At 37.0% G+C, this 115343-nt stretch carries 87 protein-coding genes and 1 pseudogene (2 of these 88 running past the window's edge); 38 read left to right on the top strand and 50 right to left on the bottom strand.

The window, feature by feature from the left end:
* From IPJ83_15255 to IPJ83_15265, 3 genes and pseudogenes are all read left to right on the top strand, one after another.
* Window positions 1-857, top strand: the final stretch of a protein-coding gene (locus IPJ83_15255) for an HYR domain-containing protein (GenBank protein MBK7881895.1). Its footprint begins 4720 nt before the window's first position; the window shows 857 of its 5577 coding nt (coding positions 4721-5577); the start codon falls outside the window, past its left edge; the stop codon is at window positions 855-857.
* Window positions 858-1023: 166 nt separating this feature from the next.
* Window positions 1024-4461 carry a T9SS type A sorting domain-containing protein gene (locus tag IPJ83_15260; protein MBK7881896.1) on the top strand — a complete coding sequence of 1146 codons (3438 nt, stop codon included), beginning with the start codon at window positions 1024-1026 and terminating at the stop codon, window positions 4459-4461.
* A 686-nt stretch (window positions 4462-5147) separates the two neighbouring features.
* A pseudogene (locus IPJ83_15265) lies at window positions 5148-6169 on the top strand (Fic family protein).
* Window positions 6170-6544: 375 nt separating this feature from the next.
* Here the strand turns inward: IPJ83_15265 and IPJ83_15270 are convergent.
* The 4 genes from IPJ83_15270 to IPJ83_15285 form a co-directional block, all read right to left on the bottom strand.
* Complete coding sequence (locus tag IPJ83_15270; GenBank protein ID MBK7881897.1) at window positions 6545-7897, bottom strand: hypothetical protein; 1353 nt, start codon at window positions 7895-7897, stop codon at window positions 6545-6547.
* A 522-nt stretch (window positions 7898-8419) separates the two neighbouring features.
* Window positions 8420-8875 (bottom strand): DUF1573 domain-containing protein, encoded by a 456-nt coding sequence (locus IPJ83_15275; GenBank protein MBK7881898.1) that lies wholly within the window; start codon window positions 8873-8875, stop codon window positions 8420-8422.
* 65 nt (window positions 8876-8940) lie between these two features.
* A complete protein-coding gene (locus tag IPJ83_15280; protein ID MBK7881899.1) occupies window positions 8941-10965 on the bottom strand; it encodes an OmpA family protein in 2025 nt (674 codons plus the stop codon).
* A gap of 24 nt (window positions 10966-10989) precedes the next feature.
* Entirely contained in the window at window positions 10990-12018 is a 1029-nt protein-coding gene (locus IPJ83_15285; protein MBK7881900.1) for a PorP/SprF family type IX secretion system membrane protein, read from the bottom strand.
* 210 nt (window positions 12019-12228) lie between these two features.
* Here IPJ83_15285 and IPJ83_15290 point away from each other — a divergent pair, with 210 nt between their 5' ends.
* Complete coding sequence (locus IPJ83_15290; GenBank protein ID MBK7881901.1) at window positions 12229-12567, top strand: DUF2853 family protein; 339 nt, start codon at window positions 12229-12231, stop codon at window positions 12565-12567.
* A 222-nt stretch (window positions 12568-12789) separates the two neighbouring features.
* Here IPJ83_15290 and rny read toward each other — a convergent pair whose 3' ends face one another.
* From rny to IPJ83_15370, 16 genes are all read right to left on the bottom strand, one after another.
* Window positions 12790-14430 (bottom strand): ribonuclease Y, encoded by a 1641-nt coding sequence (rny, locus tag IPJ83_15295; GenBank protein MBK7881902.1) that lies wholly within the window; start codon window positions 14428-14430, stop codon window positions 12790-12792.
* Between the two features lie 327 nt (window positions 14431-14757).
* A complete protein-coding gene (locus IPJ83_15300; protein MBK7881903.1) occupies window positions 14758-17205 on the bottom strand; it encodes a phenylalanine--tRNA ligase subunit beta in 2448 nt (815 codons plus the stop codon).
* Window positions 17206-17838: 633 nt separating this feature from the next.
* Window positions 17839-20382 (bottom strand): T9SS type A sorting domain-containing protein, encoded by a 2544-nt coding sequence (locus tag IPJ83_15305; GenBank protein MBK7881904.1) that lies wholly within the window; start codon window positions 20380-20382, stop codon window positions 17839-17841.
* 274 nt (window positions 20383-20656) lie between these two features.
* Window positions 20657-22033 (bottom strand): hypothetical protein, encoded by a 1377-nt coding sequence (locus IPJ83_15310; protein ID MBK7881905.1) that lies wholly within the window; start codon window positions 22031-22033, stop codon window positions 20657-20659.
* On the bottom strand, window positions 22014-22580 hold the full coding sequence (locus tag IPJ83_15315) for a sigma-70 family RNA polymerase sigma factor (protein ID MBK7881906.1): 567 nt from the start codon (window positions 22578-22580) through the stop codon (window positions 22014-22016). The genes IPJ83_15310 and IPJ83_15315 overlap by 20 nt, the downstream gene beginning before the upstream one ends.
* Window positions 22581-22603: 23 nt before the next feature.
* Window positions 22604-24307: a carboxypeptidase regulatory-like domain-containing protein gene (locus IPJ83_15320; GenBank protein MBK7881907.1), complete on the bottom strand. Its 1704-nt coding sequence runs from the start codon at window positions 24305-24307 to the stop codon at window positions 22604-22606.
* 657 nt (window positions 24308-24964) lie between these two features.
* Window positions 24965-25348, bottom strand: a complete 384-nt coding sequence (locus tag IPJ83_15325; protein ID MBK7881908.1) for a hypothetical protein — start codon at window positions 25346-25348, stop codon at window positions 24965-24967.
* 426 nt (window positions 25349-25774) lie between these two features.
* Complete coding sequence (locus IPJ83_15330; GenBank protein MBK7881909.1) at window positions 25775-26188, bottom strand: hypothetical protein; 414 nt, start codon at window positions 26186-26188, stop codon at window positions 25775-25777.
* A gap of 2 nt (window positions 26189-26190) precedes the next feature.
* Window positions 26191-26562 (bottom strand): hypothetical protein, encoded by a 372-nt coding sequence (locus tag IPJ83_15335; protein ID MBK7881910.1) that lies wholly within the window; start codon window positions 26560-26562, stop codon window positions 26191-26193.
* 26 nt (window positions 26563-26588) lie between these two features.
* A complete protein-coding gene (locus IPJ83_15340) occupies window positions 26589-26990 on the bottom strand; it encodes a hypothetical protein (protein ID MBK7881911.1) in 402 nt (133 codons plus the stop codon).
* A 61-nt stretch (window positions 26991-27051) separates the two neighbouring features.
* Entirely contained in the window at window positions 27052-27414 is a 363-nt protein-coding gene (locus IPJ83_15345) for a hypothetical protein (protein MBK7881912.1), read from the bottom strand.
* A gap of 6 nt (window positions 27415-27420) precedes the next feature.
* A complete protein-coding gene (locus IPJ83_15350) occupies window positions 27421-27795 on the bottom strand; it encodes a hypothetical protein (GenBank protein ID MBK7881913.1) in 375 nt (124 codons plus the stop codon).
* Between the two features lie 19 nt (window positions 27796-27814).
* Window positions 27815-28960 (bottom strand): hypothetical protein, encoded by a 1146-nt coding sequence (locus IPJ83_15355; GenBank protein ID MBK7881914.1) that lies wholly within the window; start codon window positions 28958-28960, stop codon window positions 27815-27817.
* Between the two features lie 412 nt (window positions 28961-29372).
* Complete coding sequence (locus tag IPJ83_15360; GenBank protein MBK7881915.1) at window positions 29373-32525, bottom strand: CHAT domain-containing protein; 3153 nt, start codon at window positions 32523-32525, stop codon at window positions 29373-29375.
* Window positions 32526-32603: 78 nt separating this feature from the next.
* A complete protein-coding gene (locus IPJ83_15365) occupies window positions 32604-33410 on the bottom strand; it encodes a tetratricopeptide repeat protein (GenBank protein ID MBK7881916.1) in 807 nt (268 codons plus the stop codon).
* A 4-nt stretch (window positions 33411-33414) separates the two neighbouring features.
* Window positions 33415-34002, bottom strand: a complete 588-nt coding sequence (locus IPJ83_15370) for a sigma-70 family RNA polymerase sigma factor (GenBank protein ID MBK7881917.1) — start codon at window positions 34000-34002, stop codon at window positions 33415-33417.
* A gap of 586 nt (window positions 34003-34588) precedes the next feature.
* Here IPJ83_15370 and IPJ83_15375 point away from each other — a divergent pair.
* The 9 genes from IPJ83_15375 (at window position 34589) to IPJ83_15415 (ending at window position 41873) form a co-directional block, all read left to right on the top strand.
* Complete coding sequence (locus IPJ83_15375) at window positions 34589-35506, top strand: hypothetical protein (GenBank protein MBK7881918.1); 918 nt, start codon at window positions 34589-34591, stop codon at window positions 35504-35506.
* Window positions 35507-35691: 185 nt separating this feature from the next.
* Window positions 35692-36297 carry a TlpA family protein disulfide reductase gene (locus IPJ83_15380; GenBank protein MBK7881919.1) on the top strand — a complete coding sequence of 202 codons (606 nt, stop codon included), beginning with the start codon at window positions 35692-35694 and terminating at the stop codon, window positions 36295-36297.
* A gap of 285 nt (window positions 36298-36582) precedes the next feature.
* Window positions 36583-37260, top strand: coding sequence for a hypothetical protein (locus tag IPJ83_15385; GenBank protein ID MBK7881920.1), 678 nt, complete (start codon window positions 36583-36585; stop codon window positions 37258-37260).
* 234 nt (window positions 37261-37494) lie between these two features.
* A complete protein-coding gene (locus IPJ83_15390; GenBank protein MBK7881921.1) occupies window positions 37495-38382 on the top strand; it encodes a T9SS type A sorting domain-containing protein in 888 nt (295 codons plus the stop codon).
* Window positions 38383-38392: 10 nt separating this feature from the next.
* Window positions 38393-39244: an HAD-IA family hydrolase gene (locus IPJ83_15395; GenBank protein MBK7881922.1), complete on the top strand. Its 852-nt coding sequence runs from the start codon at window positions 38393-38395 to the stop codon at window positions 39242-39244.
* A 345-nt stretch (window positions 39245-39589) separates the two neighbouring features.
* Window positions 39590-40489 (top strand): AraC family transcriptional regulator, encoded by a 900-nt coding sequence (locus tag IPJ83_15400; GenBank protein MBK7881923.1) that lies wholly within the window; start codon window positions 39590-39592, stop codon window positions 40487-40489.
* Between the two features lie 13 nt (window positions 40490-40502).
* Window positions 40503-40895 (top strand): rhodanese-like domain-containing protein, encoded by a 393-nt coding sequence (locus IPJ83_15405; protein MBK7881924.1) that lies wholly within the window; start codon window positions 40503-40505, stop codon window positions 40893-40895.
* 4 nt (window positions 40896-40899) lie between these two features.
* Entirely contained in the window at window positions 40900-41418 is a 519-nt protein-coding gene (locus tag IPJ83_15410) for a GNAT family N-acetyltransferase (protein ID MBK7881925.1), read from the top strand.
* Between the two features lie 2 nt (window positions 41419-41420).
* Window positions 41421-41873 carry an EamA family transporter gene (locus IPJ83_15415; protein MBK7881926.1) on the top strand — a complete coding sequence of 151 codons (453 nt, stop codon included), beginning with the start codon at window positions 41421-41423 and terminating at the stop codon, window positions 41871-41873.
* A gap of 194 nt (window positions 41874-42067) precedes the next feature.
* Here IPJ83_15415 and IPJ83_15420 read toward each other — a convergent pair whose 3' ends face one another.
* From IPJ83_15420 to IPJ83_15430, 3 genes are all read right to left on the bottom strand, one after another.
* The gene (locus tag IPJ83_15420) at window positions 42068-42502 is read right to left on the bottom strand and encodes a DDE-type integrase/transposase/recombinase (protein ID MBK7881927.1); all 435 of its coding nucleotides are present in this window, start codon (window positions 42500-42502) and stop codon (window positions 42068-42070) included.
* The gene (locus tag IPJ83_15425; protein MBK7881928.1) at window positions 42441-42797 is read right to left on the bottom strand and encodes a hypothetical protein; all 357 of its coding nucleotides are present in this window, start codon (window positions 42795-42797) and stop codon (window positions 42441-42443) included. Before IPJ83_15425 ends, IPJ83_15420 begins: the two co-directional genes overlap by 62 nt.
* Window positions 42798-42977: 180 nt before the next feature.
* Complete coding sequence (locus IPJ83_15430) at window positions 42978-43247, bottom strand: transposase (GenBank protein MBK7881929.1); 270 nt, start codon at window positions 43245-43247, stop codon at window positions 42978-42980.
* A gap of 82 nt (window positions 43248-43329) precedes the next feature.
* Between IPJ83_15430 and IPJ83_15435 the strand changes: the two genes are divergently transcribed.
* From IPJ83_15435 to IPJ83_15465, 7 genes are all read left to right on the top strand, one after another.
* Window positions 43330-44421: a nuclear transport factor 2 family protein gene (locus tag IPJ83_15435; GenBank protein ID MBK7881930.1), complete on the top strand. Its 1092-nt coding sequence runs from the start codon at window positions 43330-43332 to the stop codon at window positions 44419-44421.
* A gap of 195 nt (window positions 44422-44616) precedes the next feature.
* Window positions 44617-44922 (top strand): hypothetical protein, encoded by a 306-nt coding sequence (locus IPJ83_15440; protein MBK7881931.1) that lies wholly within the window; start codon window positions 44617-44619, stop codon window positions 44920-44922.
* A 164-nt stretch (window positions 44923-45086) separates the two neighbouring features.
* Window positions 45087-45491 (top strand): hypothetical protein, encoded by a 405-nt coding sequence (locus IPJ83_15445; GenBank protein ID MBK7881932.1) that lies wholly within the window; start codon window positions 45087-45089, stop codon window positions 45489-45491.
* A 171-nt stretch (window positions 45492-45662) separates the two neighbouring features.
* The gene (locus IPJ83_15450) at window positions 45663-46814 is read left to right on the top strand and encodes a TlpA family protein disulfide reductase (protein ID MBK7881933.1); all 1152 of its coding nucleotides are present in this window, start codon (window positions 45663-45665) and stop codon (window positions 46812-46814) included.
* A gap of 421 nt (window positions 46815-47235) precedes the next feature.
* On the top strand, window positions 47236-47946 hold the full coding sequence (locus tag IPJ83_15455; protein ID MBK7881934.1) for a class I SAM-dependent methyltransferase: 711 nt from the start codon (window positions 47236-47238) through the stop codon (window positions 47944-47946).
* Between the two features lie 803 nt (window positions 47947-48749).
* Entirely contained in the window at window positions 48750-49280 is a 531-nt protein-coding gene (locus tag IPJ83_15460) for a Fic family protein (protein ID MBK7881935.1), read from the top strand.
* A 405-nt stretch (window positions 49281-49685) separates the two neighbouring features.
* A complete protein-coding gene (locus tag IPJ83_15465; protein MBK7881936.1) occupies window positions 49686-50258 on the top strand; it encodes a hypothetical protein in 573 nt (190 codons plus the stop codon).
* A gap of 523 nt (window positions 50259-50781) precedes the next feature.
* Here the strand turns inward: IPJ83_15465 and IPJ83_15470 are convergent.
* The 10 genes from IPJ83_15470 to IPJ83_15515 all read right to left on the bottom strand — a co-directional run bounded on the left by IPJ83_15470 (window position 50782) and on the right by IPJ83_15515 (window position 61741).
* Window positions 50782-53055 (bottom strand): TonB-dependent receptor plug domain-containing protein, encoded by a 2274-nt coding sequence (locus IPJ83_15470; protein ID MBK7881937.1) that lies wholly within the window; start codon window positions 53053-53055, stop codon window positions 50782-50784.
* A gap of 18 nt (window positions 53056-53073) precedes the next feature.
* Window positions 53074-54126, bottom strand: a complete 1053-nt coding sequence (gene arsB / locus IPJ83_15475) for an ACR3 family arsenite efflux transporter (GenBank protein ID MBK7881938.1) — start codon at window positions 54124-54126, stop codon at window positions 53074-53076.
* A 187-nt stretch (window positions 54127-54313) separates the two neighbouring features.
* Entirely contained in the window at window positions 54314-54637 is a 324-nt protein-coding gene (locus IPJ83_15480; GenBank protein MBK7881939.1) for a winged helix-turn-helix transcriptional regulator, read from the bottom strand.
* A gap of 226 nt (window positions 54638-54863) precedes the next feature.
* On the bottom strand, window positions 54864-55715 hold the full coding sequence (locus IPJ83_15485) for a YitT family protein (protein MBK7881940.1): 852 nt from the start codon (window positions 55713-55715) through the stop codon (window positions 54864-54866).
* Window positions 55716-55925: 210 nt separating this feature from the next.
* Window positions 55926-56768: a maleylpyruvate isomerase N-terminal domain-containing protein gene (locus IPJ83_15490; GenBank protein MBK7881941.1), complete on the bottom strand. Its 843-nt coding sequence runs from the start codon at window positions 56766-56768 to the stop codon at window positions 55926-55928.
* A gap of 153 nt (window positions 56769-56921) precedes the next feature.
* A complete protein-coding gene (locus IPJ83_15495; protein ID MBK7881942.1) occupies window positions 56922-58115 on the bottom strand; it encodes an MFS transporter in 1194 nt (397 codons plus the stop codon).
* 88 nt (window positions 58116-58203) lie between these two features.
* Window positions 58204-59547, bottom strand: coding sequence for an MFS transporter (locus tag IPJ83_15500; protein MBK7881943.1), 1344 nt, complete (start codon window positions 59545-59547; stop codon window positions 58204-58206).
* Window positions 59548-59896: 349 nt separating this feature from the next.
* Window positions 59897-60865 (bottom strand): SRPBCC domain-containing protein, encoded by a 969-nt coding sequence (locus IPJ83_15505; GenBank protein ID MBK7881944.1) that lies wholly within the window; start codon window positions 60863-60865, stop codon window positions 59897-59899.
* Complete coding sequence (locus tag IPJ83_15510) at window positions 60855-61181, bottom strand: winged helix-turn-helix transcriptional regulator (GenBank protein MBK7881945.1); 327 nt, start codon at window positions 61179-61181, stop codon at window positions 60855-60857. Before IPJ83_15510 ends, IPJ83_15505 begins: the two co-directional genes overlap by 11 nt.
* The gene (locus IPJ83_15515) at window positions 61178-61741 is read right to left on the bottom strand and encodes a dihydrofolate reductase (GenBank protein MBK7881946.1); all 564 of its coding nucleotides are present in this window, start codon (window positions 61739-61741) and stop codon (window positions 61178-61180) included. Before IPJ83_15515 ends, IPJ83_15510 begins: the two co-directional genes overlap by 4 nt.
* Window positions 61742-62474: 733 nt before the next feature.
* On the opposite strand from IPJ83_15515, the gene IPJ83_15520 reads away from it, so the two are divergent.
* Window positions 62475-64991, top strand: a complete 2517-nt coding sequence (locus IPJ83_15520) for a thiol protease/hemagglutinin PrtT (protein MBK7881947.1) — start codon at window positions 62475-62477, stop codon at window positions 64989-64991.
* Complete coding sequence (locus IPJ83_15525; protein MBK7881948.1) at window positions 64992-65486, top strand: hypothetical protein; 495 nt, start codon at window positions 64992-64994, stop codon at window positions 65484-65486.
* 124 nt (window positions 65487-65610) lie between these two features.
* Here IPJ83_15525 and IPJ83_15530 read toward each other — a convergent pair whose 3' ends face one another.
* The 3 genes from IPJ83_15530 to IPJ83_15540 form a co-directional block, all read right to left on the bottom strand.
* Window positions 65611-66480: a PD40 domain-containing protein gene (locus IPJ83_15530; protein ID MBK7881949.1), complete on the bottom strand. Its 870-nt coding sequence runs from the start codon at window positions 66478-66480 to the stop codon at window positions 65611-65613.
* Between the two features lie 550 nt (window positions 66481-67030).
* A complete protein-coding gene (locus IPJ83_15535) occupies window positions 67031-67309 on the bottom strand; it encodes a hypothetical protein (protein ID MBK7881950.1) in 279 nt (92 codons plus the stop codon).
* Window positions 67310-67466: 157 nt separating this feature from the next.
* The gene (locus IPJ83_15540; GenBank protein MBK7881951.1) at window positions 67467-68843 is read right to left on the bottom strand and encodes an aminotransferase class I/II-fold pyridoxal phosphate-dependent enzyme; all 1377 of its coding nucleotides are present in this window, start codon (window positions 68841-68843) and stop codon (window positions 67467-67469) included.
* 242 nt (window positions 68844-69085) lie between these two features.
* Between IPJ83_15540 and IPJ83_15545 the strand changes: the two genes are divergently transcribed.
* Window positions 69086-71287, top strand: a complete 2202-nt coding sequence (locus tag IPJ83_15545; protein MBK7881952.1) for an ATP-dependent DNA helicase RecQ — start codon at window positions 69086-69088, stop codon at window positions 71285-71287.
* Window positions 71287-71730, top strand: coding sequence for a type II 3-dehydroquinate dehydratase (gene aroQ / locus IPJ83_15550; protein MBK7881953.1), 444 nt, complete (start codon window positions 71287-71289; stop codon window positions 71728-71730). The genes IPJ83_15545 and aroQ overlap by 1 nt, the downstream gene beginning before the upstream one ends.
* 535 nt (window positions 71731-72265) lie before the next feature.
* Here the strand turns inward: aroQ and IPJ83_15555 are convergent.
* The 4 genes from IPJ83_15555 to IPJ83_15570 all read right to left on the bottom strand — a co-directional run bounded on the left by IPJ83_15555 (window position 72266) and on the right by IPJ83_15570 (window position 76411).
* The gene (locus tag IPJ83_15555) at window positions 72266-72658 is read right to left on the bottom strand and encodes a hypothetical protein (GenBank protein MBK7881954.1); all 393 of its coding nucleotides are present in this window, start codon (window positions 72656-72658) and stop codon (window positions 72266-72268) included.
* 391 nt (window positions 72659-73049) lie between these two features.
* Window positions 73050-73454 carry a hypothetical protein gene (locus tag IPJ83_15560; protein ID MBK7881955.1) on the bottom strand — a complete coding sequence of 135 codons (405 nt, stop codon included), beginning with the start codon at window positions 73452-73454 and terminating at the stop codon, window positions 73050-73052.
* A 144-nt stretch (window positions 73455-73598) separates the two neighbouring features.
* Window positions 73599-74534, bottom strand: a complete 936-nt coding sequence (locus IPJ83_15565) for a hypothetical protein (protein MBK7881956.1) — start codon at window positions 74532-74534, stop codon at window positions 73599-73601.
* Window positions 74535-74545: 11 nt separating this feature from the next.
* Window positions 74546-76411 (bottom strand): gliding motility-associated C-terminal domain-containing protein, encoded by a 1866-nt coding sequence (locus tag IPJ83_15570; GenBank protein ID MBK7881957.1) that lies wholly within the window; start codon window positions 76409-76411, stop codon window positions 74546-74548.
* 131 nt (window positions 76412-76542) lie between these two features.
* Here IPJ83_15570 and IPJ83_15575 point away from each other — a divergent pair, with 131 nt between their 5' ends.
* On the top strand, window positions 76543-78930 hold the full coding sequence (locus IPJ83_15575; GenBank protein MBK7881958.1) for a choice-of-anchor B family protein: 2388 nt from the start codon (window positions 76543-76545) through the stop codon (window positions 78928-78930).
* Window positions 78931-78964: 34 nt separating this feature from the next.
* Window positions 78965-80215: an aminoacetone oxidase family FAD-binding enzyme gene (locus tag IPJ83_15580; protein ID MBK7881959.1), complete on the top strand. Its 1251-nt coding sequence runs from the start codon at window positions 78965-78967 to the stop codon at window positions 80213-80215.
* A gap of 206 nt (window positions 80216-80421) precedes the next feature.
* Here the strand turns inward: IPJ83_15580 and IPJ83_15585 are convergent, their stop codons facing one another.
* From IPJ83_15585 to IPJ83_15595, 3 genes are all read right to left on the bottom strand, one after another.
* The gene (locus IPJ83_15585) at window positions 80422-81681 is read right to left on the bottom strand and encodes an insulinase family protein (protein ID MBK7881960.1); all 1260 of its coding nucleotides are present in this window, start codon (window positions 81679-81681) and stop codon (window positions 80422-80424) included.
* Entirely contained in the window at window positions 81678-83075 is a 1398-nt protein-coding gene (fumC, locus tag IPJ83_15590; GenBank protein ID MBK7881961.1) for a class II fumarate hydratase, read from the bottom strand. The genes IPJ83_15585 and fumC overlap by 4 nt, the downstream gene beginning before the upstream one ends.
* A gap of 140 nt (window positions 83076-83215) precedes the next feature.
* Complete coding sequence (locus IPJ83_15595) at window positions 83216-84430, bottom strand: T9SS type A sorting domain-containing protein (protein ID MBK7881962.1); 1215 nt, start codon at window positions 84428-84430, stop codon at window positions 83216-83218.
* A gap of 415 nt (window positions 84431-84845) precedes the next feature.
* Between IPJ83_15595 and IPJ83_15600 the strand changes: the two genes are divergently transcribed.
* The 4 genes from IPJ83_15600 to IPJ83_15615 all read left to right on the top strand — a co-directional run bounded on the left by IPJ83_15600 (window position 84846) and on the right by IPJ83_15615 (window position 91306).
* Entirely contained in the window at window positions 84846-86165 is a 1320-nt protein-coding gene (locus IPJ83_15600) for a hypothetical protein (protein ID MBK7881963.1), read from the top strand.
* A 133-nt stretch (window positions 86166-86298) separates the two neighbouring features.
* The gene (locus IPJ83_15605; protein ID MBK7881964.1) at window positions 86299-86679 is read left to right on the top strand and encodes a hypothetical protein; all 381 of its coding nucleotides are present in this window, start codon (window positions 86299-86301) and stop codon (window positions 86677-86679) included.
* A 173-nt stretch (window positions 86680-86852) separates the two neighbouring features.
* Window positions 86853-87725: a hypothetical protein gene (locus IPJ83_15610; GenBank protein MBK7881965.1), complete on the top strand. Its 873-nt coding sequence runs from the start codon at window positions 86853-86855 to the stop codon at window positions 87723-87725.
* 200 nt (window positions 87726-87925) lie between these two features.
* The gene (locus IPJ83_15615) at window positions 87926-91306 is read left to right on the top strand and encodes a methylmalonyl-CoA mutase family protein (protein MBK7881966.1); all 3381 of its coding nucleotides are present in this window, start codon (window positions 87926-87928) and stop codon (window positions 91304-91306) included.
* A gap of 2340 nt (window positions 91307-93646) precedes the next feature.
* On the opposite strand, the gene IPJ83_15620 is transcribed toward IPJ83_15615, so the two are convergent.
* Window positions 93647-94558 carry an EamA family transporter gene (locus IPJ83_15620; GenBank protein MBK7881967.1) on the bottom strand — a complete coding sequence of 304 codons (912 nt, stop codon included), beginning with the start codon at window positions 94556-94558 and terminating at the stop codon, window positions 93647-93649.
* A 182-nt stretch (window positions 94559-94740) separates the two neighbouring features.
* Between IPJ83_15620 and IPJ83_15625 the strand changes: the two genes are divergently transcribed.
* Genes IPJ83_15625 through IPJ83_15635 form a run of 3 tightly spaced genes read left to right on the top strand, consistent with a single transcriptional unit; the run spans window position 94741 to window position 99680 of the window.
* On the top strand, window positions 94741-97083 hold the full coding sequence (locus tag IPJ83_15625) for a TonB-dependent receptor plug domain-containing protein (protein ID MBK7881968.1): 2343 nt from the start codon (window positions 94741-94743) through the stop codon (window positions 97081-97083).
* Between the two features lie 4 nt (window positions 97084-97087).
* The gene (locus IPJ83_15630) at window positions 97088-97954 is read left to right on the top strand and encodes a DUF4249 family protein (protein ID MBK7881969.1); all 867 of its coding nucleotides are present in this window, start codon (window positions 97088-97090) and stop codon (window positions 97952-97954) included.
* A gap of 43 nt (window positions 97955-97997) precedes the next feature.
* The gene (locus IPJ83_15635; GenBank protein ID MBK7881970.1) at window positions 97998-99680 is read left to right on the top strand and encodes a T9SS type A sorting domain-containing protein; all 1683 of its coding nucleotides are present in this window, start codon (window positions 97998-98000) and stop codon (window positions 99678-99680) included.
* 47 nt (window positions 99681-99727) lie between these two features.
* Here the strand turns inward: IPJ83_15635 and IPJ83_15640 are convergent, their stop codons facing one another.
* From IPJ83_15640 to IPJ83_15660, 5 genes are all read right to left on the bottom strand, one after another.
* Window positions 99728-102457, bottom strand: coding sequence for a 2-oxoglutarate dehydrogenase E1 component (locus tag IPJ83_15640; protein ID MBK7881971.1), 2730 nt, complete (start codon window positions 102455-102457; stop codon window positions 99728-99730).
* Window positions 102458-102564: 107 nt separating this feature from the next.
* Window positions 102565-103284 carry a hypothetical protein gene (locus tag IPJ83_15645; protein MBK7881972.1) on the bottom strand — a complete coding sequence of 240 codons (720 nt, stop codon included), beginning with the start codon at window positions 103282-103284 and terminating at the stop codon, window positions 102565-102567.
* Window positions 103285-103411: 127 nt separating this feature from the next.
* A complete protein-coding gene (locus tag IPJ83_15650; GenBank protein MBK7881973.1) occupies window positions 103412-105712 on the bottom strand; it encodes a hypothetical protein in 2301 nt (766 codons plus the stop codon).
* A 287-nt stretch (window positions 105713-105999) separates the two neighbouring features.
* Window positions 106000-106293 carry a hypothetical protein gene (locus IPJ83_15655; GenBank protein ID MBK7881974.1) on the bottom strand — a complete coding sequence of 98 codons (294 nt, stop codon included), beginning with the start codon at window positions 106291-106293 and terminating at the stop codon, window positions 106000-106002.
* Window positions 106294-106785: 492 nt separating this feature from the next.
* Complete coding sequence (locus IPJ83_15660; GenBank protein ID MBK7881975.1) at window positions 106786-107250, bottom strand: T9SS type A sorting domain-containing protein; 465 nt, start codon at window positions 107248-107250, stop codon at window positions 106786-106788.
* 251 nt (window positions 107251-107501) lie between these two features.
* Here IPJ83_15660 and IPJ83_15665 point away from each other — a divergent pair, with 251 nt between their 5' ends.
* The 5 genes from IPJ83_15665 to IPJ83_15685 all read left to right on the top strand — a co-directional run bounded on the left by IPJ83_15665 (window position 107502) and on the right by IPJ83_15685 (window position 110629).
* Window positions 107502-108509 carry an MBL fold metallo-hydrolase gene (locus IPJ83_15665; protein MBK7881976.1) on the top strand — a complete coding sequence of 336 codons (1008 nt, stop codon included), beginning with the start codon at window positions 107502-107504 and terminating at the stop codon, window positions 108507-108509.
* A gap of 129 nt (window positions 108510-108638) precedes the next feature.
* Window positions 108639-109211, top strand: coding sequence for a hypothetical protein (locus tag IPJ83_15670; GenBank protein ID MBK7881977.1), 573 nt, complete (start codon window positions 108639-108641; stop codon window positions 109209-109211).
* Window positions 109212-109221: 10 nt separating this feature from the next.
* Complete coding sequence (locus IPJ83_15675; protein MBK7881978.1) at window positions 109222-109527, top strand: MmcQ/YjbR family DNA-binding protein; 306 nt, start codon at window positions 109222-109224, stop codon at window positions 109525-109527.
* Between the two features lie 148 nt (window positions 109528-109675).
* Complete coding sequence (locus tag IPJ83_15680; GenBank protein ID MBK7881979.1) at window positions 109676-110014, top strand: antibiotic biosynthesis monooxygenase; 339 nt, start codon at window positions 109676-109678, stop codon at window positions 110012-110014.
* A 12-nt stretch (window positions 110015-110026) separates the two neighbouring features.
* Window positions 110027-110629, top strand: coding sequence for a GNAT family N-acetyltransferase (locus IPJ83_15685; protein MBK7881980.1), 603 nt, complete (start codon window positions 110027-110029; stop codon window positions 110627-110629).
* Window positions 110630-110745: 116 nt separating this feature from the next.
* On the opposite strand, the gene IPJ83_15690 is transcribed toward IPJ83_15685, so the two are convergent.
* Window positions 110746-115343, bottom strand: the 3' portion of a protein-coding gene (locus tag IPJ83_15690) for a DUF3494 domain-containing protein (protein ID MBK7881981.1). Its footprint extends 2089 nt past the window's final position; the window shows 4598 of its 6687 coding nt (coding positions 2090-6687); its start codon lies beyond the right edge, outside the window; the stop codon is at window positions 110746-110748.

Consider the following 115343-nt stretch of genomic DNA (forward strand, 5'->3'; position numbering starts at 1 on the left):
GTCAATCTGATACCTGCAGTTTTGTGGTTCGGGTGAATTGTGATTCGCTCACGACTTACTGCAACAACAGGGCGCAATTCAGTAATCTAATGTGGATTAAACAAGTTAAAATTGCAGACATAGACAATCCTTCGGGTAATGATAATGGTTACAGATTCTTCAATAACATATGTGGAAATCTAAAGGCCGGAGAAACCTATTCTCTTTGTGTTACTCCGGGATACCTGAACAGCAGCTATAATGTTTATTGGAAAATTTGGATTGATTACAATGCTGATGGTGTATTCCATAATGTCTCAGAACTGGTGACTTATGGTTATGGAAACACTACCATGTGCGCAAACTTAAAAATGCCGGGAGGATTTGTTCGCGCCAATGTGCGCATGCGTGTAGCCATGTCCTATGGTGCTTATCCTGCCGATCCTTGTGCTCCGATATTGTATGGTGAGATTGAGGATTATTGTTTCAATTTACTCCCTCATACCAATTTTGGTAGTGGCACCACAGAATCTCATGAGATCAAAGCGCCAGAGCTTAAATGTGCTCAGGATTGTGACAGACAAAGTCCCGTTGAATTAGATTTAAGATCCGTGGAGCAAGAGCTGTTTGGTAAGCATGGTGACTTTTTCATCATCCCCAATCCAGCAAACAGTGAAGTGATCTTAAAAACCATTTCCGACAAGGCTAAATCCATGGCCATTTTCGATGCACAAGGTAAAAATGTGTGGAAAAAAATGCAACCCGGCACAGAAGCCGAGACCATAAATACCACCACATGGGCGGAAGGCTTGTATCACATTACAGTAGAGTTTACAAATGGAAATAAAATCAGCAAAAGATTTATCATCCAGCACTAAAATATAAAATTAGGTATGAAAAGGAATTAGCCTCCCATCAATTGACCAGGGGGGCTTTTTCTTTTTAGTCAAAATCCTTAAATTTAAAATGCGGTATGTAACTTTAAGCCGTCGATTGCAGCCATAGCGGCAATGTAAACCATGTCCTTAATTCTGAATGCATCTTATGAAGTTTGTTTCCTTAGTTATCTTGATACCATTTCTTTGGTTTGGGTTTAATAAATCATTTTCCCAGAACACTTCTGTTTTACAAAAGCAAATTGAAGAGGTTGTTTCCCATGGAAACCCAATCACAAAAATCGATTTGATTAAAAAACACTCTTTAAGAAATTCTGCGTGGTTTGCCGGTTTGAAAAATTCGTCGAAAGCAAATGTTTTCACCCCGGATGACTCCAGGTTGGCCATTTGTCTGCGTACAAAACCTGCATTACTTAATATAAGTATGCAACTTCCTAATGGAACTTTATCCAACTTGATTTTACAATCACAAAAATTATACTCAGAGGATTCAAAGCTCTTAAGTTCCGATGACCTCATTGGCATCCCATTGAATAGCGGTGTGCACTACAGTGGCTTTATTTCCGGAGTTCCTGGTTCAATGGTTGCATTGAGTATTTATGAACACGAAATTGCCGGAGTTATTTCAACTCCGGAGGATGGTAATATCATTATTGGAAAAATGGCTTCAAAGGAGATGATTGAAAACAACACCAATGAACATGTAATTTATTTTGAAAATGATTTGGCGAAAAATTCTGGATTTGAATGTGGCGTAACCGAAAGTCATGAGTTATTTCAAAGTCTTCGAGAGCAGGCAAATGCACCTCAGGATATTTTTGAAAATAGATGCAGGACAGTAAAAATATTTTTGGAGTGTGATTACAGAATGTACCAGGATAGAAATTTGCAAAAAAATCAAGTGGTTAGTTATGTTACCAGTGTTTTTAATGTTGTAAAAACTTTATATGCTAATGAATCTGTAAAATTAGAAATTTCAGATATCATGGTATGGACTACCCAAGACCCATTCCCAAAAACAACGCTTCAAAATATAATTTATGGTTATGCAGAATATCGTAAGAATAATTTTAAAGGAGATCTCGCACAACTGGTCAGCACTTATCCATCTCAGGGTGGAATCGCATTTGTGAATGGCATGTGTACAACCTACAATGGTCAAATTGGACCTCATTCCTATGCGTATATTTATAATACCTTCAATACGCTCCCGACTTATTCCTGGAGTGTGGAGGTTATGGCGCATGAACTCGGGCATAACTTTGGGAGTTGGCATACACACTCGTGTGTTTGGGGCCCACAGAAAAATGCCCAAATTGATAATTGTCAAACACCGGATGTAGGTAGTTGCAATCCCGGCCCCACCCCGAATGGTGGTGGCACGATCATGAGCTATTGTCATTTGACCGGCGTGGGGATTAATTTTTCAAAAGGATTTGGACAAGAGCCCGGAGACATACTCAGAAACGCTGTCAACAACAAACCTTGCCTTACTGCCATATTTACGCCAAGTCAGAAATTAAATCTGCAAGGACCATATTTTGATGGAGACAATTTAAAAATTCAGGCTAAGCCTGTTAACGCTAATTATACTTATGATTGGTTTCATTATGATTATAAGTTGCCCGGAAAGAATGATACATTTCTCGATGTGAAATATTCCGGAATTTACAAAGCAGCTGTTTCAGACAACTGCACAGAATATGCAGCACCCGACACCATTAAGATAAATGATTTTCAGGTTAACCTGGGATGTCCGGTGGTGAAAGGAAAAAAAGATTCCATCATGAGTCAGATCATTGTGGATGTGGACAATTTTGCAAAATCAGATACACTGATTTTTCCTTCAGGTTTATTTGCCACCATACCTACAAAAGCGTTGGACATATTGGTAGAACTTCAAACACGAATTGCACCTAAAAACCAATCCTGGGTGCGAAGTTTTCTGACTTCTTTTCAATCACCAGCATCCGTCGGCATAACTAAAAATGACTACAGACCGGGAGAAAACACCACAGCATTTCCAAATACCCCAAGATCATTTTCTAAAATTTTAGGACGATTTGATCCGGCAGGAAGCTGGATTTTTACGCACATGGATGATCGCAATGATAATGGTATTGATGCACAAGTGACCATCAGTCTGGTTGTAAAATGGCGGATGCCAGATACAGTATTGAATTGCTCCCTGCCAATATGTGATGGCAGTTTAAAATCATTGGACCCATTAATTCCCGGTGCATCTTATAAATGGTCCACCGGAGAAACTTCAAAAACAATTCAAGTCAATACTCCGGGAAGCTATGCCGTAACGGTGACCAAAGGAAATAAATCATCCAGTCACCAGGTAACGCTGTTTAGTAAAAATACTCAATTTACACAGTCATTCAATATTTGTGAAGGAGAAAATCTTAGGGTAGGATCTTCGAATTATAGTGTGAACGGAATTTACCTAGATTCACTTCTTGCATGGGATGGGTGTGACAGCGTTGTAACTACTGAATTAAACGTATGGCCAAAAAAAATCACCAGGGACAGCATCCAACTTTGTTACGGTGGAGAATTTGCAGGAAAAAAGTTATTCCGCGATACTCTATTCAATAATATCCTGAGCGATGTCAATGGTTGCGACAGTATTCATCTCATCCAAATAAAAATTAGTCCTGAAATAAAAATTGACTTTACAGTAAATCCTTTATGTGAAAACCAGGGTGGCAGTATCGAAGCTGTCTCCAGTGGTGGAAACGGAAATTTTAATTACCTGTGGTCTAATCAGAGTTCTACTTCGAAAATTGAAAATCTAAAATCGGGAATTTATGAATGTGTCGTAACAGATGGCCAGGGATGCATTCATAAAGATTCTGTAGAATTAAAAAATTATGATTCAGTTTCTGTAGCGATAATGGTGAAGGATGTAAATTGTTTTGGTGAAAAAAATGGAAACATTGAATTGCAATTGTTGTCCGGAACTGAACCTGTAAACTATCTTTGGAGCAACAGTCAGACTACAAGAGATATTGATAATCTTGCTGCCGGAGTTTATACTTTATACATCCTGGATCAGAACGGTTGCAGATTAGAACAAACTGTAAAAGTAGGAAGTCCTGATCTCTTGTTGGCGGAATTAGTTCTTAAGCCTAGCTCCGGGTCTAACGGAAGTGCAAAATTAAATGTAACTGGAGGAAAGGCTCCTTATGTTATACTTTGGAGTACCGGAGAAACGTCAGAGGAAATTTCCATGCTTGCTCCGGGATCTTATTCAGTATCCGTTACAGATGCAAATGGATGCAATAGAATAGACAGTTTTGTAATCGAAAGATCAGTAGGTACTTTTAATCCACTCAAGGAAGATATATTTGTGGGGTTTAATGCTGGACAGAATTTCCTCATGGTGACTTCGAAGGAAGCCAACTTAAGTCAAATTGAATTATTCGATCTCAGTGGAAAATCAATCATCCAATATAACCTCTCCACTGCAAAACAAGGTTTGTTGCCAGTTGGAAAAATACCTCCCGGAATTTACCTGGTCAAAGTTTATTTGGATTCAAAACAAATGATATACTTTAGAAAAATAAAATCAAAGTAATTATACCTCTTAATTGTTTCCATTTTTTAAATAAAAACAGCAGTTGTTATCTGCGAAACAAGATTTAATAAGGTATTTAACCCTTTTTATGCATTAGAATTTCTATTCCTAATCAAAGAATTTCAGCTTTCGCTCCTGTCTGCTTGACGCATACAGGAAGGGTTACGCCGGTAGTCGTCCAAGTCATTCACTTAATGAAATGCATTTCATTACTTTGATGGTAATCAAAAATCGTTCATTCATGAGAGCGCTTGTCTTTATTGGTCTTTAGCCTTTCAATACGAAACCCTATTGCATAATATGGGTTAAAGAACTATCCCTTCGTTCTTCCACCTTTACAAGACAACAACTGATTGTTTCCAAATTAGAGAGCAAAGTGTTGGTTTGCGGTAAAATAGAAGAAACCATCAGCCAAAGTTTGATACAGACAGAGACGTTGAAGCAGAGTATTTTGCTGCAGTCGTTTGATGGGAAGTTGGCCAAATTAGTAATAAAATTAAATAAGAAATTCCTTATTTAATCCTAAAGGCCTTTTAGTTAAATAAGAAGATTTATATTTAACTTTACAGCATGATCAAGATAGATGGCTTTAAGTCGGGTCATTTTTCCAAAAATATTGATTTCAGCATTTTACACCTGTATCGATCAATGACAACTGGTCGTGAGAGGATAGGGAACTTACCCGGATGATCGAAAAATCAGCAATTGCCATTGGGCAATTGGATGCCTATTCCCACCTAATACCCAATATTGACCATTTTATCCGGATGTATGTCGTCAAAGAATCAACCGTTTCATGCCGCATTGAAGGCACGCAAACCAATATGGAAGAAGCCATCTTAAGTGAATAAGATATAAATCCAGAGAGAAGAAACGATTGGCAAGAAGTAAATAAATACATCAGAGCACTTAATACCTCCATTGAGCAATTGCCTATCCTGCCGCTTTCGTCACGGTTATTGAAACAAGCCCACAACATTTTGTTGAGTGGAGTCAGGGGTGAACACAAGGTTCCTGGAGAGTTTCGAAGAAGTCAAAACTGGATTGGTGGCTCCTCTCTTAAAAGTGCCATTAATATTCCACCTATCCATAAAAAGGTGAACTCATTGATGGGGGATTTAGAAAATTTTATCCATAACGAAGATACAGGACTGACCGACCTTTTGAAAATTGCTATAGCGCATTATCAATTTGAAACCATACATCCATTCCTTGATGGAAACGGCAGAATTGGCAGAATAATGATTACCTTATATTTGGTTGAAAAAAAAATCATTCGCAACCGGTTTTATATCTATCTGATTTCTTCGAAAAAAATAAATCATACTATTATGACAATCTCACTCGTGTAAGAACACATAGCGATTTGATACGGTGGGTTAAATTTTTCTTGTCAGGCGTTATTGATACCTGTGAAAAATCCAGTCAAACGTTAAAAGATATTATTGAGTTAAAAAAGGAATGTGAAGAGAAAAGGATTTATCAATTGGGTAAGAAAGTAAAAACAGCCAAAGTATTACTTGATTATTTGTATCAGCAACCTATTGTTGATGCAGAAGAGGTAGCAAAAGTTACCGGACTGTCATTGGTTTCATCCTACAAATTAATTAACGACTTTATATCCCTAAGTCTATTAAAGGAACTTACTGGAGCTAAAAGAAATAGGCTATTTGTATTCGAAGAATATTTTTCAATTTTCAAACGATAACCAATAAGTTACAATACCTCTTTAATAATAATCAAATTTTGGCGTTTCTCTAATCCCTTGCGATAAGTAGGGGGTAGGATATGGATATTATTTAGAGCAACTCACCTATTTGCTTTACTAAAAATGGGGGATGAATACAACACACCACCACACTACAGAAAATTGCCTATTTCCAAAGAAAGTTATTGGGAAAGTTTGACCAACATTCGGCTTACAACTTGTGGCAACCCGCAACAATCAAAAATGAAAGCCAGTTTGTGTTTTTTTATAGCAAAGGTCAAATTCTTCAGATGACAGTTTTCCATAAGCTATTAATAAAAAAAAAATCCCCGGACTGCGAACAATCCGGGGAAACTCTTAATCAAAACCTATTTATTATCTGATAGCGTTTACACCTTTTCCGATTTCTACGCCTTGTTTCTCTCCGGCTTCCAGACTAAATCTGTAATGGATACCACCATAAAGATTTGAGGTAGAAATTTCTTCTTCCATGTGTTCAAAAGATTTGAAGGATCTTGGGGAACCATCAATATCTTTTCTAAATTCATAAGTTCTATCTGTGAATGCATAATTGTAACCAAACAATCCACCCAAAACCTCTGCACTTGCAGCAGCCAAAGCGGCAGGGCTGGAAGAGTACTCCGGTGTAGCGGTAGGATTTATCAGCGATAAAAATTCATTGTCGATATATTCACGAATGTAAGTTTCAGGTCTTACTGTATTGTATGTGTATTTAGTCTTCCAGGCCATAACTGTTGCATCGTGCAAAGTGATACCCAACTTCATAAATGCGAAAGCACAAAAACCAAGATCTTTCTTTTCAGTGTCCAAAATCTGAGCAAGGATTGACATTAGATGTCCGGCAGGAGTTATGCTATTGTCTTGCTCATCATTCCAATATTTTACCATAATTTCTTCCTGACGGCTTAGGTTTTCAACCCTATTGCGTACTTCCAAAGCATATGCGTAAAAGGAAGAGGTTTTATCTTCACTAAAGCTTGGTGGTGCAATCATTTCGGCTTTAATGGTGTGGTAAGCCAAGAAAGTTCTTACTTGTCCCCAATAAGGTTGAAGTGGTTTGCGAATTTTATTGGAAGTAGGAGACCAAAATCCCTGACCATTAGGCCCACTGTAATTACTTGGGTAATTATTAAGAAAAGCGTCTTCCTGATTGTCAGTTTTAGAATAACTGTAAATCGCAGATGCTTGTGCTGCACCATAAGAAATAGAAGACTCTGCAACTGTTTTGGAGACATAAGGCAAGATTGCATTTAGATGCTTGTTGTATAACTTCTCAATAGCTTCAAGACCGGCAGGGCTTGAATTTCTGTACAGCATCTTGTACAGGCGATACATGCACTCATTAAAAGATAGTGCCCAATCCAGGTTACCAGTAGTAACTTCATGCATGGTGCCTGGAGTGAAGCCGGCAAGTTTTCCTTGCATGGATTTGTAATCTTTCATTCCGGGAACCAGAACTTCATACATGCCAAGGCCGATGTATGCAAAAGTACGGGCAGCAACCGGAACAGTGAAACCAGGAGTCTCTTTGGTTAATTCAAGAGACAGGTTAATCCATTCTGTGGAAATCTGACCTTTTTCGTTGGAAAGTTTGTTAACGAGAGCTACATCAACAGTCGCATCATCTTTAACGCAGGAGGGTAAGAAAAACAAGCATGCGAGGGAGCACACCATTAGTTTTCTTGCAGTTGAAAGAAATTGCCTCATGTTTTTTAGATTTTATAGTTTTCAAATTCAATTAATCTAACGCTAAATCCAATAGTGGATCTTAGCAACATGATTGCGGCATCAGATCGTAACCGATCTAAAGAAACAAAGGGAAGAATACAGCACAAATATAGATTGCCCTTTTTAATTCTCCAAATAATGTGATGTATTTTTTTGAAAAATCAGGGTTTTCCCCTAATAAATAAGGCGATAATCATATAAACATTAATATAATGTTTTAATAGTTGATATTGTGCACTTTAAATAGTATATTTTCGTTTTATGAATGTTTTGGTACAAACGTCAAAATTTGTTTTATATATCTTTTTTTTGATTATAAAAACCTGTAATATAATTTTATACATATATCAATATACTTTAATGTATAAAATAACACAAAAGCATTTAAAATAAATTTAAATCGTTAGATAAAATCTGCCAAATAATTATGAATATGTCCTAAATCAAATATGAAATGGAACAAGTTGAGTTATTGGAAACCCAAATTGTGCTTTAATCGATCTAAAGAATCACGATCAATTTGAACTTGGTATAGCTAAAACCTGTGGCAGTATTTGCCATGATGTCTAAATCAACCGTTTGGGGTCCTACTTTATCCTTTGAATTATACCGAATCTTGATGTTGCTTCTCTGGCCTTCTTTTATTGGCAACCTAGACCAATCCAGTGTAGTGCACTCACAAGCCGTGATTAAGTCAATCTTTAAATCAGCCTTACCTGTATTTGTAAAATATATTGTCTTTTCAAGCACTTCCCCTTGACGAATAGTACCAAAATCATAAGCCATGGAATCAAATTCTATTTTGGCAAATGCAATAACCGTATCTACAGATGTTTTAGGGGTATCTGTTGTTATCAATGACTTTTCAGTACTCTGTCCTTTAGTACTGTAACAGGAACAAAGCAATAAGCCATATAAGCAAGAAATAAGGGGGAAATATTTTAGGAATGGTTTCATCATTTAAAAAAACACCCGGTTTAAAACGCTAAACCAGGTGCAGGATATTTTATATCAAAGGATATTTATCTTTTCGATGCTTTACCCTTTTTGTTTAAAACTTCTTTTCTTACTTCAATGGTTGTAGGTCCTTCAAGAATCTTAAATTCTGTCCTTCGGTTGAATCTGTGTTCGTCGTCACTGCAATCTTCCCCATTGGTACAATTGTTAAGGATAACTGTTTCTCCATAACCCTTTGCCTTGATTCTTTTCCCGTCTACGCCCTTATTCACCAACCACCTTCTGGCCGAATTGGCTCTTCTCTCAGACAATTTTAAGTTATAGGTGTCATCTCCTCTGGAATCTGTATGGGATCCGAGTTCGATCACCATGTTCGGATATTTGGTCATCAAGTCCAGGATGGCACTTAAATCCTTTTCTGCGTCTTTTAATATTTTATCGTCATCGAAATCGTAGTAAATATTGCTTAATCGAATTGGCTCATTGATGGTAATGATTTCGATATCGGACTCTGGTGGCATCATCTTAAAGAAAAATTCTTTGTTGATTACCTGGTCCTCTGTAATCCCAACGGTATTCAGTTGTATTTCCTGAGGAAAGTATCCATCTTTTGATATCACCAGTTTATAAGACCTGTCTTTATCGAGGAGATAGTTCACCTGGTTGCCTTCAGAATTTGACTTAGTCTGGATGTTTCCTTCTTTGCCCATACTCATTTCCACCAACTGGCAAGTAATGCCTTTTAGTGGTTTCTTTGCTTCTGTCTTTGCGATAGCATTTAATTCGATAACCAATTTCCGCTTGTTCACTAAATAAATATCGTCGCAACAAGTTTTGCCTTTTAAAGATTTAGATTCAGGATCTGGCCGATTGGATACCAGAAATCCTCTTTCTCCATCTGTGCTCACCCTATAGTAGAGATCATCTGTTGAAGTATTGACAGGGGTACCCATGTTCTTTGGCTCTGACCATTCTGATCCGTTCCAATTGGATACAAATACATCAAAACCCCCGATATTCGGCCATCCTTCTGAACTGAAGTAAAGTTTACCATCCATATAGAATGGGGTCAGATCATCAGATACCGTATTCAAACTACCGAGATTTACTGGTTCGCTGTATTGTCCTTCACCGGTCTTATTTGCATAGTATAAATCAAATCCACCTTTTCCCCCGGGGATGTTGGCGGAGAAAAAAAGTACTTTATTCCCAAACAATTCACCTTCATAAGGATGTCTTGCCATGTAATCTCCATTTACGCCAGTTACTTCAAGGGCAGGGCTCCAGCCGGATGCTGTTTTGGAAGATGCATAAATTTTGCTTTCATCCATATGTCCACCTTCTGAAAGCGTTCGAGTAAAAAACATGACGGTACCATCTTTGCTAAAACTCACATTCGAACAGTGGTACCCTTCCCTATTAATCAATTCTTCCAATTCGGTTCCTTTGGCATAGCCCTTTCCTTCTGAATATGCGGATTGAAAAAGTTTACTAAAATGAACTCCTCCTTCCTCTTTTGTTTCTTTGGAATTCAGCGATCCGTAATATAAATTGCCATCCGCATCTAACGCCGGACTGCTTTGGGATTCAGGATTATTTACCTGATTTCCTGCATTTTTAACAACCAGGCTTACATTTTCTTTCATATTCTCCAGCAATGCAATGCCTGCAAGTTCATTTTGCGCTATGGTAAGCAATGTGCTGTCTTGTCCGGTGGCTATGTAACTGCTGAATTCTGCAGCTGCCTCGGTGTATTGAGCATTCATTTTCAATGTTCTTCCATAGGCTACACGCTCTTCAAAATATTTATTGCTCTTGTCTCTACTAAGTACCCTGCCGAACCAGGTAGCTGATTTGTTGTAGTCCCGAAGTAAAAAATGAGTTTTTGCAATTTTTATGGCAAGGTCCTTTTCTTTAATTTCTTTATACGCTTTCTCGTATTGTTCGAGTGCATTATAGTATTGGCCTTTTTCGATTTGCTCATCACCTGATTTTATCAAGGCAGCAGGCGTATTACCACTTACCGGCTGACCTATTAATCCAAATGAAGAAACAGAAAACAATAAAAAGGAAATGAATATTTTATTCATAATCGGAAAAATTCAATAGATGATTTAAAATCTAGGACAAAATACTTTTGGTTTCGGATTTGGTTTTTTCGTCACTGTACCGATGTACATAAGGCCAAACTCTATCGCGCCAAAGCCACTTGGACTTTGAGAAGAACTCAACGACGAAAGCGTCTGATCATATCCTATCTGGAATCTTATTTTTTTAATATCCATACCAAGCATTACCTGTGCGGCATCGCCAATTCTATAGCCAAGTCCGCCATTTAATCTAATGCCCTTCTCGACATTAAATAAATAACTGACCATACATTGCGGGACCACTGTAGTAAAGGTTTTTAGGTTTCTGATCCACAACATGGGACGCACATCTACTTTTTCATTCAAATGGTAATCCATTCCTGCCTGTGCTGTAAACAAAGTACCTAATTTATTTCCGGTACCCCCTGAACTCAGACTTACTCTTGGATTGTTCACGCGACCTGCATTGAACCCAAACTTAAGACCGTGCTTTTTACTACTGAGGTAGGTATTGTAGGCCAAGCCAATAGAAATATCCGTGAAATTTGCTTTATCCTGCAATTTACCCAAATCAGCGCTCCCTCCACCAGGGTTGTTGATTCCGCTTTCAAAAACTGCTTTGTCTTTATTTTTAATGTTCATGTTTACCCCACCATATTGTGCACCAAGCGAAAGATCACTTCCTCGGCTTAATGCCAGGTGATAGGATGCCTGAGCAATGAATCCTCCGGTTCCCAAGCCAATTGCCCCGGATCTATCCTGGAGAAAATTCATCCCAAAACCCACCCAGTCTTTTTTTCTGAATCCCCATGGGAATGTGGCGTCAATATAGAAATTGAGTGTTCTGAATTCAGATCCAAGCCCGGTAATGGAAGCCGCCTGGTCTCTAAAAATGCCTCCAATTCGGTAAGATCCGTTAAAACCTCCCACATTAGCCGGATTGACATGAAGAGGGGAAAATTCAAACTGGGTAAAATGTATGTCCTGGGCAAAAATGTTGCCTGCTCCTGACCACAGCAGCAAACCAAATGCAAAGAGTAATTTTAACTTCATGCTGATATTTATAATAAAGCCGAAATATACAGATTATTCTCATCTGAATTCAAATCATAGGCCAAAATGAACGGTTTTTTAACACATTATTGGTTGGAGGAGTAAATATCAGATTGAATTCGGAAGCAATAATAATTTAATACATATGATCCTGAAAAATTGAATACATTTGAACACAAGTTTCAATTTATTAATTTAAATATTTTAATTATGAGTCAATTCGAAGAAAAAGTTTCAGAAATGTTGTCAGAAGCCACTAAGCTAGGCTGGACTGTCAATGAAGACTTACTTACAAAAATTGCCAAGGGTTTAGGCCCATCTATTTACAACACCGATTCCTCACTGGTTTCTTCCAGCGATCAGGCAGAACTGGATCGTGTAAAACAAAATTTCCTAATTGGCAAACTGGGCTGTGCTGAAGATGAATCTCTAGATCAGGCGATTGATGAGGTTGTTAACGCATTTGGTTCCAGCAACAGAAACAAACACCGCATTCTGTTTTATTACCAATTGGTGGTGAAACTGGGAAAAGAGTCCGTTTACAATTAAAAATCTCATTGTGCTAAATTTTAAAAAGCTTGTTCTACACACGTAGGACAAGCTTTTTTTTTACCAGCTGGCTTTGAAAATTAATTTCAGAAACTTTTGTCACAAACAAGAGAACTTGTTCATCCTGATAAAAGATATAGACATTCAGATTACAATGCAAAATTGGTTACGTTGTAATCGAGATTAAAATTTTTATCGTAACAGCAACCTTTCGAATAAATATTATCTCGCAAACGCCGTGGCCCGTTTTTCTCGAATTACGGTGACCTTCACCTGGCCGGGATATTGCATTTCGTCCTGAATTTTTTGTGAGATCATAAATGCCAAATCATCAGCATATTGGTCCGTTACTTTTTCACTCTCCACGATAACCCTCAATTCACGACCTGCTTGCAATGCGTAAGCCTTGGAAACACCTTCGTATGCCATAGCCAACTCTTCCAATTCGTTGATGCGCTTCAGATAACTTTCCAAAATCTCTCTCCGTGCTCCCGGTCTTGCACCGGAAATGGCATCACAAGCCTGTACAATCGGAGAAATAATGTTGTTCATTTCAATCTCATCATGATGGGCTCCGACTGCGTTGATGATCACTTCGTGTTCGTTGTATTTCTCACACAGTTTCATACCAAACAAAGCATGGGACAATTCTGATTCCTCTTCTGCTACTTTCCCGATATCGTGCAACAAACCAGCTCTTTTGGCCATTTTGATCTGCTTTGGATTTAAGCCCAATTCAGCAGCCATCACCGCACAGAGGTTAGCAGTTTCAGAAGAGTGTTCCAATAGATTTTGTCCATAAGAAGACCGGAATCTCATTCGACCAACCATTTTAACCAAATAAGGATCCAATCCATGGATGTCCAGGTCAATGATGGTACGTTCTCCGATTTCGACAATCTGTTCGTCCAATTGCTTTTTAACTTTTGCTACTACTTCTTCAATTCTTGCAGGGTGAATTCTTCCATCTGCCACCAATCGTTTTAACGACAAGCGTGCGATCTCCCTTCTGATTGGGTCAAAACTCGAAATGACGATTGCTTCCGGGGTATCATCCACCACAATTTCTGCACCGGTGGCCGCTTCCAGGGCTCTGATGTTACGTCCTTCCCTACCGATGATTTGCCCTTTAATGTCATCGCTGTCCAGATTGAATACAGAAACACTGTTTTCAATAGTGTATTCCGCACACATTCGTTGGATGGTCTGAATCACAATTTTCTTGGCTTCCTTATTGGCGTTTGCTTTTGCATTTTCGATTACTTCCCTTTCAATTACCAATGCATCGTTACTGGCTTTAGCCCGAACAGCTGTGAGGAGAATTTCTTTCGCTTCACTCTCTGATAATTTTGCAATTTGCTGCAGTTCGTGGATGCGTTTTTCATTGGCTTCTTCCAATTCTTCCTTTTTCTTGGCAACGATCTTCAACTGTTTATCTAAATTTTCGCGAACAGTTTTGATCTCTGCTTCTCTATTTTCAACATCCAATTTCAGCGTTTTAACTTCTTTTTCAATCACGCCCAATTTGAGTTCACGTTCTTTAAGTTCAATCATCTGACTGGACTTAAAGCTTTCAAATTCTGATTTTAGTCTGTTGAAATTGTCTTTGGTTTCACCAATTTTCTGTTGCTTGATGCTTTCGTTTTTGGCTTCCGCCTTGGAAATAATCTTCTCTGATCTGTTTTCTGCTTCGTCGAGAATTCGCTTAGCAGCTATTTTGGCTTTCTCTAGTTCAAGATCTGAAATCTGATTGATTTCATCTACTTTCTTTTGATTGGATCTGACAAGGAGGCTTCTGACAATAAAAAAACCAGCGCCGCCCCCGCCAGCGATACCTAACAATAATCCCAATATACTATCCATTTCCCTAAAAATTTAAGAAGCCTGAATATCAATTAGTTATGTTAGAACTGGAAGCTGGGGAGTATACTTTAAGCTCAAACCAGGGGATTATTCCCCTCAAGATGCGCTAATGAACTAAAGTATAAACTCATAAAATATAATGACAAAAACAAAAACGGATTAAATCATTTTACAACGCCCCAAATTCCTTCCAGGTTTTCTCACAATAACTTATGATACAGACCTATATATATTATAAAAAAAAAGCTTTACAAGCCCATTCCAGGCCATAAAACCCCTGATGCAAATTTAGGTAAAATTTCTGTTATTTAAAAATAAACTTTGTATTTAGCGACGGATGAGTGCGCCAAGCTCCTTTTCGTAAGCTTTTATGATTTTGTCCATTTGTAGGTCCAACTCCTGGCTGGAAAGGGATCTGTCTTGTGATTCAAACAAGAGACTTAGAGCATAAGACTTTTTACCCAAGCCCAATTGGTCTTCACTGCGATAAATATCAAATAAACTCAATTCTCTGAGATTTTTGCCGGCTTTGGAAAATGCGATTTCCTGAAGACTTGAAAATGGAACGGATTCCTCTAATACTACAGCTAAATCTCTTCGTGAAGAAGGAAATTTGCTGATCTCCTGATACCGTATTTTCTGACTGTGCATCGATTTTTGGAAGAACGCCAAGTCAATCTCCGCGTAGAATACCGGTTTTTTTATTTCATACAAAGAAGTCAAAGCCCGGGAAACGAGTCCCGCACTTGCCAATTGCTTTTTCTGCCTGCTCCACACATATTGGTATTCATAATAAAGCTCAGCGGGACATTCATTCTGTTCCAGATCAAGCATCCCATTGGAGACCAGAATACCATCTATCAATGATTTTACATTAAAAAAACCTACCTGATCAGGCTTAGGCTTTGACCAATGGGCTTCTGCCTCTGCCCCGGTCAGCCAAATGCCTAATTTCTGTACTTCCTTAAATTTTTCACCCTGTCTCAAATAATCTTTAGCAAATTCAAACAAGGCTAGATCGGACTGCTGTCTATTCTGATTAAACTGGATGCTTTCCAAACCATTCAGCACTGTGGCCGGCTTCATGATGTCGAGAGAAACATTGGAAGTGTTGTTTATATAAACCAATTCTTCTTCTTTCCACAAACCGGATTTGAGACAAATCTGTGAATTCCCCAAAGAAATATTCATAATTTCGGTAAGTCCACGCGCACTCAACCAATCCCCCAATTGTTTTTTAAGAGCAAACAGAGAAGATACCTGTTGCGGAAATGAAATCCTGATGTTTTCCGGAACAGGAATGTTATCAAAACCATAAACCCTTGTAATTTCTTCTATAACATCTGCTCTTCTTGTCACATCAGGTTTATTGGTCGGGACAGAAATCTGATAATTACCATCACGCAGATCCATCAGCTCCATGTCCAATGCAAAAAGAACTCTTTTTAAGTTATCGTCGTTTAAATCCAGCCCACTGAGAGACTTAACTTGTTCAAGACTTAAAGAAACTTGAACAGGAAGAACGGGTTCAGGATAATGGTCCAACCATTCTGAAGTCACTTCGGCCCCACAATATTCCTGCATCATGGTCACCGCCCGGTGAAGTGCCTGAAGGGTTATATTTGGATCGGATCCTTTTTCAAAGCAGCGTGCCGCCTGAGATCTGATCAAATGGGCTGTGCTTGTCTTTCTGATGGAAGATGCATTGAAATGTGCAGATTCCAGAAAGAGTGACGTGGTTGACTCACTGATGCCACTTTCTGCACCACCCAATACCCCGGCAATGCAAAGAGGTTTTGAATCAACATCACAAATCATAAGATCTTCAGACCTTAGCTTTCTGTCCACTCCATCCAAAGTTTGAAAAGGCGTACCTGACGGAAGAGTCTTAACTTTAATTCCTTTGCCAATTTTATGCAAATCAAATGCATGGAGCGGCTGTCCCATATCAAACATGACAAAATTAGTAATGTCCACTACATTGTTGATGGGCTTAAGATCCATGGCGAGAATCCGTTTCTGCAACCATTCCGGTGAAGGACCAATTTTTAGATTCTGCAAACATACCCCTGAATACCGGGGACACAAATCAGGTCTTTCAATTTGCACATCCAAATGAATAATATGAGTCTCGTGTAATTTGTTTGAATCTTTTGAATCCTCGACCGATTTCAGTTGTGCCGCAGGATTTTCATGTACTCTTATCCATGCCAGGAGATCTCTGGCCACGCCAAGGTGATTGGTCGCGTCTGCCCTGTTGGGTGTCAGGCCAATTTCAAAAATAGTATCGCTCTCCAGATTTAGATAATCAGCTGCCTGTGTACCAGGAACAGCAGTTGTATCCAGAATTAATATGCCATCATGACTTTGTCCAATGCCCAACTCATCTTCCGCGCATATCATTCCCATAGACTCTTCCCCTCTGATCTTTCCTTTTTTGATCTTGATTGGTTCGCCTGCCGTTGGATGAAGTTCAGCACCTTCCAAGGCAACCAATACTTTTTGGCCTGCCGCCACATTGGGCGCTCCGCAGACAATTTGCAATATCGTTTCATTTCCTACATGCACCCTGGTCAGTCGCAAACGATCCGCATTGGGATGTTGCCAAACCTCCAAAACTTCGCCCACCACCACAGATTTTAACCCGCCGGCAACTTGCTCTTGGGTCTCCATCCCTTCGACTTCCAGACCTAAAGAGGTAAGTATGTCCGCAATTTGTTCCGGAGATTTATCCAAATCCAGAAAATCCTTCAACCAATTCAACGAAATGCGCATAAGCTCAAATAATCTGCAAAGAGAAGGAATTTTTGGGGAAAACGGATAGGTATTGCCCAGAAAAGTAGGAAAACTTAAAGATGAATGACCATCAAGGAAAAAAACTCATGCTTTACGAATTTCAGATTGGCCTACAATCCAAGTAGAATATTCAAATTATGTACAATTTCAAAACCAGAAAATTCAATCCATGAAGGGATGAGCAAGTCGTTACCCTATGATGTCATTCTTCACCTATTAAATGAGAAATGACAAACTTCTAAGATCATAACTAGATATTTAAAAGAATTCAACTTGAAATAACAGCCATTAATCTTAGTTCGAACAAGATAGAGACGGCAATCCAATTCAGTAATTAAAATGCATACATCAGTTTATATGAACATTTCGTTCTTAGAATAAAACAAATGAAAAAAATACAAACTGTCCATAAAATAAATAATTTAACAATTCAATAAATGACTTCAAAGGACCATTAAATAATCGGATAACCAACCTATGGAAAAAAGAGAGTTAAAAGGCTAATATGTTGCCTCATTTCAATTGAGCTGCATAGAAAATAAATGCAACACAAATATATTTATAAAAAAAATGGGGGATGATATCATCCCCCATTTTAAAAAAAACTAAATATTAGTATTTCAGCACAATTTGCTTATGAATATGATCTTGATAATTCAAAACCAAAAGATACATTCCTGAATAATCAAAAACATCTTTAGAAATAATGATTCTATTGTCGTGGCCAGTTTTCATTATATCACCGTGGTAAACTATCTTACCTTCCATTGTAAAAACTTCAACTGTCTTAGGCACATCCTTTGAATTCACATTCTCTATTAACAAATCGCCATTAAATGGATTTGGATAAACACGTGGAATGGTGTGGTCAACATTTACATCCACTGCAGAAGTTATGTTGTTTTCCGCCAATTTTGGGACAGCCAATTCAATATCTGATCCAATTACAAAAAGGGGAACCGGATAATGTTTAGAAGACATGGCTTCATTGACCATTCCATCAAATTTAGCCTTGATTCTAATGCGTAAAAAATTTCCAGATATTTTAAACAAACTAACATCATGGCTAAGCAACAAACATCTCCAGTCTCCCCCTTTATTAATAATATAATCCACATCCTTATTTAAATTAATAACCGGGGAGGAAATATTAAGTACTTCAAGTTTATTCTCATCAAACAATTGACCCAATTGAATACCATATACATTGTACTCTTCGGCAGTACTTATCCAAACATCATATTCCACTCCTTGCCTGACTTTAAAATTGTCCACATAAAATTTAAAATCTTGAGCAGACCTGTACTCATCAACTTTATTATGAAAGAAAAATCCACTTCCATTAATGTCTCCTTTAATAACCGGAACCATATCAAAATCAAAGCGTGGAAGATTAAATATCTTTTCATCTGAAACTTTTTTGGGATTCAATTTATCCGCAGTGTATAGCTGAACGGACTCACATTTAAATTTAGATATAGAGCCTAAAACTAACCTCTTAATATCAAAAATATCAAAAATGGTAATCTGATCATCACAATCCACATCGGCGGCCAGAGCTTCGTATGCATTAAACTTTACCAGGCCAAATAATTTTCTTATGATTTGAACCAAATCATAAGTGGTTACACCAACAAGGGGTGTGTTTGAGATTAATTGAGGAATCAAATAACCTTCCATTGGATTTTGAGTAGAGTCCACACATAAACTATAATTTAAATCCGGAAAGTTAACCGGTTCCCCGCAAGGATATAAATTTAAATTCTTGGTGTCATTCTGTAATTTAAAATTGAAATTTAAACGATTGGTGGAAGCATTTGACTGTAACTGATAATTTAAAATCTTACCTCCTAAAATGTTTTTTGAGTTTGGTCCATTGGCTTTAGAAACAATTTCCAAAGTTGAGAAACAAGATGTCCTGTTTCCAGCTAAATCTCTAACAAATAAGAATCTGGTATATTTCTTACCACTGTCCAGAATATCAAATTTTTCTGATTTTACTAATCCCTCCGGATCAAAGGAAAAACTAATTTCACTACAATTATCATAACTACCCGCATTCAATAGATCAGGAAATACAATTATCTCACCTGTGGGTGGCACACTAAGAATCAGATTTGAATTACAAACCGCAACAGGCGGGATGGAGTCAGTCCCACAATAAACTTTAAAAATTTGATTATACATGAAATTTTCACCAGAGCACCAATTTAGAACAGTCCACTGTCGAATTATCTTATACTGAGTCCCACATTGGTCAGAAAAGCCAATAAGTACAGTATCAATATAAGACTGTCCAAATTGACTACACAGGTCTAATACCGGTCTTCCTGAAAAATCAGGGTCCGGGATATAACCATCCTTTCTTTTCCAATTATCCCTACAATTAAGTGTTGGCAATTCTAAGCCATCATAATTGTGCAAATTTGAAAAAAGATTTACGTTGGTTCTCTGAAATTGGATAATCTGGAGACAAACTTTATTTACCCCTCCAGGAATAGTAGCAATCCAAGATCGCTCTATTTCAGCGACATAAGCATCTGCACATTTTCGTTGGATAAGTTTATCTGTAAATAGAACACGTATTTTAGGGCAAAACTCACTGTATTGAACACTGAACTCTCTATCTGAAACTTTTTCTATTTTATAAACAGCTGGAAATGGGAATCCAATAGTCATGGGGTCAACATCTTTAAAACAATTGGTCTGAATCGAATTGCATGTAAATTCAAAATCGAGTGAAGGATCACAAGATCCTTGAATATTTATTACTACGTTTCCCCAGCAACTATTTCCGGAATTAGAATCCAAAACTGTATATCGAAATGAACGTGGTAAAGATTCATCAATCTGAGTGAAAGACCTTGAATTATTTCCATCCTTATAACTGATGTCGAAAATATGATCCAAACAATAGGACCCTTCCAAAAAATTATCAACATCAATAGTCAATGTTTCCCCAACCAAGATATCAAATTTAACTAAATCATTGCACACAAGTGATGGTGTACATTTAGCCACAGTAATATCTGTCGAAGCAGAGGATTGATTACCTGCCTGATCTGTAGCATAAACCTGAACAGATAACTTTAAACCCGGTGAATTTACAATTTTCATCATCTGGTCTTGGGCATCCTTTGAAAATGAAAATTTCATGTTTTCCAATAAGGTACAATTGTCGATACAAAGACTCACCAAATCCTTTGCATTTAGGGAGAAGTCAATAGATTTGTCGAGAGAAATTGTGTAATTGGATTTTAATGAAAAAAAGGAGACTGACTATCATTCGTGCAATCTTGTGCATAAACAGTCGTGAAAGTAATCTTGAAAATTAAGAAAATAAAAAACCATTTGGTGTTGATTGGAAAATAAAATTTCTTCATGGGATAAAATTATAAGTGATAAATTGATTTTTAAATTATTACGATCTTCAACGAATCCTATAGGATAAACCTGCCTGAAATCTAAGAGAATTATGTCTTTCACCGATACTGTTTTCCAGATCTCTCCAATACCTTAATTCAGAAGAACCAACAAGACCAAGCATCCATTTAATTCCGGGTCGTATACTATATACTACTTGCATTCCATATAAAACGCTGCATGGAAGTTTATTTCTTGAAATATTTTCACCATAATAATCCAAATCAAGGGACCTTAATGAATTATTCGAAATCCTACCACTAAATTCCTGGTAAACTGGAACAGAAATTCCTGCATGATAAGAAAGGCTCCATTTTCTGTTCAAAGGATATTGGTAAGATATAATTGCAGGAATAGAAAGCAGAGTTCTGCTGTGATAGAGTTTGCGTGAAACATTCCTGAAATTACGGACGTCTATAGAGCCCGTATCATAAGAAACAACATTTTGCGCATTTGTTTTTTCAGCAACAATTACTCCATAAAGAATCTGAGTGACCGTATCTAGAAAATGTTGGTTTAACTGCAATAAAGCATACTGGTAATCTAGGCCAATGCCAAATTTAAGTCTACTTTTTAGATCAGTTTGAAAAAGGATTGTGGCACTAAAAACATCCAAGGGTTGCTCTAAGGTTTTGCGGGTCAAATATCCGGTACCGGAACCATTCAGACTTTGAAACAATTTACCATATGAACCAAACAAGCACATATCTACTTTAAAAGACTTTTTATGTCTCAAATATTTGCTCGATTCTATGAGATACAAATTGGAAGAAAAGTTCTGTTCATTCAATAGTTGTCCATGAATTGAAACAGGTAATAAAGAGATGGACAGTGAATCAAAAGGAGTAGAATGTCTGGAAGAATTACTACTAAAAGGATCCTGAAAACTTTTAGAATTATTGGGAATATCCAGACTTATTTCAAAAAAACCGTTTCCATCAGCGGTATTACCCTGTTCAGCAAATAAACTGGGATTGTCCTTGGTCAAATCAAATTTAAACTGGGTGGATTTTGTAGATAATTCTTGCTTGCTAATTTTTTGAGAAAGAAGTTTTTGTGGATGGATTAGAATATTTGTTTGATTATTCTTATTATCGATTACTAAATTGGTCAAATCGTCCTTCCCTACATTAATAACTTCCATTGATTGGCTATCTGGAGTGGACGTAAATTTAAATATACTGGATGGTTGCATAGAAACAAAATACACTAATGATAGACAAGTCACTGTTACAGGCAATAATACCCAATAAACTATCCCTCTGCGTCTCTTCTTTTTCTCAAGTTTTGGCAAAAGCAAATCCCATTCCAGGTCATTATCAACCGGTATGGATTCTCTCCCAATGATAAGTTTTAACCAATGATCAAATGAAACTTTTTTCATATTTTGTATTGTAAAGTAATTCCAATTTCTTTTTTAACAAATTGCGTGCTCTGTTTAATTGAGATCTTGATGTACTCTCCGAGATTCCTAGTATGTCAGCAATTGCTGCATGGTCCATGCAATCAAAAACAAACATATTGAGAATTATGCGGTAACCTTCCGGTAAATTTTGAATTTCCCTTAAAACTTCTTCTTCCTGTAACAAATCATGATCTACTTGAATCAGAATATTGTCTTCTGAAGAGATTTCATCAATTGGAAATATCTCCAATTTCTTTTTACTAAATGAAGAAAAAATACAATTTTTTGTAATGCTATAAACCCAGCCCAACAAATCTCCCTGGGTATGATTATAACTTCCAAGACTCTTAAATATTTTAATATAAGATTCTTGAAATAAATCACGTGCATCTTCATGATTGGTACAATATCTTTTACATGTTGACATTACTTTCGCAGAAGTAAAATCGAACAGCTTTCGCTGGCAGATTCTGTCATGGTCCAGACAACCATGAATTATATATTGAATCTCTTTTACCGTCAACATCAAATAGTCCAGCTAAATGTTTTTTAAATGATAACCGCTCTAAAAAACACAATGTCTGAAAGGAACTTTTCTTTAGTGAAGTCATTCTCAATGATAACTTTTGGCAAACTGCATTCCATAAAGTCAATCCCATTTTCATTAAAAAGGTAAAAATCAGGTTCTTCAATAAGCTCCTTTAATTTAAAATTGTTCTGGATGAATGAAAAATGAGTCATTCTCCAATTAAACCCTCCAGAGGAATTAATTAGCTTTTCGAGTATTAATTTTTCAGTATACAATCCTTTGTTACCATATTCAAAAATGTAAATAATATTCTGAGCGCTTGAATTCGAAATTTTTCTTACCCTGCAATTGGAATACACCGTATCCGTCATATTAAAACTAAATCTGGCCAAACTTGTCATTTGCTCATCACAAAGTTTTAATATTAAATTTCCATTGGTATAAATGTTAACTCTCTTGGCAAGACTGTTGACATTTTTTTTGGTATCCACAGCTGTAAGGGTATTGTCCTCCTCATTACATCCAATCATTTTTATGGTATACTGACCAGATTCCCTAATGGGGAATACTAAGTAATTCTTCTCATTGTTGGACACAAGAATATAACCTTCAATGTTCGAACTCCCATCACATTGGAGCACTGCCCCTGAAATCTCGCTATAAAACGGAATTACAGTCGTCAAGGAAATGTTTTTTACCAAATTCTGATCACTGCCCAAGATATCTGTTGAATAAATAATCTGATTACATTCAGTTAAAACATTCAACTTTTGTGGTTCATTTTTTAAACAATATAATTTAAACTTCCCGGAAATAGTACTCCGACTGGTATATAATTGTTCATACATAAAGTCATTACCAATGTTCACAAAACTCAATGGATTCCCAAATTTACTTTCTAATACACCAGTCACAGAAACAAATTCATGGATTTCTCCAAGGCAGAGCTTTTCAGGATGTATTGTTTCAAATTGGTAACTGCCATTATTAAAAATAACCCTAGATTCAAATTTCCAAACACTTTTTCCTTTGTCATAATAATAGATTTCTTTCGAAGCATTAGGGTTCGGTGAATTTGGACTATATTTAAAACCAATTTTTTTTGAAAAATGCAGCAATTCTCCAGAATCAAAACTTCTGACTTCAATTCCCAGTAAATTGTCCGGACGCAACAATTTATTTTGCCCATTATCTGATAACGAAAAATAGCTTGTTTGGCGATGCTTTACAAGTTGTTCATTTCTAAATGCCGGGGCAATTCTATACTTTCCACTAAATGGAGAACCTGATTCAGTTAGGAGAGAATTTGCTGGAATGCTGACTTCATATAAATTTCCGAAATTGAACAGTGCATCAGACTCCGATGAAAATGAATTTGTAAAAACCTTCTCCTCTAAGGCAATCCTCCTGAAGGAAGTATCTCCAGCAAATCCATCTACTGGTTCAATACCATCAAAATAATTCTGTGCACTGACAAAGAGATAATCCTGCGGATCATTTATATAAACATCTTTAAACCTATAAAAGCCATTCAAATCTGTGAACTGTTTAATCCCGCCAAGGGAAACCTCCGCTCCGGCTATAGGGTTACCTCCAGGATCCAGGACAATCCCAATGATATTGGTTTGAATCAGTTTGGTAGGTGGTTTTGGGTCCTCTGTATCGATGATGATCTTTTCGTCGCTCTCCCTACAGGAAAAAAGCCAGCATAGGCACCATATCAAAACATAACATTTCTTCATACGCATATCAGATAACTATAACTACTTTAAGTCGATAGGTTTCGCTGCATGAAGGTCAAAAAAAAATCCCAAAATGAAGGATTTACTAAAAAATCGAGATTTGAGCAGTCAAGCATCACCTTTTGATTGCCTGAAGATTAAACAAATTTTAAATAAAACCATGGCAAAAATGTCAATTTGCAAAAAATAAAGAATCCATGGTCAATTTCCATCCACCTAACAACATTCTTCTTTGCTAACCCCAAAAAAATTCATTGGGATGTTGCCACAATTGCGTAGCATAAAAAACTAAACTAAGTTTTTAATCCCCAGACCAATAGTTTCTGAATCGCCAGCTTTTTGATCTTCCAAAGACGAAAGTGTGTTAGCATTTTGTTCCGGAATTTACTCCATTACCATAAAATCAATCAATTCAATGAAATTTGCAAGCGAGGATAATCTGCAAAGAGAAGGAATTTTTGGGAAAACATATAGATAATGCCCAGAAAAGCAGGAAAAGTTATCGATGGTTTGTTCCAACAGAAATAACTTTGGATTAATCCATTGCAAAATTGGCAAAGTTCAAAGTGAGATCACCAAATATTTCCAGCCATCATAATCGGAAATACCTGAGTTCGAATCAATGAACAAGTTACACTTCTAATTCGTCACTTTTCTCATGTTAAGTGCCGGATGACAAACATCAAAAATGATATCCTTGTAATCAAAAACTTTCAGCAACTTAAATTTAACACAATTTATTCGGGATATTATTGGATCCCGGGATCCAATAAATTCTGTATTTACAATTTGACCGTTGGTGTGTCTAAATGACCAACCATATATTAAATCTGAGCCTACCAAGGCATACAACTTTATATTTCGGTCCACATTGCATAAATAGTTTTCCCCATTGGAAAGTTTTGTGTTGTGCAACACTTCTGATAAATTAGGACCACATTTTAATGCAATGGTCTCCCGTTCCGGGTTACAATTCAATATAGAAAAAACAACTAAAATAGGTAGAATTAAAACATGTATCATTCAGTTAAAATATTAATCAATAAAAAATTAAATTAAAATGTATATCAAAATAAAAATCAAAAATGACCACTGAAAAATGGATTTCATTAAAAGAAAGAGTCCACTGGAAAATTCTAAAAGCCTCATAATATACTCTGATTTTAGTCTAACACTTTAAACAGGGCTGCATTTTGGAAAAATTACCGTAAGTTAAAATTTACGAAATAAATGCCATCTTTTTATAACCGAAATTACCTTATATAATTAGTACAAAATGCCAAATGCCCTGGATAAAATGTATCAAGAATATTTTTAAAACAAAATGAGAATCAATATTCCATTTAAATACGGTTTAAAACCACAAATAAAATTTATCCATAATAATAACCCAGTAAACGAAATTAAACTCTATGCCAACACTGAACAAGCACAAAATAGGAGCAACCTCTATTTTGGAACTTTGTAACAAACTTCAGTTTGGTATGTTTTTCCATCCTTCATTTTGTAAACCCAAATCTCACAAACTGACTTCATTGGAGTTTGTTTTGGTGAGGAGCTGGATTGAGATTTACCTTTGCTTTTTGCTTTGGCATTTGAATTTGAGGGTGATTTCCTGATTGGCTGAATTTCATTACCCGATTTATCAAATGATTTCCAGGAAACAATTTCTCCTTTAGTGACCTTGGCCATAAATCTGATGCTGCCATTTAAAGATGAGCATATCTCATGATCTCCATCGGGTAAATCTCTCAAGCTCTCCATGGCTTTTAACCCTAGATCGCAGGTAGCATCCTGCGCATATAGATTCTTTTCAATACTAAAAATAATAAGTATTATAAGTGCATAAATTAACTTTTTCATAATTAAATTATTTTATAAGTTTTACAATTAATAGGTCTTCCTTTTGAGTCTTTGTCGCAAATCTTTATTTCCACAGGAAAAACAGAATCAATAGTATCTTTTTTGCCTTTCTTCGCTTTTGCAAAAGTCTTACTACCCCTTGTAATCACATTATTACTCCGGTCTCTAAGCACAAGATCTAAAACTTTAGATTCTTTAACAATCGCCATAATCTTTTTACCATCTGGTGTGGTGCAAACCAAATGTTCACCATCACTAAGCTTAAGATTTTGTAGGATTGAGCTAAGATCATCTGGACACTGATCTACTTGTGAATAGCCCTCAAAATAATGGAATATACACAAAATAAATATAAACAATAATTTAATTTTCATAATACATATTTTTAATTATTAAATAACTATTTTGTCATAACTGATCTACAAATCCAAGTATCCGTCTGTGTAGGATGAGGCTTACAAACTGTTGGCCACTGATCGGATAATGGACCATTCTTTTTAGGTTTTGAGGAACCTGATTTTCCCTTTTTGGATTTATCACTGTTCGAGTTTGGTGATTGTGTCTTTAATTCCAATGGCTCCTCCCGACCTGAATTGTACACAATTTTTGCTTTGGTATAAGTATTGTTCTGGAAATAAAAATAAATTTTACTTCCATCCTCACCTGACTCCACAAGTTGCCATCCTTTTGAATTAAATTTGGATTTGTCTACATAGATAGGTTCAGCACTTTGAGCAATGAGCAAAACAGATGTGTAGAAGAATAAAAACACAGATGTAAATAATAATTTTTGCTTATTCATTGTATGATATTTAAATGATTAAATTAAATAATAAAATTTTAAGTAAGATCAATTTACTTTGCTACTCTTTCAATCTATAGTATTTACAGACTTCGACCTTATTGACTTCCAAGCAAAGTCTAAATATTTTATCCACCTTTTTGCCACCAGATTTAGTTTTGGCGGTTTTAGGGGTCCCTGATTTTCCTAACTCCTTTCCACTTAAATCCTGCGCCACCAGTCTGGAAAATTTTCCACTTTGATCGAGCACTGCATAAATCACATACTTACCGGATTCCGATCTACAGATTTCATTTTTACCAACTTTCAAGCTGGTAGATTCAATCACATCAGTTAGATCATCCGGGCATTCAGGGATGTGTTTTGTATTTGCAAAACCGGTAAAACTCAGCATTACAAATAAACCTAAGATTATCCTTTTCATATTCAATTAATTTGATTGGTTAAGAATTGGTTCGCAAAAACAATTAGAAGGAATACATCCGCAATTGGATTTCATTCCTGCAGGACATTTAATGCTTTTAGTCTTTCCTCCGGCTGCTGATTTTGCCAATGGAAGCACATTGCGATTAAGGTCTCTTGCCGAAAAGGATGCAACTTTTCCATTTACGACTTTTGCAATAATTACTGTCCCTTCTGCTGTTACGCAAAGTTCATGCTCGCCATTCGGCCATTTTTTAGAGCTGGCCATTCTGGAGACATTGTCTTTACATTCCGGAAGCTGTTGAGCTTGTGCATTCAAACCATGTAAGCCAACAAAAAGATAGCTTATAAGGGCAATTAATAAAAAAGAATTTTTTTTCATACAAAAATTTATTTATTGGTTAAAGATTCATTAAACATATAATGTTGGCCGCAGGATTCAGAGATGTGAATTTGAATTGCTGATCCATATTAAACCGCAAACCAAGATTGAGTTGGACAATAGAATTTATTTTAAAATCACCACCCATTCCTAATGTTGACTTCTCCAACGATCTTCCGGATGGAGCATACACATCATTGGACAAATCATAACTGAATTCCGTATACATGTTGTATTTGGGATTACCGTAGCGATAGGAAGCCCCAATTAAAAATTTAGTACTGACATTGTTGATGTTGACGAATTTCAACATGCCGCTTAACAGACCACGATATCCTACACCGCTTGACCCACAAATCCATACGCCCATACCTGATAAAATCTGTTTGCTGCTGTCAGGGATATTTTGGATATCGTAGATTCTTAATTTACCAAATCCAATATCTACTGTAGGTATATTCCAATTTTCTTTTAGATACTCTTCTTTATATATACGATTTGCATCCTTTTGATTTTGATCTGTAATAAAAAGACTATCCTTATAATCATTGATTCTACGCTTCAATTTTTTAATAGTTTCCAAATCATCCGTCTTCCTCAACTTGGCTCGTGCGTCATTTATATATGCTTTGTACAGAGCCTTCTCTTCTTCATATTCTTTGGTAGCATCGTCCAGATCATCATTCATCAATGGATCGTCACCCTGGTACAAATTGAGCTTTACAGCATAGGCAATTTGACGCCAAAAATCCTGATTGTAGGTACCAACAGATACACTCAATGTGCTCAATTTTCTTGCCAGAGGGGAAGCTTTTCTGTATCTGGACAAATCACTTTGATTATAATAAAGGAGCCATAATGGTTGCAATTCCAAACCCACATTGGGTGTGTTTTTGTAATTCTTCATCGTCCAATCTATTTTTACAGATCTTGTGTATCCTGCTTGCTGAACTTTTGCAGCAGTTACATCCAGAAGGATAAAAGCAGGAACAGAGGGAACATTTAAGTTTGTATATTTTGCCGAATGGGTTCCGGAAAACTCTTCTTCCACTTCAGCTTGTCCAGAAACTATCGAACATGATAAAATGTATAAAAATATTGCTTTACATAGAACAGCTACTATTTCTTTAAGCTGATTGCACACGGGTAATTTTCTGATCCTCATTTTTCCAATTGTATATTTTATTTTATTCATTTTGAAACTGAAGAATTTATGCTTTAAATTCATTCTATACTTTATAAATACAAGTGAGGAAAAATATCTTAGCATGAAATCAAACATTTTTTAAATTTTTTTTTGTTTGATTTCTGTGCTCAAAATTCTATATCACCAAAATAGAAGATCGTGCTGTAGTCATGATTACATTGAAGACATGGAGCCTAAAAATATAATTGCATACCAATGGATGGTGTTTGTTTGCTATAAGTTTGGGCGTGAATCAAATTTTTAGTTCTTGGCATGCGAATACGCAAGAACACCAGGTAAAATCTTCAAAATGTCTTTATAAAAACAAAAACTTTGCAATGGTTAATAGGCTATACAAATCTCCATCACACGCTTGTGATAAAGGGTGTGTTTATTCCAAAAGAATAAAACCTGCCCAATAATAAGGTTCCAATTTTTTATCTCTCAAAGTTTTCTGAGCAGCCTGAAGCGAATTGCGAATGCTCATGCCTTTAACCAACCAATTCTCATAGAATAACTCCATCAATTCAGCAGTTTGTTTATCCGGAACCTGCCATAGGGACATAATCATGGACTGTACGCCAGCAATTTTAAATGCTCTTTGCAGGCCATATACACCTTCGTTGCCGCGAATTTCTCCTAGGCCGGTTTCGCAAGCAGACAAAATCACCAACTTAGTAGAAGACAAATCCAACAGACTGATTTCATCTGCGGAGAGCACACCATCTTCACTTTGATTAAATACCCCACTCGAATCAAACCAACTCTTGTTTGCGCCAGCCAATAACAAGCCGCTTCGCAACATGGGATTAGTAGAGTGGTTCACCATGTTATAGTAATTTATTCGCGATGATTTGGAATCCAGATCGGAAAAAAAGAAACCATGTGTGGATAAATGAATCACTGAAGGAGATGTTATCGAGGAACTATAACTTCCTAAGGACTTAAACTTTTCTTCGCTAGCCTCTCTGCCGGTATAAACGGAACTCTTAACATTGGATTTCATACAAATGTCTCCTATTCTCTTTACTTCCTTGTTGCTGGAAGGTAAATAACTCCACTTTCTTATATGATTGCCAGTATCTGCCTTGCTCCATTGCATGGTTCGTCTCGCACTTAAAGGATCTCTCACTTCCCCCTTGCTAGCAATTGGTCCACCTTCCAGAGTGGCATCGGAGTCATAATCGATGCCACCGAATAAAACCACCTCATCCTGGAATTCCAAAGAATGTGATTTCTTTTCATTTTTTGAATAATTTGCAGAAGAATGCAAAACCAACTGATACAAATCCGAAAGATATTTTTTCTCTGGTGAAACCAAAAAATGAATATTTACATTATGCAAAATACCGGACAGGGAGTAATCAATCTGATGAATTCCTTTGAGATGGGATTCCATATTTTTCCAGATCAGGTCATACATGTTTTCGGAAATTCCATTGCCTGATTTCATACCAGAAAAATACAAATGGTTTACATATTCCAATCTACGTGTGCGGTGCTTTCCAAGTATTTTGTTCAATTTATCCTTATTGCATAAAGGAACAAATAAAGGAAAATTTGAATCCTTCTTGATGATGAAGGCAGCATACAGAACGGAATCTGCCCTGTTTTCTTTACAATAATTATAATGCACAAATTCAACCATGACAGAACTATCCTTTAACATTTTTTGATAATGCCTCCAATTCAACATCACAGTATCCTGTTTATGGTTTGCGTACAATAAAATGTTTTTTTCAATATTAAATTTCCTCTGCTCCAATTGAGCAATCAAATTTTTATCATCCTCATCCTGTACTTTTTTGTATAATTTCGAAAGCCTTTCTTCCGTAGACCTTAAAAAAACATATTCATTTCTGAGTTGTAAATTGGTTCTTAACTCCTTGTTGAAAGAAATGAGATTTTCCTTAATAAAACCTTTATAAAAAATGGCATTTTCAAAAGCAATTACATTGGTCTTTTCATCCTTGCTTAAGGAACATAAGGTTAAAATCTGATGATAAATAGATTCGAACTTGACAATATAACCGGTCAATTCCTCTTGCGTCAGGAAGCCTTTTGAAGTTTCGAGAATTCGTCTCACTATTTTACCTGCCTCTGATAAATGGTCAATTGCCTTTTGATATTCGCTCCTACGCATAAAATGAAAAGACAATTCTTGCAAACTGGATAGATAATCTTCATTTTCCTTCCCAATCTTAGTTGCTCTCCAGGCAAGCGCTTTTACAAGATAGTCTTCCGCTGTTTGTGGCTCATTCAAATTTGAATAAGCAATCCCCAATAAATGATAAATATTAGATAATGTTATGGTATCCTTAATATGATTGCCCACTTCAAATCTTGACTTTGCCTCACTTGCAAATTTTAACATTTGTTCAAACTGATTAGATTTCCAGACATTAGAACTAAGGGCAATCAGACAAATTACGGAGTTCAATGAATTCTTCCCCTGAATACTATCCAGGATGGACATTGCTTCCTTGTAGGCATTTTTAGAAGCTTCATACTCCTGGAAGGAATACAAATTCTTTCCCATGATCATCAAGGCCAATCCATTACGCAAATGATATTTCCCAAAATTCTTCTCCACAAAATTTAAAAGTTGTTTCTGAACTTCCTTTACCTTGCGATAGTCGCCGAGTGATTGATAAACTTGAATTTTTAAAGTGAGATAAGACTCATAACTATATGATTCTTTTAATGACGGATTCACTTTTAGAATTTCTTCAGAGGCCAACAAATAATGTTGCGCCATTTTATAATTATGGATTCGGTTGTAAAGTTCACCCGCTGCTGCCAGCAATACAAGATATTCCTGTTGATTGGATAATTCAGGGTGATACTTCATACAGCTTACTCCCCTCAAAATAAACTCTTCATCTTTCTCTATATTACCCATAGACCTGTATAAAACAGCAAGATTATTGTAGGTGTTGGATAAAGAAATTATATCTGTTGAATCATACTTAAGTTTCAATCGAAGCGCTTCCAGAAGATGACGCTCCGCAAGCTCAAAATATCCCAACTCTTTATATGCTATGGCTATATTGTTCAAATCTTTGGCCAGGTGAATTCCTTCCTTTGGATAGATTTCTTTGTTAAGCTCCAAACCTTTGGAATAAATTTTGAGTGCAGCTTTGAAGTCGCCCTGTACAAAATAAATGCTTCCTGAATTTCCTAAACTTTTATAGTAATACTCATCCTTTTCCCCAAAAAGCTGTTTGCGTAATTTCATGGTATTTTCAAACCCTTCCAGGGACTCCTTCATATTGCCTTTATAATAGGCATAGATTGCTTTGCTGTAGGTCAGAAGACTGTATTGGCTTGAATTTTTTGCCCAATGTGTGTCGGCAAGACTATCCATACTTTGAAGCGTCATTTTCGCAGCAGTCAAATCCCTTTTCTTAAAACAAATATTAACTTGTCTAAAAAGGGAATCAAAAGATCTCTCCGGAGTGAACTCTTCCGTTTGACCAACCAAGTTTGCCAAACAGGCTGTACTTAAAATGAGTATAGTTAGAATACCTAATTTAAACTTCATGGTAAAATAAATATTTGCCATTTGGCTTTATAGAATCCAAGCAAATTACAATTTGGAAAAGATAATCAAACAATCAATCTAGCGACAGTATCGTAAATACTTTTTCGCTTCTGCAGTATAACGGGACTGGTCATTTTTTATAATGCGTTTCAACAAAACTTTGGCTTCGCCCGATCTGTTCAATCCCAATAATACATTTGCCTTTAAGAAAAGTACATTATCAGAATCTCTGAGAGACTCATCCATTTCATCATAAACTTTAAGAGCCCTTGTATAATCCTTCTTAAGATAAAATGCCATAAACTTTTCGTAATTGGTCAACTCTCCTTCTCCCCTGACCATAGAGATTAAGTCCTCATCCATATAGGGCTCGAAGTGGGCGGCATAAGTTTCCTCTTCTATCTCTGTTCCGGCAATTGGATCTTTTGGACCTGCGGCATTTTTTGTACCTGGTTCCATCTTTAGGTTTTCTTGCTTTCGCATGGTATCTTCCAGGATTGAAGGCGCAGCATTTGGCGAATGATTTTCCTGGATGGTTGGAGTAGATTCCTGCTCCATGTTTTTAGGTGGTATGGAAGAATCTGAAAAATTAGAATTCCTTGACCATATGAACCACAGGCTTACTGCCAGGATAATTATAGAAAACAAAATATAATATCCTGGTTTGCCAAATTTAAATCCTTGTTTAGGAACGGATCCCTCCAACTTGATCAGTCTTGATTTCAACTCCTGATTGCGAACAGATTTTAAATTGTTAAGGATACTTTTGTATGCTTCGACCTCAGCCCTGAACTGGCCATCCTCTTGCATTCTTTTTTCAAAGGAAGCTTTTTCTTCCGGATTCAACTCACCGGCCAGAAAACGATCTATTAATTCATCGTGCATAGGTTTATCTTTTTACATCTTTTTCCAACAATTCCTTCAATTTCTTCAAAGTGCGGGACAAGGTGACGCTTACCGAATTGTCCGATTGGTAATTCATTTCCTGAGCAATCTCCGGTATGGACTTCCCATCAACATAGCGCAACAACAACATGCGTTTGCTTTGTTCCGGCAGCTCCTTGATTCTTGCATTCAACAGGATTTGCTCGTCGTTCAACTCCGGCATTAAATCCATCTCCTCTGCAAAATGAAGATTTTCAGCCTTGTCCGAAAAAGACTCCACATGGTCGGTTTTCAAATTCAAATGATGAGACTTCATGATGTAACGAAAACCTATCAGGTATAAAAAACTTTTGATGGAACAGCTGAGCGTATGCAGTCTGCCGGAGCTAATTTGTTCGAAGAAAGAAACCAGCGCATCCTGCCAGGCATCCACTATATCGGCCTCCGGCATCGAACTGAAGCGATGTCTGGCGGTCCGAACAAAATCATCCCGGTACAGCAGGTAGATTTGATCAAATGCCTGCATATTTCCTGATTTTAAGTCCTGGAACAGCCGTTGATCTTCGGAATGGATAATTGGTTTGATGTCCAATTAAGGGGATTTTGTTGTTACAAAGAAACAAATATTTCATAATTAATATGGCTATATAACTGGTGTAAAGTAAATGAGCCTAAATCCGCTCTTTCCCTGATATATACGGAAAACGTAAAGTTTCTTAGCAAGAAAAATCCAAAATTTTCTGTCAATGTATTCTAACAATAAAGTACAAAGTGAAATTATGCTGAATTGACTCAAAAATATGTAATCTATTATATAACTATTTATTATATATATCAATTATTCATATATTTTATTTCAGGATACAAAAATGTAATATATTGAATATATTCACCTGACGTTTTCATAGGATGATCCGGGGAACTATTGACCATAAGAAATCTATTCACAAAAAATGGATTAAACTTTGAGGGGCCTTACTTATAAAAGAATGAAAAGAAAAGGTGTGAGTTGGATTCTACCGATTAGAAAACGGGAGGCCGCTTTAATTAACCAAGAAAAAAAATGAAAAATAAACGAAAAAAAGTTTCCCAAGGCTTGTTAAAATTGGGTAGCCATGCGCAATGATGTCTTGTGTATATGCAATTTATCGGCAAGTCCAATGAACACTACCATATAAATGAATAAATCAATCTTAATATTCTCAATCAGCTTTTTCTTTTCCCTATACAGTCTTATGTGTCAAGATAAATTAGTTAAGGCTTGTAAAGAACTTAAGAAAGTATCATTTTTTGAAAACTATGATTATAAAAAAATACAAAAAACGACGAAAGAATTTTACTTAATTCTATTACAAAGCCCAAAAGAATCATATAATAAATGTAACTGTGCTGATACACTTTGGTTAGCATTGCTAAATGACCCTAGGCCACTAACAAGTTGTACTCATTGTGAATTAGGAGAAAACAGGGGCGATTATTTAAGATATCTTGTTTTGTTAATTGATGAATACAACCTAGAGGTTGAATTTTCCATACAATGTTTACCTACACTGTTAGATTCATTTAACTATGTGATCCAAAGGGTTGAAATTAAAAATATAAAAAGGGAAACCTCAAAAGATAGTTGGAGAACATTTTACCATTGTATTGAAGCTGAAACAAATTTTCTTAAAGAGAAAAGTCAATTTTTATTTAAAACCTATTTAAAATATTTTGATGACACAACCAATAATGAATACAATCGGGATCTAATGTTGTGCTCATTATTCGATTCAAAACAATTTATTGAAGAGGAGATAATCAAAAGGATGTCAAAAGAGGATAATTATAAATTTTTCTACAGGATGCTTGGGATTTTAACGACAAGTGGCTCTAACAAAAGCATAAAATATCTTTCCAATCATTTAAAAACACATAAACTTGAATTAAAAGAGACTGAATTGATTCTTCGTGCAATTTATGAAATTAAAAGCAACAAAAGAATTGATGAACCCATTTGGACATCTTTCAAAAATTTTCTTAAAGATTCAAAACTCGACAGTTTAGTAAAAGCAAACTATTTTGAAGAGTTATATTTGAATAACGATCGCAAATGACGTTCTTAAGATACATCTAAATAACCTGCCGATAACAATGTAGTTACGATCATACCGCCTAAAAACTTAGTTTTCACTTTAGGCCTCTAATGAAAAAACTATTTGCTACTTTTGGCATCCGGACTTGGGGCGGCACGTCGTAAGTACTTGAACGTTATAGGTCATCATATTAAATCAGATTAAAAGTGAGAATTGTAATTTTATTTATTCTACTTGTTTCGAATTGTACTATTCGGAAAGAAATTACATATGAAGAAGGACTACGAACTTGTCGAAGTAATTTTGATCGAGCAAAGAAACTTGGATCAAATACCTATATAGCGATCGGACCTGATTGTTTGATTGGGGCTAAAATACCTGATTTTAAAGCGAAACTTATTGATGGAAGCTCATATTCAAATGAAGACTTAAAAGGAAAAATTAGCGTTATAAATTTTTGGTTCATAGATTGTCCACCTTGTGTCGCTGAAATTTCTGGCCTAAATTATTTGGTCGAAAGATTTGGAATTCAATATGTAAATTACGTTGCTATTGGAAGGGATAAAAGAAGTGATATAAATGCGTTTTTAGAAAATCATGTTTGGAATTATAGCCATATTTCTGGTGAAACTAATATTATTGATAATATTTTTAAACTGTATTGGGGTTATCCAACAACTTTTATTTTGAATAAACAAACAGAAATAATTTATGCTACTTCTGGTGGCAAATCAGATTCAACAGCAAGCCAAGAATTACTGCATAAACTTATTCCAATAATAAAAATTGCAGTTGAAAATGACGACCACTAACATTGTACTTGCGATCAAGCCACCAAGAATATTATTGTGTTCCACTATCAGCAAACAATGAATCAAATTTCCTACTTTTGGCTTCCGGACAAGTGGCGGCAAGTCGCAAGTATTCGACCGTTACGTGATATTAAACATATGATTAGATTCAAATTATTATTCCTGCTTATAAGTTTACATTGTAGTTGTATTAAACATAAGAAATTCTATGATGAAATACACCTTTCAACTCACACTGATAGCTCCTATATTCAATTATTTGTTTTAAGAGATTCAATAATAATTTTGCAATTAGAACGTGGCGAATGCGATGGATATGGGGCGTGCAAGTATGGACCCAAATTTTATGCTCAGGCTTCAAAAATCAATAATACCTTTGATATTATTGATGAAGAAGTTCAAAGATTACTATCTGATACATTTCATCTGGAAGAAATACTGATAACACACTTTACAACATCCAGTATAAAATTTTTATTTCAAGATAGTCTAATTAAAAATTTCAGATTTTATGGCTCAGAAAAAAACTCTAGAGATATTGTAGAAGTTAAAAATAAATTACTCAATATAATAAGTCAAACAAATAGGAGCAATATTAATACTACAGAAAGACTTATCGATATTTCTGACTTAACGGATATTGATTCCATTCGCATAAACAAATTGAAACCTGTTGAAATTGATGGTTATAATGGCAAGTATATAAACTATATTAATGATTATGAATTAAAAATGATTTCACGAAAAGAGCAGATTGATTCGTTTATAAACACCATTCAAATGCAAAAAATAATAGATAGAACAACAAGAAAGGGGTTTGACAAGTTGATTCCTAAATATGAGATTAATTTCTATAGAAATAGACTTATTTGTTTTCAATTAGAAACTGATTTAGTAATAATGCCCTATTCATGGCTTCAAGTACTTAAAGTTGATAGCTTATTAAAAAGTCATTTCAATTAACATCATATAACAATTTACTTAAGAACATGTCGCTATTGTACAGATATTTTCACATTTGGCATTATCATGAAAAAACTATTCCTTACTTTTGGCTTAAGGACAAGCAGCGACAAGTCGTAAGTACTTGACCGTTATGCAAAACCCGAGAGTGACATTGGAACTTCAAATAGTGTAGCTTTGAACGAGCATTTAAAACAAAAATAAATTAAAGTCACACTTTAAATAATTAACAAAATGAAAAAACAACTACTAAAAAAGCTTTACGCTTTCATCGTTACAGCAATGATATTTTCAGCAAGTGCCCATGCACAGATCGTATATACGGATGTCATTCCGGATTCAACAATGAACTGTATAGTTAACCTCACTCCTTGCTCTGAAAACTATAATCTTGATTTGAATAATGACTCGAATACTGATTTCATTTTAACAGCCTTTTATCATTATTCTGCTAAAAAGGGTATTGAAACTTACAGCAATGTAACTGCCAGTCCATTAAATGGCAATACTGTAAAAGATACTTTGGTCAATTCCACTTATGTATCAATTCCTTTACAATTTAATACCGTAATTGACAGTAACCTGTTATTACAACAGTCCTGGCAAACAACGGGATCACAAAGTTTGAAAAATGTTGTGGATGGTAAAGGCGGTGGGGGTGATACAATTTGGGGGCTATGGGATAATTTATCAGATCATTATTTAGGATTACGATTATTACAATCAGGACAAACTTACTATGGTTGGGTGAGATTACGTATTGATGTAACACAGTCATATGCCTCTGTTATTATAAGGGATTATGCATACAACTCCATTCCTGACCAACCCATCCTTGCCGGACAAACAATTACCACAAGAATAACGAAAAATTCGTTTGCATCCTCCATAAATCTTTTTCCTAATCCTGCCACCAACCATCTCACCATCGATTTAGGTAGCAACCACAAAAGGGTACAAGTAACAATCGCTGATCTTACTGGAAAAGTCATGTACACTACCATGGCAAAAAATACACAAAAGGTAGAAATGAACACAAACGATTTTGCAGAGGGAAATTATATTGTGCAAATTCAAGCAGCAGAATTTATTGGAATGAAAAAACTTATCATTAATAAATAGATTCCGTGTGATGGAACGTCACATTATCTTTCTAACCATCGGGTATTTGCATAATACGCGTTTGGCAAAATTGGCGGTTCATTGGTTCGTATTCAGCTATGTGGTTGGTCAAACATTCGTTCTGCGTATGACCATTTCTTGTAAAAATCGTCAACTTCTTGTAGCTGCAAAAAGACGTAAGCGCCTTCCCAATAACAACACACTACACAATATGAAGAAGTTAATAATATTTGACATGGACGGAGTTCTGTTGGACAGCGAAAAACTCTATATGGAAATGAATCAGGTTTTCTTTAAGAAATTGGGGGCAGACATTAGCATTGCTGAGCATCAAACATTTGTTGGAATTTCTGCAACTAAAATGTGGACATACATAAAAGACAAATTCAATTTATCCTATAGTGTTTACGAATTAAAAGAACTTGAAAAAGAGTTAAAGCATACAACACTTAAAGAGACAAATCTTGTCCCGACATTTGGCGTAATTGATTTTCTTGAATTTTTAAAACAGAAAGGTTACATATTAACAATCGCATCTTCGGGACTCAAAAAAAACATTGACCTTATTTTGCAAAAGCTTGACATTGAAAAATATTTTGACTTTGTTGTGAGTGGAGAACAAGTTGTAAAAGGGAAACCCGAGCCTGACATTTTTTTAAAAGTTGCAGACCATTACGACAGACTACCTAACGACTGCATTGTTATTGAAGACAGCACTAACGGGGTGTTAGCAGCTAAGGCAGCAAATATGTTTTGTATTGGCTATTACAATCCAAATTCGGGTAACCAAGACCTTACAAAAGCTGACATTGTTATTGACAGCTTTAAAGACCAAAAACTATTTGACATCATTGAAAACTAAACAATCTCATAAACAAGGCCAGCCCTTTACATAAGTTTTGTGTATTGTTGGGTTGACGAACAATTACTTATCATTAGTTTTTCAAATGGGTTTTTGGTTATAGGCTTGGCTGAGGCTCCCTGATTCCCACCACAACATAAAGCCATAAAACGATAGGTACAACCCTACTACAAAACCATCTGACAAAACAAGAACAGAATTGTTTCTGTTTGACCTTCGACTTGAAAAATTTAAGACAAATTAGGCTTGGCTCAATATGTCTGTCATTTGTCTCAATTATTTGATTTCAACATCATAAATTTGCACCATAATAATTTGATATTAATGGCTATAAAATTCCTATTCTTGATACTTCCCGAAATTCAGTTGCTTGACTTAACAGGAGCCGAACAAGTAATTTACGAAGCAATTGGCGATGGAGCAGATTTTGAAATTAAATACTGTTCTATTCATAACTCAATAAAAACGAGTACAGGACTAACTATTGACAAACTGCCCTACTTTGAAACAATCAATCTGAATGAAGGTGATTATATTTTCATTCCTGGACCTGAAACCAAATACTTATTATCCAATGAGTTCAAGAAGCAGAAAAACCTTTTTAAATGGCTACACAATGCATCTATTAATAAAATTAACATTTGTAGCATTTGTACAGGGGCTTATGTATTGGCTTATTCTGGCATTCTAGACAACAAAACATGCACCACTCATTGGCAAAAGACGAATGAAATGCAAAAAATATTTCCTTACATCAAAGTTCAGGAAAATGTCTTGTTCACAAACCAAGACAATATATACACAAGTGCTGGAATCCTTGCAGGCATTGACATGACACTTTTCATTTTGGAAGAACTAAAAGGAAACTACTTCGCTCATAAAATCGCAAGAGAATTAGTAATGTATAACAGACGAAGCGGTAGCCAACCACAACAAAGCGATTATTTGAATTACCGAAATCACATTCATTCAGGCATACATAAAGTGCAGGATTGGCTTCACGAAAATTTACAAAGGCGGATTACGTTAATTGAACTTGCTGAAATCGCAGGAATGAGCAACAGGAATTTCACAAGAATTTTCAAAAAAGAAACAGGTATCACAGTTAACAATTACATTACAGTATTACGCAAAGAAAGAATAAAAGAATTGCTCAAAAACCCCGACATCTCGAGAATTGAGATTGCGAAACAATGCGGACTAAAAAGCGACCGTCAGGTAAACCGAATTCTATACAATAACTAAAATCATAAATATAATGAACAACCAAATCAATCACTACAAACAAAAATTAGAATATGAAATGGATAGCTCTGATTTATTTGATGCAATCAATGCTGGTGAATTTCTAATCGTTATTGATGCCCGAAAACCATTTGCATTTAATGAAGAACATATTCCGCTTGCAACTAATTTTCCTCACCGTGAAATGACGGAAGAATTTACAAAGAACCTTGACCGAAATATTCTTTATGTTACTTATTGCGATGGCATCGGTTGCAACGCTTCAACCAAAGGAGCACTGAAGATGGCTGAGCTTGGCTTCAAAGTAAAAGAACTTATAGGAGGCCTTGACTGGTGGAAACGAGATGGCTATGCTACCCAGGGAACTAAAGCAAAAGAAGGTTTAAAATTAAACTGTGCCTGCTAAAAATATGAATATAACCGTAAGAAAAGCCACTCAAGAAGATGCAGCAATTGTTGCATTGATAGCGAGAATTACATTCCGTGAAGCATTCAGACACATCTGGACTAACGATACCGTTCTGAAAAATTATTTATCTTCTACCTTCTCAGTTTCCAAAATTCAAAACAGTATTCAAAAAGAGAACAATGTATTTTGGGTTGCATTTGCAGACGATTTACCTGTTGCCTATGCAAAACTGAAAAAATATTGTCCCTATGAAAACCTTTCAGACTCAAAGCCAGCCCAATTGCAAAAAATTTATGTCCTGAATGACTTCATTGGTAACACCATTGGTGAGAAACTTCAAAAAGAATTATTTGCAGAAGTAGAAAAGCATAAAATAAAAACTTTATGGTTAGCTGTTTGGGTCGGAAACGATAAAGCAATTCGTTTTTATGAAAAGCATGGCTTTCATAAAGAAACCAAATATCACTATGACTTTGAATCTATGAGTTTTGATTACGAAGTAATGGTAAAGAAATTTTGACAATGAAAATAACTGGGCTGTTAGCACCTTTTCTAATAGCACTCATCGCTGCCATTGGTAATGCTCTGGTAACTCTTGGACAAAAGAAAGCAGGTGCATTTCAGAATCCGATTGCATTCGGTTCGTTCTCACTACTAATTGCGGCAATCATACTTTTTAGCATTTCATTTCTCTACCCCACTAAAGGATTACTACATTATTTTACAATAAATTTCAAATGGCTTATCATTTCTGGAATTGGATTAGTAATGCTAAATATCTTTTTATATTTACTTTATCGTAATCACGGAGCATCATATTATACACTCTATGCCATCCTTGCAATTATTACAACATCAATTTTATTAAGTGTTTTTGTATTTGGTGAAAAAATGAACGTGTACTACTATATCTCTTTTGTCTTTGCAACCTTAACCATCCTAATGTTTATGAAAGGCAAAATGATTAATCTTTAAACCATAAGCACCTAATAGGAAGAGACATATATTTAGTTGATACTTACACTTTAAATCAAAAAGAAGACAAGTTGAACGATGAGAGGAGGCACCTAAAATATAGCCGTATTGACTAAAGAGCAGTTTAATAGGCTTATACTGATCAAGATCAATTGGAGGTGAACTTATTCAACATAGTAGACAGAAGGTATAGATTATGCCGATAAAATATAAACTTTTTCATAAAATGCTTCCAATGGTGACTTCCCATTCAATGCGCTATGGGTTCTGATGGTGTTATACCACCCTTCAATATATCTAAATATTATTGATAATGCAGATTCTTGGTCTCTAAATTTATAGTTGTCTATGCATTCGCATTTGATTGTTTTAAAAAATGATTCTGCAACTGCATTATCCCAGCAATTTCCTTTCCTGTACATACTCTGTGTGCAGTTATATTCCTTTAGCAACTTAGAAAATTCTGCGCTGGCATATTGTACTCCACTATCTGAATGAAACATAATTTGATTTTGCAATTGTAAGCCACGTTTTCTGGCAGCTTTGCTAAAAGCAGCAATAGTTGTATCATGGGCTGTCATGTTGTCGCTCAGATTCCATCCTACCATCATCCGGTCTGCTAAATTCATTACAATCCTTAAAATACATCCAAATCTGGCTTACCCGTATGTATGTTATATCACTAACCCAAACCTTATTTATTTGATCCACTTCAAAGTTTCTATCTAGTAGATTTTCTGGCACAGGATATTTATGTTTAGAATCTGTAGTAATAACATGTTTTTTCTTCCTTCTGGCTTGAATTTTAATAGTTTTCAAAATTCTAACTATTGAACTTTTAGATATTTGGAATTCTTTCTTATTTAAGCTTTTGAGTAAATCTAGGGCTCCAATATGTCCCTCGACTTTTCTTAAATTCAGCATGAATTATTTCTTTTAGTTTATATTTAATTTCCTCTTTTTCAGGAATATAAGAGAGCTATTTATAATATCCACTTTTACTTACACCAAGAATCTAGGACATCATCTCAACAGAATAAATATTTGAGAACTTTTCTATGAAAGTAAATTTATCTTGTTTGGTGACGAGAAGATGCCTATGGATTATTTTAAGATTTCATTCTCTATTTCAAGCTTACTCACTTTATTCCTTAAGGCAGTCAGTTCTTTTTCCTGGTCAGTACCTAAATACTTCCCATGACCAGGGAAGGCATTTTCTGAGTATTGACCATACTGCCTACGCCAATTGTATAAAACATTCCGTGACAATGCGAAACGTTCAGCTACTTCAATAACAGATTGATTGTCTTCTAATGACATTATGACAATCTCGAGCTTTTGCTCCTTGGTGAATTTTCTTCTCAATTTTGACATCTAGTAAGATTTAATAGGTGAAATTATTAATTTTCTATCTTATCTTTCTGTCCACTTTTATGAGCAAGTTTAAATTTTTATCATGAATAAAATGAAATTTTATATTGTTGGAGTATTGACATTTTGGACATCATTACTATCTGGACAAGAAAATGTTTCAGCGGTGCTTGAAAAATATACTAAGGAAATTGGTGGACAAAGTAATATTTTAGGAGTACAAAACATTTATTCTCTTGCTAATTGCACAGGTCCAAACGGAGAATATCAGACTGAGATACATTCTGCTTCTGAATCAAAGACAATTTTTAGACAAATAAGGAAAAATAAACCTGATTATGTTGGTATAGTAAACGTCGATACTTATTGGACAATTGGTAAAGAGGTAGAAATTTCTAACAAATCTTTGGCTTTTGCCTGGAGGTCGCACGAACTTCCATGGATTGCAACTCATCTTACTGAAAGATTCAAGGATTTGAAATTCAATGGTTATGAATACTTCGCAGGTAAACAAGCTGTAAAATTATCCGGTATAGATGAATTGAACAAAACCGCTCAATTATATTTTGATAAAAACACAAATCTTTTGCTTGGCATAATAATTTTCAGTCCTATTAGTGAAAAACCTGAAACCATTAGAATGGAAATTAAAGAATGGAAAAAAGTAGGAAACTTACAACTTCCATCCAGTGTCTCATTCCTTGACCAACAGGGTATTTTTGAATTAAATTTTCATACCTTAAAGATTAATCAAATTAACCTTGCCGCATTTGATATTCCAATGAAAATCACTGCCATAAAAAAAATCATGGAATTGCACGAATTGCAAAGAAAAGCACATTTCAGTCATGATGCTAAGCTATTGGTATCCATGATGTCAGATGAATTTATGGAAATTAGCAATGGCAAAATCAGTTCACCCAAAAAAGATGAGCTCATTAAAAGGTTTCAAGGATATTTTGACACAGTAAGATTTATAGAATGGGATGATTTGCAACAACCAATTATTAAGGTTTCAATGGACGGAACCATGGCATATATGCATGTAAATAAAAGAGTAAGAATAAAAACTATTGAGGAAAACGATGAATTAACCACATTTGCCTGGACATCAACTTTTCAGAATATTAATGGTAACTGGAAAATGACAAGTATTTCTTCAACAGTTGTCAGATAATTTCTTAAAATTATTGCAAGAAGCCTGCATTAGAAAATTTAATAAAGCCAAAATCATTAAAATCATGTTAAAATGACTATAGTTAAAGCTTAATACCAAAGGGCATTTCAATCCTATTTCCTACCTAAGTTATAAAAATTCCTCATAAACTTAACATGGAAATTAGAACAAATTATTAACTTTGAATTCAAAAATATGTCAACCTCCAAAGTAACATCTTCTTCAACTTTCAGAATGGAAATTTCTGAGTTATTGAACATCAAAGCACCGGCTGTTAGAAAAATTGGCATAATGACTCATGCTTCAAGATTCTTACTATGGCGCACAATTGTTAATTCATTGGAGGCATATATAAAAAAGTACAAAAAATTAAAACATGATCGAAAACCATCCCTCATAGTAACGATAATTCACTTTGCCTCACAGATTATTCTTATGTTATTGCTCTGGGGAAAGGTAGATTTAGACCAGACTTCTCACGTATATGGATATTATCCATAATTATTAAATTATATAGAAAAACCTACTCTTCTTTAACAAATGAATTTAAAAAATTACTTCTAATCATACTTTGGTTCAATACCAGCCTTCAAATCTAATTTAAAGGATTTTATAATTATCCTTTAGCCTAAACAAATTAAAGATAAAATTTAAAACAAATAAATATGTCAAAGGAAGGAACAAAAGAAAATCCGTGGAAATTACAAACTCCACCACTGACTTCAGACTACGAAATGTATCGAGATGTAAAAGACGGAAAAGATGTTATTATGTGTATCGTTGGCAAGACAACGCTAATGTATGATGCAAAATGCTTGTCAGAATTGCATACCATGCTTAAACACCATGGAGATTGGATGGAATTAGGTAGTGCAGACGAACAAAAACCTGCAAAGGAAGGAACTGTTGAAGCCTGGGGTAGATCAGAAAATAATCCAAATGGTGGTTGGTATGGACTAAAAAAAGGACTCCGTGGAAGATTTGGCATGTACATCCCACCATTAATGGAAAAACTTGGGCTTGCAGAAGTTACACACGATCCTAAAGGGAATAAGATGAGAGCAAAATGACAATATAATATTTATCCCTAAATTAGAAATAGACAAATTGATCTTCATCATATCTTAGCTATGTTGAAGTGCTTTTCCAATTTTCAGACTACTCAAGCTGTTCAACTTGGCAGTTGGTAAAAACGCCAGGTCAAATTCTCAGCGTTATTCGCAAATGTTAAAATCTATTGTATGAAATTGAAACTATCGATTTTACTACTTATCACCATCCCATCCACAGTCTTCTGCCAAGTAAAAATTGGCGACAAAATAGACTTAAGATCAATTAACCTCAATGCACTAAATAATGCTCAGCTAGACAATAACAAAATTATTATTTTGGACTTTTGGGCAACTTGGTGTGCACCTTGTATTGCTTCATTTCCACATTTAGACAGTATTCAAACTGCTCTTCGGAATAAAATACAAATTGTGGCAGTTAGTGACGAATCCAAAACAAGGGTTTCCAATTTTTTATCAAAAAGAAACCATCTTATTTCATTTTTCACTGATGAAAACAAAACACTTTTTAAACTATTTGCAGTTGAAGCAAGACCCTTAACTGCTGTGATTAATCCAGAAGACACTCTTGTATGGGTAGGAAATTCCATCCATTTAGAGGAAGTATTACATCGTATAAATTCAAATGAACAGGTCCTTACCCCAACCCAATCATCATTAAGAAAATATTATTTGGACATACCTAAAAATGAAGACGCAATCTATACTTATCAAATTTCTATTAGTGACAAAAACGAAGAATTTGAAGCTAAAACTCAAAAGGGAGTTTACCTGGATAGTGCAATCAATATTTACTATAGAGGGGCAACCGTTGTAGATATTATTCAAGATTTAATTAACGTATCTGACCTACAGATGGTAAATAATAAATTTGAATTAGATACCATTTTCATAAATTTAATATCAAAGAGTTCTTCAAATAAAATTAATTACAAATTCGAAAAAGAAAGAATAATAGATGACTTACAAAGAGTATTCAATTTTAAAATAAAAAAAGAAAATAAAGATGTAGAAACGTATTCGATAGTAATAGTGGATGACAAAAAATTAAAATTAAATACAGAAGAAATTGAAGGTGGCGGAATGGCAGAATCTAAAGAAAATAAGTTTATAATAACCAGGTTGTCTTTAGCTGAGTTAGCTTCCTTTTTTGAAAGGAAGTTGCGGACATTTGTTCAATACAAAGGGAGTGATGTTTTTAAATACAATTTAGAACTGGAGAAGTTTACGAATATTGAAGAATTAAACAAACAATTAGAGTCTAAGTTTGGACTACGATTAGAACCTTACTTTTCTTCGGTTCTCTTTATTGAAATTAACTAAAGACGAAACAAATTTTGCAGAAACCACATAGATCTGCTCAAATGCAGTACTATTTTGATATAGAGATCCGTTCAAACCATGATCAAATATAGAAATGCGTTTTGGCTCATAAGTTTTGAACCTGGTCTTATTCTTTTCATATTACCCTTCATCCAGGGAAGGTAAATAAAATTCACGTTTTGAAAATCTTGGTTATTCTGGCTTTAGAACCAGCCGTGGAAGCTTACTCAAGAGCTTAAAATGAAATAAACCACATCCATCAGTTACACTCTGATAATTAATTATGAAAAATGGAATCACTCCAAAGTCAAACCATTCCAATTTTTTATTATCTTTACCTCTGTACCCGGATCAATAACCTTTAAAATAATTATAAAATATAATTCTAAAACCATATTGTTAATTTCAAATAATAAAACCTATGTCCGAAAAAATTTACATAGAAGAAAATGGCGAATACTTGAAAAATAATCCAACTTGGCATGTTGAGGATTCGCCCTGGAAAGCAAAACAAATTATTAAAATGCTAAACCGAAACCCTATAAATCCCAAAACAATTGCAGAAATAGGTTGCGGCGCTGGTGAAATACTAAATCAGTTACATTTATCAATGCCAAATTATGTAAGTTATACAGGATATGATATTTCGAGTGATGCAATAAGTCTTGCCAAAACAAGAGAAAAGGAAAGATTAGAATTTAAGAATGAAAATTTATTAGAGATAAATGCATGCTTCGATTTATTATTGATGATTGATGTATTTGAACATGTTGATGATTATTTAGGGTTTCTGAAATTGTCCAAAAACAAAGCAAAAAATACAATATTTCATATTCCCTTAGATATTTCTGCTCAAGGGATCTTGAGAAATAATCTAATGTCTGCAAGATATTCGGTAGGTCATTTGCATTACTTTATGAAAGAAACAGCTATTGCAACATTAGTTGATTCAGGTTATGACATTGTAGATTACTTTTATACTGCAGGTTCTTTGGAATTACCAAGAAAGACACTAAAATCAAAAATTGCAACTTTACCAAGAAAATTACTTTTTAAATCAAATGAAGATCTTGCCGTGAAATTATTAGGAGGATTTTCACTATTAGTTCTGACAAATAATTTAAACTCATAAACGATTAAGCGAAAGAATCAAATTATTCTAACTGAGTGCATCTCTCACATTATTCTGCTTCACCAAATCGAAGGCAAAATACTTTAAGCACCTGCCAAGTATACTCCCTTCCCAGTTTAGTCATGCAGAGTTTCATTAAGTTATGGTGATTCACTCAAACGGAATTCGAGCACTGAAAAATACCCTAATTATTTCTGGCACTTTCATGTGATTCTGGTGATTAAGCCTATAAATATAATCCTAAATAAAAGCAGACTTACATATCTTGTCAAACTTACTAGGGACATGTTATTCAATTAAGGAAATGTCAAGCTGAATTTGCAATTAATTGAACAATATAAACTGTCTTTAAGCAAATTTTTATAACCTTCTATTTTATATAAAACCAACCCATAACAGCATCTGTATCTTGATCAAAGACTTTTCTCTTTTCTGTAATTGTCTGCTCTATTTACGGTAATGATTTGCTTTCCATAAAATTTGGTTGCAGAACAATTCAATTATTTACTGAAGGTGAATGGTGACGTAGGCATTTTTATGAGTTAGATTTTAGGTATATAATCTTAAAAATCGATTAATAAATTCGGATGAAACATAATTATTAATCTTTGATAGTATCAACTGATACTATCAGTGCTTCAAAAAATGAAATCATCTTATAAAATAACTGGACAGATATTAAAGATTGTTGCCTTAATTTCAGAGAAAATTGGCTAGCTGAACAATGCAGTTACCGCTTATCATTATATTGATCATTTAATTCCTTATGATTTAATACATTCTGTGAAGCACAAGGAATTCTAATGAATGGACTCATTGATTCTACTGGCAGACTTAGAAATAAATCAATAAGGATAGTTAAAGGCTCTGAAGTTGCGCAAGTTGCCCTACCAAGAGCAATGCTGAAGTTGTTAATGAATGATTGGTTTGATTATTTGAAAAATGATGATGATTTGGTTTTAATCAAGAGTTGTGTGTTTCTCTATGAAATGGAGTACATTCACCCATTTATGGATGGAAACAGTAGAATGGGGAGATTATGGCTAACACTAATTTTAAAAGAAACTTATCCAGTTTTTGAATATTTACCAATTGAAATACTAATAAAAGAACGACAACAACAATATTATGATTCATTGGGAAATTCAGATAGTTCGGGAGAATCCACTGTCTTCATTGAATTTATGCTTGAGATTATTATTGAATCGCTGCCAGACCTATTAAGCAATCAAAACCTTAAGCATTCAAATATAGAACGGATGAAGTTATTAAAATCAATTGTCAAAATCAGCAATTTTTCCCGGAAAGAATACTTGAACCATATATTGCATTAGAATTTCTGCTCCAAGTCAAAGAATTTCAGCTTTCGCTCCTGCCTGCTTGACGCAGTCAGACATGGTTACACCGGTGGTCGGAAAAGTCATTCACTTAATGAACTGTCGTTCATTACTTTGATGGTAATTAAAGATCGTTCAGTCATGGGAGTGCTTGTCTTTATTGGTCTTTTGCCTTTCATTTCGAAACCCTAATGCAATATATGGGTTGAAGAATTTTAGGGAAATTTCCCCAGCAACAGCCAGTCGAGATTTATAATTTGCCATGGGAAATGGATTAAGTAAAAAAAGGGAGAAAAATTCAACCATATGTCAATTAAAATAAAAACAATCTCACATTCGTTTTATAGCCAATGTCTGTGGACGTGAAAATTTCTAAAGTTCATTCTTGCATAAATCCATATTATGAAAATTAAATTTTACCTACTCACATTTCTTCTTCTCTTTGCCAGAGGTTGCGACTTTTATTCGACAAGTCTTTGGTTTTTTGACAACCCGTCAGGTGAACAAAATCCCTTATATAAGTTTTTTGGCGTTGGCTGGACTGGTTTAATTATTGCCAATTTGATTATTGTTGGACTGATTATTTATGCATTTTACTACTATTCATTTAAGTATAATGCGACAAAAATTAGATCCACTTCGAATAATCTGATTGACTATGTTTCGGAGATATATTTTAATGAAAAAGGACGATTTCTTGAAATCTTCTACAAAACCCCAAAAAACAAAAAAACGCTTCTTGCTCATTCAGGGTATGTGTTAGTAAGAGTATTAATTTTCGTGAGTTTTTTAGCGACAATTCATAATTTAGGTCAGTTCTATAATATCTCTTTATATAATTCATTTAGAGAATTAGTGGGCAGACCATTGTATGTAATTTATGGACTTATGTTCATTTCAATTTTTTACTTTTCGTTTAGGCTTTGGCACAAAGAGTATAAGATGGTAAATATTATTTATGAAACGGACCAGTGATAAATGCTGTATAATTTCATATTAGCTTGTCTTGAAATAGCTGGTCATTATTTTAATTTCTGGATATAAGTTTGTGGGTTTAACCCATATTATGCATTAGAAATTCTATTTCAAGTCAAAATACCTTCTAGTATCTTTTATTTAGTTTCCATGCCCGCCTACAAGCTGGATGCTGTTAGGTAGACCTACCAGCTAAATGCAGTCAAGTTGACCTGCTGTTAATCGTGTCACTAAAACCTGCTTGTTTGATGCTGCTGGTAGAATTTATTCGCTTAATGAAGTGCAGTTCATTACCTATATGGTAATCAAAGGTCGTATCTGAATGGGAGCTCTCTTCTCTATTTGTATTGAATCTTTCATCACGAACCATAATACTTAAAATGAGATTGTTGCATGCTTACTTACTCTCTACTAATTTAAAATTAATCAGCGCAATTTAGAATACATCAAAAAGTGACCAGCAAATAAGTTTGAGTTTAATTCTTTAAAAAGGGAACTAAATTTAAAAAGGTGTGTAAAATTATCATTCTTCCTTCAGCTTTGGAATTTTGAAACGAAAACCAAAATAAAATTCCCTGCCACGTGTAGGTCCCCAAGCAAAGGAGGTATCAAAATATTTTCCAAAGGGATTCTGATATCCTACAATTGGCCGCAATTGCCTAAAATCTAAAATATTTTCACATCCACCAAAAATTTCCAAATTTTTAAATGTATGGGTGTACTGAAGGCTAACTATGGTAAATGGTTTTGAGGTTAAAGCCTGCCTATATTCTAACGGTGAGGATAAAGTACTTGGTAACCTTTGCGTACCGTACCAATGTAGATTCATATCCACCTGCCATAAAGGTCTTCTGGAATGAAAACCTGCTACTGCAAGTATTCTGTTTCTGGCATTGAATGGCAGAAGCTGTTTCTCATCTGCTATCTTTCGATAAACATCTAAAAAATTATAGGAAAGTTTAAAACTTGCCTTGTTCAGTACCTCAGCAGAAATTTCTGCCTGGAGTCCATTGGATAGGGATGGTTGTGTAAAATTCTGAATGATCGCTAATGAAAAATCTGAATCATAGTCCGGAAAAAATTGATTCTTAAACTGTGTATGGTAATAATCCAAACTGCCGGAAAAATCCAAAATTCCTAGACTGTAATTCTGTGTAAGACTTAGTCCAAAATTTAGTGATTCCTCCGGCTTTAAAGATTCTTTAAAAAGTATGTCCCGATTTCCGGTAAGTAAATTAATATTTTCTGAAAATAAATTAACAGTACGCCATCCTGTTCCAAAGGATACTCGTAAATCAGTTTCTTCCTTTATTTTATATTTTACCAAAACCCGGGGTGTCAAGTACCAACCAAAGTCATTGTGATGATCTGCACGAATACCGGTTATTGCAGTTAATTTTTCATCAACTGATTTGAAAATATTTTCCATAAAAAATCCCGGAATTTTTTCCAATTTAGAATATTTACCGGCATAGCTTCTTTGCACCGTATCGGAATAAAACGAAATATCTTCCTTTGCTTGCAAGTGTCGAAAAGAAAAACCTGTTTTGAAATCGTGTTGTTTTTTTGTACCGTAAAATAATTCGTATTGCAGATTAGCATATTGGTGGATTTGTTGACCTTGATATCGCACCACCCCAAACCAGGATTGCTGGTCATGCCCCACCTTACTTGCGAGCAAGGAAATCTTCTGATTGTCATTCAAGCGATAACCAGATTTTGTATAAATTTCTGTTTGCTTGAATTGAATCAGCTGCCCATAGGCTTGTGTGCTGCCACGATCAGTTTCCGAATCAAAGGAAGATTGTCCGCCAATGCGTTTTTCGTCAACTAACCTGATTCCCAAAAAAGAACTAAAACCATTTTGATTTTCCTTTCTGTAACGCAACTTATTGTATGCCGAATAACGGGTAAGCAAAGGCAAATCTAAAAATCTATCCTTATCCCTATCCCATTTATTTCCCGGTTGAGAGGTATGCATGGTGAGATAATTGGACCAATCATTCTTCACCATTGCTGTGCTTGCATTCAGGTGTTTCTCGTTAAAACTATTGACCAAAAGATCCGCAGTAAATGGTTCAGCTGTACCACCTTCACGGGGAAATACTGTAATTTGTCCGACCATGTTTTCATACCCTTGCAAGACACTGTTGGATCCCTTGACCACCCAAATATTTTCTACCATACTTCCGGGAAGCGTACTGATTCCATAGGTATAAGTCAATCCCTGAATAGTTGGCAGACCATCCACCAAAACCTGATTATAAACACCACTCAATCCAAGAATACGTAGTTCTTTGGCATTGGTAAGAATGTTGGTGGTCTGAGGTTGAACAGAACTCTGGGTTTCAAAACAGCCGGCCAGATCACAACACGCAGCCTTTCTCATCTCAGTCCTGTTGATCACTTCAATCTTGACAGGTTGCAAAGACAAAACATAGGCGCCTTTTCGCTGATCGTAAACTTTAACTTCTTCTAAGGTTACGGTCGCGTCCATTTTGAATGTCCAGTAAGAATATAAATCATCGAACTCAAAAGTATCCCGGATGCTTGCATATTCTGCAATCAATCTAAATGGCTGATGAACGGTGTCCGGAGGAAAGGGTAATGAAAAGCAACCTTTCTCATCCGATTGTGTCAATATCTTCGTTCCATACCAAGAGACCATAGCATATGGGAGATACTGCTCATTAATATCGGTGATCTCTCCCTTGAAGATTGCCTGAGCTTTTCCTCTTGTTACCCAAATCGCGATTTGCATAATGGATAACAAAATCAAAAAATATTTTTTTTTCATACTCAACTGGTTGCCGATTTATGAAGCTATTGGATTTTCGAAATGATAATATTTCCTTTTAAGATAAAGGCTGGCCTTCACCAATAAAATCAGCACCGGAACTTCCACTAACGGTCCTATTACTCCCGCAAAAGCTTGTCCCGAATGAATCCCAAATACTGCAATGGCAACAGCGATGGCCAATTCAAAATTATTGCCCGTGGCGGTAAATGCCACAGAAGCATTTTTGCTGTATTCCACATTCATGTATTTGTTGATGAAGAAACTGATAAAAAACATAAGTACAAAATATACCACCAGTGGAATGGCAATTTGGATAACATCAAATGGGAGCTCCATAATTTTATCCCCCTTCAAACTAAACATCAGCACTATGGTAAAAAGTAATGCATATAAAGTCATGGGAGAAATTTTCGGGATAAAAATTCTGTTGAACCATTCCAGGCCCCTCAATTTAATCAACAGGTAACGACTGACAAATCCTGCTATAAAAGGAATACCCAAATATATCATTACGCTTTGAGCCACTTCACCCATTGGTACATGAATATTAAAATTACCTAAACCAAATTTTTGTGGTAATACGTTAATAAAAAACCAAGCGTACAAACTATAGGTTAACAATTGAAATATACTGTTTAGTGCAACCAATAAAGCGGCATACTCCCGATTTCCGCCTGCCAAATCATTCCATGCAATCACCATGGCAATGCATCTCGCCAATCCTATCAGAATCAATCCAACCATGTAATCAGGTTCATTCCTAAGAAAAATAACTGCAAGTAAAAACATGAGAATCGGACCAATAAACCAGTTTAGAATCAGTGAAAGACTGATGACTTTTTTATCCAGAAATACTTTTGGCAGCAAAGAGTAATCCACTTTTGCCAAAGGGGGATACATCATCAATATCAAACCAATGGCTAATGGAATATTCGTTGTCCCAACAGAAAATGATTCAGTCCATTGTGAGATCCCGGGAAAAAAATAGCCCAGTGCTACACCAATAAGCATCGCCAAAAAAATCCATAGTGTTAGGAATCTATCTAAAAATTTTAACTTTGTCTTCATCCTTATTTAATTTTAAAATAACTGCTGAATTCAATTCACCCGTTCAAAGTGATTTTATGAATCCCGATTCTGCTGACATGAGGTAAAAATGGGTTGCAAAAAACCATCAACTTCTCCTCCAAAATAAAAGACATTTAAATTTTATTATATTCGTACTTTAACGAACATAAATTATAATTTTCCAAATTTAACAATCCAATTGGTGTATGGATTGATCAAAAAATCCCATGAGCAAGCCTTTAGCGAGTCCCCAATTCTCCGGATTAATACAATACTTTGTTTTTGGTGGGGTGATCTCGCCCCGGATCAGCCCTGCCTTTTTTAAAACTTTCAAATGTTGAGATAATGTGCTGTTTGCAATAGGAAACTCTTCTGAAAGATCTCCGTGGTAACAACAGGACTTATTTGCTAAAAGCTCCAGAATCGAAACCCGAATGGGGTTAGACAGGGAATGTGCAAATCTGGCTATCAACTCTTGCCGCTTGGTAAACTTATGCGTTTTAGTAACCATGAATCTTCATATTTAATTCGCAAATATACGAATAATATGGCTCCGGACCCCATGAATAAATTCTAAATATCCCAGGGGATGTTACTTCTAAAGAGTCCACTCTTGGGCAGATTAGCACATGAAACGGGGATGCTTTTGAATAGTGTGTTGATGATCCTCCTGTAATGGTAAAATATGAATAAAATACCAAATCGTTTACCATGACCATGCACCACTTGAAAACACCTCAATGCTTTAAAGGTCTTTTCTTTATCATACCTCCTTTAGTATCCTTGATACTACTCATGATGACAAATGCATCCGGATCAATTTTTTCTAATTCAGTATTTAATTTGTTTATTTCGAGTCGGGTCAAAACAGTATATACAATATCCATTTCGTTGGATTCACCCCGCTTACCAAATCCACGTTTCCCACTATAAATTGTAACTCCCCTACCCATCGTTTCCACAATCATTTGTTGGATGGCTTCACAGTAAGGAGATACTATGGTAACCCCAATGTATTCTTCTATTCCCTCTATAATAAAGTCAAGGGTCTTGGATGCGGAAATGTAGGTGATCATGGAATACAATGCAATTTCTACGGAAAGCAAGTAAGCAGCTGCAGAAAAAATAAGTACATTGATCAGGATAATGATGTCCCCTATTGTGGTTCCCAATTTTCTACTCAAGTAAATGGCCAACACCTCTGTTCCATCAATGACAGCCCCACCCCTTACAGAAAGTCCAATTCCAGCTCCAAGAAAAAATCCTCCAAAAACCGCAACCAGCAAATTATCATCTGTCACATTGGGAAAACTAACTGTAGCCAAACAAAGAGCCAATCCTGAAATAGCTGCTGATGTTTTGATGGCGAATGATTTCCCAAGGATGGATTTGGCAAGAAGGATAAATGGAATATTGACAACAATAATAAATACATAGAGTGGCACGGAAGTCAAAGCAGACAACAACAACGAAATTCCAGTCGCTCCTCCATCGATAAATTGATTCGTCAAAAGAAATCCCTTAAATCCAAATGCTGCTGAAAATATACCTGCAGTAATTAAAATAAAATCTTTTATTTGTCTCCACATAAATATACATTCGTGATTAAATAAAATGAAACTGCGATCAATCGATTTGTAAAACAAGAAATATTTTCAAAGAAAGAGTCTAACAAAATTAATCATAAATGATTCATATCCAAGTCATACGTTTTTTTTAACATTTATTATTTTTTTTTACAAGGCACCATTAAAGTTAGAGTTATTTACCAGATCTAACAGCTCATTAATGGATATCCCTCAGGCCATAACCGAAACCATCTTTAGAGCATATTTTGCCAGTGCAATATCTCCGGATATTTTAACCTTGGGCAAGGCTTCCGCTGGCGAAATACCTTTAGAAAATAATTTCCAGGCAAGATCAGGTTCTATTTCCAATATTGCATCCGGTTGTTTATCCGGGTCTTTTTTAAAGCACCAGCTGTCGTTCTTTCTGTAAAGATTCCAGCAGCTTCCAATCTCAGAACTAATTACAATGCTTATGGATGTTCCATTCTCCGCTGCAACATCTTTGAAGGCCGGTAACATGCCAAACATCATGATATCCATAAAAGGTAAAAACAACTGTTTCGTCATCAGCCCAGGAAGACCTACAGCATCGCGTATTTGTTGCTGATGCAGAAATTTTTCGGTATATTCTCTGGCTATGTGAAACCAATTTTCAGAAACATCCTGTCCTGCCCAGGCTACAGAATAAATAGCCTTGCTAAAAGGGTCCAGTGAATTCAAATGTTCTACATATTGCTTTCCGGATAATTCCAACAAGTAAATGATTATTTGCGGACTCAGTCTTTTGGCGGCATGGGTCCATTCATGGTTCAATTGATTTAGATACATTACCAAATCACCATAAGATGCAAAATTTACATCCCGCTGAACAAAATAATTATCTCTGGATGCGGAAAGGCTTCTTAAATTACCGTCCAGCAGGTGGGCTGAAATGTCCTTTACCGTCCATTGTCTTGCTATGGTTGGCAAATTCCATTCGTCCGGAGTAAGGGACTTTAATAATTCGATCAACAACTTGTCCAAAACCGGAAACAAGTGTAAAGTTGGAATAGGAACCGGCGGTGAATTTTTTATGGTCAAAATAAAGTCAATTATAAATATTTTATAAAACTACCATGAAGTAAAAATGTAAAAAGTTCTTAATCCAAATATAAAGTAAAAATTCAAGATATTAAACAATGAAAATTAAAATCAAATTATAACACTGGTGTTAAAGTTGATTTTTTTTTACTTTATATCCATGTCCTCAGAAATGGATATGGGTTTTGGAATCCAAATGAAGTATAAGATCACCCCAAGCGTTACAGATCCGGTGGTAAAAAAGGCTGCGGATGGGCCCCAATTATACCAGATGATACCTGCAATTGAACTGGCAAGCATGGTACACAAACTTTGCAATCCGGAAAATGTTCCGATCGCAGTTGCCGTATCTTTTTTATTGGTAATATTTGAAATCCAGGCTTTTGAAATTCCTTCCGTGGAGGAAGCATAAATACCATACATTAAAAAGAGGATGCAGAAGTAAACCAAATCTGCACTTTGTGTCATTCCAAAATATACTATCGCGAACAAAGTAAGGCCAAAAATAAAAATGGATTTCAAGCCAAACTTGTCGCCAAGTATACCCATTGGAAAAGAAAATAAAGCATAAACCAGATTGTAAAATATGTAAATGCCGATCACCAAACTATCCCCAAATCCAGCATCCTTCAACTTTAATAAGAGAAAAACATCTGAACTATTGAATAAAGTAAAAATAAGTAATCCCATCACCAGCCTCTTGTATGCTATCGGACTTTCTTTCCAGTATTGCAAAAAGGAAAAAAAAGAAAACGCAACTTTCTGCTCTGATTTTTCATGTTCTTTATCTTTTAAGAAGAAAGAAGCCAGTACTGCAAAAATACCGGGAACAAATGCAATGAAAAATAATGTTTTGTAATTATCAGGGTAGTAACTAAGATAAATTAAGGCAAGTACAGGACCCAACACAGCGCCAAAAGTATCCATTGAGCGGTGAAATCCAAAAACCTTTCCCTTGGTTTCGATAGTTGCTTCATCTGAAAGCATGGCATCTCGTGCACCAGTACGGATACCTTTTCCCAATCGATCAATGCATCTTGCAAAAAAGATCCACAATGGAAATACAAATATGGCCATCATGGGTTTTGAAATGCTGCTTAGTGCATAACCCATTTGTACAAAAGGTACACGTCTTTGCGACACGTCAGACCACTTGCCAAAATATGCTTTACTCAGACCGGCAGATGCTTCCGCAAATCCTTCCAGAATGCCTATAAACAAAATGGAAAAGCCAATGGTTTTTAAATAAATTGGCATTACCGGATAGAGCATTTCACTTGCGGTATCCGTGAGCAAACTCACCACCGACAAAATCCAAACCGTGCGTGTGATGTATTTCAAAATTATAATTTAAATAGATTATAACTATTACTCATTCAATGAAAAATTAAGGCGTATTTAATCATTTTTATATTCAAAATTCAACAGTTTATGCTTTATCCATTAATGGTCTAAAATCTTTATTAGCAAATTCAGTTTCCAGATCATCCAAATGTTTTAAGTGATTTTTCATGTGCAAAAACTGAATGATCACAAAGCCTAAAAGCATCATGATGGAAAACGCCAACACCGTATATTCCCATGAGAATTGAAACTTGATTGGACCGATCAATTTGGCACCCACAATTCTACCCATGTTTGAAATGGTCATGTAAATGGTAAACTGACTGGCTGAAACTTTTTTCCAACAGCACTGCATGGCAATGGCAAATACACCGATGCAGGTAAACACATACAGCAGTTGATAAACAATCATAAAGCTTACAATAAACCAGGTACTTGCCCATTGAAGCTTTAACAATACGAAACCAATGGTCATGCAGATAAGAATTACGAGATAAATATTCATCATCCTTATTTTCCCAAATCGATCAATCAAAATACCCCCTATCAACATTCCTCCAATGCCACCAACTAAACTTGCCGTCGCAAAATAATTCGAATATGCCTGATCGGACCAACCCAGCGCCTGGACGGTAAATATGGGGAGCAGGGTCGCGATGTAATTAAAAGACCCTTGCGTGATAAATACAAGTACTGCCAACACCAAACTATTGCGCAAACTAAATACCCGGTACAAAGAATTAAAAATATCAAACCAACTGCTTAACTGCATTTTTTTAGTTTCAGCGGATGCAACGCCTTTGCTCCATGGCAGGATTTTTTCACCTGGACGTTCTCTTAAGCATAGGGGTACAAACATGATTAAACCAACCATTACCGAAAGCATAAGAATGGCATAAGTAAAACCATAATGGTTGAGCAGCCAACTTCCCACTGCGAGGGATGTGGATGTCCCGATTATCTTTGCACCCCACATCAGTCCATTTGCTCTTGCCTGCTGATCAACCGGCACCACATCAATCGCCATTCCATCTGTAGCCACATCCTGAAAAGCTCCAAAAAATCCAACGGCCATACCTGCAAGTGCCAGCATGTTGAGATGATTCAATGGATCCGGCACAAAAGCCATAACAATAAAACTTAAGATCAATCCCAATTGTCCAATGATTACCCATGGTCTTCTACGGCCCATAGGCAAATAAGTAAACCTATCCATCAAAGGAGCGACTAAAATTTTTAAACTCCAGGGCAATCCGAATGCTGCCACAAAGGTCCCAATTTCTCCAGGGGTTTTTCCGTTCATCGCCATCCAGGCAGGAATACCAAACAATGCCATTCCCTCAGGAATACCCTGTGCAACGTACAATGCGATAAAATTAAAATACCTTAAAAACGAATTCTCTGAAAGTGCAGGAAGGACTTTGGCCATGTATCTTGGATTTTTTTCAATTCAATAAATGCAGATTCATTACAATTTTCACAATAGTAATGAAATATTGTCTCATTGATGGAAGAGAATATTCCGTATGCTAACTTATTGTGTCAGCAAGGCCGCAAAAAATACAAAAGCAACTTTCGCTAAAGCAATTTATATTCTTAGATGCTAAATTTTTCCTTTCAGTTGAATAAATTTAAAATAACCGAAAAATACTTTCTTAACAATAAATGAATCTTGCAATTTCATCCAATTGAAGATAAGTCATTTTCAAAATTTTGTTTAAAGGCTCTGTTGAGTTAGTCAACACAATTAATGCCATGCGCAATAAAAAACTTTTGCTTTATTTTGAAGTGATGTGATTGACCATCCAGTTTATTCCATACCTGTCAGTAAATGAACCAAAATAAGCGCCCCAAAACATATCCTGCAAAGGCATACTCACATTTCCTCCTACAGATAATTCATCAAAAATTCTTTTGGCTTCCTCTCTTGTTTCCGGCTCGATGCTGATGTGCATATTGTTTCCCTGGACAACCGTAAACCCCATTTCTTTTGGAGCATCCGTTCCCATCAGAACATGGTTGCCAGTTATTGGCAATTCTACATGCAGGACCATTTTCTTTACTTCTTCAGCAAGAGGTGGCTGGCTATCATCAACAGGTAAGTCACTGAATCGTTGGATGCCACCTCCATTGAATTCAGTTCTGAAAACTGATTTGTAAAAAACAAATGCCTCTTCTGTGTTCCCTGGAAAATTAAGATAAGTACATACTCTTGCATGGTTGCTTGTTCTGAGTTCTTTTCTAATTTTAAATTGTGCTTCAATGTATTGATCAAGATTGCCCAATGCCATGGTGAATCCTTCCTTGAATCCCAATTGAATTATTTTTTCCAGATCTGCTAATTCATCATAGGCTATTAAAATATTCACAGTAGTAACTTCATCTTTTTCACTGAATGTATTGGTCCAAAAAGAGCGGGGAAAGTCCTGATTGACTTTTCCCTCTTCATCACAGAAAGCATCCAGTCCCGAGTAACTCTGCAGTTTGGCTATTTTATTATAATCGGCCCTGCACCAATGTGTCTCTCCTTCCGGTGAAATCATCGCATACAACCAATGTCCTCCTTCTCTGAAGTCCATGGATTTTGTCTTTGTTTGATAAGGCTTTGGTGCCCACCAAAGATCCAGTATTTCCGGATTGGTCCAGGCATCCCATACCAAATCAAGGCCCGCTGCAAATTCCCTTTTTACGGCAATTGTTTTGTTCTGCCGGTCTATTGAAAAATCGAATAAAAGATTACTGTTCATTTTTTATTTTTTTTAAATTTGATAACACTCTGTCTAATTCATTGAATCGGCTCTCCCAGATTTTTCTGAATTGTGCCAGCCACTTGTCAATTTCCTTCATCTTATCCGCGTTCAGTTGATAAAAAATTTCTCGTCCTGACTGCTCTTGTTTTACCAGCTTGCATTCAGTTAATATTTTTAAGTGCTTGGAGACTGCCTGCCTTGTAGTACTGAAGTGCTCTGCTATTGCATTGGGCGTCATTGATTGGGATGCAATCAACAAAATGATGGCCCTCCTTGTTGGGTCGGCAATTGCCTGGAATACATCTCTTCTCATTTTTTTGATTGATAGCACATTACTACAATTCCGCATTCAAACCTTTTGACATCCACCAACTCATAATTTTGTTTGGATGTTACGCTTTGGAAAATAGGGAGTCCTTTCCCCAGCACCACCGGATTGATAAACAAATGGAGTTCGTCAATTAAATGCTCCTTGAATAATGATGATACAAACTTTCCGCCACCATAGACAATCATGTCTTTCCCTTCACGTTCTTTTAATGCAAAAATTTCATCCACGAGTTCGCCTCTTGCTAAAACTGTATTGTTCCATTCTGAAGTGAGCAGGGATTTGGTAAACACAACCTTTGGCGTATGCACAAAAACTTCTGCCCCCTCTTCCGGTTCGGGACTTTGCAAAGAGGCCGTCCAGTGCGGAATAAAACCCTCTGCCAGTTTTCTTCCCAACAAAATTGTATCCACCTCTTCTGTTAGCTGCCGGACATACCCTTTCAGGTCCTCAGACCAATCAAAGGTCAACCAATCCATTTCCCCATTTATCCCGGAAATGAATCCATCCATGGACATTTGGACTTGCAGTTTTAATTTTCGCATATTTAAAATATTTTATTTATGAAACTAATCAGTTGCAAATATATATGCAACTATTTGGTTTCGCAAATAAAAAACATTAAAAAAATAAAAAACTAGCAAAGTTGTCCCATGTTGAAGCGGCACAAAGGCCACCATTCCAATTTTGAATAATGCAAAAAATGATGCATACTGGCAATTTTTGCTTAAATCCTACCGGATATATTCCAAAAGTGGACGGTAACCCAATGACCAGCAGAGTTGGTTTAGGCTAACTATCTTTCTCCGTAAAAGGAAATTATTGGAATGCGGCTGTCGCAGAACCATACTCTCAAAAACGATTAAATGTGATTTCTTAAATAGATTAAATGTAGAGACGAGCTATTTGCTCATTCCCAGATTTTAGAATCACAACAGCTTGTCAGACTACCAAGAGCCGCAAAAGACAAAAAATAGATTTGCCTCATTAATAGGTGTTTTGAAAATTCTTAATCATACAAGTTAAATTAATTACCTGAAGTCCAAAAATACGATAAACCCCTGTCGATGGGCCGTTTTGATAAATTAAAAAAAAATATTAACTATTGTCCAAGCTAATAAATAAAAGTTTACCTTTGAATTTAATGCAAAAAGTAAGTTGGTCCAGTTTCTTCAATTTTGTTCCTTAATAATTTCTCATCAGGGCCATCGGACAAATTCTTGAGTGTTTCTTCTTATTCTGTTTATTAACTTTTCTTACCTATTAATTTGAATTATTATGAAAAAGGTACTTTGCTTATTGATTTTAATGAATTCAATACACCTGAATGGTTTTTCCACTACGGTGAACCTTGAAGTTGCAAAACAAGTGGCCTTATTTTTTGCGAACCACATTTCGGTGGTTAAAATTGAAAAAGTTGAGCTTGCACATAAGGTAGAATCCACAAATCACGTTCCTGTTTTTTTTATCTTTAACTTAAATGCCAACGATGGATTTATAATCATCTCCGCAGAAGATGTAGCTACTCCAGTGATGGGATACTCAATAAAGGGTAGATTTACCAACATAGACATGCCGATAAATCTTCAAAAGTGGTTGACTGAATACAAGGAGCAGATTTTTTATATCAGAGAAAATAAGCTGCAAGCAACTCCTGAAATCAAACAACTTTGGCAGGACTATTACCAAGGTATATTTTCTGTCAAGGATCAAATTTCAAGTGTTTTACCGCTGATGAATACCATTTGGAATCAACGCCCTTATTACAATGACCTTTGTCCGGGAGGCTCTGTGACAGGTTGCGGAGCTACTGCCATGGCACAAATTATGAAGTATTGGAATTATCCAAAACAGGGCACCGGATTTCACTCTTATAATCACCCAAGCTATGGTACACTTTCAGTTAATTTTGGGAATGCAACATACGATTGGTCCAAAATGCCAAATGACGTCAGAGGCTACAACTTTGATGTTGCAAATTTGATGTACCATTGTGGTGTAGCACAAAACATGGACTACAGTCCACAAACAAGTTCTTCAGGATTATACAACATTGATGAAGCATTCAAAACATACTTTGGCTATAAACAGTCAACTCAGGTTTACAACCGCCAGAATTATGGAACTGCAGAATGGGTCAATTTATTAAAAAACGAACTTGACAATTCAAGGCCCTTGCTTTACAGAGGTGCCGGCACAGGAGGTGGTCATTTTTTTGACATCGATGGATACGACAACAATTATTTCTTTCATATCAATTGGGGATGGGGTGGCGCTTATGATGGTTATTTTACCATTGATGCCCTTAATCCGGGTGGAGTCGGAACCGGTGGAGGGACCGGAGGATACAATTCAGGACATTATGCCATTTTGGGTATTCAGCCAGAGCAAATCATTACAGGCAGTTTTGATCTCAGTCTTTATTCAACCATGGAAGTTAATCCTACTTCATTGGGTTCAAATCAAGCATTCAAAGTCTCAGTGAAAATTGCTAATTTAGGAATGTCGGCATTTAGTGGGGACTTTTGTGCAGCTGTTTTCACCAATGAAGGTGTCTTTGTAGATTTTGTTCAAATCTTAAACAACCAAAATCTTCAAAATGGATTTTACAATACCTACGAATTTAACTCTGCCGGGATGACGCTTATTCCTGGAAAGCATACCATTGGCCTTTATTACCGCAATACAGACAAGGAATGGACTTTAATCAATCAATCCACCTACAATAACCCAATAAGTCTGACGGTGGCCAGCAATGCAAATGTAATTGCCATGTATTCAAAAATGAATTTCAGCTCCAACCCGATCGTACAGGATCAGGCGTTTACGATAACTACCGATATTGCTAATTATGGAGCTACCGATTTTAAGGGATGGTTGTCGGCAGATATTTTTGACCAAGAAGGTAAATGGGTTGAAACTATAGCTGAAATCGAAAATACAGAAATCAAGGCGGGGTTTTTTAATTCAGGATTTCAATTTACAAATGATGGATTATCCCTTGATCCCGGCAGTTATTATATTGCACTGTTTAATTCAACTGATTACACTGATTGGTACATCCTATCCAACACTTTACACGACAACCCAGTATTGATCAATGTTGTTTCCCCGGGAATTATTGCCGATAAATATGAAGACAATAACTCAAGAGAAACTGCCTATAATTTGCCATATACTTTTAATGGAAGTCAGGCTCATGTCAGCACCATAGGTTCAAATTTTCATAACAGGACAGAGTATGATTTTTATAAAGTAATATTGCCTGCAGGATCAGATTATAAAATTGAAACTAAAATAGGTGATCGATTCAGTAGCCTGGATGGTAAGGATTACTCTGCTGATATCTTAATTTCCTATGATCTTGGCAATGGATATTCTGAAGCCTTTGACTACTCAATACCCAATAGTCTGATATTGAAAAACGGAGGTGAGGCCTTGTTCTATATTGCCCCCTATTCTGCAGGCGAAACAGGAACTTATATCTTGGATTTAAATATCACTAAAACTCAGCCTTCAGCAAGTAAGGATTTCATAAATGAAAATATGCTGAATTGCTTTCCAAATCCAGTACAAAAGCTCCTTTATTTAGAAACTAATAAAACTCTTAACGGACCAAGTGATATTAAAATTTTTAATACCACAGGACAACTTATAAAAGTAATAAATAACATTTCCATTGGTACTGAAAAAATACCGATAGATGTAAGCAAGCTCCAAAATGGTTTCTATTATCTTAAAATTCAGAACCAATTAATGGAATCAAATTCAGTAAAAATAAACATTTTGCATTAGATGAACTTGGATAGAATTTCAAGTATACTTATTACTTTAATGTTTTGCCTGAGTTGCACACGGAAGGGGGTCGTAAATGATTTTGACAGTTCAGGGCCACCAACGATGATTTATAAAATGAGAGAGGAGTCTTATAAATTCCTTGTGCCCGTGATGCTTTCTGCAGACAGATCCAAAATTATTGCATACCCTTCAAAACAAGATCTGTACAAAAATAATGCATACACTTATCCTACAGAATTGATCCGGGAATATTTTTTGGATAACCGAGGCATCAATGCACAAACTGCATTACTGAAACTAAATTATGAAATGTATTTAAAATTGGAAGATGGTTTCTCGGCAAATGATTTATTTGTTCAAATAAAAGACAAAAATCCATTTATTGAACTCTATGATTGTGGCAACAGATTCAAGTTTAAAGACGAAGTTAAAGAGATCAATCAAATGATTTTGAAAAACAAATTAAAGAACTGCAAATGTCTTATAAAGTGATAAAGAATCTAAAAATATTAGAAATGCAATAGGTTTAATAATACAATTACACTTTCTTAAAACTTAATTATACCAGCGCGTATATATTTTTTAACATTTAAATGACAGACCAGTTTATCTGAAATTATTTCCAACTAATTTGTTGGGAGCCTGCGGCTCTGCTGTCTTCAAGACGCGTTATGGTTGAATTTCTTACATCTACCATATAAATTCTTAATCCGCTGACTACTGCAATGTATCTACTGTCGGGAGACCAGGTTGGAGCAGAAGGCACAGTTAAATCTGTTTTTATTTGCCTGGGATTTGAACCATCAAATGCCATCGTCCACAATTCGTAATTACTTATAAATGCTATGGTATTACCATCCGGACTTACACTGGGACTGTTTACATCTGTTAGATTAGGATCTATTCGGGTGATGGAATTAAAATCCTTATCAATTAAATAAAGTCCATTGTTTCTAGATGGGGCTCCCTGAACAATCAATGAACCATCAGGTGCCCAACTTGGTGAGTAATAACTTTGATCAAGCTTGTCTGGATTACCAACGCTTAATAACAATTGTCCGGATTGAGCATCGACCACATAAGTCACTTGATTATAAGGATACCCATCGTATGCCACATATTTCTGATCAAATGAAATACGAGGTGAGTTTAAATAATTTCTGTCTTTATTGTTTGGATCCACACTCCAGGAAACAAGCGTTCTTCGATTTGCACCGTATAGGTCCGTAATCATGATTCTGCCTTGGTGATTTTCGATGGCCAGGATATCCCCATTGGCCATGATGTCCGGCTGTATTGCATTATTCATCAGCTGTTCAACATTTCCATCTTTTGCTGATATCCTAAACAATGTTCCGCCGGCCTGAGAGCCATCATTATAATAGATGGATCCTGAGAAATCACTGTCAGACGAATCATTTGAAGGGCAGCCTGTGAGTAAAAAGAACAATAGAAAAACGGAACAATATAGAAGTAGCCTGTTCATAATATAAATTTTAACTAATTAGAAAGGATAATATTTATAAAAATATTTGATCTCCGATTTTGTAATTTTAAAAATCTGATCAAACCGCAAAGAAAAAAATCAAGACCAGTAGAATAACAACACCTCTGTTCAAAATGAAATTGAACTTATGATTCAAATCGTAAAATAAGGGCTAGAAAAAAAGCAAAGCCCTTGGTAAATGTAAGTCAGTTTTATCAATTTTGGTAAATTGTCTTTATATTTATTTTAACATAGGGTTGTACACTGTGTTTCGAGCACACCAATCAATGAAATCGAAAGTTAGATTCTAAAGTTCTCGACTTTGTTTTGCCAGTGAAGCAAATTAATTCAAAGAGTCTTTTGACAATGTTAGGAGAATCATTACAATTGACAATAATCACACAGTATTTATGGGCACTTCCAATGGCCTCATTTAAAATACCTAAATTAGGAACGATCGTTTAAATAACTCCGGAATTAATATGTTGAATTTTAATTTTATTTTGAATCAAAGTTTTAGCCATCAAGACCGCAGCTTTTAATCCTATTTCTATCTGGGTGGTCCTGACATAAGCATGAGGGACAGCTTGATGATCACCAAAATGACTATCCAGGAAATAAAGATAAATTTACAACCATACCCATACATCTCATTTCCTTTGGCAGTGTTGTAGGAAAGGTAAGAACTCAAGCCCAAAAGCAATGCCGCAATCAAATACATAATGGCTTCCGATTTTGGATGATACGAATCTATAAGTGTTACCCAAAATCCTTTGAGCAGAAAAAGCATGGCCAGCGCATTGATACCTGCCATAAGTATATAAATCATTTTTAACAATGCCAACTTTATTTAAGATGAATGAAAACAACAATGTGAAAACCTATCATTCAGTATATGTCATTAAATATTTTATTATCCACCATACCAATAGCGCGTTTTAAAAAAAAGGAATCTTGTTTTGTAATAGGTGTCAAAAAAACATTTACTAAATCTTCTCTTTCATGTATTCTCTAATAATTTCAAGATATAAATCTATTTCCCGCAAATGTGTACGGAAAGAAAGTATTGCGATGCGTATCCAGTATTGCTGATGAATGGTAGTGGAAGATACAAACATCCGGCCATCTTGCACTACGTGTTCCACAAGCGCGGCATTAAAGGCATCTGCATCGCCCTGAAGTGGAACATAACGGTAAATGCACACGGACAAATCCGGATAGGAACCTACTTCAAAACCCATCTTACGAATCTCCTCATAAAAATATCTGCACAAAAGTATTTTTTCCTCCAGTGCTGCCTTGAAAGGTTCTATTCCATACAATCGCAATGGAATCCACAATCTCAGTCCCCTAAAGTGTTTGGTGAGTTCAGGAGACAAGTCGGAGGCACTGAGCTCTTCCATGGCCTGAACGGTATCCTGCATGTACGCAGCACGGTAATAATGGGCTTTGTATTGAGAGGTAGTATCTTTGATTAGGACCGCTCCCAGACCATATGATAAAAATAAGCCCTTGTGTGGGTCAATGGCAAGCGAGTCAGCTCGCTCAATTCCTAAAAATTTATTTTTAAGTGGATGTCCAAGTTCATCCTCAAGTTCTGCTAAAATAAAAAATCCCCCATAAGCTGCATCGACATGAAACCACAAATGATATTCCTCCGCCACGGTTGCCAATTCGTTAAGGGGATCTACTGCCCCGGTATCTGTAGTGCCGGCAGATCCAATGATGATAAAAGGCTCAAAACCCAATGCCAGATCTTCCTCTATCTTTTTCCTCAAATCCACCGGATCCATTCTGAAACGATCATCCATGGCCACAAATCTGGTTCTGGCCTCCCGCATCCCGCAGATCCGGATAGCCTTGTGCACACAATGGTGAACCTGGGAGGTCAGGTAGATACATTGTTTGTGGAATTCAGATGCCTTGAGTTCTCTAGCTTCGCGGGCCGTGGTGAAAGCAATGAGGTTGGCAATACTGCCACCACTGGTGAGATTACCATGTGCGGTAGCCGGAAACCCCATCAAACGACAGAGCCAACGGATAAGTTCGTTTTCAAGTTTAACGGCTCCGGGACCGCTGTAATATATTCCGGCGTATTGATTACACACCGCAGCTAAATAATCACCCAGGGCACCGGCATACAAGCCACCTCCCGGAATATAACCCAAATGCCCTCCGGACGCTGGATTGAGGCCCTGGTTCAGCATTTCCTGATCAAGTTGTCTGAGTATTCCGGGCAGGTCAAGGGTTTCTTTTTCAGGGTGCTCCAGTTTACCATGCATGCTATCAAAAGAAAAGTAAGCCTTTCGGTTCGTCAGACCATCCAAAAAGTCCTGTGCGAAATCCTGCATCACATGATCCATGGCTTCGCGGACGTTTCGGTCAGGAGACAAAGGTGCAGCCGCACTTTCGAGTTCTTTAATGTGTAATTTCAGTTGATTTTCCATAAAGTCTGCAAATTATTGAATGAACGCGCAGGAGGTTTTAATATTTGTTTAATGATTTGTAAATATCCGCCTTCTAGTAGTTTGAATTAATTAAAAATGCTTATTTTTAGACTTCGCTGCATGACAGCATAAAACCGATCTAATTTTTCCAATTTCAAATGTTGACAAAAGACCGTATAAACGAGGCATTAAAATTTCATTTTGGTTTCGAATCCTTTAAAGGCAATCAAGAGAAGATCATAGAATCTGTCCTCAATCAAAAAGATACTTTCGTTATCATGCCGACTGGTGGAGGCAAGTCCCTCTGCTATCAGCTACCTGCGCTCATGTTACCCGGCACAGCCATAATCATCTCACCCCTCATCGCGTTGATGAAAAATCAGGTGGACGCCATTCGTGGCTACGGGCAGACGGATGAGATTGCGCATTTTATGAATTCTTCCCTGAACCGATCAGAGATCAAACAGGTAAAAGAAGACATCACCAGGGCAAAAACCAAATTGCTTTATGTGGCCCCGGAGACGCTGCAAAAAGAGGAAACCATAGAATTCCTTAATTCTGTGGACCTTTCCTTTATGGCGGTTGATGAGGCCCATTGCATCTCTGAGTGGGGGCATGATTTCCGTCCGGATTACCGACGCATCAGGGACATGATCAATTCTATTGATCGCCACATTCCCATAATAGCACTGACCGCAACCGCAACGCCAAAAGTTCAGATTGATATCGTAAAGAGTCTGGAAATGAATGATCCGGACATTTATATGGAATCCTTCAACAGACCAAATCTGTATTATGAAGTAAGGCCGAAAATAAATAAGGACCAAACGATGAAACAAATCGTTCAGATCCTTAAAGCTCAGCCGGGTGAATCTGCCATCATTTATGTGCAAGCCAGAAAAACTACAGAAGAGTTGGCTCAAGTACTCCAGGTCAATGGGATTAAGGCTTCCCCATATCATGCAGGAATGGACCCAAAAGCAAGATCTCAGGTGCAAGATGACTTCCTGATGGAAGAAATCGATGTAATCTGCGCAACCATTGCCTTTGGAATGGGCATCGACAAACCGGATGTGCGGGTAGTTATTCATTATGATATTCCAAAATCTCTAGAAAATTATTATCAGGAGACCGGTCGTGCCGGCCGTGATGGTATGGTAGGCAATTGTTTTGCATTCTTCGCCAACGCAGACCTCACCAGACTGGAAAAATTCCTCAGGGACAAACCGGCTTCTGAACGGGATATGGGCGCTCAGCTCCTTGATGAAGTGGAAGCATATGTAGAAAGTTCTGTATGCAGACGAAAATTTGTACTTCACTATTTTGGGGAAGAATTTGAAGAATCCCGTTGTAAAGGAATGTGCGACAATTGTAGGCATCCTAAGCCAAAACTGGAGGTCAAAAAAGAAATGCTTCTGGCTTTAAAAACTATTCTTGCACTCAACCAGAATTTTACCATAAAACCATTGGTTGAATTTTTATGTGGTATCAATACAAAAGATATTCTTGACTACGAATTAGACCAACATGAATTGTTTGGCCAGGGAAAGGAAAGGGATAATTTGTTTTGGTTCTCATTATTCAGACAAGGTATTCTAAAAGGTTTTATCATCAAAGATGTAGAAACCTACGGGATCCTAAAGCTCAGCGAGGAAGGAAAGGAATTCATTAAAAAACCGGTAGAGGTTGAAATTTCCATCAACCATGATTACGGCAACACCACCACCTCCAGTGAAGAAGATACTGCCCCGGCACAAGGCGTGGCACTGGATCCCCAGTTATTTAATACCTTAAAGGAAATCAGACTGGATGTAGCCAAAAAACATAAAGTAAAACCATGGGTGGTATTCTTTGATCCGTCCCTGGAAGAAATGGCTACTCAATATCCTATTAGTATGGAAGACCTTTGTAAAATCTCAGGGGTGAGCAGGGGTAAAGCAGAGCGTTACGGTCAACCATTTATTGACTACATTGCCAAATATGTAGAAGAAAATGAAATTGAACGCCCGGATGATTTCCAAATTAAACAAGTAGCTGACAAGTCTAAAGCAAAAGTGGAAATTATAAAATGCATTGATAAAAAAATGCCTCTTGGAGACATTGCAAGAAATGTACAAATGAATATGGAGGAACTGATGGATGAGTTAAACATCATCGTGAGTTCCGGGACTAAGATTAACATTAATTATTACATCAAAGAGGAAGTGGACGAATCCATCTGCGAAGACATATACGACTATTTCAATACCGCAGACAGTGATTCTGCTGAAGAAGCATATAAGAGTCTGAAGGAAGATGACATTACCTTTGAAGAAATTCGACTGGTCCGTCTTAAGTTCCTTTCTGAAATGGTCAATTGATGCAAAAGCCGGGCATACTCATTATACATGGCCCTAATCTGAATATGCTAGGTGTCCGTCAACCTGAAATTTATGGAAAAGTATCTTTTGAAACATATTTGGAGGAATTGCATGCTTCATTTGATGAGGTGAGCTTGGGATATTATCAAAGCAACCATGAAGGTGATCTCATTGATTGCATCCAGGAATCTCCATCATCATACAGAGGCATCATCATAAATCCAGGTGCATACACACATACTTCCGTGGCCATAAGAGATGCTTTAACCTGCATCCAGATTCCGGTCATTGAAGTTCATTTAAGTAATATTTATGCGCGTGAAGAGTTTCGCCGCGTTTCACTGATCAAGGATGTTTGTGTGAGTTCTTTTGTTGGATTTGGTATGCAAGGGTACAAGATGGCCATAGAAAGAATGATGGAATTTATCAAAGCAGGTTTTTAAAGCTTGGGTATCGATTGGAATTCTATTCAAAAGAAAGATTTGGCTTAATTTTATGGAGATTAAGTAGAATTTGGACATCTTAAATAGCTTGATTGAAAGCTTCCGATACTTCAATTAGTTATCGATTGAGAAATACAAATCGGCCTTTGTCATTTTAGCTTAAATGGATCTAATAAGCGTTAAAAACAAAATACTGTTTGAGCTCGCTTGCAGATAAGCTAATGAATTGATTACATTAAGACCTAGAACAATTAAGGCTGCTTATGGCGAGTTTATTATGCTTAGCTTTTTACATTCGATTTAGCGTTAAGAAATGAAAACAGCCTTGATTTTTTTTTGGTTCTTTATTGATCAAGACAAAAAAGAGCAATAACAATGGAATGGAATTTAGTATAACTCTAGTGAATTACTAGTTAAATAAAACCAGTTTCTCTCCAAATTTTTAACTTGACTCATAACATATCCTATTTTACCCCAAAAAAAACAGGAGGCTTCTTTTGGAAGCCCCCCGTTACATTTTGAATGTTCCAAAAAATTACTTCGCAGGATTAGTTCCTTTAACCGGTGCAGCTCCTTGTGTAGTTGGTCTTCTTTTAGTATCTACACTTGTTGGTTTAGTTGCAGGGGTAGGACGCTTTGGCGTTGAAGATGAAGCATTTGGTTTTGCACCGGCAGATTTTCTGGTACCATCGGCAGATTTTGTATCAGTTCCCTGAGTGGTAGCATCTGTACTGCTGGATGTTTTGGTAGTTGTAGTAGTTGCAGCAGGTTTAGCATCCGTAGATTTTCCGGAAACGTCTGTAGATTTTGTCTCTGTACCTTGAGGTGCAGCGGCTGGTCCACCAGATCTGTCTGGTCTTGGAGTTTGTGCGTTGATCATTGCATTGAAGGCCATAAAAGCGCCGAACAGTAAAAAGAAGTTTTTCATTTTATAAAAAATTTAATGGTTTAAAAATTATCGTTTACCTATCATAGTGTTTCCTTTTGATAAAAGGTTATCAGAATAATAGTGGAAAAACAAAAAATTTTTTCTCTTAACTTTACTTATGACAGCAAATCAAATTAGTCACCCAGATTAGTTAGCTTTTTCAATTTTAAATTACGATTATTATTAAGCGAATTCCAGTTGAACCTTAATCGCTTTCTTAAAAAAAATTATTTGGGTTGTCTGGAAAAAATGAACCTGGAACTCTTGCGGAAATCTTTTTGAATCAGTATCTACTTTGTACAGTTATTGCATAATATCCTTGTAAAAAGCCAAAAAAAATAGGGGGCCTACAATTGTAAGCCCCCTATTGAATCTTAAGATATTCCGAAAATTACTTCGTTGGGTTAGGCCCTTTAACAGGCGCTCCTCTTTGAGTAGTTGGTTTTCTTTTACAAGCAGCAGTACATACGTGGCCTTTTTCTCCATGAGCTAAAACGTGATTTCCGCCTTTGCAAGCAGCAGTACACTTATGGTCTCTGATGTTTCCATCCGTAGCAGCAGTTCCATCACCTCCAGCAGCAGGCTTTGTAGCAGAAGAAGTTGCACCAGGCTTAGTTGATGTAGTTGTAGCAGCTGGTTTTGTGCTCGTAGATTTTCCAGAAGCATCTGTTGGCTTAGCTTCAGTTGCTGTAGGAGCAGCCGCAGGTCCACCGGATCTGTCTGGTCTTGGAGTTTGAGCATTAACCATGGCATTAAAAGCCAAACAAGCTCCGAACATTAAAAGGAATTTTTTCATTTAAATAAATTTAATGGTTTAAAAAAGATGTGCATTACCTATCAAAGTTACAGTATTCTGTAAAAGGTTATCTATATTTTTCGTTAAAATAAGCTTTCTTTAATTTTTTTCGTTTCCCCCCTTCAGCTTCCATGGCAGAACCCACTACCACAGGGTTGTTTTACGGATTTCCTCAAGGTAGTCATATATGCACTGAAGTCCGAGCGTTCCGGCACGATTGTAATCCATTACCTTCACTACCCTGCCATCATCGAAACTGATCATCAATGTGTTTACATGATCTTCCGTAGGTTCGCCAAATTTCATTTCATTTTTTGGGATGTGAAGATATTTTAACCTCAGCAACAAATTACGAAATAGATCCGGGTCACATTGTGCTTTGAAAATCCCTTCTTCAAGTTCCGTATTCTTGATGTTCTGCAGAATCATTCCCCCAACACTGTCAATTTTAAGCTTAAAGTCCGCACAACCCCCAAACTGACAATAGGAATGCATCTGTATAAACCTTAATCCCGATAGATTGGGTGCGGAAGTATATTCTACCAAGCGGTCAAATTTATAAATCAAAGTATCTTTTCGGAGAAAGCCCAAAGAGTAGTAAGTATTAAAATTCTTCGGAAACCTAACTTCATTGCCATTTTTCATAGTAACAGTTTGTTCCGAGGCATATTGTTTATATACAATAAGCGGCCCATCCTTGGTCTCTTCAATAAATGGAATATTCAGATCTCCACTGACTTTAGTGGGACTCACGGATACCAATTCATAAACGCCTGCGTCTTCCTTGGCTATGATCAAATAACTCTCATTTGTCTTTCTCTTGTAACCCTGCACGAATAAGTCCAGCAATCCGTCGTCATTAAAATCTGCTACAAACCAGGGTGAATATTCAATGGAATCCAGATACAATTGCTGATCCTCGTTTTTCACTTTGACGCCAAGATTAAAACTTTTTAAATCAGAAAAGTTTTTTTCCAAAAAAATCTTGACTTCCTTTTCTAAGGTAAAATCTTCAAACTCCTGGGCACCCATACACCCAAAGCACAAAGCAAACAATAAAGTCCAAAAGAACTTAATCATATTCAACCTGACTATCGGATCAGCGAAAAGACACCTTTTTGTGTACGTACCTGATTGTTTAAATAAAAGATCGTCAAAGTGTATAGGTAGGATTCCATCGGAGCAGGATTGCCGTCTATATTTCCGTCCCAGGTTGCAGCGGGATTGGTGGTGGAAAACACTTTCTTACCCCACCGGTTATAAATATCAAATTCTACACTTCTGATCTTGTTGAGATTGTTGTCTTTGTAAACCGGATTAAAATCTTTATTGATTAATGTTTCACTGCCGGGAGCAAAGACATTTGGAAAATCTACACATGGTAATTCCTCAATATTATATGTAAGGCTCGCTGCCTCATCACAATAAGAAGAGGTAATGGTTAAGGCAATATTTGGGATCGTGATTAATGTATCGTATGTAGTGTTGGGAATTTTAGTATCGGGATCAGGTGACCATAGATATTTCACAAACGGGTTCTGAAAATCGAGATTTGCATACTTTACGGGGATGGCAAGAATTGTATTGGAATCTCCCACACAACCCATAACTTTTGTAGCACCCTGCTTAAAGTCATAGTAAGTGCAACTTCTTTTTAATTCAAGGTCAAACATTTTTGGAAAAATGGATGAATTGTTATTCACCATAGGTAAGCTGATGAATTTTAGACCGGTGAAGGTGTCTTGTTCAAATTTTTCTACAATGGTTCTGGCAATAATTTCCATGTCCTCCGAGGTACATTTCGCATCATTTATTTTTAGATCGGTCGCCAACTTTGCATTGAAAAATCGCAGTGTGTCTGTAAAGTTGCCGGTCATGATTACATTTTCTTCAATCTCTGAATAGTCAATTGCGAGGTTTGACACCTTATCGGCGGTGATGCTTTTTAACAATGAATTATTGGCAGTATTTGCCAATCTGGAATCATACTTTGCCCCTGCCGGAGAAGAAAGATTTCCATTTACCTGATGTGCAAATGAAGTTAAAAATTGTCGCTGATTTCCTCCTCTTGGCCTGTAACTTACCACGCGCGGTTCAAGACTTGGATCATAGGGATAAGCCAGGGTAGTCTGCTCCTCAATGACCCCTTCCTGATCCAATTCCACCAAGCAAAGATTGTTGGCTGAGGATAATGTAAAATAGTTTCCTGCTAAAACAACACTTGAATTTCCGGTCACAATTCCTCGGTCAATATGTACAAACTGGCTATCCAGATGATAGGTGAACAGCACATTGAAACCTGGATCTATGCCCGCCACCACATTACTGTCCAGAGCAAGAAAAATCTGATTGTTGTTGAACACGTGTACATCGCGAATTAAATGTGCAGAATCCAGTTTGCTGAGCAATTGTTGGGAAAAGTTTTGATCGGTTCGGATCAAGTATCCGCTGAGATCAGAAGAATCTGGTCCAGCATTAAAACTTATATATCGTGCTTGCAAATCATTTGTGGCATGTACCACCGGATTAAGATAGACTTTCTGATTCGGAATCGAAATCGTTGTGGACAATAAAACACTTCCTGTGAATGGATGGATTTCAAGCAAGTGAATACCTGACTCTGCGCCTTTGGTAAATACTTCTGCCAACAAAATAGTGTCTGACTGGCTTCCGCCCGGAAATCGTGTGGTATTCATGGCAAACAAATCAAAAGTATCTATTTTGAATTTTTTGGTATATACCTTTTTGCCGCAATAGTTGTATTTGATCAATTGTATGGTTGAGTCAGGGGCATTGGCTAAAGTAATCCAGCCTGCATCGGAGGTGGAGTGTACGTTCAAAGCTTTTAGAGGCAAACTGTCTTTCACATCAAAAAACTGCAAAGGCTGGGCAGCCAGATCCAAAGAAAAAATAATAGCCATGAAGGGAATCCAAAGTAAAAGCCTGAAATTTGCCATGTCTTGTAAGAATGATTTATTTAACTTGACGCAAAGTTAAGCAGAATGGACTTCCTAATCTGTTAAAAATGCGTCAAAAATTAAGTCCGAAAATAATATACGATAAATTTAATATACATAATTAAAACAAAATGAATAGTATTATATATTATTTAAATAATATATTTATATTAATATGTTTTTCAACGTCGCTCTCCGCCCAGACCGGATGGAATATGCAAGTCCGCGCGCTGATCAAACCGCCTGAAAATTGCAGCAGTATTTGGGGGCATACGACAGGGAATGGAAAGGAATTGGCATTGCTTGGAACAGCAGAAGGGGTCAGAATATATGACCTATCTCAACCGGATCAACCCATCGAAATTGTGTTTATCCAAGGCAACCCTTGCCTGTGGCGTGAGTTGAAGACTTCCGGGGACTTCGCTTACGTGTCCAGTGAATGTGACGATGGTTTGCTGATCATTGATTTGCGTAATCCTGATTCTATTCAGCATAAATTCGTTTTTGACTTTCTAAACGCAGAAGGAGACAGTTTTCGGATAACCAATGCACATACTTTGTATGTGGATGAAAAGGGTTATATTTATTTGAGCGGGACAAGGGAGACCGGTTCTAGTTTTGCCATACTTGATCCTTCCATGAATCCCTGGCAGCCCCTCATGGTTTTTAGTCAAAATGGAGATTATATGCATGAAGTCCATGTTTGGGAAGATGTGCTATATGGCGCTGAATTATTTAATGGGGTATTTAGCATCTGGGATATTAAAGACCGAAAAGCACCCAAAAGATTAGCAGACCAAAGAACGGCCTTCACCTTTGCGCATTCTGTCTGGCTGGATCAGAAACAAAAGATTTTGTACACCGCGGATGAAACAAATGGCGCATTGGTAGAAGCATGGGATGTTTCGGATCCATACTTTATTCGTAAAATGGACCAATTCAGAGTGGGATTTGGTGCAGACCCTTATCACATTCCTCACAATGTGTTCCACCATCAGGATCACTTGTACATCAGTTGGTATACGGAAGGTGTTCGGGTGCTCGACACCAGAAAACCCGATAATCTTGTGGAAGTAGGTTTTTTTGATACTTACCCTGGAAAGTTGAGTGGGTTTCATGGATGCTGGAGTGTATATCCGTTTTTCAAATCAGGTCTGATCATCGCATCTGACATCGAAACCGGAATGTTTGTAATGGAATTCAATGGAAGCAGGGCAGCTTACCTGGCTGGTAAGATTACTGACTCCGCAAATAAGCTTCCCATATACGATGCAAACATCACCCTTAAATCCATCAATGGCCCAAATGACATCCGATCTAATTCTGATCTGAAGGGAAATTATAAAATGGGATCCGGAAACAATGGAACGCATGAAATAACTGTCCGCAAATCGGGATATCGTGTTTTTAAGAAAAATATAAATCTCTTTACGGACAGTTTGCTTACTTATGATATTTCATTGGAAGAATTGCCAAAAGCTAATTTAAAAATAGTTTTAAAAGATGCTCAATCCGGACTTGCTGTTTCAGATGCAGAAGTTCAAATTTGGAATGAAGGTTTGAGCTATTCTGCAAAAACAAATAACGATGGCGTCTGCGAGCTGGACCAGATCTACCATGGAAATTATGTGATGCTCTGCGGAAAATGGTCCTATCTACATAAAGGGGACAGCAACTTGGTTATTTCCGGTGATCTGGAATTGAATTTTGTATTAACCAGGGGATTTGAAGACCAGTTTGTATTGCATCACGACTGGAAAATAATTTCTGAGGACAGCATAGTGAGTTGGCAATATGGAAATCTGACTGAATTATTTCCACCTCCTTCCAACTACCCTTCCAAAGACATCAGCGGAGATTTTGGAGATCAATGCATTTATACCAATAATTTTGGTGACACCGATTCAAAATACAGACTCAATGGTCATCTGTACCTGATGTCTCCTCCAATGAATCTGAATAACTATGATGAAATTCAATTGTCTTATTTTCCCTGGGCTTATGGTGGATGGGACGATGCCATCATGGAATGTTATCTTCAGATGGATGACGAAAAAATATTCCTGGAAAATATTCCACTCAATTTGAAAGGAAATTTCAATCCGAAAACAGATCGAAAAATTAATGTGAAAGGAATTCAAAGAGACTCCGTTCGATTTGTATTTCATCTATGGAATAATCCGGATTCATCGATTTATGCCATCTCCCTAAAAGCTGCTCTGGATGGATTGAAACTAACAGGCACCATTCCAAACAAAACCAAATTCACCACAGAAGGATCCCTGAAAGTTTTTCCAAATCCATTCTACCAAACTCTTTCCTTACAAAATAATTTTGATCAAAAGATTACCATAAAATTATATTCTGCTTCAGGAAAACCTCTGGACCAGCTAAGTCTAATTCCGGGTGAAACTAAAATTCATACTTCCGAAAAATTTTCTTCTGCTTTAATTTTTTATCAGGTCGGTAGCGAGGATGGAAAAATTATTTCAAGTGGAAAAATATTTCAAATAAATTAATGGGTGCCTTTTATCATGTATATCCTCACAGCACATGAGTAATTTTGACTTTGTGGTCATCGGTGGCGGTGCAGCCGGATTTTTTGCAGCCATCCAATTTGCAGAAATGAGACCGTCATCTAGCATTGCGATTCTGGAAGCGGGTGTGGAATCTTTGTCCAAAGTGCGCATATCCGGTGGCGGCAGATGCAATGTAACCCATGCATGTTACGATCCGAAAGAATTGGTCAAATTTTATCCTCGCGGCAACAAAGAACTTCTTGGCCCATTTTACCATTTTGGTCCTCAGAACATCGTGGATTGGTTTGACGCACACGGAGTGTCTTTGAAGACAGAAAGTGATGGCAGAATGTTTCCGGCAAGCAACAAATCACAAAGCATTACAGATTGTTTTGAACATTGCATCAAAAAGTATGGGATTAAACTTTTCTTAAAAACACGTGCGCAAGATATTAAATGGGTGGAAGAGGATGAATGTTGGCAGATCATTACAGATCCGGAAATATTTCAAACAAGATTCTTGCTGATATCCAGCGGCAGCGACCAACGTACTTGGGAAATTCTGAAAAGGATAGGACATACGCTGATCCAACCTGTTCCTTCCCTCTTCACTTTTAAAATTAAAGACGAAGTTCTTCACGCGCTGGCCGGCCTCAGTGTCCCTAAGGCAAGCGTTAAAATATTGCATACCAAATTCTCTGAAGAAGGCCCTGTGCTGATCACCCATTGGGGACTGAGTGGTCCAGGAATTTTAAAACTTTCTGCCTGGGCAGCCAGAGAATTATTTGAACGCAATTACGAATTCTCCATTTCGGTAAATTGGATTCATTCGGTGGAAAACATCGCTCAGGAATCTCTCCTGAATTTCAAAAACAATCATCCAAAAAAAATAGTCTGCGCCCATGGCTTATTCGATATTCCAATGCGCTTATGGAAATATTTTTGCACAAAAGCGGGAATTTCAGAAACCAGAATTTGGGCCGACATGCACCTCAAAGAAATTACTTCACTGAGCAAAATACTTTGCCATCAGATTTTTGAAATCAAAGGAAAAACCACCTTTAAAGAAGAATTTGTTACCGCCGGTGGTGTAGCCTTACAGGAAATAAATTTCAAAACTTTTGAAAGCAAGAAATGTAATAATCTGTTTCTCGCCGGAGAAGTGTTGAACATCGATGCACTCACTGGCGGATTTAATTTTCAGGCAGCATGGACGGGTGCCGCAATCGCTGCGGAGGAAATGGGGAAGAGAATGAGAAAATTTGAAAATGAGTTAATGAGTTAATTTGCAAATTGCTAATTGGTTGTTTGATGCTTACCAGCATCAAACTTATGTGAAGCAAAAATAGCACTCGCAAAAAACCATGGTTGTTTGACACTTCCCAGCGTCAAACTTATGTGAAGCAAAAATAGTACTCACAAAACACCAGGTAGTTAATTTGAAAATGAGCTAATGAGTTAATGTACTAACGGGTTAAAAGGGATTCTCTATTAACTGTTGGTCAAATAAAGATAATTCGCTTGATCGGCATTAAAATATTTATGCAAAGCTGCTTGTAAATCTTCTTTGGTTAGGGATCGGTAATGCTCCAATTCATTGAGGACAAGGTTAATGTCTCCGAGCCATTCCGCATAAGAATAATTCAGTGCCTGATTCACCACGCCCACCTGTGAGAAAAGATAGGCACTTTCGTTTTTATTCATGTATTTCTGCCAATCGTGTTCACTGACTGAATGTGCTTTCAATTGTTCTATGATTTCCCAGAATGCAGTCTCTCCATCACTGACTTTAACACCGGGGCGAAGTTTTCCCTCCAGAAGAACTATTCCTGGATCCGTGGTAGAGCTTAGGTAGCAATCAATATTGGAGAATAGCATTTTTTCTTTTCGGAGTTTGCTGTACAGCAAGGAAGATCTTCCTTCAGAAAGAATATCTGTCAAAAAATCAAGCGCATAAAATTCCTTCGTATTCCTTCCACTTGCATGCATGGCAATGTATAGGGCTTCTTCCGGATACTCTCCGGGAACGGTCCGCATTCTTTTTTGAATTTGTGGTGGTTCCTGAGGATATATATTTTGATTTTTAATTCCGGCAGCAATGCCACCAAAATGTCTGTTCACCAACATTTCCACTTCGTCTGGCCGAACGTTGCCACTTACTACCAATATGGCATTGGATGGATGATAATATTTGTGATAAAATTCCTCTGCATCCTTAAATTCCAATCCGGCGATCTCCTCCTGATTTCTTCCGATCACCGGCCATCTGTAAGGATGAACCTCGTAGGACATCGCCATCAGGTAATGAGAAAATAAACCATAAGGATTGTTAAGGTAATGCTCTGAAAATTCCTCAATCACCACTCGCTGCTGTATCCCAAATTCCTTTCTTTTAATTTTGAATCCATTCATGCGGTGTGCTTCCAACTGCAGCATCAACTCCAGTTGTGAGGTAGGGGCAATATTGTAATATTGCGTGGTGTCTGGTGTGGTAAATGCATTACTTTCTCCACCTGCATTTTGCATGATTTCATCAAAATCCACCTCTTTACCACAATTGGAAAACATCAAGTGTTCAAACAAATGTGCCAGGCCAGTTTTATCCTCTTTTTCATCTCTGGAACCAACACGATACAAAATGCAAACACAAGCCATCATGGTGGTACTGTCCGGCACTACAACGAGTGTTAACCCATTGGCCAAGAGTGTGCGGTGATATGGTAGTGTCTGTCCGATAATGTGTTGGATCAAAGATTTCCTACCATTTCTTCCGGTTTAACCCAGTTGTCAAAATCTTCTGCACTCAGATATCCAAGGTCGAGTGCGGTTTGTTTCAAAGTCTTTCCGGACTTGTGTGCGGTCTGTGCAATCTCTGCTGCTTTATAATAACCAATCTTGGTATTCAGCGCCGTCACCAACATAAGTGAATTATCGAGATTGGATTTTATATTATCGTACAACGGCTCGATGCCAATGGCACATTTATCATTAAAGGATACACACACTTCTCCGATCAATCGTGCACTATGCAGAAAATTATAAATCATCATCGGTTTGAACACATTTAGTTCAAAATGACCGGTTGCGCCACCTATGTTGATCGCAACGTCATTTCCCAATACTTGCGCAGCGACCATGGTCATGGCTTCGCACTGCGTTGGATTTACTTTCCCGGGCATGATGGAAGATCCAGGCTCATTGTCCGGAATGTAAATTTCACCAATGCCGCATCTTGGTCCGGATGCTAGAAGTCTGATGTCATTGGCAATTTTCATCATGCTGCAAGCGACGGTTTTTAAAGCCCCGTGCGTTTCGACAATGGCATCGTGTGCTGCAAGAGCTTCAAATTTATTTGGGGCGGTTACAAATGGCAATCCTGTAAGTGCAGCGATGTGTTTGGCCACGTTTTCGGAGTATGCAGGAGGGGTATTGATTCCGGTTCCGACAGCAGTTCCGCCCAATGCCAACTCTGCCAGATGAGGCATGGTATTTTCAATGGCACGAATGCCGTGTGTCAATTGTGCAACATACCCGGATAATTCCTGACCCAGGGTTAATGGCGTAGCATCCATGAGATGCGTTCGGCCAATTTTCACAACCGTCCAAAATGCTTTGGATTTTTCCTGCAGGGTATCGCGCAATTTTTTAATCCCCGGCAGTGTGCAATCTACCAGCATTTTGTAGGCGGCAATGTGCATTGCTGTCGGAAAAGTATCATTGGAAGACTGTGACTTGTTTACATCGTCATTTGGATGGACAGATTTTTTTTCATCTATCAGTGCTCCACCATTTATCACATGCGCCCTGTAGGCGATCACCTCATTTACATTCATATTGGATTGCGTTCCTGAACCGGTTTGCCAGACTACCAATGGAAACTGATCGTCCAACCTTCCCTCCAATATTTCATCGCAAACTGCGGAAATGAGATTTAAAGTAGATTGAGGTAGAACCCCTGCTTCAAAATTCGTAATGGCTGCGGCTTTTTTAAGATAGGCAAAGGCCCGGATGATTTCGATCGGCATTTTATTCGTTTCCCTGGCAATCTTAAAATTGTCAATGGAGCGTTGAGTCTGTGCGCCCCAATAAACGTGGGAAGGCACTTGTACCAAACCCATCGTATCTTTTTCTGTTCTGAAAGACATGGTATTCAAATTTGCTGCAAATGTAATAAAAGCCCGATAGGATCAAGCCCTTATATAATCAACGGCTTCGCCGGAAGAAGGTTTAAGTCAATTTTCTTTTGGTTGAGCCCTTTTGGCCATGATTTATAGAAAGGACTTTCCTATCTCTGGATGACAAATTTGGTACTCCTCGCAATCCCATTTTTAGTTAGCTGAAGAAAATACACCCCCTCAGCAAGATGCCTGACATCTAGTTTGGGTTCTTTGTTCATCGGATTCAAAACTTTTTGTCCATAGACATTCAGAATTTGTACTTCAGCAAATCCAAAGTCTTCAGTTGCTATATTGATAAATTCACTTGCCGGATTCGGATATACTTCGAAAGATGGTAAATCTATAGGTTTAATTCCAGCCAATAAGTCTAAGTCAAACGACCATAAATCTTTTACATCCCCCCCATCAGGGGTACCGCTGGTCAAGTAAATACTGCTCCCAATTAAAAAAGAACCCGGTGCCCACCTTCCACTACCGGGATGAGGAGGTAATTGACTCCAACTATCATTTTCAGGCGTATAAGCCCAAAACTCGCCGGTCTTAAGGTTTTGATGGTCTTCTCCCTGCCCACTGAGCAAGTATCCTTTTCCCTTGTAGGTGAATTGTGTCCCCGCTACCCTACCCTGAGAAGGTAAAGAAGCCACTTCTTGCCATTTATCCAGCTTAGGGTCATAACGAAACATGTCCTTGAAAATAAATGGTCCGCTGTGCCCAAAACCTACATAGATATATTCACCAACTTCAAAGAAAAACGGATGATGGCGCTTAAATCCCGGGAAACTGTCCTTCTGGCTCCAGGTCTGGGATTTGAGATCATAAGCCCACCAATCTTTGAGATCCCCCATTTGTCCACCTCCTGCGCCTACATATATTTTACCCTGATGAGCTACTAATGCAGGATGGGTCCTGCCAACACAAGGACATGAGGGTAATTGTTTCCATTTTTCTGTCGAAGGGTCGAATTCCCATAAATCCTTGAGATGACCTGATCTGGCCAAACCAAAACCAAGGTAGCCCTTGCCTTCATAGGCAACTCCGTAGGAATAGCCACGAGCTTCCCCAGGAAAGACAGCCAGCTCCTCCCAATCATTGGTCCCCGGATCATATCTCCAGACATCTTTAAAAACATCTGAGTTGTTCACGGTATTTCCTGTGGCAACATAACCTTTCCCGTCAAGGGTAAAAGTCACGGGATGGTTTCTTGCAAGAGCTCCGGCAGGCAAGGATTTTCGCTCTGTCCAGGATTGAGAATTTGTATTGTCGAGGATCAAAAGACCCAGGAAAATAATTGTGGCCAATTTATTCACTGTAAAATGGTACATGGTCAATTTTGCTTTTAATTTGAGTTTGAATCAGACAAAGAAACACGAATTGGAGAACCTTGTTTGGGATCAGAAGAACTTTAACAATTGGCAAGTATGCAATGAATTTAAAAATAAAATATATTTAATTGATTATAAATAAATTATATAGTAATAATAATTAATATATTAGATATTTCAACTTCATATCCACAAGTTATTCTGCAATTCTTTGGTGAGGGCTTACAAAATCAACAGGTCAATTGGGTGTACACATACCTTACAACGCTAAAACTTTCATCAATTAATTGATGCATTTCATCAACTATTTCATCCATTTCAAACTCATATTAAAAATTATTGTAATGTATAGATTATTAAGTTGCTAAATTTAATAATTAGTTTATAATTTTGTGGTCTAAACAAATTCAACAAAATGAAAAAGCTGACCATTTTCACCTTGTTGGGAATTTTGACTATAGCAATGGCATGCCAGCACGAAGGCATGGATTCCACAGATCAGGAGCTCGTCAAAGTTATCGGCAATCTTGAAGCCTATAAACTCCCTGCAAGTCACGAGTATGACAAAATACCACAATCACCCTCAAATCCCTTAACCAAGGAAAAAATTGAACTTGGCAACCTCCTTTACTTTGAGCCTGCCTTTGCAAACGAATCAAAGAACCATGCCAACAGATTCACTTTTACATGCAGCAGCTGCCACGTTGTAGAAGCAGGTTTCAGACCTGCTAGGATGCAGGGGATAGCAGATGGAGGTCTTGGATTTGGATTCCATGGTGAAAATCGTTTTAAATCTCCGATATATCCTGCTGATAGCATAGATGCCCAGGGTGCCAGGCCGCTCGCGACCATCAATACAGCTTTTGTAGAAAATTCCATGTGGAATGGATCCTTCGGTTCAGAAGGTGTAAATATAGGTACTGAAAATATGTGGGGTGTATTTGACCCGGGAACTGCCAGAAATAAAGAAAGATTAGGTACACTGGAAGGCCAGAACATTGAAGGTCTTATTGTGCATCGAATGCAATACACTCCTGAAATTGTAGCCGCAAATGGGTACAAGGATATGTTTGACAAGGCATTTCCGGACATCCCTGAGGCAGATCGGTATAATAGAAAAACTGCCAGTTTCGCAATATCTGCTTATTTGAGATCCATTACAACCGACCAGGCTCCATTCCAGAACTGGCTTAAAGGAGATTTTCATGCGATGAATGAGGAGGAAAAGAAAGGAGCCATTTTGTTTTTCGGAAAAGCCAATTGTGTTTCCTGTCACCATGAAAAGAATTTGGGTTCAATGAATTTTGCCGCGTTGGGCTTAAAGGATTTATATGAAAACGGTGGACTCAAAACAGGTCCTTCCGATAGAAGAAATCTAGGACGTGGCGGATTCACCGGAAGACCGGAAGACATGTTTAAATTCCGAACCCCTCAGTTGTACAACCTTGGTGACTCCGGACCTTATTTCCACGGTGGTACCAAGAAAACATTGAGAGAGGTTGTAGAGTATTTCAATAATGGAATTCCTGAAAATCCGCGCGTTCCAAAAGAACAACTCCACCCTTTCTTGCAACCACTTGGGCTTACTCCGGATGAAGTAACCCAATTAACCGCATTTCTAACAAATGGACTCAGGGATCCGAATCTGCTGCGATACAAACCAAAGCGAGTATTGTCGGGGTTGTGTTTTCCAAACAATGACCCATTGTCTAAAGAAGATATGGGTTGCAACTAAGCAACAAATACATTAAAAAGAATTTTTGAAACGGGCAATTTTAGCCCGTTTCTTCTTCCAAAAACATACGTACCCATCTGCTCATCCTTAATTCAATTATAAAGCAGATGGATTTTTTTACAAGTTCAATTTTATGAAATCAAATTTTAACTTCCCCTTATTATTGGTTTTATTGCTACTCAACTTTTCATTGTCTTCCTGTTTTTATGACAATGAAGAAAATTTGTATCCATCCGGTTCCGGCCCTTTGACAAATATTTCTTACTCAGAAGATATTGTTCCGCTCATTGACAACAGCTGCAATAAAAGTTGTCACGCAAGTGGTATTAGACAAGGAAATATTAATCTGGAGGGATATGACCAAATCAGACCTTATGCTTCAGGTGGATCATTGTTGGGGGCCATTAAGCAGTTGAATGGATTCAGTCCAATGCCCAAGGCAGGATCCAAACTGGCCGGTACTCAGATCCAATTGATAGAAACCTGGATCAAGGAAGGGATTAAAAATAATTAATGCTGCATTCAGCGTAAAGTGAGTTCCAATAAAAATAATTAGGCATGTATTTTATCGCATTCACGATCTGTTTACACATCTTCTGTTGATGAATGCCTACAACATAAATATCCGCTAACCTTTTCATCCATCAATCCCGGATTATGAAGTCTACATTTCAATCTAAATTCTTTCTGACGCCTTACCTCATTATTTTCTTCTCATTACAATTAAGTGCGCAAGAGGAATTACTTCAAATGCTTGGCGAGGAAGAGACCACTTCGTACACCATAGCCAGTTTTAAAACCAACCGAATCATTAATCTACACTCGATTGAAAATACTGCCAGCGGCGTGTTGGATTTTAAAATTCAGCATCGTTTTGGCTACCTGAACGGGGGAATTGAAGAATTTTTTGGAATAGACCAGGCTACTATGCGATTCGGATTTGACTATGGGGTGACCAATCGTTTACAAATCGGAGTAGGCAGAAGTAATTATGAAAAAACAATTGACGGATATCTTAAATTTAAATTACTCAGACAGTCATCGGGTCAAAAAAAGATGCCTCTCTCAGCAAGTATTGTGGCAGGATCCGCCATTAAAACAAACCGATGGCCGGAGCCGGATCGAAACAATTTATTTTCTTCCAGATTGAGTTATCATTTTCAGGTTCTGCTGGCCAGAAAATTTTCAGAAGGATTCTCCTTTCAATTAACCCCAACCGTAGTGCACAGGAATCTGGTGGCAACGAGTGCAGAAAAAAATGATGTGTATGCACTTGGCGCAGGTTTCCGCCAAAAGATCACCAAGCGAATATCCATCAACGCCGAATATATTTATGTACTTCCTGATCAATTGGCTCCGGATTTTAAAAACTCAATTTCTTTGGGTTTTGATATTGAGACAGGTGGACATGTATTCCAATTGCATTTCACAAACTCAACGGGCATGTTTGAACGCGCTTTTATTGCTGAAACCATCGGTGATGTTGGCAAAGGTGATATACGCTTTGGTTTTAACCTGAGCAGGGTGTTTACCTTGTCTAAACCCAAACCAAAAGAATGACCCCGTATTTCTGAAATCTGGAAAGAATTTCAGAATCCAAATTATTTTCTTTCTTCCCATTTTTTTAATCTTGGATTGCATTTAGGAACCTTCATGCCTCATTCTTCAAAGGTGGATTAACCAGTTGGAATGAATTCGGGATAAGCTAATCCTATGCTTTGGGTGAGTTTTCGTATTTTTGATGCCTAAAACGCAACCACATGATTCAGGCTTCCATCGCCTACCAGGCCAAATATAAAATTCGTATTCTCACAGCAGCCTCCCTTTTTGATGGCCATGATGCTGCCATTAACATCATGCGCAGGATCATGCAAAGCAGTGGTGCTGAAATCATTCACCTTGGTCATAACAGATCTGCTCTGGAGATTGTAGATGCAGCCATCCAGGAGGATGTCCAAGGCATAGCGATTACTTCCTACCAGGGCGGACACAACGAATTTTTCAAATACATCCATGATCTACTCAAAGAAAGAGGATGTGGACACATCAAGCTTTTTGGAGGCGGAGGTGGAACCATTTTACCTTCAGAAATTGAAGACTTGCATTCCTATGGCATAAATCGGATTTACAGTCCGGATGATGGACGCCATATGGGATTACAGGGAATGATCAATGATTTATTGTCTCAATGTGATTTTGAAACAGGAAGCTCCATTAATGGGGAAGTAAAAGCGCTTGGCAACAGGGATTTTAGAGCTATCGCCCGTTTAATTTCAGCCGTTGAAAATTTTCCTCAGGACGCAGATGCGTTGATCAGCAGCCTTGGCAAACCCAAATCAGATGTACAAACTCCCATACTTGGAATCACAGGGACCGGTGGAGCAGGAAAATCCAGTTTGGTGGATGAACTCATCCGAAGATTTGTACTGGACTTTCCGGAAAAAACCATAGCCATTCTTTCTGTTGATCCATCCAAACGAAAAACCGGGGGAGCACTTTTAGGTGACCGCATTCGCATGAATGCCATTCATCCAGAGTTTCATGGCGGAAGGGTGTATATGCGTTCATTGGCTACAAGACAAAGTAACCTTGCACTTTCTCCCCACATCAAAAATGCTCTTCAGATTCTCAAGGTCGCCAATTTTGATTTAATCGTTTTGGAAACCTCTGGCATTGGGCAAAGTGATACGGAAATAGTCGATTTCAGTAATGTCTCCCTCTATGTGATGACGCCTGAATATGGTGCTGCAACGCAATTGGAGAAAATAGATATGTTGGATTTTGCAGACATTGTGGCCATCAATAAGTTTGATAAAAGAGGTGCACAGGATGCGCTTCGTGATGTCCGCAAACAGTATCAGCGGAACAAACAATGGTGGGATAAATCACCGGACGAAATGCCTGTTTATGGAACGATAGCATCTCAATTCAATGATCCTGGAACCAACCACCTGTACAAATCGCTGATTTCACTGATTAAAGAAAAAACCGGCAGCGATCTGAATTCCACCATTGATATCCCAACTGGAGAATCGGAAAAAATCTACATCATTCCTCCAGGAAGAACGAGATACCTCTCTGAAATTTCTGAAAACAACAGAAAGTATGATGAGTGGGTGAACACTCAATCCTCCCTCGCGCATCAATGGCAATCTCTGGATGAATCTGTCCGATGGATGAAAGAGGATGAAACCATACAAACCAAACTAAAAAGTAAAATCGAATCCGTCAAAATAAATATGGACGGACAAGTTAGAGTATTGTTGGAAAGTTGGGAGGATAAAAAGAAAGCCTATGCTGCCGATGAATACATCTACAAAGTGCGCGACAAAGAAGTAAAAGTGGCTACAAAATCGCTTTCACTTTCGCTCACTAAAATCCCAAAAGTTGTACTGCCAAAATACCGCTCCTGGGGAGATATCCTCAGATGGTCCCTTCAGGAAAATGTTCCGGGAGAATTCCCTTATACAGCCGGTGTGTTTCCATTTAAACGAAAAGAAGAAGATCCTACAAGAATGTTTGCCGGAGAAGGTGGCCCGGAGCGAACCAATAGGAGATTTCATTATGTCAGTGTAGACATGCCAGCTAACAGGTTAAGCACCGCATTTGATTCCGTAACTTTATATGGAGAGGATCCAGATTATCGTCCGGACATTTATGGTAAAGTTGGAAACAGCGGTGTAAGTATATGTTCGCTGGATGATGCCAAAAAATTGTACAGTGGATTTGACCTGTGTGATCCAAGGACTTCGGTGAGTATGACCATCAATGGTCCCGCTGCAACCATCTGTGCTTTCTTTATGAATGTGGCCATTGACCAACAATGTGAGCTATATATCAAGGCTAATAATTTGCAGAATAAAGTTGAAGCTGCATTTAAAAGAAAATACGATGATAAAAATTTACCCAGACCAAAATATGTCGGTGAATTACCTCCCGGAAATAATGGACTTGGTTTGATGTTATTAGGTCTTACCGGAGATGAAGTTCTGGATCAGGACATTTACCATCAGTTGAAAGCGAAAGCACTTAAATCGGTCCGGGGCACCGTGCAGGCGGATATTCTTAAAGAAGATCAGGCACAAAACACCTGTATTTTCTCTACTGAATTTTCATTAAAACTGATGGGGGATGTTCAGGAGTATTTTATTCGCCATGCAGTGCGCAATTTTTATTCTGTCTCCATCAGTGGTTATCACATTGCGGAAGCGGGTGCAAATCCAATTTCACAATTGGCCTTTACGCTTTCCAATGGATTCACTTTTGTGGAATATTATTTATCGAGAGGAATGAACATTGATGATTTTGCACCAAACCTCTCCTTCTTTTTTTCCAATGGCGTAGATCCTGAATATGCAGTGATCGGCAGAGTGGCGCGAAGAATATGGGCTAAGGCGATGAAGCATAAATACAAAGCAAATGAACGCTCTCAAATGCTCAAATACCATATTCAAACATCCGGAAGATCTCTGCATGCACAAGAAATAAGTTTTAATGACATTCGCACTACCCTGCAGGCCTTGTATGCGATTTACGACAATTGCAATTCGTTGCATACCAATGCCTACGATGAAGCGATCACTACACCTACTGAAGAATCGGTAAGAAGAGCCATGGCCATTCAGTTAATCATTAACAACGAACTGGGTCTGGCTAAAAATGAAAATCCGCTTCAGGGATCTTTTATCATTGAAGAACTGACGGATTTGGTAGAAGAGGCGGTGTTATCAGAATTTGATCGGATTTCAGAGCGGGGTGGAGTGTTGGGAGCGATGGAAACCATGTACCAAAGAAGCAAGATTCAGGAAGAGAGTTTATATTATGAAACCTTGAAACATACCGGAGAGTATCCACTGATTGGAGTCAATACATTTTTGTCCAAAGATGGATCTCCAACCATTTTGCCCAAAGAAGTAATACGCGCTACTGAAGAAGAAAAAGTAGATCAGATCAAATCTCTTGAAAATCTTAAAAAGGTCAACGAAGATATTTCTGCTGCCGCACTTCGCAGTTTGCAAATAGCTGCTGTCCACCACGACAATATTTTCAATCATCTGATGGAAGCAGTAAAGAGTTGTTCTCTGGGACAAATCACCACCGCACTTTACGCTGTCGGCGGAAAATATCGACGTAATATGTGAGCCATTCTTGAGCCACACAAGGTGGCTCAAGAATGGCGAACCATAAACCAGGTTTTCCCCAAGAAAACTTGGTTTATGGCTTGTAGAAAACCCCGAGTGAAAAAATATCGCTGCCTACCGATAAAACCTTGAGATACAAAGCCACACAAGGTGGCTCAAGAATGGCGAACCATAAACCAGGTTTTCCCCAAGAAAACTTGGTTTATGGCTTGTAGAAAACCACGAGTGAAAAAATATCGCTGCCTACCGATAAATCCTTAAGATAAAGAGCCACACAAGGTGGGAGGAAGAAATGAGTTAATTTGAAAATGAGTTAATTTGAAAATTGAATCGCATGATCGATAACTCAGGTATTTTGAGTTAATTTGAAAAACCATTTTTACTAAACGATAATGCCAAGCTAAACAGAGCCGCACAAAGTGGGAGGAAGAAATGAGTTAATTTGAAAATGAGATAATTTGAAAATGGAAGGACAGGATCGATAACTCAGGTACTTTGAGCTAATTTGAGAAACCAATTTTACCAAACGATAATGCCAAGCTAAACAGAGCTACACAAAGTGGGAGGAAGAAATGAGTTAATTTGAAAATGAGATAATTTGAAAATGGAAGGACAGGATCGATAACTCAGGTACTTTGAGCTAATTTGAAAAACCAATTTTACCAAACGATAATGCCAAGCTAAACAGAGCCGCACAAAGTGGGAGGAAGAAATGAGTTAATTTGAAAATGAGATAATTTGAAAATGGAAGGACAGGATCGATAACTCTGGTACTTTGAGCTAATTTGAAAACCAATTTTACCAAACGATAATGCCAAGCTAAACAGAGCTACACAAGGTGGGAGGAAGAAATGAGTTAATTTGAAAATGGAAGGACAGGATCGATAACTCAGGTATTTTGAGTTAATTTGAAAAACCATTTTTACTAAACGATAATGCCAAGCTAAACAGAGCCGCACAAAGTGGGAGGAAGAAATGAGTTAATTTGAAAATGAGATAATTTGAAAATGGAAGGACAGGATCGATAACTCAGGTACTTTGAGCTAATTTGAAAAACCAATTTTACCAAACGATAATGCCAAGCTAAACAGAGCCGCACAAAGTGGGAGGAAGAAATGAGTTAATTTGAAAATGAGTTAATTTGAAAATGGAAGGACAGGATCGATAACTCAGGTATTTTGAGTTAATTTGAAAAACCATTTTTACTAAACGATAATGCCAAGCTAAACAGAGCCGCACAAAGTGGGAGGAAGAAATGAGTTAATTTGAAAATGAGTTAATTTGAAAATGGAAGGACAGGATCGATAACTCAGGTACTTTGAGCTAATTTGAGAAACCAATTTTACCAAACGATAATGCCAAGCTAAACAGAGCTACACAAAGTGGGAGGAAGAAATGAGTTAATTTGAAAATGAGATAATTTGAAAATGGAAGGACAGGATCGATAACTCAGGTACTTTGAGCTAATTTGAAAAACCAATTTTACCAAACGATAATGCCAAGCTAAACAGAGCCGCACAAAGTGGGAGGAAGAAATGAGTTAATTTGAAAATGAGATAATTTGAAAATGGAAGGACAGGATCGATAACTCTGGTACTTTGAGCTAATTTGAAAAACCAATTTTACCAAACGATAATGCCAAGCTAAACAGAGCTACACAAGGTGGGAGGAAGAAATGAGTTAATTTGAAAATGGAAGGACAGGATCGATAACTCAGGTATTTTGAGTTAATTTGAAAAACCATTTTTACTAAACGATAATGCCAAGCTAAACAGAGCCGCACAAAGTGGGAGGAAGAAATGAGTTAATTTGAAAATGAGATAATTTGAAAATGGAAGGACAGGATCGATAACTCAGGTACTTTGAGCTAATTTGAAAAACCAATTTTACCAAACGATAATGCCAAGCTAAACAGAGCCGCACAAAGTGGGAGGAAGAAATGAGTTAATTTGAAAATGAGTTAATTTGAAAATGGAAGGACAGGATCGATAACTCAGGTATTTTGAGTTAATTTGAAAAACCATTTTTACTAAACGATAATGCCAAGCTAAACAGAGCCGCACAAAGTGGGAGGAAGAAATGAGTTAATTTGAAAATGAGTTAATTTGAAAATGGAATACATGATTGACCAGGAACAAGAACATTATGAGAAATGAGAAAATTTGAAAATGTGTTAATTTGAAAATGGTAGGGCAGGATTAATAACTATAGTATAATGTGCTAATTTTAAAATTGAAGTTTATACTCGTAAATTAAAGTAGAATAAGAATTAGAAAATTTAAAAATAATAAAACAGCAGAATTTTTTTATCAAAATGTAAACACACCCAATTAATTCCAATTACTTATTTTCATCTGTCGTTTTAAATCGATTTATTATCCCATTCATAATCATCACACCAAGCAATATAAAGCTAAAACCAAGCAGGTCATTCCATGCGAGACTCTCGCCATCCATCCATCCGACCACCAATGAAACCAAGGGCATCAGATAAGTCACACTGGCAGCAAATAAAACATGGACCCTTTGAATCAAAACGTTAAACAGAGCCATTGCTACGGCACTACCCAGAACACTTAATGCCAACAAATGATAAAATGCATTTCCCTGCGATATGGCAACTGGAATTTGATGGAATGCGCCACTCATGTAGGCAATTGGAATGCATAGCACCAATAAAGAAACATACATCAGTGCGGTCATCTGAAGGCCAGGAAAATCTCCCAACCGTGTCTTGATGATGTTCCCGTTTAAACCATAGAAAAAAGGAACTGTAAATGCTACTATCAAATAAAAGCCATCTGCTTTTAATTCCGCATTGGGCTTTAACAATATCAAACAAAAAGCTCCTGCCAATGCCAGAATGGTTCCGGTAAGTTTGATGCGATCATTTTTAATTCCATAGAACATTACGCCAATGGCAAAAGTGCAAATAGGGGTGAATGCATTCACAATACCGGCAAGCGAACTGGAAATTTTTTGCTGCGCAAAAGGGTATAGAAAGGCAGGTAAAAAGGATCCTATAAGTCCTACAAAAAAAATAGTACCAAAATATTTAAGAGGAATAATCCGTATGGCTTTTAATAAAAAAGGGCTCAACGCAATCGCAGAAAAAAACATTCGTAGACTGGCCACCTGAGTTGGATTAAAAGACACCAAACTGTGTTTGATAAAATAGTAACTGAATCCCCAAATGATGGTGAGTATGATTAACAGCGACCATGCAAAAAGATCGGGCTTTTTTTCTGACATTTTTTAAATTCTGGCCGGCAAAGATAGCCATTATATTTACCAATCCAAGGTTGATCAAATTAGCTGAGTATGCATAATATATCAAGCACCCTTCGTTATTTAACTTTTATGAAAAGAAAATCACACAATACTTGCAACGAAATGCCGTTTTGATAATCTTAAAAAAGGTTATAAAACGAAGTATGTTCAGAATGTTAGCTGCGGTGATTCTTTTCACCATATTTATCCCAACTATACAGGCGCAAAGATTTACTGTGCATGGTACGGTCACCGATCAAAAATCAGGCGAACAGTTAATAGCCGCAAGTATTTTTGACATGATAAGTCTGGATGGAGCCAACTCAAATAACTATGGATTTTATTCACTTTCCTTAAAACAAGGAAAAATAAAACTCAAATGCGCGTACGTAGGGTATGAAGAAAAATTAATAGAGTTTGTCTTAAATAAGGATACATTAATCAATATTCAACTCAATCAGGGACTCACCTTACAAGAAGTGGAAATTGTATCTTCAAGAGAAGAACGAATTGAAAGATCGACGCGCATGAGCACCATCGATGTTCCTATTGAACAAATAAAAAAAGTACCTGCGTTATTTGGCGAAGTGGATGTATTGAAAGCTTTGCAACTACTTCCCGGTGTAAATGGAGGTTCGGAAGGAACGAGCGGATTGTACGTGCGTGGTGGAAGTCCTGATCAAAATCTGATTTTACTGGATGGCACCCCGGTCTACAATGTCTACCATTTGGGTGGAATATTTTCGGTTTTCAATGCGGATGCTTTAAAAAATGTCAGCCTCACTAAAGGAGGTTTTCCTGCAAGATATGGTGGTCGACTTTCTTCCATTCTTGAAATAAACATGAAAGAAGGAAATATGACAAGTTTTCACGGCGAAGGAGGGATTGGAATTATTTCTTCAAGATTGGCGCTGGAAGGGCCTATAGTTAAAAACAAAGCCTCCTTCATGATCTCAGGACGACGAACCTATCTGGACGTAATCGCAGCACCATTTCTGGCTGCCTCTCAAACAGATGAAGAAAAGGTTGATTTAGGATTGCATTTCTATGATCTGAATGCCAAAATGAATTGGATTATTAATCCGAAACACAGACTTTATCTAAGTGGTTATCTGGGAGAAGACTTGTTTTCAACAGGTATTGAGTCAAAGGAAGTGGGTACGGACTACACTAAAACAGATGCCGGAATTGACTGGGGAAATATTACGACTGCCTTGCGCTGGAACTACAACATCAATCCAAAATTATTCGCCAACACTTCCCTAAATTACAGTAAATACCAATTTAATTTTCGAGCCGGATATGAGGAACAAACCAATAAACAAAAAGAAGCCATTTCTGCCGTTTATCTAAGTGGAATAGAAGACTACACCCTTAAAACGGATTTTGACTATGCGCCACTTCCCAATCATTCCGTTAAGTTTGGAAGTCAAATCATCCGACATAGATATAATCCGGGCGCCTCACAATTCAAGAGCAATGTTTTTGGTTCAGCCATTGATACAACACTGGGAGATGCTTCACTTTGGGCTACTGAGTCTTCTCTTTATGCAGAAGACGACATGCGGTTTGGTAGCCTGGGATTGAATCTTGGTGTACACACGAGTGGCTTTTATGTTCAACAAAAATTCTTTACCTCCCTCCAACCAAGAATTGCTGCAAGATATCTGCTTCGCAATGATTTTACAGTAAAGGCATCTTTCGCGACGATGACACAATACATCAATCTATTGACGAATGAAGGCGCAGGACTTCCTTCCGATCTTTGGGTTCCAAGCACAAAAAATATTCAACCTCAAAACTCCTGGCAATCAGCCGTGGGTTTAGTTAAAGTATTTAAAGAAGACTATGAATGCAGTGTAGAAGCGTACTATAAAAAAATGAATCGGGTACTTTCCTATAAAGAAGGAGCCAGCTTTTTTGAAGGGAACAGTTCGTGGGAAGACCGAGTTACGCAAGGAGAAGGCGAAGCCTATGGCATGGAATTTTTTGTTCAAAAGAAAAAAGGCAAATTCAACGGTTGGATTGGTTACACCTTATCCTGGAATTATCGTCAGTTTGACGAAATCAACAGCGGCAATAAATACAGATTCCGATATGATCGCCGACATGATTTTGAAATTGTGGCCAATTACCAAATTACCAAAACGTGGGCCATATCGGGAAGTTGGCAGTATGCCACAGGAAATGCCATCACCCTACCATTATTAAAATATCAAACTTTCGATCCTTTTAATTTCTATAATTTTGAAATTGAAATTCAAGGAGAAAAAAATGGATATACGATGCCTCATTATCACAGATTAGACCTGAGTGTTGAATATCGTCAGAAAAGAAAAAAATTCGAAGAGGCCTGGGTCTTTGGTGTGTACAACGCTTATGCCAGAGCAAATCCATTTTTTATCACTACCGATAGAGAATATGATGGCAGAGAATACAAAACGGTATTTAAACAAGTAGCATTACTTCCACTCATCCCAAATATCAGTTACCAATTTAAATTTTAATCCAATGAAATCTATATATCTTTTTTTAGTTTTCAGTTTTGTGTTGTTGAGTTCTTGTCAGGATTTTTTTTACAAAGATGTTGAAATTGAAGTAGATAAATTTCCGCCTGGTTATGCCATGACAGCTTTATGGGCAAATGATGAAAACGGAAATTCCATACTTGTATCTGATGCTGTCGGAATCCTGGAAAAATCTCCTGAGCCCGTTGACTCAAGTCAATTGCAATTGTCGATTAATCAAAAACTATATGGCAATTATAAAATAGGAAAAGGAACCTGGAAAATACCTTCCTTTCCTTTGGCAGCAGGTGATGTGGTGGACCTCAAATTAAATATTCAAGACAAAGCAGTCTTGGAATCCATTCAGACAATGCCCGACTCCATTAATATTCTCAACGTCAAATTCATCAGAGATTCGCTCGTAAAAGGATTCGACCAGTCGTATTATGATTTTTTCAAGATCAGAATTAAAGATGACGCTGCATCCCATAACTACTACAAGGTAAATGCATATTATGTCTACGATTTGGAGGAAGACAGTACCAACATTCAATACGAAAGCAGATTTATGGAAGCTGTGGATTTATCACGTACGGATGGCGAAATCATCAAAGATGATTTTTTTAATGGCAAAGAATATGAGTTGATCTTCAGGACATACAGCTATGATCCCGGATATAAACTTATAGGAATACTCCTAGATTGTCATAATTTAAGCAAAGATTACTATTTGTTTGAAAGTTCAAAAATAAGGTCTTCTTACAGTAATGGCAATCCATTTGCAGAGCCGACTACCATTCACCAAAATATAAAAAATGGGTATGGGATTTTTGGATTGTCAAATAAAACCAGATACCTGATCAGGATATAGACAAATTATCATATTTTTGGACAACTATACAATCCAGCTAAATATGAAAACAAATCTACTTGTCTTTGCCTGTCTGATGATCTCTGTTGCTTTATCAGCCCAATCTCCTAAAAAGGCACTCTATGAACACTTTACCCAGGCATCCTGCCCACCCTGTGCATCGGTAAATCCAGTTCTCCATCCAATATTGGACCGAAATAAAGATAAAGTAGTTCAAATTACCCACCAGGTGAGTTGGCCTGGATATGATCCAATGAACGAAGACAATCCGTCCGAAGTAGCCAACAGAGTCAGCTATTATGGGACGAATGCAGTTCCCTCCGGATTTTTGGAAGGAAAAAAAGTCCAGTTGACCCCATCCATTAGTGTTACGGATGATTTGCTGCAACAAGCTGCTGAAGCGGCATCTAATTATGACCTGGAAATAATTCCTAAACTAAATGCGGGCATTAATGAATTGGATGTGGAAGTAAAAGTGAAACTTACCGATGCAATGGTCGGAAGACCTGTCCTGCGGGTAGTGGTAATGGAAAAAGTGATTCGCTTTACTAAAGCTCCTGGAACTAACGGAGAAAAAGAGTTTTTTCATGTAGTAAAGAAATTTCTTCCAGGTACGGCCGGAACGGTAATTGCAGATCTCACCATAAAAGGAGACACAAGAGTTTACAATTTCAATTACAAATTTAACAATCTCTATGATTTTAAAAATTTAGAGGTCGCTGCGTTTATTCAAAATGACCTTACCAAAGAAGCCTTGCAAGCCGCTAATACAGAGGTAACTTTTCCACAAACTCAGGGAATTGATTTGGTATTAAGATCCGGAACACCCAGCAATACTGCAGAGATAAAAACAATTTGTGCCACCAAAACATTTCCGACGGTTAATTTCATGAACATTGGAAATACTCCAATCACAAAAATTTTGTTTCGTTATTCCTGCAACAACGGTCCTGTTTCAGAATACAATTGGACCGGTAACATAGCCTATCTTGCAGAAAAGACGATTGCCCTTGGTGAATTAGAAATTCCTTTTATCCGCAAGAGTGGAAATTCTATCCATGTGGTAGCTGTGGAAATAAATGGCAATCCGGATGTCGATCCAGCCAACAACATTTTGGACATTGCCTTTGAAGCACCTCCGGCAACAACGCTAAATTCAAGGATTGAAATCAAACCATTATCCAAACCGGATTTGATCAGTTTTGAACTTTCTGATGACGCGGGAATTGTCATCCTTAAAGATGGACCTTTTGCAAATAATACTTTAAAATCTTATCCGCTTACACTGGATAAAGACAGATGTTACAAATTATCCATAAACAATCGTCACGTTAGTGTGAATGGTACAGCAAGATTATTTGACGAGAACAATAATCTGTTGTTCAACACTTCTCTTTCCAGCCAAAAAGTATTTACCAATGATTTTACTACCTACGAACTGGTTACACAGTCTTCAAATCCTACAAATGAAATTAATCATTTCGATATCCTGCCAAATCCAGCAAGGGAAGAGATAAATCTAAGTTGGTATTCAGAAAGGAATCAGGATGCTCAATTGAGCATTATTACCACGCAAGGTGCAACCATATTAAATAACAAAATCAAAATGACTTCAGGCGCAAATTTCATTACCATGAGAGATGGAAGAATTTTACCTGGCGTTTATCTTGTGCAAATCAAAACTAAAAATCAATCGTTCATTAAAAAATTGATCGTTCAAAAATAGTTTTGCTTTATTCTGTCTTTGTAAAAAAGCTTTAAACAAGATTAAATTCAATTAAAGGCCTTTTCTACCAACTCAATAAGTTGGGCATCGTGTACTTTTTTATAACCGACGGCAGTAGATGCACTGGCTGGTCTGGAAATGTAATTAATGGGACCAAAAGTCCAGTGGGTTCTAAGATGGTTTGCAGCGCCCATATTGGCCGGCTCTTCCTGCACCCAATGGAATGAAGCTTTTGAAAAATCATGGCACAATTTTTCCAGTTGCTTTTCCGGAAAAGGGTAAAGTTGTTCTAAACGGACGATCATCACTTTTTCCATATTGTTCTTCTCCTGGTAGGCCAATAGATCATAATACACCTGACCGGAACATAGGAGAACTTTTTGAATCGCTTTCTTGTCCTTGATATCAGGAATAAGTAATTCTTTAAAATTATTGCCCTCTAAAAATTCTTCACGACTTGAAATACACTTTGGAAGTCTGAACAAAGACTTGGGAGACATTACAATTAAAGGTTTTCTGAAATCGAAACTCAATTGTCTTCTCAACAAATGAAAATAGTTGGCCGGTGTGGAAACATTAGCTACTATGATATTAAGTTCGGCTGCTGCCTGAAGATATCTTTCTAATCTTCCTGAAGAATGCTCCGGACCCTGACCATCATAACCATGAGGCAACAATAGAACCAAACCAGTCATTCTGTTCCATTTTACTTCAGCAGTGGCAATATACTGATCAAAAATTACCTGCGCGCCATTGGCAAAATCTCCAAACTGTGCTTCCCAAATGACCAAATGATTTGGAGTCGCGAGAGAATATCCATACTCAAATCCAAGCACCGCAAATTCAGACAAAAGAGAATTATAGATAAAGAACTTTCCTTGTCGATCTGAAATGGAAGAAAGTCTGTTGTATTCTGTATTGTTCTCTTCATCAAACAACACAGCATGCCGGTGTGAAAATGTACCACGCTTAACATCCTGTCCGCTTAATCTGACATTCTTACCTTCTTCCAGCAAACTTGCATAAGCCATAAGTTCTGCGGTGGCCCAATCAAACTGATTGCTGTCGGTCATTTTTTTCCAGGAGGTAATCAATCGGTTGACTTTAGGCAAGACATTAAAATTATCTGGCGTACTGAGTAACTTACCCAACAAAAAATCAAATTTATCCAATGAAATACCCGTAACCGGACTGTGTTCAAAATCCATTGCCGTTACCCTTTTACGTAGGGCCCTCCAGGCTAACTCAGGTTCCTGATAGCTGTAAGGAAGTGGATTTTGCTTTACCTGGTCCAATCTCTCCTGAAGTAAATTCCAGAAGTTTTGCTCCATTTCTTCCGCAAGTTTTTTCTCCACTTCTCCTCTCTTAGTCAATACGGAAATATACTGGTCTCGGACATTGGGATGATTTTGTATGATGTCATACATTTCAGGTTGTGTAAATTTAGGATCATCCCCTTCATTATGTCCATGTCTTCGGTAACAGACCATGTCTATAAAAACATCCGCATTAAATTCCTGACGATAAGCGATTGCTAATTCTGACGCATACACCACAGCCTCCGGGTCATCACCGTTGACATGAAAAACAGGCGCCTGAACCAAACTTGCCACACTTGTGGAATAGGTAGAGGATCTTGCGTCATCAAAATCAGTGGTAAAACCAATTTGATTGTTGATCACAAAATGTATGGTTCCTCCTGTATAAAAACCTTCCAACTGAGACATCTGCAAGGTTTCGTAAACGATTCCCTGACCAGCAACCGCAGCATCACCGTGAATCAATATAGGTAGTATCTTGTCGTAGTCAGATTGGTAGAGCAAATCTGCCTTGGCCCTGGACAATCCCTCCACAACTGGATCTACGGATTCGAGGTGTGAGGGGTTTGGAGCCAATTTTAGCTGCACCATTTTACCAGAGGTGGTTTTAATTTGTGAAGACAGCCCAAGATGATATTTCACATCTCCTGAACCAAAACTAAGGTCCGGCACTGCAGTTCCTTCAAATTCGCTAAAAATCTGTTCATATGTCTTCCCCATGATGTTTGCCAAAACGTTAAGTCTTCCCCGATGTGCCATTCCAATGACCACCTCCTCAACCCCCAATTCAGCGCCTGAATTAATCAATGCATCCAAAGCAGGAATGGTACTTTCGCCTCCCTCCAGGGAAAATCTTTTCTGCCCCACATACTTGGTGTGAAGAAATTTTTCAAAAATCACAGAACCATTCAAACGCTCTAAAATTCTTTTCTTTTGTGCTAATCCTAAACCATAATCCGAAGCAGACAATGGTCGGGATTCAATTTTATTTTGAAGCCAAATTCTTCTTTCGCGGTCTTCAATGTGGGAAATTTCAAATCCAATTTTACGGCAATAAATACTTTCCAGATGGTCAAGAATCCTTTCGAGGGTTGCATTAGCTAACCCCAGCTCTTTTCCTGCCTGCACAGGAACGTTCATGTCCTCATCCGTCAATCCATAGTCCTGAAGACTAAGGTGGGCCTTGCGGTCCCTGCGGGGCCTTATGGGGTTGGTGTCAGACAATAGATGTCCTCTGTTTCTATACCCATGGATAAGCGACAAAATAGCCAACTCCTTATGGATCTGACCATTTCCTGAGGTGGTAACTGAATCTCCGCCCTCTTGTCGTCCCAATTCAAATCCTTTAAAAAAAAGTCCCCAATCTGCTTCTACCGCATTAGGGTCTGATTTCCAGGTCTGATATAAGTTTTCAAGGAATGCCGGATGGGCATTAGCCAAAAAAGAAAAGTCTTTCATAATTTGCGATTTGTTAAAAAGGGCTTGATGTGCCACTTTCCCAACTCTTGCAAAAAAACATAAAATGCACCGCCTTGTTCACTGATGCGAACAAGAATCTCTATTCCTTAATTTTTAGGTGTGTCCTTAGACAAGCCGCTGGTACATTCGTAAACATGAGTGTCAAAATCAGTCCAGATCGGTTTTTTACCGTATTTGGTGAGTATCTCAGGACAGTCTTTGAACAATACCGGAAAAGCATCGGCATAATCTTTCTTTTTGAGCTTGTACGCTGCAGCTTCACCTACTTTAATAAAATAAGACTTATCATCACCACCAGCAACTGTAAAACCTCCAATACCTACAGATGCTGTTTCTGCTGCCTGAGGATCATGAAAAACCAATATTCTTTCTGAAAAACCCGGATTCACCACCTGCATTAATAAATCTTCAGGTTCCTTTTTAAGTATAACCTTTGTGCTGACAAAATAGGCATATCCTTTCTTGATATGTTCCATATCGATTTCACCGGAATAGGTTTTTACATTCATCATGGCATTGTCCATATCCATTAATTTCTGGAAGCCGCTTGCAGGCAGATACATCTCTTTGATGTCCTTTGCCTCCAGCTCATGTTTCTTTTTATCAGCAGTTTTGATGGTAATTTCTTCGATGAGCCCTTTCCTCCTATCCAGCTGATTCATTTCTCCCTCTAGTTTAGAGCCATCTTTCAAGGTAATATAACATGGTTTATTTTTTGAAAATAAATCAAATGCCGGCAAAAAATTTTGTGCATGCAAATTAAAAAATACGCAACAAGTAAACGCACATAAAATTATACTTTTCATATTGGAAAATTTTAGACAATGCTAACGAACCAAACCCTGTTTTAATTGTGCTAAAAAAATTAAATCGGGAATTCGACGAATCCCCGACTTAACAGCTTGTTGATTCAATGGAACATGGGATCAATGTTTATTTTGGTCTTTTTGCTTGTGGTATAAAGTCTTTTGTTTCTTCTATTTTGATACCTTTTGAATCATGCTTTGCTCTTAATGTTTCCTTTTTGTGGTAAACTTCATAATTTTCGTATCCCTTTCTTACTGCTTTAACCTCCCAATCAAAATTAAAATTTCCTTTTCCACCTTTCAATTCTTTTACTCTGAATCCATTCGCATTTTTCTCCACCACTGCAATACCATAAGTATCCGAAAATGCAGGTGTCAATTGAACGGTGACAGATTGTGTATTGACTACTTTTTTAAAATGATCCGAATAAGAAACAAAAGCTTCTCCATTAATCAATTCTCCACTGCCTCGCTCATAGGCTCCGGCTTCGGGTCCTTCTACGCAAGCATACCAAATTTCCTGACCACTTTCCAGAGGATCATCCATTCTAAAACTTTTTACATCGCCAAACACCACTCCCTGACCGAATGTATTCAAATACATACCTGCAGATTCTCCACCTGCTCCATCGCCTATTCCCAAAAAAGGATAATTAGGACCAACACTACTGTAACCTGCATATACATTTAATTGGTTGGTGTTTGAGTTGCCGATATACATTTCCCCGGTAGAACTCGTACTTAGCAACTCAATTACCTCACGATTAGTTTTTGCAGAAGACAGACTGAAATAAGGTTGCGTCTGATCACTTACCAGAGAAGTCATATTAATTCTTTCCTTTCCAAATTTATCATACAGATGAATTCCACCTCCCCATGTTGCAGCATTGTAAAGGGAAACTATAGATTTACTTCCATTGTAGTACACGAGTGTACTGTCATTCACGTCCACTCCGGAATATTCTAACGGTGCGTCTTTGGTTTTTCTATAAATTTCAAACTCATTGGCAAACAGGTGAGAACCACGATCCGGTGAGGCCATATCAAAATGTATTTCATAAGGATTTAAAAATGACCTAATGGACTTATCCATGGGATCGTAATTCCAAAACTCCATTTCTGCGTATGGACTGCCCAATTCAAAAGAATTAATCCCTACCAAATAACTGGCACCACTGTTCATGGAGAATACTCCTGGATTCAAAATGGTTTTTGACTTCGTTGTTCCAATCATCCTACTCATGTTGATTCCAATAGGTGAGACATAGGTACTGTCAGAACCTTTTGCGGTGATGAGTTGATTTTGGGTCAAATAACTGGCATTGAATGCATTTACTTTTTGGACATTTACAGGATCCTCCAAAACAACCTCATTCCCTGATTTTTTCCAAACAGATGAACCGCCTCCCGGGACTGTACTTAAAGGTAAATGCTTCCATTCTCCCAATGAAAAAACCAACACATCGCCTGAATCAGGTGTTGTGGTACTCATAGGATATCCATTTAATTTAACCACTTTTGGTGCAGGATACGATCCTGATAAATCGCCGGCTGCCGCACTGTTGATCAAAAGATCATTTGTAGCATCAACATCCACATTGGCAGGAACCCATTGACTGCCATTCCATACCAGTGCCTGATTAGTCATTGGTTGCACATCCTGAACCAACCTTCCCTGTAGTCCAGCCACTTTAAGTGAAGGAAAAGTTCCGGACAAATCTCCACTAAAGGCACTGTTTATCGTAACATCGTTAGCAGGATCATTATCCACCTGAGCAGGAATCCATCCGAACCCATTCCAAATCAGAGCCTGATTGATTAATGGATTTATGTCCTGAATAGACCTGCCCTGCAAAGCAACTACTTTCGGTGCAGGAAGTGTCCCGTTTAAATCTCCTGAAACGGAAGAGCCATTTTTCAAATCATCATTCGGATCAGGATCTCCGATATTGGTAATTCTATTTCCTGAAATTTGAATTCCAGGTCCCGCTTCAAGTTTTGTTTTTTCAGCATACAAAGCATAAGGCACACTTAGAAAAGGAGAAACTCCTGAAAGCTCATAATTTATTCCCCCATTAGGATCAATTTCTGTTTTTAGAAAGAAACTTCCATTTGACCAATCGACCTGATCAAATCTTCCTGCCACTGGAAAACCATATCCAATCAAAACATTTGCCAGGCCAAACTCATTGGTTATGGTGCGATGTTCCTCTGAATAAATCAGCACACCTGTTCCTGAACCTTTGAGAATTGAAAATCGAATGTTAACGTTTTTTCCATTTAAAGGTTTGCCGGTGTTGTCCCTGACGATGGTTTGAAAATTTAGTCCGTTTGGTGCCTGAGCTTTGCCAATGCTTGTCCAACCCAATATTACGAACACACAAAGTATTCTAAGCAATAAATTTTTATATTTTAGAATTTTATTCATGATGATTATATTTCAAATTACTGTTCAATATTTACTTGTTTAATTTTTCCAATTGGCTTAACCTTAACTCCAAATTTTCCAATTGAATTAATTTACTCTTTAATTGTTCTATCTCAACTTTTTGGGCATTAATTATTTGTTGTTGTTCTTGTACAGACTTAACCAAAGGGACCACGAATTCCGCGTAACGCAATCCATAATAATCATTTTCATTTGGAGGCTGTCATTATTTCACTTTTCACACGTCAACCTTCCATCTAGTATATCACCTATCTAATAATGTTTTTTTATTTGAATACCATTCCCGCCGAATAATTTGGTTTAACTCCGGGGGCGCTTCCCCTTTTGTTTCCAATTTTTTTTTTTTTTTTTTTTTTTTTCTCCCCCTTTTTTCCTCCCCTCGGGGGGGTTGAAAGACCCCCCTTTTTTAAATTAAAACATTTTTTTTTTGGTTTGTTTTTTTTTTTTTTTTTTTTTTTTTTTTGGTTTTTTTTTTTTTTGGTTTTTTTTTCCCTCAGCCCCCCTTGTCTTGGGTCCTGCTTTCTTTTTTTTTTTTTTGTTTTTTTCGAAATATTTCTCATGGAATTTTTTTTTTTTTTTTTTTTTTATATTTTTTTTTTTTTTTTTTTTTTTTTTTTTTTTTTTTTTCTTTTCCACTTTTTTTTTTTTTTTTTTTTTTTTTTTTTTTTTTCTTATTTGTTTTTTTTTTTTTTTTTTTTTTGTTTTTTTTTTTTTTTTTTTTTTTCTTCTTTTTTTTTTTTTTTTTTTTTTTATTTTTTAAATTTTTAATTTTTTTTTTTTTTTTTTTTTTTTTTTTTTTTTTTTTTTTTTTTTTTTTTTTTTTTTTTTTTTTTTTTTTTTCTTTTGTGTCCCTTTGGTTTATTTATTTGGGGTTTTAAATATTTTTTTTTTATTTTATTTTTTTTTATTTTTTTTTTTTTTTTTTTTTTTTTTTTTTTTTTTTTTTTTTTTTTTTTTTTTTTTTTTTTTTTTTTTTTTTTTTTTTTTTTTTTTTTTTTTTTTCTTTTTTTTTTTTTTTTTTTTTTTTTTTTTTTGTTATTATTTTTTTTAGACTACCCTTTGATAAAATTATATCTCACCTTTTGATTACTCGAATCAGAATAAACAAACATAAAATAAACTCCCGACGGCAGATAATGAACCCTTAACCTACTGTTACTCAACCTGCCTCCGAAAATCAAAACACCATCCATAGAGTAGATCTCATATCTAAGTCCATCAAGCATAACCGGATAAAAATGTAATTCATTTTGCGCAGGTACCGGATATACGTAGGTCTTCCCGGACAGATAATCATTCGTCGCGGTACTCATCAATGGGTCCGGCTGGATCACACCCCCTGTTGAAAATCCAACAGTTTTGTTTCCCAAAGTCACCGACCCGATTTCTCCAACTGAGTACGCGAATGAATAGTTGGCCAATTTGACACTACCGCCCGACGCGTCAATAGATTGTTGAGACCAACAGTAGAACATCGTTGCAACCAAAGACAACATGAATGAACATTGTTTTTTCATAGCCCTAACCTATCTCAAATTTTTAGGATTAAAAATGATATTAATCATCGGTTTTTATGATTTAAAACAACATCATGGTTGAATAAGGCATTAGCAAAATTTAATTTATACATACTTCAATAACCAAAAATATCACCCAAATAATTTTCAAAAGGACTAAATATTTAATTACTATGCAGAGGAAAACTTAACTTTTTAAGAAGGAGTACAAAATTTAAACATGGAAAGGAATAACTTTGTAGGAGCAAAATATGTACAAAGTGAAAGCTAACTTAATCGTTCCATCCAGGTTTTTAAAATTTCTCTTTACATCGAGTCTGTTGGTCTTTCTTTTTGCATCATGCCATCCAATAAAGGATATCTTTTCTCAAAACAAACCAAATTCACCAATAAAAAACCCATACCTAGTTGTATTGGGAACGGTTCAGGATGCTGGCTCACCACAGGCTGGATGCACAAAAGACTGTTGCAAAAACCTATTTACCAATCCTGACCAATCTAGAAAAGTGGTTAGTCTTGGTCTTATTGACCCTGTTGAAAATAAGAAATATTTGTTCGAAGCCAGTCCGGATTTTGTTGGTCAATTGGGGAATCTTAACAAGCTAATGGAATATTCAAAAAGCGAACTACCTGATGCAATTTTCTTAAGTCATGCACACATCGGTCATTATACAGGATTGATGTATCTGGGAAAAGAATCCATGAATTCAAAAAATGTATTGGTGTATGCCATGCCTAGGATGACACAATTTCTTCAGTCAAACGGACCTTGGGATCAATTGATCAAACAAGGCAATATTAAGATTCTCATGATGCAGAACGAGGAAAATGTCATACTCAAAAAAGGATTGAACATTCAACCCATTCTTGTCCCTCATCGTGAGGAATATTCAGAAACAGTTGGGTTTATCTTTTACGGACCAAATAAAAAAGCATTATTTATTCCGGACATAGATAAATGGCAAAAATGGGAAATAGATATTAAACAACTTGTTCTGCAAATGGATTATGTCTTTATTGATGGAACATTCTATGATGGCACAGAAATCAACCACAGAAATATTGAGGAAATTCCACATCCATTTATCATTGAAAGCATGAAACTTTTTTCAGATATAGACGTCAAGGATAAAGCCAAGATACATTTTATTCACTTTAACCACACCAATCCTGTCCTTAATTTAAAAAGTAAGGAGGCAAAACAAGTGCTTAAAAATGGATTTAAAATCGCCCGAATGCATGATAAATTTGAATTGTAATTGGACGTTTATAAGTATGGATGTTTGGTTTTTTATAAATTTGTATGTCAAACATTTGCCCAACATAATGAAAATGAATTTTATGTAGATCGATGGCAAAAAAAAGATGAATCTGTGAATTAAGAAGTTATGCAAGAAACGGATTGTACCCGATTAACGATCAAATCAAACGGACCTGCTTCCGTTCAGTTTTTAAAATTGAGATGCAATAACTTTCAGGAAGCATTTGATTATACTAAAGGTTTACCATACAAAAGAAATCAGCAACGACACTTTCCTTTGGCTGTTTTAGTGGAAGGATGTGGAACCTGCAGCACTAAACATGCAATTCTGAAAATGCTTGCAGAAGAAAACTCATGGAATCACATTGCTCTATTTATTGGGTTCTTTAATATGAGTATAAATTTTAATAAAAAAATTAGTACTATTCTTTCCACTCATGAGCTTCCATACATTCCGGAAGCACATTGCTATTTAAAAATTAATGACCAAATATTGGATTGCACTTTTACTGATGAAACTAATTCGAATTTTGAAATTATTCATGAACAAAAAATTTCACTTCATGAAGCCGGAGAACAAAAAACGATATTCCATAAAATGTATTTAGAAAAATGGCTGAAAGAGAGACCCGAAATTAATTACAGCATAGATGAAATTTGGAGGATAAGAGAATTATGCATTGCAAGTCTAGCCAAATAATATAAAAACTATGTATAACTTAGAATCTCTTAAAGATAATCTACGCTCGATGCCCGGATGCAGTGAAGTTCTACATTTTGAAAAAACTGCCTATCGGACAAAAAAGAGAATTTTTGCAAGCTTACATGAGAACGGGGATAAATTAACTGTCAAACTCAGTCCTGTACAGCAATCTGTCTATACAGGATTGCAAGGTGTGTTAAGGGTCCCAAATAAATGGGGAGAACAAGGATGGACAAACATCAATATAAATGAAACGGATCCAGATATTATTCTTGAAATGTGTAAACTTGCATACTTGGGTGCATTAAAATGAAGTTTATACATTGAAAGAATTTTCCAAAATCTTCTAAAAATAACTCCAATAAAATCAGTGCATTTCTTTTAAATTTATAACCAATCAGTGTAAAGAAAACAGTATTGCTTATTTTTAATCCAAAATCACAAACATGCATTTAATTCCTATGGATCAATGGCCAAAACCTTATTATGCAGTCATCTTTACTTCAAAAAGAACCTCTTTGGATGAGGGATACGGTGAAATGGCTACAAAAATGGAAGAACTTTCTTCAAGACAGGATGGATTCTTGGGAATTGAAAGTGCCAGATCCGAAATCGGCATTACAGTTTCTTACTGGAAGACCCTTGAGGCCATTAGAAACTGGAAAGAAAATTCAGAACATACCATTGCACAGAAACTCGGCAAAAAAATGTGGTATGAATGGTACCACATGAGCATATGCAAAGTAGAAAGAGCTTATGAATTTCATCTGGATGCAGAGAATGAAAAACGGAAAAATTAATATTCTTTAATTATGGTTGAATTTGATTATGACTTTGACTTTATTCTTGAAAATGACATTGTCTTACTTAGACCTTTGTCTAAGGATGATTTTAAAGATCTTTTGCCATTTGCCCTGAATGAACCAGGACTTTGGAAATATTCACTAATCCAGGCTTCAGGTGAAGAAGGAATGAAAAATTATATAGAGCAGGCAATTAGAGGGAGAACCGAAAGAAAAGAATATGCCTTTACTGTTTTGGACAAAAGGACAAATGAATTTGCAGGCTCTACGAGATTCTATGACATACAATTATTCCATGAAACTTTGCAATTAGGCTATACCTGGTACGGAAAAAAATTCCAGGGAACGAGATTAAATAAAAATTGCAAATATTTATTGCTGGAATTTGCGTTTGAGCATAAGAATTTTAAGAGAGTTGAATTTCGAGCAGATCACAATAATGAAAGAAGTATTGCAGCAATGAAATCCATTGGTTGCACCGAGGAAGGAGTCTTACGATCCAATGTGATTAAATCTGATGGTGGCCGTAGGGACAGTATTGTACTTAGTATTCTCAGAGAAGAATGGTTGGGCAATATTAAAAAAATGCTTGGCAATAAATGTGTAGGATGATGTGATGTAAATCTTTAGTTTTTCAAGTTGAAAAAATAAAAAATTGACCCACCATCAGAAAAAAAAAAGTACCATACTCATAACGTTTATGAGTATGGGTACTAGACTTCATTCAACTATCTAATCAATAATACCTTTTTATTGACTATTTCATCTCCATGGATTACCTTACATATATAAATTCCTTCCGGCAAATGCTCAGAATTTAGAACCACCGAATAAGAATTTCCTTCATATATCTGATGATCGAATAAAACCGCTATCCTCTTACCATTAATAGAGTATAATTCAATGGTTAGCTTTTCAATGGTTGAAGTACAATGAAATTCAATATTAGTATAATCCTTAAATGGATTAGGGTATATATTTATGTTCACCACCCCTTTAGTAAGAAACGATTGATCTTTGGCAACCCAATTGATATCTGATGCCGTCTGCCTCACATGAGCGGTGCCAGTACTTATACATCCATTGGTATTTGTAACTACTACAGAATAATACCCGGCTCTCGCTTCAATACAAGAAGTTGTGGCCCCGGTATTCCATAGGTAAAACCTTTGATCCGAAGGAGCACACAATGTTGTAATTTTACCTTTTTTGGGATATAAGTTTCCGGTTATTTTACTCAACAAATTCTGACTTTTTCCGACGTTAAAGCTACATGTGCGCTGACATGCATTCAAGGTAACTGTTACGGAATATGTACCCGCGCTATCTATAATGATGCATCGAGTTGTTTGTCCGGTATTCCATAAATAAGTAGCACCTTGGGTTTCAATCACACATAACTCTGAAGATTGACCTTGACAAATTGAATTGTTACCGCTTATAAGACAAGGTGGACTTTCCTTTTCAACGACTAAAAGACTGCATATTTTGATACTTCCATCTGGATACTTTACGGATAGTGAATAATTTCCCGCATTTTGAATTAAAATGCAACTGGTAGTGTCTCCGGTATTCCATAAATATGAAATACATCCGGTTGGTCCACAAAGTAAATTAGAATGCCCCATGCAAATACTATCTACTCCTGTAATCAAACATTGGAGTGATTGTGCTTGATTGATTTCCACACAACAACTGCTGGAACAACCGTTGTCTCCTGTTACCGTTACCGTATACTTACCTGCTTGTCTGATGAGCACACATGCAGAAGTATCTCCGGTATTCCATAGATAAGAAACATAATTTGCCGGTGCACATAATAAAGTAGATTTTCCATTTTCTATTTTAGTATTGCCGGTGATCAAACAATTAGGAGCTTGACTTTCCGTAATTTCCATACAACAACTGGTTGTACATCCATTCGCATTGGAAACTGTAACCGAATACATTCCAGCGATTCTTGCAATGATGCAATTAGTAGTATCTCCTGTGTTCCACAAATATTGAGCACATCCATCAGGTGCGCACAAAAGTGTAGGTTGCCCAGGGCAAATAATTTGATTACCTGTGATGAGACAAGTAGAAGCTTGTGTTTCGGATACTGACACGCAACACGTACTGATACAGCCATTCCCATTGGTCAAACTAACAGAGTACATTCCAGGTAAGCTGGCCATAATACAGCTGGTTCTTGCCCCTGTATTCCAACGATATTCTACGCAACCCGGAGGCGCACACAATAATGTTGGTTGACCTTCACAAACTGTTGTTTTTCCAGAAATCAAACAGCTGACACTCGGTTCTAAAGTGACCATAACCGAACAGATACTGCTGCAACCATTTTTATTCGTTATGGTTACAGAATAAATGCCGGGATTTTTAGCAAGTATGCAACCTGTTCTTGCTCCGTTATTCCATAGATATTCTGAACATCCGGAAGGTGCACATAAAAGTGTGGGCTGCCCTTCACAAACTGTTGTAATTCCAGAAATAATGCATGATCTTGCCGAAGTATCCAGGACATTCAAACTACATATACTCACACAACCATTCATACCGGTAATAGTCACTGAATATAAACCCGAACTTCGAACTATAATACAACTTGTAGTATCCCCATTACTCCATTTATATGCAGCGCAGCTTGATGGGGCACATAATAATGTTGCCTCTCCATTGCAAATAAAATTATTCCCTGTAATGATACATCCGGAACCTGCACTCCTAATCACTGTTCTATCGCAAGTATTGATGCATCCATTTGAATTGGTGGTGGTGAGTGAATAAAGGCCTGGCAAACTTACCGAAAGGCAATGTGTAGTATCACCCGTATTCCAATGATAGGATTTTGCACCTACAGAAGCACACAAAGTGGTCAATCCTCCTTCTTCACAAATTAAATCATCTCCGGTGATATTGCACTGAACAAGTGAATCGAGTAAAACAATCTTACTACACTTACTGATACACCCGTTTGTATTTGTGACGGTAATAGAATAGGTTCCAGGTAAACTGACATCTATACATCTTTCTGTTTGATTGGTATTCCACCAATATGCAGCCGCACCTTCTGGCACACAAAGGGCTGCGGATCTGCCTATACCACATATAATTTCATCCCCTGAAATACTACAAGCAGGTGTTGGATTTAAAACAACTTCCTTAACACAAGTGCTCACACAGCCATTTGCATGTGTTATGGTCACTGAATAATTTCCAGGTGTATTCACCTGAATACAATTTGTAGTTTGACCGTTACTCCACAAATACGATGTTGCACCAGTTGGTACACATAAGGTAGATGACTTACCCTCCCCACAAATAAATGCGTCCCCCGTAATGAGACAGTATGGCAAAGGATTAAATACAACATTTTTAGAGCAGATACTTACACACCCATTCATATTGGTAACGGAAACAGAATAAGTTCCTGGCAAGTTAATTGAAATACAATTCGTGGAATGGCCTGTATTCCATAGATAAGATTGAGCACCTGTTGGTGTACACAAGATAATGTTTTTCAAAGTATCGCAAATAAATGTATCGCCAATTATTGTACAAGTTGGACTAGTATTCAAACTCACTAATTTTGTGCATGTGCTGATACAGCCATTTTGATGGGTAATGGTAACCGAATAACTTCCGGGTAAATTCACAGCAATGCAATTGGTGTTCTGTCCTGTATTCCATTGGTATGAAATTGCACCCGAAGGGGTACACAAACTAATCGATTGTCCTTCCAGACAAATAATATCGCCTCCTGTAATAATGCAGGTTGGTGAAGAATATAAGCTAACTACTTTTGAACAACTGCTGCTGCAGCCTTCAAAATTTGTTACGGTTACAATATAAGTCCCGGGAAGGTTTACTGTGATACAATTAGTTTTTTGGCCTGTGCTCCAAAGATAGCCTTTGGCACCTGTTGGTGCGCAAAGTGTTGTAGCCTGACCAAGCTCACAAATAAACCCATCACCAGAAATAGTACAATCTGGAATTGAATCCAGAAAAATTGTTTTAGAACAAACACTACTGCATCCAAGCGCACTGGTTACTGTGACCGTAAAAGTTCCGGGGGTATCTATACTGATACAATTAGATATTTGTCCGGTATTCCAAATGTATGTACCAATTCCAGGCGGAGAGCAAATTTTGATATTTTGTCCTGATTGACAGATTGAATTTTTACCATTGATGTCACATATTGGCAATGGATTTAAGATGGCTGTTTTACTGCAAATACTGCTACACCCACTGGCACTGGTTACCGTGACTTTGTAATTCGCAGGTGTGCTAATGGTTATACACTGGCTTGTCATTCCATTGTTCCATAAATAACTCACAGCTCCTTCCGGCGCACAAAATGTCGTGGTAAATCCTTCACAAATAACATTATTTCCTGTAATGGTACAATCGGGTGAAATGGCATTCAACATATTTTTTTCACAAACGCTAGTGCATCCGTTGGTATTTGTAACTGTAAGGGTATAAGTTCCTGCATTAATCACTTCAATACATCCTGAGGTTTGCCCGGTGCTCCATAAATAGTTAAGACCGATAGGACTCGCACATAGCTGCGAAGGTTGACCGGAACATATGGAATTGCTTCCAAGGATTTGACAATCTGCAAATGGAGTAATAATAATTGTCTTGCTGCATTTGCTGACACATCCATTGGCATTGGTGATGGATACTTCGTATTTACCGGGCCAACTAACCATAATACAATTGGTCATCGCGCCCGTATTCCATAAATAAGAACTGGCACCTGCAGGGACACAAAGTTGGATTTCTTGCCCTTCTGCACAAATAAAATCCAAACCACTAATCTGACAAAATGGAAAGGGATTAAGACTTACTGTTTTGCTGCAAGTGCTGGTACATCCACTTGCATCCGTAATGGTAAGTAAATATGTACCAGCAGTATTGATGGTAATACAATTGGTTGTTTTACCATTGCTCCAATGGTATGATGCCGATCCGGGAGGAGTGCATAATTCAATATTTTGTCCGGCTTGACAAATGAATTCGTCTCCTGAAATTACACAATCAGGTAAGGGTTGAAAATAAATAGTTTTGCTACAGCTTGAATTACATCCTGCTGCATTTGTAATGGTAACTGCATAAATACCCACATTAAAAATATTTATACAACTTGTTGTTTCGCCGGTATTCCACAAATAACTAAATGCTCCTGTTGTAGCGCAAAGTAATATTTGCTCTCCATTAGTACAAAAATTATCCTTACCGGTAATATTACAAATAGGCAGTGGACTTGATGTTACTTGTTTGGCACAACTGCTGGTACAGCCAAGTGCATCAGTTATAG

It is taken from the genome of Candidatus Vicinibacter proximus (assembly GCA_016713905.1).
Taxonomy (GTDB): Bacteria; Bacteroidota; Bacteroidia; order Chitinophagales; family Saprospiraceae; genus Vicinibacter; species Vicinibacter proximus.

Bases quoted from the DNA above. Each gene is read 5' to 3' on its own strand.
- IPJ83_15505 (MBK7881944.1), bottom strand. From the start codon at position 60,865: ATGAACAGTAATCTTTTATTCGATTTTTCAATAGACCGGCAGAACAAA.
- IPJ83_15500 (MBK7881943.1), bottom strand. From the start codon at position 59,547: ATGGCCAAAGTCCTTCCTGCACTTTCAGAGAATTCGTTTTTAAGGTAT.
- IPJ83_15460 (MBK7881935.1), top strand. From the start codon at position 48,750: ATGAATGGACTCATTGATTCTACTGGCAGACTTAGAAATAAATCAATA.
- IPJ83_15285 (MBK7881900.1), bottom strand. From the start codon at position 12,018: ATGAAGTTAAAATTACTCTTTGCATTTGGTTTGCTGCTGTGGTCAGGA.
- IPJ83_15515 (MBK7881946.1), bottom strand. From the start codon at position 61,741: ATGCGAAAATTAAAACTGCAAGTCCAAATGTCCATGGATGGATTCATT.
- IPJ83_15685 (MBK7881980.1), top strand. From the start codon at position 110,027: ATGGTTGAATTTGATTATGACTTTGACTTTATTCTTGAAAATGACATT.
- IPJ83_15415 (MBK7881926.1), top strand. From the start codon at position 41,421: ATGAAAATAACTGGGCTGTTAGCACCTTTTCTAATAGCACTCATCGCT.
- IPJ83_15510 (MBK7881945.1), bottom strand. From the start codon at position 61,181: ATGAGAAGAGATGTATTCCAGGCAATTGCCGACCCAACAAGGAGGGCC.
- IPJ83_15345 (MBK7881912.1), bottom strand. From the start codon at position 27,414: ATGAAAAGGATAATCTTAGGTTTATTTGTAATGCTGAGTTTTACCGGT.
- IPJ83_15355 (MBK7881914.1), bottom strand. From the start codon at position 28,960: ATGAGGATCAGAAAATTACCCGTGTGCAATCAGCTTAAAGAAATAGTA.
- IPJ83_15650 (MBK7881973.1), bottom strand. From the start codon at position 105,712: ATGAATAAAATTCTAAAATATAAAAATTTATTGCTTAGAATACTTTGT.
- IPJ83_15620 (MBK7881967.1), bottom strand. From the start codon at position 94,558: ATGTCAGAAAAAAAGCCCGATCTTTTTGCATGGTCGCTGTTAATCATA.
- IPJ83_15330 (MBK7881909.1), bottom strand. From the start codon at position 26,188: ATGAAAAAGTTAATTTATGCACTTATAATACTTATTATTTTTAGTATT.
- aroQ (MBK7881953.1), top strand. From the start codon at position 71,287: ATGCAAAAGCCGGGCATACTCATTATACATGGCCCTAATCTGAATATG.
- IPJ83_15455 (MBK7881934.1), top strand. From the start codon at position 47,236: ATGTCCGAAAAAATTTACATAGAAGAAAATGGCGAATACTTGAAAAAT.
- IPJ83_15630 (MBK7881969.1), top strand. From the start codon at position 97,088: ATGAAATCTATATATCTTTTTTTAGTTTTCAGTTTTGTGTTGTTGAGT.
- IPJ83_15335 (MBK7881910.1), bottom strand. From the start codon at position 26,562: ATGAAAATTAAATTATTGTTTATATTTATTTTGTGTATATTCCATTAT.
- arsB (MBK7881938.1), bottom strand. From the start codon at position 54,126: ATGAAGACAAAGTTAAAATTTTTAGATAGATTCCTAACACTATGGATT.
- IPJ83_15605 (MBK7881964.1), top strand. From the start codon at position 86,299: ATGAAATCAAATTTTAACTTCCCCTTATTATTGGTTTTATTGCTACTC.
- IPJ83_15660 (MBK7881975.1), bottom strand. From the start codon at position 107,250: ATGAAAAAACAATGTTCATTCATGTTGTCTTTGGTTGCAACGATGTTC.
- IPJ83_15670 (MBK7881977.1), top strand. From the start codon at position 108,639: ATGCAAGAAACGGATTGTACCCGATTAACGATCAAATCAAACGGACCT.
- IPJ83_15485 (MBK7881940.1), bottom strand. From the start codon at position 55,715: ATGTGGAGACAAATAAAAGATTTTATTTTAATTACTGCAGGTATATTT.
- IPJ83_15445 (MBK7881932.1), top strand. From the start codon at position 45,087: ATGTCAAAGGAAGGAACAAAAGAAAATCCGTGGAAATTACAAACTCCA.
- IPJ83_15625 (MBK7881968.1), top strand. From the start codon at position 94,741: ATGTTCAGAATGTTAGCTGCGGTGATTCTTTTCACCATATTTATCCCA.
- IPJ83_15635 (MBK7881970.1), top strand. From the start codon at position 97,998: ATGAAAACAAATCTACTTGTCTTTGCCTGTCTGATGATCTCTGTTGCT.
- IPJ83_15540 (MBK7881951.1), bottom strand. From the start codon at position 68,843: ATGGATCATGTGATGCAGGATTTCGCACAGGACTTTTTGGATGGTCTG.
- IPJ83_15275 (MBK7881898.1), bottom strand. From the start codon at position 8,875: ATGAAACCATTCCTAAAATATTTCCCCCTTATTTCTTGCTTATATGGC.
- IPJ83_15595 (MBK7881962.1), bottom strand. From the start codon at position 84,430: ATGTACCATTTTACAGTGAATAAATTGGCCACAATTATTTTCCTGGGT.
- IPJ83_15615 (MBK7881966.1), top strand. From the start codon at position 87,926: ATGATTCAGGCTTCCATCGCCTACCAGGCCAAATATAAAATTCGTATT.
- IPJ83_15580 (MBK7881959.1), top strand. From the start codon at position 78,965: ATGAGTAATTTTGACTTTGTGGTCATCGGTGGCGGTGCAGCCGGATTT.
- IPJ83_15565 (MBK7881956.1), bottom strand. From the start codon at position 74,534: ATGATTAAGTTCTTTTGGACTTTATTGTTTGCTTTGTGCTTTGGGTGT.
- IPJ83_15600 (MBK7881963.1), top strand. From the start codon at position 84,846: ATGAAAAAGCTGACCATTTTCACCTTGTTGGGAATTTTGACTATAGCA.
- IPJ83_15375 (MBK7881918.1), top strand. From the start codon at position 34,589: ATGAATAAATCAATCTTAATATTCTCAATCAGCTTTTTCTTTTCCCTA.
- IPJ83_15315 (MBK7881906.1), bottom strand. From the start codon at position 22,580: ATGTTGACGGTAAAAGAGATTCAATATATAATTCATGGTTGTCTGGAC.
- IPJ83_15570 (MBK7881957.1), bottom strand. From the start codon at position 76,411: ATGGCAAATTTCAGGCTTTTACTTTGGATTCCCTTCATGGCTATTATT.
- IPJ83_15260 (MBK7881896.1), top strand. From the start codon at position 1,024: ATGAAGTTTGTTTCCTTAGTTATCTTGATACCATTTCTTTGGTTTGGG.
- IPJ83_15665 (MBK7881976.1), top strand. From the start codon at position 107,502: ATGTACAAAGTGAAAGCTAACTTAATCGTTCCATCCAGGTTTTTAAAA.
- IPJ83_15655 (MBK7881974.1), bottom strand. From the start codon at position 106,293: ATGAGAAATATTTCGAAAAAAACAAAAAAAAAAAAAAGAAAGCAGGAC.
- IPJ83_15340 (MBK7881911.1), bottom strand. From the start codon at position 26,990: ATGAATAAGCAAAAATTATTATTTACATCTGTGTTTTTATTCTTCTAC.
- IPJ83_15360 (MBK7881915.1), bottom strand. From the start codon at position 32,525: ATGAAGTTTAAATTAGGTATTCTAACTATACTCATTTTAAGTACAGCC.
- IPJ83_15555 (MBK7881954.1), bottom strand. From the start codon at position 72,658: ATGAAAAACTTCTTTTTACTGTTCGGCGCTTTTATGGCCTTCAATGCA.
- IPJ83_15530 (MBK7881949.1), bottom strand. From the start codon at position 66,480: ATGAACAGGCTACTTCTATATTGTTCCGTTTTTCTATTGTTCTTTTTA.
- IPJ83_15405 (MBK7881924.1), top strand. From the start codon at position 40,503: ATGAACAACCAAATCAATCACTACAAACAAAAATTAGAATATGAAATG.
- IPJ83_15640 (MBK7881971.1), bottom strand. From the start codon at position 102,457: ATGAAAGACTTTTCTTTTTTGGCTAATGCCCATCCGGCATTCCTTGAA.
- IPJ83_15480 (MBK7881939.1), bottom strand. From the start codon at position 54,637: ATGGTTACTAAAACGCATAAGTTTACCAAGCGGCAAGAGTTGATAGCC.
- IPJ83_15290 (MBK7881901.1), top strand. From the start codon at position 12,229: ATGAGTCAATTCGAAGAAAAAGTTTCAGAAATGTTGTCAGAAGCCACT.
- IPJ83_15675 (MBK7881978.1), top strand. From the start codon at position 109,222: ATGTATAACTTAGAATCTCTTAAAGATAATCTACGCTCGATGCCCGGA.
- fumC (MBK7881961.1), bottom strand. From the start codon at position 83,075: ATGTCTTTCAGAACAGAAAAAGATACGATGGGTTTGGTACAAGTGCCT.
- IPJ83_15395 (MBK7881922.1), top strand. From the start codon at position 38,393: ATGGAACGTCACATTATCTTTCTAACCATCGGGTATTTGCATAATACG.
- IPJ83_15350 (MBK7881913.1), bottom strand. From the start codon at position 27,795: ATGAAAAAAAATTCTTTTTTATTAATTGCCCTTATAAGCTATCTTTTT.
- IPJ83_15575 (MBK7881958.1), top strand. From the start codon at position 76,543: ATGAATAGTATTATATATTATTTAAATAATATATTTATATTAATATGT.
- IPJ83_15280 (MBK7881899.1), bottom strand. From the start codon at position 10,965: ATGAATAAAATATTCATTTCCTTTTTATTGTTTTCTGTTTCTTCATTT.
- IPJ83_15560 (MBK7881955.1), bottom strand. From the start codon at position 73,454: ATGAAAAAATTCCTTTTAATGTTCGGAGCTTGTTTGGCTTTTAATGCC.
- IPJ83_15305 (MBK7881904.1), bottom strand. From the start codon at position 20,382: ATGAAATTTTCATTTTCAAAGGATGCCCAAGACCAGATGATGAAAATT.
- IPJ83_15420 (MBK7881927.1), bottom strand. From the start codon at position 42,502: ATGAATTTAGCAGACCGGATGATGGTAGGATGGAATCTGAGCGACAAC.
- IPJ83_15410 (MBK7881925.1), top strand. From the start codon at position 40,900: ATGAATATAACCGTAAGAAAAGCCACTCAAGAAGATGCAGCAATTGTT.
- IPJ83_15450 (MBK7881933.1), top strand. From the start codon at position 45,663: ATGAAATTGAAACTATCGATTTTACTACTTATCACCATCCCATCCACA.
- IPJ83_15525 (MBK7881948.1), top strand. From the start codon at position 64,992: ATGAACTTGGATAGAATTTCAAGTATACTTATTACTTTAATGTTTTGC.
- IPJ83_15545 (MBK7881952.1), top strand. From the start codon at position 69,086: ATGTTGACAAAAGACCGTATAAACGAGGCATTAAAATTTCATTTTGGT.
- IPJ83_15435 (MBK7881930.1), top strand. From the start codon at position 43,330: ATGAATAAAATGAAATTTTATATTGTTGGAGTATTGACATTTTGGACA.
- IPJ83_15440 (MBK7881931.1), top strand. From the start codon at position 44,617: ATGTCAACCTCCAAAGTAACATCTTCTTCAACTTTCAGAATGGAAATT.
- IPJ83_15300 (MBK7881903.1), bottom strand. From the start codon at position 17,205: ATGCGCATTTCGTTGAATTGGTTGAAGGATTTTCTGGATTTGGATAAA.
- IPJ83_15310 (MBK7881905.1), bottom strand. From the start codon at position 22,033: ATGAAAAAAGTTTCATTTGATCATTGGTTAAAACTTATCATTGGGAGA.
- IPJ83_15680 (MBK7881979.1), top strand. From the start codon at position 109,676: ATGGATCAATGGCCAAAACCTTATTATGCAGTCATCTTTACTTCAAAA.
- IPJ83_15430 (MBK7881929.1), bottom strand. From the start codon at position 43,247: ATGTCAAAATTGAGAAGAAAATTCACCAAGGAGCAAAAGCTCGAGATT.
- IPJ83_15465 (MBK7881936.1), top strand. From the start codon at position 49,686: ATGAAAATTAAATTTTACCTACTCACATTTCTTCTTCTCTTTGCCAGA.
- IPJ83_15425 (MBK7881928.1), bottom strand. From the start codon at position 42,797: ATGCTGAATTTAAGAAAAGTCGAGGGACATATTGGAGCCCTAGATTTA.
- IPJ83_15390 (MBK7881921.1), top strand. From the start codon at position 37,495: ATGAAAAAACAACTACTAAAAAAGCTTTACGCTTTCATCGTTACAGCA.
- IPJ83_15520 (MBK7881947.1), top strand. From the start codon at position 62,475: ATGAAAAAGGTACTTTGCTTATTGATTTTAATGAATTCAATACACCTG.
- IPJ83_15470 (MBK7881937.1), bottom strand. From the start codon at position 53,055: ATGAAAAAAAAATATTTTTTGATTTTGTTATCCATTATGCAAATCGCG.
- IPJ83_15270 (MBK7881897.1), bottom strand. From the start codon at position 7,897: ATGAGGCAATTTCTTTCAACTGCAAGAAAACTAATGGTGTGCTCCCTC.
- IPJ83_15325 (MBK7881908.1), bottom strand. From the start codon at position 25,348: ATGATACATGTTTTAATTCTACCTATTTTAGTTGTTTTTTCTATATTG.
- IPJ83_15365 (MBK7881916.1), bottom strand. From the start codon at position 33,410: ATGCACGATGAATTAATAGATCGTTTTCTGGCCGGTGAGTTGAATCCG.
- rny (MBK7881902.1), bottom strand. From the start codon at position 14,430: ATGGATAGTATATTGGGATTATTGTTAGGTATCGCTGGCGGGGGCGGC.
- IPJ83_15645 (MBK7881972.1), bottom strand. From the start codon at position 103,284: ATGAAAAGTATAATTTTATGTGCGTTTACTTGTTGCGTATTTTTTAAT.
- IPJ83_15535 (MBK7881950.1), bottom strand. From the start codon at position 67,309: ATGATTTATATACTTATGGCAGGTATCAATGCGCTGGCCATGCTTTTT.